Origin of the sequence: Brachybacterium sacelli, assembly GCF_017876545.1 — a bacterium.
GTDB classification, from domain to species: Bacteria; Actinomycetota; Actinomycetes; order Actinomycetales; family Dermabacteraceae; genus Brachybacterium; species Brachybacterium sacelli.
This window is the reverse complement of sequence record NZ_JAGIOD010000001.1, coordinates 574254-687165: the sequence shown is the minus strand read 5'-3', so window position 1 is coordinate 687165 and position 112912 is coordinate 574254. Positions and strand designations below refer to the sequence as shown.

The 112912-nt window shown below is 71.6% G+C and carries 103 protein-coding genes (1 of these 103 running past the window's edge); 59 read left to right on the top strand and 44 right to left on the bottom strand.

Annotated features, from left to right (window positions below; genetic code table 11):
- Window positions 1-24: 24 nt before the first annotated feature.
- Window positions 25-546: a CGNR zinc finger domain-containing protein gene (locus JOF43_RS02920; protein WP_209898845.1), complete on the top strand. Its 522-nt coding sequence runs from the start codon at window positions 25-27 to the stop codon at window positions 544-546.
- A gap of 9 nt (window positions 547-555) precedes the next feature.
- Here the strand turns inward: JOF43_RS02920 and JOF43_RS02915 are convergent, their stop codons facing one another.
- From JOF43_RS02915 to JOF43_RS02895, 5 genes are all read right to left on the bottom strand, one after another.
- Window positions 556-2043 (bottom strand): gluconokinase, encoded by a 1488-nt coding sequence (locus tag JOF43_RS02915; RefSeq protein WP_209898842.1) that lies wholly within the window; start codon window positions 2041-2043, stop codon window positions 556-558.
- Window positions 2044-2185: 142 nt separating this feature from the next.
- A complete protein-coding gene (locus JOF43_RS02910; protein ID WP_209903044.1) occupies window positions 2186-3436 on the bottom strand; it encodes a Dyp-type peroxidase in 1251 nt (416 codons plus the stop codon).
- Window positions 3437-3528: 92 nt separating this feature from the next.
- Complete coding sequence (locus JOF43_RS02905; protein WP_209898839.1) at window positions 3529-4179, bottom strand: copper chaperone PCu(A)C; 651 nt, start codon at window positions 4177-4179, stop codon at window positions 3529-3531.
- Window positions 4180-4327: 148 nt separating this feature from the next.
- The gene (locus JOF43_RS02900; protein ID WP_209898836.1) at window positions 4328-5011 is read right to left on the bottom strand and encodes a hypothetical protein; all 684 of its coding nucleotides are present in this window, start codon (window positions 5009-5011) and stop codon (window positions 4328-4330) included.
- A gap of 71 nt (window positions 5012-5082) precedes the next feature.
- Window positions 5083-6087: a universal stress protein gene (locus tag JOF43_RS02895; RefSeq protein WP_209898832.1), complete on the bottom strand. Its 1005-nt coding sequence runs from the start codon at window positions 6085-6087 to the stop codon at window positions 5083-5085.
- A gap of 134 nt (window positions 6088-6221) precedes the next feature.
- Between JOF43_RS02895 and JOF43_RS02890 the strand changes: the two genes are divergently transcribed.
- Window positions 6222-6512 (top strand): DUF1905 domain-containing protein, encoded by a 291-nt coding sequence (locus JOF43_RS02890; protein WP_209898829.1) that lies wholly within the window; start codon window positions 6222-6224, stop codon window positions 6510-6512.
- 151 nt (window positions 6513-6663) lie between these two features.
- On the opposite strand, the gene JOF43_RS02885 is transcribed toward JOF43_RS02890, so the two are convergent.
- Together JOF43_RS02885 and JOF43_RS02880 are read right to left on the bottom strand one after the other, a co-directional pair.
- Window positions 6664-7188 (bottom strand): SRPBCC family protein, encoded by a 525-nt coding sequence (locus tag JOF43_RS02885; RefSeq protein WP_209898826.1) that lies wholly within the window; start codon window positions 7186-7188, stop codon window positions 6664-6666.
- A 120-nt stretch (window positions 7189-7308) separates the two neighbouring features.
- Window positions 7309-8319: a LysR family transcriptional regulator gene (locus tag JOF43_RS02880; protein ID WP_209898823.1), complete on the bottom strand. Its 1011-nt coding sequence runs from the start codon at window positions 8317-8319 to the stop codon at window positions 7309-7311.
- A gap of 89 nt (window positions 8320-8408) precedes the next feature.
- Here JOF43_RS02880 and JOF43_RS02875 point away from each other — a divergent pair, with 89 nt between their 5' ends.
- Window positions 8409-8720 carry a hypothetical protein gene (locus tag JOF43_RS02875; protein ID WP_209898820.1) on the top strand — a complete coding sequence of 104 codons (312 nt, stop codon included), beginning with the start codon at window positions 8409-8411 and terminating at the stop codon, window positions 8718-8720.
- Window positions 8721-8924: 204 nt separating this feature from the next.
- Here JOF43_RS02875 and JOF43_RS02870 read toward each other — a convergent pair whose 3' ends face one another.
- From JOF43_RS02870 to JOF43_RS02850, 5 genes are all read right to left on the bottom strand, one after another.
- Window positions 8925-12446 carry a S41 family peptidase gene (locus JOF43_RS02870; protein WP_209898817.1) on the bottom strand — a complete coding sequence of 1174 codons (3522 nt, stop codon included), beginning with the start codon at window positions 12444-12446 and terminating at the stop codon, window positions 8925-8927.
- A 65-nt stretch (window positions 12447-12511) separates the two neighbouring features.
- A complete protein-coding gene (locus JOF43_RS02865; protein ID WP_209898815.1) occupies window positions 12512-13369 on the bottom strand; it encodes a hypothetical protein in 858 nt (285 codons plus the stop codon).
- Window positions 13360-14205 (bottom strand): hypothetical protein, encoded by an 846-nt coding sequence (locus JOF43_RS02860; RefSeq protein WP_245353996.1) that lies wholly within the window; start codon window positions 14203-14205, stop codon window positions 13360-13362. The genes JOF43_RS02865 and JOF43_RS02860 overlap by 10 nt, the downstream gene beginning before the upstream one ends.
- A gap of 297 nt (window positions 14206-14502) precedes the next feature.
- Window positions 14503-15426 (bottom strand): exodeoxyribonuclease III, encoded by a 924-nt coding sequence (locus JOF43_RS02855; protein WP_209898810.1) that lies wholly within the window; start codon window positions 15424-15426, stop codon window positions 14503-14505.
- 20 nt (window positions 15427-15446) lie between these two features.
- Window positions 15447-16514, bottom strand: a complete 1068-nt coding sequence (locus JOF43_RS02850) for an LLM class flavin-dependent oxidoreductase (RefSeq protein WP_209898808.1) — start codon at window positions 16512-16514, stop codon at window positions 15447-15449.
- 399 nt (window positions 16515-16913) lie between these two features.
- Between JOF43_RS02850 and JOF43_RS02845 the strand changes: the two genes are divergently transcribed.
- Complete coding sequence (locus JOF43_RS02845; RefSeq protein WP_209898805.1) at window positions 16914-18557, top strand: BCCT family transporter; 1644 nt, start codon at window positions 16914-16916, stop codon at window positions 18555-18557.
- Here JOF43_RS02845 and JOF43_RS02840 read toward each other — a convergent pair.
- The gene (locus tag JOF43_RS02840; protein ID WP_209898802.1) at window positions 18554-19399 is read right to left on the bottom strand and encodes an NAD(P)-dependent oxidoreductase; all 846 of its coding nucleotides are present in this window, start codon (window positions 19397-19399) and stop codon (window positions 18554-18556) included. The two genes, JOF43_RS02845 and JOF43_RS02840, sit on opposite strands and share 4 nt — an antisense overlap.
- Before the next feature lie 71 nt (window positions 19400-19470).
- Here JOF43_RS02840 and JOF43_RS02835 point away from each other — a divergent pair, with 71 nt between their 5' ends.
- Window positions 19471-19860 carry a MerR family transcriptional regulator gene (locus JOF43_RS02835; RefSeq protein ID WP_209898799.1) on the top strand — a complete coding sequence of 130 codons (390 nt, stop codon included), beginning with the start codon at window positions 19471-19473 and terminating at the stop codon, window positions 19858-19860.
- 60 nt (window positions 19861-19920) lie between these two features.
- Here the strand turns inward: JOF43_RS02835 and JOF43_RS02830 are convergent, their stop codons facing one another.
- The 4 genes from JOF43_RS02830 to JOF43_RS02815 form a co-directional block, all read right to left on the bottom strand.
- On the bottom strand, window positions 19921-20364 hold the full coding sequence (locus JOF43_RS02830; RefSeq protein ID WP_209898796.1) for a VOC family protein: 444 nt from the start codon (window positions 20362-20364) through the stop codon (window positions 19921-19923).
- A gap of 113 nt (window positions 20365-20477) precedes the next feature.
- On the bottom strand, window positions 20478-20999 hold the full coding sequence (locus JOF43_RS02825; RefSeq protein ID WP_209898792.1) for a ferritin: 522 nt from the start codon (window positions 20997-20999) through the stop codon (window positions 20478-20480).
- 146 nt (window positions 21000-21145) lie between these two features.
- Window positions 21146-21541, bottom strand: coding sequence for a VOC family protein (locus tag JOF43_RS02820; protein ID WP_209898789.1), 396 nt, complete (start codon window positions 21539-21541; stop codon window positions 21146-21148).
- Between the two features lie 151 nt (window positions 21542-21692).
- Window positions 21693-23441, bottom strand: a complete 1749-nt coding sequence (locus tag JOF43_RS02815; RefSeq protein WP_209898786.1) for an FAD-binding protein — start codon at window positions 23439-23441, stop codon at window positions 21693-21695.
- A gap of 91 nt (window positions 23442-23532) precedes the next feature.
- Here JOF43_RS02815 and JOF43_RS02810 point away from each other — a divergent pair, with 91 nt between their 5' ends.
- Window positions 23533-24453: a LysR family transcriptional regulator gene (locus tag JOF43_RS02810; RefSeq protein ID WP_209898783.1), complete on the top strand. Its 921-nt coding sequence runs from the start codon at window positions 23533-23535 to the stop codon at window positions 24451-24453.
- A 17-nt stretch (window positions 24454-24470) separates the two neighbouring features.
- On the opposite strand, the gene JOF43_RS02805 is transcribed toward JOF43_RS02810, so the two are convergent.
- Window positions 24471-25529, bottom strand: coding sequence for a LacI family DNA-binding transcriptional regulator (locus tag JOF43_RS02805; RefSeq protein ID WP_209898780.1), 1059 nt, complete (start codon window positions 25527-25529; stop codon window positions 24471-24473).
- Between the two features lie 496 nt (window positions 25530-26025).
- Between JOF43_RS02805 and JOF43_RS02800 the strand changes: the two genes are divergently transcribed.
- From JOF43_RS02800 to JOF43_RS02785, 4 genes are all read left to right on the top strand, one after another.
- Window positions 26026-27060, top strand: coding sequence for a carbohydrate ABC transporter permease (locus JOF43_RS02800; protein ID WP_209898777.1), 1035 nt, complete (start codon window positions 26026-26028; stop codon window positions 27058-27060).
- Window positions 27057-27962 carry a carbohydrate ABC transporter permease gene (locus tag JOF43_RS02795; RefSeq protein WP_209898774.1) on the top strand — a complete coding sequence of 302 codons (906 nt, stop codon included), beginning with the start codon at window positions 27057-27059 and terminating at the stop codon, window positions 27960-27962. Before JOF43_RS02800 ends, JOF43_RS02795 begins: the two co-directional genes overlap by 4 nt.
- 158 nt (window positions 27963-28120) lie before the next feature.
- Complete coding sequence (locus JOF43_RS02790) at window positions 28121-29515, top strand: ABC transporter substrate-binding protein (RefSeq protein ID WP_209898771.1); 1395 nt, start codon at window positions 28121-28123, stop codon at window positions 29513-29515.
- Window positions 29516-29616: 101 nt separating this feature from the next.
- Window positions 29617-30360, top strand: coding sequence for a glycerophosphodiester phosphodiesterase (locus JOF43_RS02785; protein WP_209903042.1), 744 nt, complete (start codon window positions 29617-29619; stop codon window positions 30358-30360).
- Between the two features lie 29 nt (window positions 30361-30389).
- Here JOF43_RS02785 and JOF43_RS02780 read toward each other — a convergent pair whose 3' ends face one another.
- A complete protein-coding gene (locus JOF43_RS02780) occupies window positions 30390-30917 on the bottom strand; it encodes a hypothetical protein (protein ID WP_209898768.1) in 528 nt (175 codons plus the stop codon).
- 201 nt (window positions 30918-31118) lie between these two features.
- Here JOF43_RS02780 and JOF43_RS02775 point away from each other — a divergent pair, with 201 nt between their 5' ends.
- From JOF43_RS02775 to JOF43_RS02765, 3 genes are all read left to right on the top strand, one after another.
- Complete coding sequence (locus JOF43_RS02775; RefSeq protein WP_209898765.1) at window positions 31119-31856, top strand: glycerophosphodiester phosphodiesterase; 738 nt, start codon at window positions 31119-31121, stop codon at window positions 31854-31856.
- Window positions 31857-32062: 206 nt separating this feature from the next.
- Window positions 32063-34480, top strand: coding sequence for a glycoside hydrolase family 84 protein (locus JOF43_RS02770; RefSeq protein ID WP_209898762.1), 2418 nt, complete (start codon window positions 32063-32065; stop codon window positions 34478-34480).
- A 101-nt stretch (window positions 34481-34581) separates the two neighbouring features.
- A complete protein-coding gene (locus JOF43_RS02765; RefSeq protein ID WP_209898759.1) occupies window positions 34582-35139 on the top strand; it encodes a TetR/AcrR family transcriptional regulator in 558 nt (185 codons plus the stop codon).
- Between the two features lie 27 nt (window positions 35140-35166).
- Here the strand turns inward: JOF43_RS02765 and JOF43_RS02760 are convergent, their stop codons facing one another.
- Window positions 35167-36561 carry an MFS transporter gene (locus JOF43_RS02760; RefSeq protein WP_209898757.1) on the bottom strand — a complete coding sequence of 465 codons (1395 nt, stop codon included), beginning with the start codon at window positions 36559-36561 and terminating at the stop codon, window positions 35167-35169.
- A 228-nt stretch (window positions 36562-36789) separates the two neighbouring features.
- Between JOF43_RS02760 and gdhA the strand changes: the two genes are divergently transcribed.
- Together gdhA and JOF43_RS02750 are read left to right on the top strand one after the other, a co-directional pair.
- Window positions 36790-38133: an NADP-specific glutamate dehydrogenase gene (gene gdhA, locus JOF43_RS02755; protein ID WP_209898754.1), complete on the top strand. Its 1344-nt coding sequence runs from the start codon at window positions 36790-36792 to the stop codon at window positions 38131-38133.
- A 359-nt stretch (window positions 38134-38492) separates the two neighbouring features.
- Entirely contained in the window at window positions 38493-39872 is a 1380-nt protein-coding gene (locus JOF43_RS02750) for a hypothetical protein (protein ID WP_245353995.1), read from the top strand.
- A 112-nt stretch (window positions 39873-39984) separates the two neighbouring features.
- Here the strand turns inward: JOF43_RS02750 and JOF43_RS02745 are convergent, their stop codons facing one another.
- The 3 genes from JOF43_RS02745 to JOF43_RS02735 form a co-directional block, all read right to left on the bottom strand.
- Window positions 39985-40773: a fructosamine kinase family protein gene (locus JOF43_RS02745; protein WP_209898750.1), complete on the bottom strand. Its 789-nt coding sequence runs from the start codon at window positions 40771-40773 to the stop codon at window positions 39985-39987.
- Window positions 40774-40831: 58 nt separating this feature from the next.
- Window positions 40832-42304 carry an APC family permease gene (locus tag JOF43_RS02740; RefSeq protein ID WP_209898749.1) on the bottom strand — a complete coding sequence of 491 codons (1473 nt, stop codon included), beginning with the start codon at window positions 42302-42304 and terminating at the stop codon, window positions 40832-40834.
- Between the two features lie 203 nt (window positions 42305-42507).
- Entirely contained in the window at window positions 42508-43656 is a 1149-nt protein-coding gene (locus tag JOF43_RS02735; RefSeq protein ID WP_209898746.1) for an aminoglycoside phosphotransferase family protein, read from the bottom strand.
- A 107-nt stretch (window positions 43657-43763) separates the two neighbouring features.
- On the opposite strand from JOF43_RS02735, the gene JOF43_RS02730 reads away from it, so the two are divergent.
- Both JOF43_RS02730 and JOF43_RS02725 read left to right on the top strand, forming a co-directional pair.
- Complete coding sequence (locus JOF43_RS02730) at window positions 43764-44279, top strand: DinB family protein (protein ID WP_209898743.1); 516 nt, start codon at window positions 43764-43766, stop codon at window positions 44277-44279.
- A gap of 5 nt (window positions 44280-44284) precedes the next feature.
- Window positions 44285-45076, top strand: a complete 792-nt coding sequence (locus JOF43_RS02725; RefSeq protein ID WP_209898740.1) for a GNAT family N-acetyltransferase — start codon at window positions 44285-44287, stop codon at window positions 45074-45076.
- A gap of 326 nt (window positions 45077-45402) precedes the next feature.
- Here the strand turns inward: JOF43_RS02725 and hutG are convergent, their stop codons facing one another.
- Window positions 45403-46437 carry a formimidoylglutamase gene (gene hutG / locus JOF43_RS02720; protein WP_209898738.1) on the bottom strand — a complete coding sequence of 345 codons (1035 nt, stop codon included), beginning with the start codon at window positions 46435-46437 and terminating at the stop codon, window positions 45403-45405.
- Between the two features lie 28 nt (window positions 46438-46465).
- Here hutG and JOF43_RS02715 point away from each other — a divergent pair, with 28 nt between their 5' ends.
- The 9 genes from JOF43_RS02715 (at window position 46466) to JOF43_RS02675 (ending at window position 58126) form a co-directional block, all read left to right on the top strand.
- Window positions 46466-47263, top strand: coding sequence for an IclR family transcriptional regulator (locus JOF43_RS02715; protein WP_245353994.1), 798 nt, complete (start codon window positions 46466-46468; stop codon window positions 47261-47263).
- Between the two features lie 60 nt (window positions 47264-47323).
- The gene (locus JOF43_RS02710) at window positions 47324-48184 is read left to right on the top strand and encodes a formate/nitrite transporter family protein (RefSeq protein WP_209898735.1); all 861 of its coding nucleotides are present in this window, start codon (window positions 47324-47326) and stop codon (window positions 48182-48184) included.
- Between the two features lie 310 nt (window positions 48185-48494).
- Window positions 48495-50177 carry a urocanate hydratase gene (gene hutU / locus JOF43_RS02705; protein WP_209898733.1) on the top strand — a complete coding sequence of 561 codons (1683 nt, stop codon included), beginning with the start codon at window positions 48495-48497 and terminating at the stop codon, window positions 50175-50177.
- Between the two features lie 50 nt (window positions 50178-50227).
- A complete protein-coding gene (gene hutI / locus JOF43_RS02700) occupies window positions 50228-51454 on the top strand; it encodes an imidazolonepropionase (protein ID WP_209898730.1) in 1227 nt (408 codons plus the stop codon).
- A gap of 16 nt (window positions 51455-51470) precedes the next feature.
- Window positions 51471-52859, top strand: coding sequence for a YjiH family protein (locus tag JOF43_RS02695; protein ID WP_209898728.1), 1389 nt, complete (start codon window positions 51471-51473; stop codon window positions 52857-52859).
- 77 nt (window positions 52860-52936) lie between these two features.
- Entirely contained in the window at window positions 52937-54478 is a 1542-nt protein-coding gene (gene hutH / locus JOF43_RS02690) for a histidine ammonia-lyase (RefSeq protein ID WP_209898725.1), read from the top strand.
- A 170-nt stretch (window positions 54479-54648) separates the two neighbouring features.
- Window positions 54649-55814 (top strand): IS3 family transposase gene (locus JOF43_RS02685; RefSeq protein ID WP_245353993.1). Its coding sequence is split into 2 segments (ribosomal slippage): window positions 54649-54933 and window positions 54936-55814, totalling 1164 coding nucleotides; the frame shifts between segments, so codons are not numbered across the junction.
- A gap of 58 nt (window positions 55815-55872) precedes the next feature.
- The gene (locus JOF43_RS02680; RefSeq protein ID WP_209898722.1) at window positions 55873-56877 is read left to right on the top strand and encodes a TerC/Alx family metal homeostasis membrane protein; all 1005 of its coding nucleotides are present in this window, start codon (window positions 55873-55875) and stop codon (window positions 56875-56877) included.
- A 307-nt stretch (window positions 56878-57184) separates the two neighbouring features.
- Window positions 57185-58126 carry a CPBP family intramembrane glutamic endopeptidase gene (locus tag JOF43_RS02675; protein ID WP_209898719.1) on the top strand — a complete coding sequence of 314 codons (942 nt, stop codon included), beginning with the start codon at window positions 57185-57187 and terminating at the stop codon, window positions 58124-58126.
- A gap of 34 nt (window positions 58127-58160) precedes the next feature.
- On the opposite strand, the gene JOF43_RS02670 is transcribed toward JOF43_RS02675, so the two are convergent.
- The 4 genes from JOF43_RS02670 to JOF43_RS02655 form a co-directional block, all read right to left on the bottom strand.
- Window positions 58161-58949 carry an SDR family oxidoreductase gene (locus tag JOF43_RS02670; protein WP_209898717.1) on the bottom strand — a complete coding sequence of 263 codons (789 nt, stop codon included), beginning with the start codon at window positions 58947-58949 and terminating at the stop codon, window positions 58161-58163.
- 59 nt (window positions 58950-59008) lie between these two features.
- Window positions 59009-59557, bottom strand: a complete 549-nt coding sequence (locus tag JOF43_RS02665; protein ID WP_209898714.1) for a DUF488 domain-containing protein — start codon at window positions 59555-59557, stop codon at window positions 59009-59011.
- Between the two features lie 4 nt (window positions 59558-59561).
- Window positions 59562-60167, bottom strand: a complete 606-nt coding sequence (locus JOF43_RS02660; protein ID WP_209898712.1) for a cysteine hydrolase family protein — start codon at window positions 60165-60167, stop codon at window positions 59562-59564.
- Between the two features lie 97 nt (window positions 60168-60264).
- Window positions 60265-61242 (bottom strand): DMT family transporter, encoded by a 978-nt coding sequence (locus JOF43_RS02655; RefSeq protein ID WP_342592071.1) that lies wholly within the window; start codon window positions 61240-61242, stop codon window positions 60265-60267.
- Between the two features lie 81 nt (window positions 61243-61323).
- Here JOF43_RS02655 and JOF43_RS02650 point away from each other — a divergent pair, with 81 nt between their 5' ends.
- On the top strand, window positions 61324-62259 hold the full coding sequence (locus tag JOF43_RS02650; protein WP_209898709.1) for a LysR family transcriptional regulator: 936 nt from the start codon (window positions 61324-61326) through the stop codon (window positions 62257-62259).
- A gap of 27 nt (window positions 62260-62286) precedes the next feature.
- Here JOF43_RS02650 and JOF43_RS02645 read toward each other — a convergent pair whose 3' ends face one another.
- Window positions 62287-63801: a purine-cytosine permease family protein gene (locus tag JOF43_RS02645; RefSeq protein WP_209898706.1), complete on the bottom strand. Its 1515-nt coding sequence runs from the start codon at window positions 63799-63801 to the stop codon at window positions 62287-62289.
- A gap of 286 nt (window positions 63802-64087) precedes the next feature.
- On the opposite strand from JOF43_RS02645, the gene JOF43_RS02640 reads away from it, so the two are divergent.
- Both JOF43_RS02640 and JOF43_RS02635 read left to right on the top strand, forming a co-directional pair.
- The gene (locus JOF43_RS02640; protein ID WP_209898704.1) at window positions 64088-65155 is read left to right on the top strand and encodes an FUSC family protein; all 1068 of its coding nucleotides are present in this window, start codon (window positions 64088-64090) and stop codon (window positions 65153-65155) included.
- A 77-nt stretch (window positions 65156-65232) separates the two neighbouring features.
- Window positions 65233-66060 (top strand): methyltransferase domain-containing protein, encoded by an 828-nt coding sequence (locus JOF43_RS02635; protein WP_209898702.1) that lies wholly within the window; start codon window positions 65233-65235, stop codon window positions 66058-66060.
- Between the two features lie 52 nt (window positions 66061-66112).
- Here the strand turns inward: JOF43_RS02635 and JOF43_RS02630 are convergent, their stop codons facing one another.
- Window positions 66113-66976: a DMT family transporter gene (locus JOF43_RS02630; protein WP_209898699.1), complete on the bottom strand. Its 864-nt coding sequence runs from the start codon at window positions 66974-66976 to the stop codon at window positions 66113-66115.
- A 162-nt stretch (window positions 66977-67138) separates the two neighbouring features.
- Here JOF43_RS02630 and JOF43_RS02625 point away from each other — a divergent pair, with 162 nt between their 5' ends.
- Window positions 67139-67555, top strand: a complete 417-nt coding sequence (locus JOF43_RS02625) for a DoxX family membrane protein (RefSeq protein ID WP_209898697.1) — start codon at window positions 67139-67141, stop codon at window positions 67553-67555.
- Between the two features lie 2 nt (window positions 67556-67557).
- Here the strand turns inward: JOF43_RS02625 and JOF43_RS02620 are convergent, their stop codons facing one another.
- Both JOF43_RS02620 and JOF43_RS02615 read right to left on the bottom strand, forming a co-directional pair.
- Entirely contained in the window at window positions 67558-68832 is a 1275-nt protein-coding gene (locus JOF43_RS02620) for an RNA polymerase sigma factor (RefSeq protein WP_209898695.1), read from the bottom strand.
- A gap of 4 nt (window positions 68833-68836) precedes the next feature.
- Complete coding sequence (locus JOF43_RS02615) at window positions 68837-69187, bottom strand: YciI family protein (RefSeq protein WP_209898692.1); 351 nt, start codon at window positions 69185-69187, stop codon at window positions 68837-68839.
- A gap of 188 nt (window positions 69188-69375) precedes the next feature.
- Between JOF43_RS02615 and JOF43_RS02610 the strand changes: the two genes are divergently transcribed.
- Window positions 69376-70020 carry a phosphatase PAP2 family protein gene (locus JOF43_RS02610; RefSeq protein ID WP_209898689.1) on the top strand — a complete coding sequence of 215 codons (645 nt, stop codon included), beginning with the start codon at window positions 69376-69378 and terminating at the stop codon, window positions 70018-70020.
- A gap of 54 nt (window positions 70021-70074) precedes the next feature.
- Here JOF43_RS02610 and JOF43_RS02605 read toward each other — a convergent pair whose 3' ends face one another.
- A complete protein-coding gene (locus JOF43_RS02605) occupies window positions 70075-70911 on the bottom strand; it encodes an aldo/keto reductase (RefSeq protein ID WP_209898687.1) in 837 nt (278 codons plus the stop codon).
- 117 nt (window positions 70912-71028) lie between these two features.
- Here JOF43_RS02605 and JOF43_RS02600 point away from each other — a divergent pair, with 117 nt between their 5' ends.
- The 12 genes from JOF43_RS02600 (at window position 71029) to JOF43_RS02545 (ending at window position 86302) form a co-directional block, all read left to right on the top strand.
- A complete protein-coding gene (locus JOF43_RS02600) occupies window positions 71029-72660 on the top strand; it encodes an LssY C-terminal domain-containing protein (protein ID WP_209898684.1) in 1632 nt (543 codons plus the stop codon).
- Window positions 72661-72780: 120 nt separating this feature from the next.
- Window positions 72781-74229 carry an APC family permease gene (locus tag JOF43_RS02595; protein ID WP_209898681.1) on the top strand — a complete coding sequence of 483 codons (1449 nt, stop codon included), beginning with the start codon at window positions 72781-72783 and terminating at the stop codon, window positions 74227-74229.
- A gap of 70 nt (window positions 74230-74299) precedes the next feature.
- Window positions 74300-74713, top strand: a complete 414-nt coding sequence (locus tag JOF43_RS02590; protein ID WP_209898679.1) for a universal stress protein — start codon at window positions 74300-74302, stop codon at window positions 74711-74713.
- Window positions 74714-74994: 281 nt separating this feature from the next.
- Window positions 74995-77037 (top strand): PhoX family protein, encoded by a 2043-nt coding sequence (locus JOF43_RS02585; protein ID WP_209898676.1) that lies wholly within the window; start codon window positions 74995-74997, stop codon window positions 77035-77037.
- Between the two features lie 284 nt (window positions 77038-77321).
- Complete coding sequence (locus JOF43_RS02580; protein WP_209898675.1) at window positions 77322-80399, top strand: DUF4040 family protein; 3078 nt, start codon at window positions 77322-77324, stop codon at window positions 80397-80399.
- The gene (locus JOF43_RS02575; RefSeq protein WP_209898672.1) at window positions 80396-80728 is read left to right on the top strand and encodes a sodium:proton antiporter; all 333 of its coding nucleotides are present in this window, start codon (window positions 80396-80398) and stop codon (window positions 80726-80728) included. Before JOF43_RS02580 ends, JOF43_RS02575 begins: the two co-directional genes overlap by 4 nt.
- Complete coding sequence (locus tag JOF43_RS02570; RefSeq protein ID WP_209898668.1) at window positions 80725-82266, top strand: proton-conducting transporter transmembrane domain-containing protein; 1542 nt, start codon at window positions 80725-80727, stop codon at window positions 82264-82266. The genes JOF43_RS02575 and JOF43_RS02570 overlap by 4 nt, the downstream gene beginning before the upstream one ends.
- Window positions 82263-82745, top strand: coding sequence for a Na+/H+ antiporter subunit E (locus JOF43_RS02565; RefSeq protein WP_209898665.1), 483 nt, complete (start codon window positions 82263-82265; stop codon window positions 82743-82745). The genes JOF43_RS02570 and JOF43_RS02565 overlap by 4 nt, the downstream gene beginning before the upstream one ends.
- Complete coding sequence (locus JOF43_RS02560; RefSeq protein WP_209898663.1) at window positions 82742-83002, top strand: monovalent cation/H+ antiporter complex subunit F; 261 nt, start codon at window positions 82742-82744, stop codon at window positions 83000-83002. Before JOF43_RS02565 ends, JOF43_RS02560 begins: the two co-directional genes overlap by 4 nt.
- Complete coding sequence (locus JOF43_RS02555; protein WP_209898660.1) at window positions 82999-83394, top strand: cation:proton antiporter; 396 nt, start codon at window positions 82999-83001, stop codon at window positions 83392-83394. The genes JOF43_RS02560 and JOF43_RS02555 overlap by 4 nt, the downstream gene beginning before the upstream one ends.
- 324 nt (window positions 83395-83718) lie before the next feature.
- On the top strand, window positions 83719-85140 hold the full coding sequence (locus JOF43_RS02550; RefSeq protein WP_342592070.1) for an MFS transporter: 1422 nt from the start codon (window positions 83719-83721) through the stop codon (window positions 85138-85140).
- 73 nt (window positions 85141-85213) lie between these two features.
- Window positions 85214-86302: a PhzF family phenazine biosynthesis protein gene (locus JOF43_RS02545; protein WP_342592069.1), complete on the top strand. Its 1089-nt coding sequence runs from the start codon at window positions 85214-85216 to the stop codon at window positions 86300-86302.
- A 39-nt stretch (window positions 86303-86341) separates the two neighbouring features.
- On the opposite strand, the gene JOF43_RS02540 is transcribed toward JOF43_RS02545, so the two are convergent.
- Complete coding sequence (locus JOF43_RS02540; RefSeq protein ID WP_209898658.1) at window positions 86342-86881, bottom strand: VOC family protein; 540 nt, start codon at window positions 86879-86881, stop codon at window positions 86342-86344.
- Between the two features lie 117 nt (window positions 86882-86998).
- On the opposite strand from JOF43_RS02540, the gene JOF43_RS02535 reads away from it, so the two are divergent.
- Together JOF43_RS02535 and JOF43_RS02530 are read left to right on the top strand one after the other, a co-directional pair.
- On the top strand, window positions 86999-89149 hold the full coding sequence (locus JOF43_RS02535) for a prolyl oligopeptidase family serine peptidase (RefSeq protein ID WP_209898655.1): 2151 nt from the start codon (window positions 86999-87001) through the stop codon (window positions 89147-89149).
- Window positions 89150-89242: 93 nt separating this feature from the next.
- Window positions 89243-91147: a serine hydrolase domain-containing protein gene (locus JOF43_RS02530; RefSeq protein WP_245353992.1), complete on the top strand. Its 1905-nt coding sequence runs from the start codon at window positions 89243-89245 to the stop codon at window positions 91145-91147.
- A gap of 127 nt (window positions 91148-91274) precedes the next feature.
- Here JOF43_RS02530 and JOF43_RS02525 read toward each other — a convergent pair whose 3' ends face one another.
- On the bottom strand, window positions 91275-91763 hold the full coding sequence (locus JOF43_RS02525) for a glutathione peroxidase (protein WP_209898649.1): 489 nt from the start codon (window positions 91761-91763) through the stop codon (window positions 91275-91277).
- Between the two features lie 547 nt (window positions 91764-92310).
- Here JOF43_RS02525 and JOF43_RS02520 point away from each other — a divergent pair.
- On the top strand, window positions 92311-94431 hold the full coding sequence (locus JOF43_RS02520) for an HNH endonuclease (protein ID WP_209898646.1): 2121 nt from the start codon (window positions 92311-92313) through the stop codon (window positions 94429-94431).
- On the opposite strand, the gene JOF43_RS02515 is transcribed toward JOF43_RS02520, so the two are convergent.
- Window positions 94376-95326, bottom strand: a complete 951-nt coding sequence (locus JOF43_RS02515) for an aminoglycoside phosphotransferase family protein (protein WP_342592068.1) — start codon at window positions 95324-95326, stop codon at window positions 94376-94378. The two genes, JOF43_RS02520 and JOF43_RS02515, sit on opposite strands and share 56 nt — an antisense overlap.
- Window positions 95323-96888, bottom strand: a complete 1566-nt coding sequence (locus JOF43_RS02510; protein WP_209898643.1) for a serine hydrolase domain-containing protein — start codon at window positions 96886-96888, stop codon at window positions 95323-95325. The genes JOF43_RS02515 and JOF43_RS02510 overlap by 4 nt, the downstream gene beginning before the upstream one ends.
- A gap of 114 nt (window positions 96889-97002) precedes the next feature.
- Here JOF43_RS02510 and JOF43_RS02505 point away from each other — a divergent pair, with 114 nt between their 5' ends.
- Both JOF43_RS02505 and JOF43_RS02500 read left to right on the top strand, forming a co-directional pair.
- On the top strand, window positions 97003-97740 hold the full coding sequence (locus JOF43_RS02505) for a glutamine amidotransferase (RefSeq protein ID WP_209898641.1): 738 nt from the start codon (window positions 97003-97005) through the stop codon (window positions 97738-97740).
- A 57-nt stretch (window positions 97741-97797) separates the two neighbouring features.
- Window positions 97798-98679 (top strand): glycoside hydrolase family 25 protein, encoded by an 882-nt coding sequence (locus tag JOF43_RS02500; RefSeq protein ID WP_209898638.1) that lies wholly within the window; start codon window positions 97798-97800, stop codon window positions 98677-98679.
- A 127-nt stretch (window positions 98680-98806) separates the two neighbouring features.
- Here JOF43_RS02500 and JOF43_RS02495 read toward each other — a convergent pair whose 3' ends face one another.
- Entirely contained in the window at window positions 98807-99529 is a 723-nt protein-coding gene (locus tag JOF43_RS02495) for a DsbA family protein (protein WP_209898636.1), read from the bottom strand.
- A gap of 62 nt (window positions 99530-99591) precedes the next feature.
- Between JOF43_RS02495 and JOF43_RS02490 the strand changes: the two genes are divergently transcribed.
- On the top strand, window positions 99592-100101 hold the full coding sequence (locus JOF43_RS02490; protein ID WP_209898633.1) for a GNAT family N-acetyltransferase: 510 nt from the start codon (window positions 99592-99594) through the stop codon (window positions 100099-100101).
- Window positions 100102-100103: 2 nt separating this feature from the next.
- On the top strand, window positions 100104-100817 hold the full coding sequence (locus JOF43_RS02485) for an AAA family ATPase (RefSeq protein WP_342592067.1): 714 nt from the start codon (window positions 100104-100106) through the stop codon (window positions 100815-100817).
- Window positions 100818-100831: 14 nt separating this feature from the next.
- On the opposite strand, the gene pdxH is transcribed toward JOF43_RS02485, so the two are convergent.
- Together pdxH and JOF43_RS02475 are read right to left on the bottom strand one after the other, a co-directional pair.
- Window positions 100832-101500, bottom strand: coding sequence for a pyridoxamine 5'-phosphate oxidase (pdxH, locus tag JOF43_RS02480; RefSeq protein ID WP_209898631.1), 669 nt, complete (start codon window positions 101498-101500; stop codon window positions 100832-100834).
- 74 nt (window positions 101501-101574) lie between these two features.
- Window positions 101575-101847, bottom strand: coding sequence for a hypothetical protein (locus JOF43_RS02475; RefSeq protein ID WP_209898628.1), 273 nt, complete (start codon window positions 101845-101847; stop codon window positions 101575-101577).
- 145 nt (window positions 101848-101992) lie between these two features.
- Between JOF43_RS02475 and JOF43_RS02470 the strand changes: the two genes are divergently transcribed.
- Together JOF43_RS02470 and JOF43_RS02465 are read left to right on the top strand one after the other, a co-directional pair.
- Window positions 101993-102145 (top strand): hypothetical protein, encoded by a 153-nt coding sequence (locus JOF43_RS02470; protein WP_209898626.1) that lies wholly within the window; start codon window positions 101993-101995, stop codon window positions 102143-102145.
- Window positions 102142-102717: a GNAT family N-acetyltransferase gene (locus JOF43_RS02465; RefSeq protein ID WP_209898623.1), complete on the top strand. Its 576-nt coding sequence runs from the start codon at window positions 102142-102144 to the stop codon at window positions 102715-102717. Before JOF43_RS02470 ends, JOF43_RS02465 begins: the two co-directional genes overlap by 4 nt.
- A gap of 21 nt (window positions 102718-102738) precedes the next feature.
- Here the strand turns inward: JOF43_RS02465 and JOF43_RS02460 are convergent, their stop codons facing one another.
- Window positions 102739-103257, bottom strand: a complete 519-nt coding sequence (locus JOF43_RS02460) for a GNAT family N-acetyltransferase (RefSeq protein WP_209898618.1) — start codon at window positions 103255-103257, stop codon at window positions 102739-102741.
- Between the two features lie 150 nt (window positions 103258-103407).
- Between JOF43_RS02460 and JOF43_RS02455 the strand changes: the two genes are divergently transcribed.
- Genes JOF43_RS02455 through JOF43_RS02435 form a run of 5 tightly spaced genes read left to right on the top strand, consistent with a single transcriptional unit; the run spans window position 103408 to window position 107783 of the window.
- A complete protein-coding gene (locus tag JOF43_RS02455) occupies window positions 103408-103983 on the top strand; it encodes a DUF4242 domain-containing protein (RefSeq protein ID WP_209898615.1) in 576 nt (191 codons plus the stop codon).
- A complete protein-coding gene (locus tag JOF43_RS02450; protein WP_209898612.1) occupies window positions 103980-105098 on the top strand; it encodes an acyl-CoA dehydrogenase family protein in 1119 nt (372 codons plus the stop codon). Before JOF43_RS02455 ends, JOF43_RS02450 begins: the two co-directional genes overlap by 4 nt.
- Window positions 105095-105805 carry an ABC transporter ATP-binding protein gene (locus JOF43_RS02445; RefSeq protein WP_209898609.1) on the top strand — a complete coding sequence of 237 codons (711 nt, stop codon included), beginning with the start codon at window positions 105095-105097 and terminating at the stop codon, window positions 105803-105805. The genes JOF43_RS02450 and JOF43_RS02445 overlap by 4 nt, the downstream gene beginning before the upstream one ends.
- On the top strand, window positions 105802-106959 hold the full coding sequence (locus tag JOF43_RS02440; RefSeq protein ID WP_209898606.1) for an ABC transporter substrate-binding protein: 1158 nt from the start codon (window positions 105802-105804) through the stop codon (window positions 106957-106959). Before JOF43_RS02445 ends, JOF43_RS02440 begins: the two co-directional genes overlap by 4 nt.
- Window positions 106956-107783 (top strand): ABC transporter permease, encoded by an 828-nt coding sequence (locus JOF43_RS02435; protein WP_209898603.1) that lies wholly within the window; start codon window positions 106956-106958, stop codon window positions 107781-107783. Before JOF43_RS02440 ends, JOF43_RS02435 begins: the two co-directional genes overlap by 4 nt.
- Before the next feature lie 3 nt (window positions 107784-107786).
- Here JOF43_RS02435 and JOF43_RS02430 read toward each other — a convergent pair whose 3' ends face one another.
- Both JOF43_RS02430 and JOF43_RS02425 read right to left on the bottom strand, forming a co-directional pair.
- Entirely contained in the window at window positions 107787-108473 is a 687-nt protein-coding gene (locus JOF43_RS02430) for a CoA transferase subunit B (RefSeq protein WP_209898600.1), read from the bottom strand.
- Window positions 108470-109258: a CoA transferase subunit A gene (locus JOF43_RS02425; protein ID WP_209898597.1), complete on the bottom strand. Its 789-nt coding sequence runs from the start codon at window positions 109256-109258 to the stop codon at window positions 108470-108472. The genes JOF43_RS02430 and JOF43_RS02425 overlap by 4 nt, the downstream gene beginning before the upstream one ends.
- Window positions 109259-109513: 255 nt before the next feature.
- Here JOF43_RS02425 and JOF43_RS02420 point away from each other — a divergent pair, with 255 nt between their 5' ends.
- On the top strand, window positions 109514-110731 hold the full coding sequence (locus tag JOF43_RS02420) for an acetyl-CoA C-acetyltransferase (RefSeq protein ID WP_209898594.1): 1218 nt from the start codon (window positions 109514-109516) through the stop codon (window positions 110729-110731).
- Window positions 110731-112098, top strand: coding sequence for an acyl-CoA dehydrogenase family protein (locus tag JOF43_RS02415; RefSeq protein ID WP_209898592.1), 1368 nt, complete (start codon window positions 110731-110733; stop codon window positions 112096-112098). Before JOF43_RS02420 ends, JOF43_RS02415 begins: the two co-directional genes overlap by 1 nt.
- A 305-nt stretch (window positions 112099-112403) precedes the next feature.
- On the opposite strand, the gene JOF43_RS02410 is transcribed toward JOF43_RS02415, so the two are convergent.
- Window positions 112404-112912, bottom strand: the 3' portion of a protein-coding gene (locus tag JOF43_RS02410) for a phosphotransferase-like protein (protein WP_209898589.1). Its footprint extends 88 nt past the window's final position; 509 of the gene's 597 nt are visible here — the last part of the coding sequence; its start codon lies beyond the right edge, outside the window — the gene reads right to left on this strand; it ends in the stop codon at window positions 112404-112406.

The following is a 112912-nucleotide window of genomic DNA, read 5'->3' as shown; positions in this document are numbered from 1 at the left end:
TGCGTAAGGGGTTAGGGTGGGGTGATGAAGACTTCCAGTGACGACCAGGACCTCCTGCTCGACCTCCTCAACACCATGCCGGTGACGCACGGGGAGCCGCACGATGCACTCCGCGACCAGGAGGCGGCCGCGGCCTGGACCAGGGACCGCGGCGGCGTCGGGACGCCGGCCGAGGTCACGACCGTGCGCGCCGTCCGGGACCACCTGCAGGCCGTCGCTCGCGGCGAGGAGGCGCCGCAGGTCCTGGCGCCGTTCGTCCGAGGCTCCTCCCGGCTGCCGACGATGGAGGGCGGGGCCCTGCAGTGGCAGCTGCACGCGCCGGCGACGGAGCTCCTCGCGGCCCGGGCGGTGATCGCCTGGAGCGAGCTCGAGCAGGAGCATCCCGGGCGGCTGCGCGCATGTGGCAATCCGGAGTGCCGGCTGTTCCTCATCGACCGCAGCCACGCCAATCGCGCGCAATGGTGCTCGATGAGCACCTGCGGCAATCGGATGAAGGCGAGGCGCCACTACCGGCGCCGTCGCGAGGCTGCCGGCGGCGCGGACTGACCGCGGGGATCAGGCCAGGTCGGCGAGCTTCTCGAAGCGCTCGAGGCGCTCGCGGTAGTACTCGGTGTGCGCGGCGACGGGTTCGACGCGGCCCAGCACCGGCACCTCGGCGACGGACGTCTCCGGGGAGGCCTGCTCCAGCGCCATCACCGCGGCGCCGCGCATGGTCGAACGGGACACCGCGACGTGATCGATGGGGGCGCCGAGCGCGTCGGAGAGCAGATGGAGCCAGGAGGGGATCGCCCCGGTCATGCCTCCGGAGAGCACGATCCGCTCCGGTTCGCCCCCGGCCTCGCGCATCTGGTCGGCGATGCGCAGGAACGACAGGGCGACGCCCTCCAGCGACCCGCGCAGCATGTCCTCGGCGGTGGTGGAGGCACCGACGTTCGCGAACAGGGCGCGGGAGGTGCCGCGCCATTTGGTGCCGCGCTCGCCGGAGAAGAAGGGGACGACCAGCGGGGTCCCACCCGACGGCGGCGCCGAGAACAGGGTCTCGGTGTCGGTCTCCGCGATGTCCTCGGGGATGCCGAGCTGGAAACGTGCCCAGTCGAGCACGCGGCCGCAGTCGCTCATGGCGGAGCCGACCAGGGTGCGGCGCTGGTCCACGCGGTAGGCCCACAGGCCACTGGGCAGGCTGGCGATCTCGGTGTCCAGCAGCTGGCGGATCGCGCCGGAGGTGGCGGTGGAGATGCCCCAGGTGCCGCTGCCCAGCGCGCCGATGCCCATGTTCGCGGCCAGGCCGTCGCCGATCACCGGCAGCCACACGGCGTCGCGGAGCTGCGGGAACTCGGCGGCCAGCGGAGTGTCGGCGACGGGCAGCGCGTCGGAGGGGTCCAGCGCCTCGCCCATCATCGAGAGGTCCACACCCACGGCCTCGAGCAGCTCGGGGACGTACTCGCCGGTGCGGCGATCGATCATGCCGGACCAGGCGGCCGAGGCTGTGCCCAGCGCGGGCGTGCCCAGCAGCTTGAACGCCACGTACTCGCCCAGCGCCATGAAGCGGTCGGTGCGGGAGAAGACGTCGGGGTGCTCCTCGCGCAGCCACGTCAGGCGGGGCGCGGTGTACGAGGAGTGCAGGCGGGCGCCGGTGCGCTCATGGAGCTCATCGACGTCGAGGCGCGAGGCCAGCTCGGTGACCTGGGCGTGGCAACGGGTGTCCGCGTAGGTGATGCAGGGAGTGAGGGCATTGCCGCCGGCGTCGACCGCGATCAGCGAGGAGGCGAAGGTGTCGAAGCCGATGCCGCGCACGGTGCCGGGCAGCTCCCCGCCGAGCACCGCGCCGAGGGCGGTGCGGATCTCCTGGACCACCTGGTCCGCGTCGATGGTGCTGGTTCCGTCGTCGCCGACGGTGAACTCGTGGGTCTCCTTATGGGTCAGTCTGCCGACCTCGCGTCCGCTGACGTCGTACACGGCGGCGCGGGTGCCGCCGGAGCCGATGTCGATCCCGACGACCAGAGGGCCCTGGGCGTCGTCGTCGGAAATGTTGAAGCGAGGCATGGCTGTCTCCTGCGGATCGGATGGGTCGCGCGCGTCCCTCGTGCAGCGATACGTGGACGCACAGCGTCGGGCCAGCATACGAGGGGTGCGGACGAGCGCGGTACCAGCGCCACCGGTTGCCATCTGCTGCTCGGACCATCGGCTACTCCAGCACCGGCTGCCCCAGGTACTCGCCCTCGGCGCAGCCCGGCGGGATCGCGAACACCGCCGAGCCGATCGGCGTGGTCCACTGGTTCAGCAGGTCCAGGTCCGCCAGACGCTGCTGGATCGGCACGAACTGGCCGAGCAGGTCCGCCTGGAACGCGACGAACAGCTGCCCCGCTTCCGAGACCGACGGGGAATCCGCCGGCGGCGGCACGTCGTAGTTGTACGGCCGACGGAAGATCTCCTGGTGCTCGCCCTCGTCGACCCCGTTCGCCCGGCGCATGTGCGCGAACTCCGGGATCACCGCGAAGCCGTTCTTCGAGACCGCCGAGAAATCGGCCTCCGAGGACTCGGTGCCGCCGCTGAGCGGTGCCCCGTCGTCCAGGCGCGTGCCGACCGCCTGCTCACGGGCGGTCCGGTCGGCCTCGTCCCAGCCGTCGAGGTCCATCCGGATCCGCCGCAGCACCATCGAGGTGCCTCCCGCGAAGGGGCCCTCGTCGATCCACACCACCTTCGCGAAGTGCTCGCTGCCGAACTGCGGGTTCGCGCTTCCGTCGAGCTGGCCGAACAGATTCCGCAGCGTGGCCCCCGGTTCCTGTGTGCCCAGGGCGCGGCGGAAACCCTGTTGCACCCAGCGCACCCGGGCGAAGGCTCGGGCATCCTTGAGCAGCATCCGGGCGGCGTGCGAGACGGTCAGCGGTTCCTCGGCGGCGATCTGCAGCAGCAGGTCCCCGTCGCTGAAACGCTCCTGAAGAGCGTCGATCGAGAAGGCCGGCAGCGGGGTGAGCCAGCCCGGCGCCGTCCGCCCGGCGCGCTCCATCAGGCCCGGTCCGAAGCCGACGGTGACCGTGAGGGAGGCCGGCTTCTCGGCCAGCTCCGGCTCGGTGTCGGCCAGGGCCGCCTGCCCCTGGGTGAGGCGGGCGGCGTCGTCGGTTAGCAGCCGCAGCATCCGTACGACGCCCTCACGGTCCACGTCCTCGTGCAGGTCCAGTGCCAGGAACGTCGCCGAGACCGGAGCCGGGGTCTCGATCCCCGCCTGGTGCTCGCCGTGGAACGGGACCGTCTCCTCACCGTGCGGAGCCGGCCCGGGCGGGGCGACGGAGGCCGCCGGGTCCCGCAGCGCACGGTCCAGGCCGATGGCGGCCGCCCCGACACCGAGGGCGCCGGCCCCGGCGGTCCCGGCTCGCAGCAGCTGCCGTCGGCCGGGGCGGCTCGGGGGCGCGGAATCCGGGTCCCGCGGCTCCCGCACGGAGGGCCCGCCCGACGGCGCGGTCCCGCTCGTCGACGACGACCCGTTCGACGACGGGGACTCGCCCGATGCTGACCTCCCCGCCTCGCGGGTCACTCGCCGTCCTCGTGCCCGGCGTGCTCACCGCCGGCGTCGGAGGTGCCCGAGCCGTCGTCGCCCTCGGGAGAGTAGTGCTCCTGGGCGCCGGCGTAGTCCTTGACGGTGGCGCTGAACTGGTGCTCGGTGCCCTCGGAGAAGACCAGCGTGAGCTCCACCTGGTCCCCGGGCCGCAGCGGCTCGGTGAGGTCCATGAGCATGAGGTGGTTCCCACCGGGCTCGAGCACGAGCTCCTCGCCGATGGGGAGTTCGAAGCCGCCGGCCTTCTCCTGCATGCTCATGCCGCCGGAGCCGTCGGGCGCGGTCTCGTGCAGCTGCACCTCCCCCGAGGCGGGAGTGGATGCAGCGGTCAGCACGAGGTCGCCGGAGGTGCCGTTGGTGACGGTGCCGAAGGCTGCGGTCATGCCGTCCTCGGCGGCCTTGACCCAGGGGTCGGTGACGGAGATCGTCTCGGAGGCGGTGGGGTCGGCCCCGCCGTCGTCGGAACCCGAGGCGCCGGTGTCCGGGGCGGGCGAGTCGGCATCCCCGGAGCCGCAGGCGGCCAGGGGCAGGACGATCAGGGAGGCGAGGGCTGCCCGTCGCGAGAGGCCGACGGGCGCGAGCGCGCTCGACGGGGGTGACGAGAGGGGATGGTGCGTGCGGGACATCAGAGGTCCTTTCGGGGTGCTCCCGAGGACCGCCGGCATACGGAGCTCGGGCGGCGGGGAGCGCGGAGGGGCCCGCGCGGGCACAGGGGGCGGCGCGGGGTGATCGACCGGGAGAGCGGCCCGAGGCGCGACGCAGGGCGTCGGGGTCTCAGGCGGCCAGGACCAGGGGCGGTCCGCGCCGCAGCTGGGGCGCGAGGACGGCCCGACGGGCGGGACGCAGGTGCGCGGTCGCGGGCACCACCCGTGCCTGGGCGGGCAGCGCGAACGTCGGCGCGACGGTGGCAGCGCGCGGCCGACGGAAAAAGGCCAGGAGCTGCCCGGCCAGGGAGAACGAATGCCACAGCATCGATTCGCCACGGTGCAGCAGCAGCGCCGTGACCAGTGCGGCGATCAGGTGCCACAGCAGCATCCGCAGGTCGCCGTGGGCCCCGTGCAGGACGTGCTCGGCCGCGGTGGCGACCCCCGGCGAGGTGGCATCGGCCGCGTGGGCGGAGTGGCCCGCACCGTTGCCCGCGAGGTGCGCGCCGTGGTCGAGGTGCGAGCCCGGCGGGGCGGTCAGCTGCACGGTGGGATCCCCGGGTGTGCCAGCGGTGAACAGGCCGTGGAACAGGGCCTGACAGGCCACCACGGCGGCACTCATCCGCGGCAGGGAGAAGCGCGAGCCGGCCAGCACGGTGCAGGCCGCGACCGACAGCCACCAGGGCAGCAGCAGCCCGAGCCACGACGGCATCGCGCCGCCGCCCACCAGGTGCCCGCCCAGGGCGACCGAGGTGGCCAGCGTTGCGGCAGCACCCCCGCGCAGCAGGCGCAGGGGAGAGCGACTCGAGGACACGCCTCCATTGTGCCTCGGTCGCGCCCCGTCGTGCCGTTGTCAGGCTCGATCGTGACGTGCCCGTCGTCGGTTCATCGTGGCCGGCGACGGTCCGTCCTGATCCGCGCCGGATCCAGATCGGGCACCACCATCACCGGCCCCTCGGCGCGCTGGAGCACGGACCGGGAGACCGAGCCCAGCACAGCGCTGGCGACGCGCCCGTGACCGCGGGTGCCGAGCACGACCAGCTGCGCCCGGGCGGAGTGTTCCACCAGCTGCGTCGCCGGATCCGCCAGCTCGACCTCACTGGTCAGCTCCAGATCCGGGTACCTCTCGCGGAGGGTGTCGGCATAGCGGGTGAGGTCCGCGGCGAGCTCCTGCTGGTGCTTCTCGATGATCCCGGGCTCGGGGATCGCGATGCCATAGCCGCCACCCCAGTTCTCCGGCGGCGGCATGGCCATCACCAGATGCAGCGGCGCCCTCCGATTTCGCGCCGCCTGCACCGCCAGGAGCACGGCGACGTCGCTCTGCGCGGAGTGGTCCACGCCGGCCACCACGGGCGACTCGTCCTGGACGGGGGCGAAACGTGCGGCACCCTCGCCGGTCCCGATCTCGTACCGGCTCGGGACGACGACGGTGGGGCAGTGGGCGTGCGCGGGCAGCGCCGAGGAGACGGAGCCGAGCAGCCGGCCGAGGAATCCGCCTCGTCCCCGGGCTCCGACCACGGCCAGCTGGGCGTCGGCGGAGTGCCGCACCATGACTCCGGCGGCGTCGCCTTCCTCGAGGCCCATCGCGACCTCGCCGGGGTAGCCGCGCAGATGCTCGCTCGCCTCGTCCAGCAGCTGCTGGGCGGCCGCCTTCCGGGCGGCGGCCTCGGGCTCCGTGGGGATCGAGGCGATGTTGGCGTACAGCATCGGCGGGACGGTGTAGGCGGTGACGACGGTCAGCCGCGCCTCGAGACGCTGAGCGGCGCGGGCCGCGTAGTGCAGCGCCAGGACCGCCTGGTCGGAGCCGTCGAACCCGACCAGGACGCCGAGTTCGCGGGCGTCGGGGACATAGGGGATGGGCGAGTCCGAGGTGCGGATGTCGTCGTTCATCACAGCCTCCTGCCGGGGGCGTTCGTGGTCCGACGACGGTGCCCCCGTGGTCGGCCGTCGCCGATGGCTTCATCGTATCGACGGATCCTCCCGGGGGCGCAGCGGAGGTCCCGGCTCAGGTCTACGCTCGAGCTGTGGACCTCCTCTTCACCACCACGACGATCGAGTGGCGCGGCCCCGCGCCGTTCGTGTTCGCTCCTGTGCCCGACGAGGAGGCGGACGCGATCGGTGCCATCTCGCGCGAGGTCACCTACGGGTGGGGCTGCATCCCGGCGACGGCTCGGATAGGCGGCACCGAGTTCACGACCTCCCTGTTCCCGCGGGAGGGCGGATATCTGGTGCCGGTCAAGGTCGTCGTCCAGCGCGCCGAGCAGGTCGACGTCGGTGACGAGATCGAGGTCGAGCTGCGCATCGGCGAGGTCTGATCCGCCCCGACGGGCGGGTTCGGAGCCGTTCCTGGCGGGACGGCGCGCTCCCGGTGAGCTGCACAGCGGCGGAGCGCCCACCCCACCTCGGCGGGTGCGAACCGGAGGGGTGCTGCCCAGGGGGCGCCGACTTCGCCCGGCGGGGAGCGGTTCAGATCGGGGGCTGGTCCGGCAGATCGAGTTGCTGGGCGTAGCGCTCGCGCACCTGCTCCCACCCGTGCTCGAGCGCCTCCCGGCCCACGATCCGCGACTGGTCGAGGCCGTCCAGCCGCGCGTCGAGCACCGCCAGGCACACCTGCCAGCCGGCCAGGTAGGTCGGCGCGTACTGGGGCGCGGACACCTTCATCAGGAGCGTCAGCCGGGCCTCGTCGACCAGCCATTCCAGCACGTCATCGCCCCAGCGGTGGGTCAGTGCATGCCCGTCGGCCATGGCCAGCACGTCGGTGCTCACGGGGTCGGCCTCCGGGGTCTCCCGCGACAGCACGGGCCCCACCTCGGTCAGCGGCCGCTCGGGGATGATGGGTGACCAGGTGGCCAGGAGTTCCGGGTCGGTCAGGTGCGACCAGATCTGCTCGGCGGTGCCGGAGAGGTCGACCTCCAGGATCACGGCGTCCTCCGTGAGGTCGACCGCGACGGGGAGATCGACGATGCGCCGGTCGATGTCGGATGCGGTCACGAGAACTCCTTCCGGGCACCGCTGCGAATGCGCGGCGCCGACGACGTAGCGCCATTGTCCACCCGAACCGCCGCCCGGGGATCGGAGCCGGACGGCGCCCGGGATGCGGGTGGTGGCGGCCTATGCGACACCGGCCGACTGCGATACGTCGGCCGACCGCGGCGCCGTCGCCTCGGTCGCGGCCTGCGACGGAGCGCCGGTCGGACCGACCCCGAGGTGGACGGCCCCGGGGATCTCCCGGGCCCGCCGTTCGGCGGCGGCGTGGATGCGCTGGACGATGTACCGCGCCGCGGGATTGCGCTCGACCGTGCGGCGCACCTGCACCCGCAGCCGTCGTCGCGGCGCCGGCGGATCGAGCGGGATCGCCAGGACGTCGGGTCGCAGGTACTGGGCGATCACCGACGGCTGGACGCTCACGTAGTCGCCGGTCGCGACGAAGCCCAGCACCGTCGGGAAATCGTTGGGATTCGCGTCGACGCAGGGGGAGAAGCCCGCCGCGCGGCAGGCGGAACCGATCCGGTCGAACCAGAAGGACTCCAGCGGGTCGTCGGTCACCCAGGACTGGTCGGCGAGGTCCTTCATCGGGAGGCTCGACCGCCCGGCGAGCGGGTGGCCCGTGCCGACCAGCGCCACGTATCCCTCCTCGAGGATGTCCTGGACGGCCCACTCCTCCGGAACGGCGTCGGCCGTGCCCTCGCCGACGATGATGTCCATCCCGGCCTCGGCGAGGTCCTCGCAGCTGCAGTCGCGCAGGGCCAGCTCGAGACCGAGATCCGGGTACCGGCGGCGCACGTCGCGCGCCAGCTCCGGGATCCAGGTGGAGGCGATCGAGGTGGCGTACCCGAGGCGGAGGGTCCCGGTGCGTCCCGACCGCAGGTCCTTCACGGTGCGCTCGAGGACGGCCAGAGCGTCCAGGGCGGTGCCCGCCTCCTCCGCGAGGATCCGGGCGTGGGCGGTGACCGTGATGCCCCGGCCGGTGCGCTCGACCAGTTCCAGGCCGGTCTCCCGGCGCAGCGTCGACAGGTGCTGGCTGACGGCCGACGGGGTGTAGCCGAGCGCTTCGGCGCTCGCTCGGATGCTGCCGGTCTCGACGACCGAGCGCAGGACGCGGAGCTTGACGGGATCGAGCATGCGGCGACCCTACTGCCGTTCAGTCCCGCTGAACAGTGGGGCATGAATCATCGCTTGTCCTGAAGGGTGCTCCGGCCCAGGATCGAGACATGACCTCCGCACTGATCGGCCTCACGCTCATCGTTCTCATCGCCGTCGTCGCCGTGGCCCTCGGGGCTCTCACCCGGCTGCTCGCCTCACGGATCGCCGCCCCACGGGAACTGGGCGACGCGCCGCTCACTCCCCGCGAGCGCCTCGCCTTCGGCAACGAGATGATCGCCCGCGACCTTCAGCCCGACGACGTCCATCCCGTGGCCCGCACCGCCGCGCACGAGGCGGAGCCTGGGCGCTTCGACCGCCCCGTGCAGCGCCAGGACCTGGCGGTGCGCCATCCCGAGATCGTCGCCCACATGCCGCGCTGACCCGCGTGGAGCCCTCGCCGACCCGCGCTGACCCACATGGGGCCCTCGCTGCCATTCGGCCGTCCTGCCGGGTCCTGCGCCGCGCGGCGGGGGGAGGGGGCTGCCGGCTCGTCCGGCGCCACCGATTGTCGCCCCAGGACCGGTGTTCGACGAAACATCGGTCCTGGGGCGACGATCCGCGGGGGCCGACTCAGTCGGCTCGGGTCAGCCGGCTTGGCGTCCGAAGCGCGGCGCGGGCAGCGGGGGAGCGCTCGCGGCGGGCGTCCGTTCGAGCAGGGTGAGCGCCTCGGTGACCCCGCGCTCGAGCTGCGGGTCCTCACCGCTCACCCAGGCGTTCGGCGGCAGCGGGATCTCGATGTCGGGCTCGACGCCGTAGTTCTCGATCTCCCAGTCCTCGCCCTCGAACCAGCTGGCGTACTTCGGCTGGGTGACGCCGGTGCCGTCGACCAGGTCGTAGCGGCCGTCGATGCCGATCACGCCGCCCCAGGTGCGCATGCCGACCACGGGACCGATCTTCATCGCCCGGGCGACGGCACCCACGATGTCGCCGTCGGACCCGGCCTCCTGGTTGGTCACCAGCACCAAGGCGCCGCGGGGCGCGAACTGCGGATAGGTCCCCGGCGTCTCGTGGCGTGGGTAGTCCCAGGACAGCACGCGGCGCGCGAGACGGTCGGTGACCAGCTGCGAGGTGTGGCCGCCGCTGTTGTAGCGCACGTCGACCACGATGCCCTCCTTGGTGGAGGCCTCGCGCAGGTCACGGTGCATCTGCGCCCAGCCGGAGGAGACCATGTCGGGGATGTGCAGGTACCCGAGGCGACCGTTCGAGAGCTCCTCGACCCGGGCGCGCCGTGAGGCGACCCAGTCCTGGTAGCGCAGCTGGGAGTCGTCGGCCAGCGGGATGACGGCGACGCGGCGCTCGACCCCGTCTCGCTCGAGCACGAGCTCCGTCGGGGTGTCCGCGGAGCCGACCAGCTGTCCTTGCACGCCTCCGCCGGCGGGGCCGACGTCGCGCCCGTCCACCCGCACGACCGCATCGCCCACCTCTGCGGCCACGCCCGGTGCCAGCAGCGGGGAGCGGGCCTCCGGGTCGGAGGAATCCCCGGGCAGGATCCGGGTGATCACCCAGCGCCCGTCGCGATGCTCGATGTCGGCGCCGAGATAGGCGGGCAGCATCGGAGGATCGGCCTGGTAGACGCCGCCCATCACGTAGGCGTGGGAGGTGCCGAGCTCGCCCTGGACCTCCCACATCATGTCCTGGAAGTCGTCCTCGGTGACCACCCGCTCCACCACCGGGTCGTACCAGGAGGTCATCGCGTGCCAGTCCATGCCGTCCAGATCGGCGCGCCAGTACTGCTGGGCCATGATCCGGTAGTTGTCCCAGAGCATCCCGCGACGCTCCTCGACGGGGTCGACGAACAGCCGCAGGCGCCCGGTGTCGATGGCCACCCGGGCGGGATCGTCGTCCTCGACCTTGCGGGAGGCCGGGACCTGCACCCAGTTCTCCCCCTGCCTGATGACCAGGGTCTCGCCGTCACCGGAGGCCGAGAGGTCGGTGACGCCCTCGGCGAGCACGGTGAGCTTGCGGTCGGCGAGGGCCCAGTGCTCGAGGGTGGGCCGCGGCTCCTCGCCCTCGACGCCCGCACGCGCGGAGCCGAGCACGCCCTGCTGCGGGTGGCGCAGCCATACGAAGCCGCCGCTGACCGCGGTCAGGTGCGAGTACGAGCCGGAGATCACCGGGAACGGCACCAGGCGCGCCTCGACCGACTCCAGGTCCACGCGGGTGACCGGGGGTTTCGTCGCCTCGTCGGCCCCGGACGGACTGGTGGCGCCGACCGGGTGGCCCCCGGCCTCGCTCGCCGTCGCGCCGTGCGTGCCCGCTGCGGCCTGCCCGCCCCCGGCGGACTCCGTGCCGGTCGACCTCTGCCCGGCCTTGTCGTCCTCGGCGCTCGCGCCCCAGCCGTCCGGCTGCGGACCGAACGGGTCGGGCGTGGAGCGCTCCAGGGGGATCAGGAAGGGCCGCTCCGCGTTGACGAAGCCGAGGTCGAAGACCATGTCGTCGTAGACCGTCTCGAAGGTGCGCAGCGACAGCAGTGCCAGGTGCTTGCCGTCCGCGCTGAAGGCCGGGGCCGAGTCCTGGTACTTGCCTGAGGTGAGCGCGCGACCCATCGGCTCGGCGTCCTCGGTGTCCGAGATCATCAACCGGCTGAGCATCCACGAGTTCGGCTCGGTCCACACCAGCCAGCGGCCGTCCGGGGACCAGGCCAGGTCGGCCACCTCGCCACCGGTGGAGCGTCCCACCTCGCGCACGTGGTCGAGCCGCGGCGGCGCCGGAGCGTCCTCGCCCTCCTGCTCCCACGGGGAGGCGGGCCCGCCCGTCGAGGGGGCCGACGAGGTCTTCGCCGGGTCGGTCAGGCCGCGCAGCGTCACCAGGCGCACCACGTTGTCGTGCGTGGAGATCGCGACCTTGGAGCCGTCCGGGGAGGGGATCGCGTGCAGGATCCGGCCCACGTCCCCGAGGTCGAAGCGGATCTCCTCGCCGCCGCCGTCCAGGCGCGCCAGCGCCAGCACGTCGGAGCCGACGCCTCCGGTCTCGCGATCCGCAAGGGCCTTCGCGTCGGTGACGAACAGGGCGAAGGGGGAGCGGCCGAGCGGGCGGACCTCGCGCAGACGCAGCCCGCAGGTACCGCCGAGCAGACGCGCGGGACCGCCACGGTGGGTCAGGGCGTGGGCGCTGCCCCGCCACTCGACGACGCTCGCACGGGCGTCATGCACCGGGCGCATGGCCAGCAGGTTCGCGTCCGGGGAGGCGGGACGCGGCAGGCGGGAGGCGCCGACGCCGGAGGCCAGGATCTCGACCTCGCGCGGCGCCGCGTCCAGCGAGTCCATGGCGAACAGCCGGCCCCGCGAGGTGAAGACGATCGTGCTGCCGTCGGTGGCGGGCTCGCGCAGGTAGCCCTGATCGGAGGTCAGCGAGGTGTGGACCTGCAGGTCGGAGCCGTCCAGCGCCACGGACCAGAGGTTCGCGGTGGCGCGGTCGGCGCGGGCCGCGTCGACCCCGGGGGTATCCGAGGCGAACAGCAGACGGTCGCCGTACCAGGCGATGCGCCGCTTCGAGGCCAGGATGCTCTCGAGCAGCCGCTCCCAGGAGCGGGCGGCATGCGCGGCGGGCGGGGCGTCCAGGGCGACGTCCTCGTGGGAGATCCAGAGCTTCGCGGCGGTGCCGCCCTGGTAGTGCTTCCAGGAGGCCTGGTCGCGCCCGGTCGGGGTGGCGACCACGGTGGTGCCCGAGGGGTGGATCGCGACCTCGCCGCTGCGGCCCAGGGGAAGCACCTCGGCGTGACCGTCGAGGTCGACCGCCCACAGCTGCGCGTCCCGCGCGACGGGGGCGCCGTAGCTGGTGGAGGCGATGACACGGCCGTCCGGGAGCCAGCCGACGACCTTCGTCGACGGCTTCCCCCAGGTGGTCAGGCGGCGCGGGGCGGTGTCGCCCTCGACCGGGATCACCCACACCTCGGGGCCGCCGGAGGTGCGGGAGGTGTAGGCGACGTGGATGCCGTCGGGCGAGAACCGCGGGTGGGCGACGGGGGCGCCCTCGTCGGTCAGACGCCAGGCGCGGCCGCCGGCGAGGGGTGCGAGCCACACGTCGTTGGCCGCGGTGAAGACGACGCTGTCGCCGCGGACGTCGGGGTGGCGGAGGTATGCAGCGTGAGCGGGGGTCGATGGCATGGGACAACCCTATGCGTGAGCGGCGACACGTCGGGGCTGTTATCGCGGTGCGGTCCGCCGGGGGCTCACCCCATCGCGCCGGCGATGGCGGTGTCGGCGCGGTGCAGGCAGATCGCGAGGTCCGCGCGGGTGACGTCGTCCTTCCCGGCCCAGAGGGTGCCCGGCGGCGCGTCGGGAACCATGCCCGCCGCCTCGAGCCAGCGCGCATCCGCGAGCGAGCTCCAGGGTTCGGCCGACTGCGACTGCGACTGCGACTGCGATGTCGGGGCGTCGGCCGAGGGGACCCAGGTGGCGCCGACACCGGCCAGCGCCGGGCGCAGCAGCGCGGCCAGCAGGCCCGCCGTATCATCGCGGGTCGCGCTCCGCTCGGGATGCACCTGCAGGGAGGCGTCGCCCCAGAGCGCACCCTGCCCGTACAGCCACAGCAGCGCGGCGGCCCGGTCGGGGTCCTCGCCGAGGTCGGCGAGCAGGGCCGGGGTGTCCGCGAGCGGGACGGCGGGGGAGCCGGCGAAGCGGTGCAGCGCCACCGCGAGGTCCCCACGGGTGACCACCTGATCCGGGGCGTAGCGGGACCCGTTCAGGGCCGGCTGCACGCCGGTCGTATGGGCCCAGACCATGGCCTCCCGGCCCTCAACGTTCTCCGGCACGTCGAGGAAGGACCCGGTGGTGGACGGATCCATGGCGCCGCCCCCGACGGCGGAGGCGGCCGTGGCGGCTCCGTCGCCCCGGGTCAGTATCGTCCCGGCGGCGACGGTCCCGGCGACCGCGGCCGCAGCGGCTCCCGCCAGCAGCAGGACGCGGCGGGACGGGGCGTGCGGCGTCGGGGTGGGTGAGGGGTCGACCGCTTCCATGCCACCCATGACGGCCGTCGCCCCCGGCCGCCCGGCATGCAGGCGCGGCGGGGCAGGGCGTCTCACAGCCATCGCAGCTCCCGCAGGCGACGGACGATCGCCCAACACACGGCGAGATTCCCCCAGCCGTTGAGGTGGATGCCGTCCGCAGCGACCAGCGACGGTGGCACCACAGCGCGCTCGAGCGCCTCCTGAGTGCTGCCCTGCTCCAGCAGCGCCAGGGGCGCGAGCGGGGCGCAGCGCAGACCCTCCTCGCCGGTCAGCAGGGCCTGCAGGTCCAGGAAATGGTCCCCGTACCGTCGGGCCTGTTCCGCGGTGACCGCCGCGACGGCGTCCCCGGTCGCCGCGCCGCGTGCATCGGCCTCCGTGCACCACTGCCCCAGCACGAGGGTGTCCTGCTCCGGGGTCTCGGCCGCGTCCCACATCCGCTGGGTGTCGTCCAGGACCTCGGTGACGTCGAGGATGTTGTTCTTGCCCATCCACAGCACCTGCCGGGAGTGGGCGGCAACCTCGGCGAGGGCGGAGGTGAAGACGCCCTCCACCGGGCCGCGGCTCGTGTCGTCGGCCGTGAAGTACCAGGTCCCGCTGCTGCCGTCGAGCATTCCCGACGTCCCGTCGACCGAGCCGGGGATGCGCAGCGGCCCGGCCGGGGCCAACCCGGTCTCCAGGGCGACCGGCACCGACGCAGTGCCGTCGGAGGACTCGGGACGACCGACGCGCGGGAACAGGCGTGGGGTCTCCAGGCCCCGCATGAGCAGGGTGTGCGCGGACCGCGTGGCACCGACGCCGAAGGAATGGACCGGAGCCGGGGCGGCGGAGAGCGCGAGGTGCTCGTGGATGCGGATCGGGAGCGGCGTGGCCTCGCCCCCGCCCTCGGAGCTCATGGACGAGGAGCCCCAGAGTGTCATCGCTCTAGCCTCGGGCTCAGCGCCGAGGAGACGGCGGGAGGTCTCGGTGCCGGTGAGGGCGGAGGAGGGCGTCGCCGGGGTGGGTGCAGCAGGCGCAGCCTGGACGACTGCGGGATGCGGGGCGGGCATCGCGGTCCTCCGTCGGGGCTGCGGACGAGTGCTCCGACCGGCACTCACGACAGCTCACTTTACGGGAGGAACCCCGCCGGCGACAGGCCGATCCGAGGGAACCGTGGGTGGGGGCGAGAGGGGCCCGGCGGCGGGCGACCTCCGACGCCGAGGCGGAGGCCGTGCAGGTCAGCGCTCGTAGTCGACGACGACCGGGGAATGGTCGGAGAGGCGCTCGCCGCGGAAGTCCCGATCGACCTCGGCACGGACCGCGGCCCGTGCGAGACGGGGCGTCGCGAGGTGGTAGTCGAGGCGCCATCCGGTGTCCTTCGCGAACGACTGCCCGAGCCACGACCACCACGAGTACGGGCCGTCCTCGTCGGGGTGCAGCCGCCGTACGACGTCGACCAGTGTGCGCGGGGAGAGCTGCTGCCCGAACCACGCGCGCTCCTCCGGGAGGAACCCGTCATTGCGCTGGTTGCGGCGCCACGCCGCGAGGTCCTGCCTCGTGTGCGCGATGTTGAGGTCGCCCATGAGCAGGTACTCGCGGCCACCTGCCGCGGCCGCCCGGCGGGTCCGCACGAGATAGCGGGAGAAGGCCGCCATGAACCCCATCTTCCGGGCGTAGCGTGCGCCTCCGTCGGGCGCCTCGCGCATCCGCTCGGGCCGCTGCAGCTCGGCGGGAAGCCCGCCCTTGGGCAGGTAGAGGCAGGCGATCGTGAGCGGTGCGTCCGCGAGGTCGACCTCGAGATAGCGCCCCTCGGCGGCGAACCGTCCGAGCCCGCGGGCGAGGGGGACGCGGTCGGCTGCGGGCACGGGCCCGAGAACGCCGACCGCTTCTGGTGGGCCTCCTACGAGCGCGGCGCCGTGCCACGTCCGGACCGCCTCCGGAGCGTGCCGGGTGAGCACCGCGACCCCGTTGCGGCCGGGGAGGGACCCGGTGTCGAGAGCGACGTGGTAGTCGCCGAACGCGGCATCGGGGAGCTTGTCGGCCTGCGCCCGGACCTCCTGGAGCGCGACGACGTCGCACTCGCGACCTGCCAGCCAGTCGCCGAATCCCCGGCGGTGCGCGGCCCGGATCCCGTTGACGTTGGCGGTGGCTATGCGGAGCATGGTCCGAGGGTACGTGCCGGTCAGCGGATCGGGTCGCCCTGGACCGGGCCCTCCGTGGTGGGCCGCCAGCCCAGTTCCGGCGCGATGTGCGTCGCGAAGCTCTCGAGGATGTGGAGGTTCAGCTCGACGCCCGCCTGCGAGGGGATCGTGAGCATGAGAGTGTCGGCGGCCTGCACCGCGGCGTCGGCCTGCAGCTGTTCGATGAGCTGATCGGGCTCGCCGGTGTAGGTCCTGCCGAAGGTCGATCGGTGCCCGTCGATGATCCCGATCTGGTCGGCGCCATCGCCCGGGCGCAGCCCGAACAGCATGCGGTCCTGCTCCGTGACGATCGGGAACACGCTGCGCGAGACCGACACCCGCGGGGTGTGCGCATGCCCGGCCTCCCGGAACGCCTCGCGGTACCCCTGGATCTGCTCGGCCTGCAGGTCGCCGAAGGCCGCGCCGGTGGCCTCGGTGAGCAGGGTCGAGCTCATCAGGTTCAGACCCTGCGTGCCCGTGCGCTCGGCGGTCTCCCGGGACCCGGCACCCCACCAGATGCGGCGGATCAGCTCGGGGGAGTAGGGCTCGATGCGCAGGCCCTGACCGGGCTGGACCGGGGCGCCGTAGGGCTGCTCCGCGGCGCGGGCCATCGGCTCACCCTGGATGGCCTGCACGAACGCTTCGAACTTCGCATGGGCGATATCGGCGCCGCGCGGGTCCGTCGACCCGGTGTAGCCGAAGGACTCCCACCCGCGTTCGGCGGGCTCAGGGCTTCCCCGGGAGACGCCGAGGGCGACCCGACCGTCGGCGATGAGGTCGAGCGCCGCGGCCTCCTCCGCGAAGTACAGCGGGTTCTCATAGCGCATGTCGATCACGCCGGTGCCCACCTCGATCCGCTGCGTGCGCGCGGCGACTGCCGAGAGCAGCGGCATCGGAGAGGCGGACTGCTGCGCGAAGTGGTGGACGCGGAAGTAGGCGCCGTTGACGCCCAGCTCGTCCGCGCCGACCGAGATGTCGATCGCGTCGTGCAGCATCTGGCGGGCGCTGAGGCCGCCCTGCGTGGGGCTGCCGCCGTAGTGGCCGAAGCTGAGGAATCCGAAGGCTCGCATAGTGGCGTCAACCCTACGCGTTCGTTGAACATTCCACTAGGGGGGTGTGTGGCACGTCCCGCGTGCCGAGATCGACCGGCAGGGCACGAGCCGGGTGTTCGAGGGAGACCTGCGCCCCATATTCCGGTCGCGGCGTCGAGGTCGAGCGCGTCGACCCCGTACTGTGGAGCGCTCCGCGACCAGGCCTCGCCCGTGCCGCCTCCGTGCCACGGCGACGCTGTCCGGGCGCCGTCCCCGCCAGGTGACGTCGCGCGGTCACGGGAGCACGGCACTCCATCGCCTCGCTGAGCTCAGCGGCCGATCCTGCGCCCCCTCCCCGGTCGGGACCTCGACCCGTCACCGACTCCTTCACGACCGCGTCGTGACGCCGCACCTCCCCCTCGATGAACGGACCGCGCCATGACGCAGGACGCCCCCGCTGAACCACGCCCGGACAGCACTGCTGCCCCCTGTGATCCGAGACGCACTCGACGAGAGACCGAGCGGTTCCCGAGCGCCCCGAACCTGCCCGGCAGCTCGCTGAACGGGGTCTTCTGGACGTCGGTGACGCTCATCGTCGTCCTCCTCGCCGTCGCCGGCCTCTGGCCCGCGCAGTTGAGCGCCGCCGCTGATGCGGCGATGAACTGGGTGACCGCCACCAGCGGCTGGTCCCTGCTGCTCATCCCGCTGGGCCTCATCGGCCTGCTGCTCGTCCTGGCGTGCACCCGCATCGGCGACATCCGCCTGGGCCCCGACGGCTCGCGACCCCAGTACCCCACCCACGCCTGGATCGCGATGCTGCTGGGCGCGGTGATGGGGATCGGGATGATCACCTACGGCGTCGCGGAGCCGGTGTCCCACCTTCTCGACCCGCCGCACGACCTCGCCGAGCCCGGCAGCCGTGACGCGGCGGTCGACGCGCTGCGCTTCACCTTCCTGGACTGGGGACTGCACGCATGGGCGGTGTTCGCCACCTTCGGGCTCGCCATCGGCTACTCCACCCACCGGCTCGGCAACAAGGGGCTGGTCTCACCGATCCTGCGCCCGCTGATCGGTCGCCACGCCGACGGCGCTGTGGGCAAGGCCGTCGACGTGCTGGTGATCCTCTCCACCCTGTTCGGGACCACGACGTCCCTGGGTCTGGGCGCTGCCCAGATCAGTCAGGGCCTGAGCCGGATCGCCGGGGTGGACCTGACGACCACCGGCGTGCAGCTCATCGTGATCGCGCTGGTCACCATGCTGTTCACGGCCTCGGCGATGAGCGGCATCGGCCGCGGCATCCGCTACCTGAGCCAGGCCACGATGGTGATCGCCGCGGCCCTGCTGCTGTTCGTGCTGCTCACCGGCCCCACCGGCTGGCTGATCAACCTCTTCCTCCGCTCGCTGGGCGGGTACGCGGGCGGATTCGTCGAGATCAGCCTCATGCTGCCCACCGATGGCCAGGACCTGGCCTGGATGCAGGGGTGGACCTACTTCATGATGGCCTGGTGGATCTCCTGGGGCGCCTTCGTCGGCGTCTTCCTGGCCCGCATCTCCCGCGGCCGGACCATCCGGCAGTTCGTGCTGGTCGTCCTCGGCGTGCCGACCCTGATCTTCTCCGCCTGGTTCACCGTCTTCGGCGGGTCGGCGATGTTCATGGACCTCGAGCGCGGCACCGGCATCGGCGCGGCGGCGGCGGAGAACGTCAACACGGCCTTCTTCGGCTTGCTCGATCAGCTGCCCCTGACGCCGCTGACCTCGGTGGTCGCGGTGGTCCTGGTGGTGCTGTACTTCGTCACCGGCGCGGACTCGAACACCTACGTGCTCTCGGTGATCTCCACGGACGGGCGCATGGACCCCGGTCGCCCGGTGATGGGGCTGTGGGGCGTGCTCACAGGTGCGACCGCCGCCGTGCTGCTCTACGCCGGCGGCCTGGACGCCCTGCAGACCGCCGTGATGCTCTCGGCGGCTCCCTTCATCTTCGTCATCCTCGCCCTGGCGATCTCCTTGGTGTTGATGCTGCGCCGCGATCCCTCGGTCGCCGCCAGGACAGGTGTGACGAGCGCTCTGCCCGAGGTGGTCTAGCGGGCCGCGAGAGTGGAGAGCCGACCGAACCCCTCGGACCCGTGCCCCGCCTCGATCGCCTGGTGCAGGTCCGCCCGCACGGCACGGAGCACGCCGTCGTCGAGGCCGTTGCTGTGGAGGGTGCTCAGGATGTGGTCCAGGACCGCCGCCGTCGCGGCGATCGAGGCCCCGTCGGCGGGGAAGCGGCCTGCATCGACCTGCTCGGCGAGCAGGTCGATCATGTCCGGGAAGAGAGCGAGCATCGTCTTGGCGGAGCCGGCAATGTCCTGGGCCGAGATGTTCTCCGCGGAGGCGAGAGCGAACATGTGCACTACGCCGCTCATCGAGGTCCAGAGCATGCTCTGGAGAGAGGCGTCGAATGCGGAAGCCATGCCGACGTCGTCTCCGAGGTGGATCGCGTTCTCCCCGAACGCGGCGAGGGTCGATCTGTGCGTCTCATACGCGTCGCGGCGCCCGCTGTAGTAGAGCGCCGCGGCGGGGCTGCCGATGACCTCGGGCGTCGCCACGATCACACCGTCGATGTAGTCGATGCCCTTCTCGGCCGCCCACGCGTCGATCTCGCGGGCCTGCTCTGGCGAGCCTCCGCTGACGTTCACCACAGTGCTCCCTGACAAGGGCAGAGGATCCAGGACGGTTCGCACCACCTCGTAATCCGGAAGGCACACGATGACGAGCGGGCTGGCGGAGACCGCCTCCGCAGGAGTCGACGCAACCGTCACGTCGAGATCGTGCGCTTTCCCCGAGGTGCGGTTCCAGACGGTGGTGGGATGGTGGGAGCGGGTGAGTGCCGCGGCGAGGGCATGTCCCATCTGGCCGAGTCCGAGCACAGTTGCGGTGGTCATGGCAGTGACGGTAAACCTTGACGCCGACGTGAGAGTCAAGGCGTCGACGTGAGAGTCGAGCAGGAGGGCGCATGCGCATCGGGGAACTCGCACGCCGCACGGGCGTCAGCCAGCGTGCGCTGCGCTATTACGAGGAGCACGGGCTGCTGTCCCCGGACCGACGGCCGAGTGGCTATCGCGTGTACAGCCAGGAGGACGTCGCCTCCGTCCAGCGGATCAGGACTCTCCTCGCCGCCGGACTGAGCACCGCTCAGATCCTCGAAGCGCTCCCGTGCATCGTCGACGACGACGGTCGGCTGATTCCGGGTTGCGAAGGCTTGGTGGAGGGGCTCGCGCAACAGCGCGACCGGATCGACGGGGCCATCGACGAGCTCAGGGACACCCGCGCCGCCCTCGACTCGATCATCACCCGTGGACAGCGCGCGGCCGGACCTCTGCGACGCACCACCGGTCAGGGCTGATCAGGTGCCGTTCGTCGCGAGAGGGTCGACGTGCTCGGGCCGGTGTGCTCGTGATCGGCCTCAGGCCGGGGGCGCTCCAGCGACGACGAGCGCCCAGAGTACGCCGAAGCGGTCCTTCACCTGCCCGTAGTGGTCGCCCCACGGGGCGAGCTCGAACGGCATGGCGATCTTCGCCCCGGATGAGGTGAGGGTCTCGATGAGGGCATGCGCGTCGTCCACGCGATCGAGTCCCACGAGGAACGAATAGACGTCGGACTCGAGGGGAGGCAGCTCTTCCCCCGGGGCGCTGATGCCGTCCCCACCGGCGAGGGTCACCAGGCCACCGTGCAGCTGGGCGTGCGCCACCGAGCCCGCGGGCGGGGTGAACGGGAAGCCGGACAGGTCGGGGATGTCGTCGTACGTCATGAGGTCGAGCTCACCGCCGAACACCTCGCGGTAGTACTCGAAAGCTTCGGCGGCGTTCCCCGGGAAGCTGATGTAGGAGCTGAACTGCGGGGCGGACATGGCCTTCTCCTTCGCCATCGCGGACGGTGCGGATGCCCGCCCGCACATAGTGTGGCACGCGTCACCCACGCTCGGGCGACGCGTGCGCACCATGGATCAGTCCGCGTCGGCGATCAGCCCTCGTCGGCCTCGGTGGACTCGGCGGGGCGCGCACCCAGCTCGGCGTCCAGGCGCAGGATGCCGGAGCCCTCCTCGCCGATCAGCTTCACGCGGCCGATGATCTCGGAGACCGTGGACTCCTCCTCGATCTGCTCGTCGACGAACCAGTTCAGCAGGGGGCGGGAGTCGTAGTCGCCTTCCTTGTCGGCGCTGCGGTACAGCTCGCGGATCGCTTCGGAGACCTTCTGCTCATGGGCGAGGGCGGCCTCGAAGATCTCCAGCACCGACAGTCGCGGCTTCACGCCCGGCGCGTTGATCGTGCCGATCGCGGCGTGGTTGTCGCGGTCGGAGACGTGCTGGATGAACTTGTTGGCGTGGACGATCTCCTCGTCGGCCTGGTGGCGCAGCCACGCGGCGATGCCGGGGAGGTCCTGCTCGTCGGCCTCGATCGCGAGCTGTCGATAGGTGATCGACGCCGCGAACTCGAGGGTGATCTGGTCCTGGAACTTCTTCTCAAGGTCATTGCTCATCTTCATGGGCACGACGATAGACCTCTTCGTCGCGCTTGTCAGCCATGGAAAGGCTAGCCTGACCTGGTATGACGCACTGTGGACAGCCTAACCTGACTACGCTGGCCCGACCACTCAGAGTGCTGCATGTCAGCGGGTCGCCGGTCGAGGCCTCAGTCCCAGCAGAGGCAGAAGGGGTGCCCGGCAGGATCCGCGAGCACGTGGAAACCCAGCGGGGCCGACGCGTCCTCGGCCTCCTGGAGCATGTGCGCACCGAGGTCCAGGACCTCCTGGGTCGCGGTGCCCACGTCCTCGCGGAGCACGTAGAGATCGGGATGGATCTGCTGGTGCTGGGCCGACGGGTCGGTGGTCGGCCAAGTGGGAGCGACGTGGTCCGGGGCGTATTGCACGCCGAGTGCGGTCTCCCCGTCCACGATGACGTCGTGCCAGCCGGCGAAGGGTCCCGCGTCGACGACGCCGACGCGTCCGCCCAGCACGGACGCCCAGAACTCCGCCTCGACCCGGGGATCCGGGGCGTCCAGGACCATGAACTTCTTCGTGATGCGCATCGGGTGCCTCCTCGTCGCGGCAGGGACCTGCCCGCTCAGCATCTCGGAACGGCTCCCGCGTGTCCAGAGCCCGGGTGCGCTCCGGACCGTGCCCGACGGGCCGGAATCCACCCACGCGGTGCCGACCGGCCCGGTGACTGGTCGACCGGTGTCACTCGACGAGCTTGCCCCGCGGGGAGTCATCCAGGCGCTGTTCGGCCAGGGCGCGGATCTCCTCCGGGATCTCGGGCAGCGGTTCGAAGGCGACACCGCCGTCCGGGGTCCACACCATCGAACCGCGCAGCCGGGGATCCTGCTCCGGGAAGTCCGCGCGGTTGTGGCAGCCGCGGGTCTCGCGGCGCTCCAGGGCGCACTCGAGCGTGGCGCGTGCGGCGAGGAGGGAGCCCTTGAGGTCGAAGGCGTGGGCGAGATCGTCGAACCCGGCCACGTCGGGGTGCGCGGTGACGTGGCCTGCCCGCTCTTCGATCGCAGCGATCTTCTCGAGGCCGGCCTGCAGGCCCTCCTCGTCCCTCACCACGCCCGCGTGCGCGGTCATCACGTCACGGACCTCGCGCTGCAGCCGGCGCGGCACCTCGATGCCCCCGCCGCCGAGCAGCGCGGCCTGCTCCTCGCGGGCCTCCTGGACGGCGCCCGGATCGCGCCGCACCAGGGTGCGGCCGGACGCGAACTCGGCGGCGGCCTGCCCGGTGATCCGGCCGTAGACCAGCAGCTCGATGAGGGAGTTGCCGCCGAGCCGGTTCGCGCCGTGCAGGCCGGAGGAGGCCTCGCCGATCGCGTAGAGCCCTGCGACCCCGGTGCCGTGGTCCGCCGCCTGCACCCACACGCCGCCCATGGAGTAGTGCGCCGTGGGCGCGACCTCGACGGGGGTGGTGGAGATGTCGAGCATCTGCAGGTCGATCAGGGTGCGGTAGACGCGCGGGAGCTTGGCGAGGATCTGCTCGCGCGGCAGGTGGGAGACGTCGAGGAGCACGCCGCCGTGCTCGGTGCCGCGACCCTCTGTGATCTCGGTGTAGTTGGCCAGCGCCACCCGGTCGCGGGTGGACAGCTCCAGCCGTTCGGCGTCGTATCGCTCCATGAACCGCTCGCCGAGGGCGTTGCGCAGCACGCCGCCCTCACCACGGGCCGCCTCGGAGACCAGCGTGCCGGCGGCGTCGTCGGGCTCGAGCAGGCCGGAGGGGTGGAACTGGACGAGCTCGGCGTCGCGGATCCGGCCGCCGGCCAGGGCGGCGAGGCGGAAGGAGTCGCCGGTGTTCTCGTCGCGCCGCGAGGAGGTCACGCGCCAGATGCGGGTGTGGCCACCGGCGGCGAGGATCACCGCGTCGGCCTGGATCTGCACGCCCTGGCCGGTGACGATGTCGAAGCCGTAGGCGCCGAAGATCGTGCCGTCGGCCACCAGCAGCCGGGTGATGTAGACGGTGTCGATGATCGGCACGTCCAGCTCGGCGGCTCGGCGCATCAGGGTGCGCTGGATCTCCAGGCCCGTGTAGTCGCCGGCGTAGCAGGTGCGCCGGTACGTGTGCGCGCCGAAGAAGCGCTGGGAGAGGCGGCCGTCCTCCTCCCGGGCGAAGGGCATCCCCCAGCGGACCAGGTCCTCGATGCCGCGCTCGGCGTTCTTCGTGACCGTCTCGACGATCTCGGGCTCGGCCAGGAAGTAGGACTCTCGCAGGGTGTCCGCGGCGTGCTGCTGCCACGAGTCCTCGGCGTCCATGGTGCCGAGGGCGGCGTTGATGCCGCCGGCGGCGAGGGTGGTGTGGGCGTCGTGCGTGCGGCGCTTGCCGACGGTCAGCACCTGCACGCCGCGCTCCGCGAGCTCGATCGAGGCGCGCAGACCGGCGCCGCCGGTGCCGATGACGAGGACGGAGGTGGAGATCAGCCGTTCGTGCGATGCGTCGTTGCTCATGCCTCCACGGTAGGCGGACCTGCGGAGATACGGCCAATAGCAATTCTGGGTCCTCTTCATGCAATGACTGCATGGTCGCTAGGGTGGGGGCATGAGGCTCGAGCACCTGCGCTCCTTCGAGGCGGTCGTCCGACGGGGCACCTTCACCCGGGCGGCCCAGGAGCTGTTCCTGACCCAGCCGTCGCTCTCCCGGCAGATCGCGACGCTCGAGACGGACGTCGGCACCCCTCTGCTGGAGCGCGGTCATCGCGGGGCGGTGGTGACGGAGGCGGGCCGGGCTCTGCTGCCGATCGCGCGGCGAATGCTCGCCGACGCGGAGAGCGCACGGCTCGAGCTCGACGAGCTCGCCGGGCTCCGCCGGGGACGGGTGCGGCTCGGCGCGCCGCCCACCCTGTGCGTCTCGCTGGTGGCCGACGTGCTCGCCGAGTACTCCGCTCGCCATCCCGAGGTGGAGCTGCAGGTCGTCGAGGCGGGCACGCTCGCGCTCATGCGGCAGCTGCAGGAGGGCGAGGTCGATCTCGCCGTCGCCATCACCCGGGAGGACGCGCTCGAGGCGGAGGGGGCGGAGCTCGTGCCGCTGCTGCGGGAGGGCCTGGTCGTGGCCTCCGCAGCCGCGCGGGCACCGCTGGTCCCCGAGGAGATCACCCTGGCCGAGCTGGCCGAGGTCCCGCAGGTCGCCTTCAACCGCAGCTACGACCTGCGAGCGGCGACCGACCGCGCCTTCGCGTCCCGTGGTCTGCGCGCCGCGATCGCCGTCGAGGGGGCGGAGATGGACGCGGTGCTGCGATTCGTCGAGCGGGGGATCGGGGTGGCGGTGGTCCCGGCGATGGTGGTGGTGGACCGCCCCGGGCTGCGTTCCTCGAGACTGGTGGACCCCGAGCTCGACCGCACCGTGAATCTCGCCTACCGCAGCGGGGTGCAGCTCTCGGCCGCGGCCGAGGCTATGCGGGAGCTGGTGTTCGAGACCGTCCTGCGCACCGAGCTGCCGGGGGTGCTGCGACTCGACCGGTGAGTCGCCGGTCGACCCCCTCAGCCTCGCCGATGCTCGGCCGGCGGCCCCAGGGTGCGGCCCGGCAGGAACTGCCCGGCGTGCACGGCGTGACGTGCGCTCGGAGAGGCGTCCGTCAGCGGTGCGGGTGGCCCCTTGGGGGACTCCTGCGCCCTGACCAGCAGATCGCCCATCCGGGCCACCGCCTCGTGGGCGACCTCCGCGATGGGCAGGCGCACGGTGGCCAGGCCGAGGAGGTCCAGGCCGTCGCCCATCCCGTCGAAGCCCACGGTGCTCACGTCCTCGGGCACCCGCACCCCGCGCTCGGCCGCGGCACGAAGCAGATCCAGCGCCACGTAGTCCACAGGGCAGGCGATGCAGGTCAGATGCTCCTCCCGGGCTGCGTCGAGCGCTCGCACGACCCCCTGTTCCACGGGCAGCAGCTCCACCTCACGGGTCTCCACCCCCAGCTCGTGGCAGCGCTCGCGCAGGCTGCGCATCCGCAGCGCGAACACGCGCGAGTAGAGCAGGGGAGCGTTCAGCACCGCGATCCGCCGGTGGCCCGCCGCCGCGAGCTGCTCGGCAACCATGCGGCCATGGGAGCGCTCGTCGTAGCTCACGGACTCGATCAAGGGGTGGTCATTGGGGCGGCCGACGATCATCAGCGGGACGGCGGAGACGGCCTCGACGAGGTCCTCGGCGGCGGTCACCCCGGTGCCGACGAAGATGCCGGCGACCCGCTGGCCCCGGAGGCGGTTCAACCCCTCGACCTCGGCGGTGCCGTAGTCGTGGCGGAAGGCCGTGACGGAGATCAGTGTGCGGCCCGCGGCTTCCACGGCGCGGTTCATCTCTGCGTGGAGGTGCCCGTAGGCGGGGTTGGTGGCGTCCCGGATCAGCAGTCCGAGCTGACGTCCGTGCCGCGTCGCGAGTCCGCTCGCGACCAGGTTGTGCACGTACCCCAGGCGTTCGGCGGCCTCGTGCACCTCGATCATCGCGTCGGGGGAGACTCGCTCGCCGCCGCCCTGGAACACGCGGGAGACCGTGGAGCGCGAGACGCCGGCCGCGCGGGCCACGTCCTCCATCGTCGGTGGTCTGGTCATGATCCGCGCTCTTCCCTGGGGTCGGGTCGGTTGATCGGGACCTCCGGGGGCGGGCTCCTCCTCGAGCCCGCGCGGCGGCCCGCGTCTTCAGCGCAGGGTAGCGCGGCGCGGGATGTCCGCCAGGGCGTATGGGTAACTGGTGGATGAAGCCTGGGTGCGGCCCGTCGCGCCCGGCCCGCGTGGTCGCGGAACAGTTCCGGACATCTCGATGAACGGTGGGTGGACCGGGTCCCGATCGGGCCCTCCCTCTGCCGCTCGCGGCGGCCGTCGACTCGCGTGGGAGCGCTCCCACCTGCGGTGACAGGGGGTGTTCACGACGGGTTCACCCGCGCGTTCCTGCTGGTGGCGCGGGCGTCGTGGCGTCCATACGGTGTGGTCGGTCGAGGACGCCGAGGGCCGCTCCGCGCAGCCCCGGGAGGCCTCGCCGCCGCTACTTCCGTCCTGCACGTCCGGTCCCCGGGCCTGCCCCGCCGACCAGGAAGCTGGGAGCGCTCCCATGTCACTCGCCGTCCGACCGCACCCCGATCCGGGACCCTCGGCCCCGCGCGGGGCCGAGGCGACCGGCGGCTCCGCGGGTCCGAGTTCCTCGACGCCCGGGTCGCCCGGCCGGAGCCCTGCAGCGCTCCGTCCTCGCACCTCCGGGCAGCGACGCCGTCGTCGGCGTCGCGACGCGCTGCTGTTCGGGGCGCTGATCGCCCCGAACCTGATCGCGATCATCGTCTTCTCCTACTACCCGGCCCTCTACAACATCGGGCTCAGCTTCATGGAGTGGGACTTCGTGGCGCCGAGCCCGGAGTTCGTCGGGCTGGAGAACTACCTCGATCTGTTCACCGACCCGAGCTTCGGTCAGGTGCTGCTGAACACTCTCGTCTTCACCGGGGTGAGCGTCGTCGGTTCGATCGTCGGCGGGCTCCTGCTGGGCAGCCTGCTGGCCACCAAGGTGCCGCTGACGGGATTCGCCCAGACCATGGCCTTCGCCCCGCACATGCTCCCCGGCGCGGCCGTCGGCATCCTGTGGCTGTTCATGTTCGACCCCAACTACGGCCTCTCCCGCTGGCTGTTCTCCCTGGTCGGCGCGAGCTCCCCGGACTGGACCACCACCTCGGACTGGTCGCTGTGGGCGATCACGATCGCCTACACCTGGCAGCGTCTCGGCTTCGTCACAGTCATCTGCTACACCGCGATCCTCGACCTCCCCAAGGACCTCTACGAGGCGGCGGCGCTCGACGGGGCGCACGGCGGGAAGCTGCTGCGCCACCTGACCCTGCCGCTGCTGAGCCCGATCATGTTCTTCCTCTCGATCACCGGGATCATCTCCGCCGCGCAGGCCTTCGACATCATCTCGATCATGACCAGCGGCGGTCCCGGGGTCTCCTCCAGCACGCTGAGCTGGATGGTCTACGAGGAGGCCTTCCAGAAGTTCGACATCGGCACCGCGTCGGCGGCCGCCACGGTGCTGCTCTTGATCCTGCTGGCCATCACGTACCTGCAGGTCCGCGTCGGCGACAGGAAGGTCAACTACGACTCATGAGTGCCCTGACCCTGAATTCCCGGAAGGCCTCCGAGGCGGCCGACGGACCCGGCATCAACCGCGGTCGCCGCCGCGGCCCCCGTCGGCCGGCCTGGATGACCGGCCTGCTCATCGCCGGGGTGCTCACCACCCTCGCGGTGTTCCTCATCCCGCTGTTCTGGCTGTTCTCCTCCTCGCTGAAGCCGCACGGGGACATCTACTCCTGGCCTCTGCAGTGGATCCCGACCTCGCTGACGGTGGACAACTTCGTCGAGGCGTGGAATTCCGCGCCCTTCGACCGCTTCTTCCTCAACTCGATCGTCACCACCGCTGTGGGGACCTTCCTGGAGATCTCGCTGGCGATCCTGTGCGCCTATGCGTTCGTCTTCGTCGACTTCCGGTTCAAGAAGTTCGCGTTCGCGCTGATCATCGCCTCGCTGATGCTGCCGGGCCACGTGACGCTGATCGTCAACTACATCACCGTGGCGAACCTGGGCTGGCTGAACTCCTACGCGGGCATCATCCTGCCGGGCATCGCCAGCGCCTTCGCGATGTTCCTGCTGTACCAGTTCATGCGCACCCTGGACAAGGACATCCTGCAGGCCGCGGAGATCGACGGCGCAGGGCACATCCGGCGCATGCTCACCATCGTGGTGCCGCTGTCGAGCCCGATGATCCTCACCGCCACGCTGATCGTGATGGTCGGCAAGTGGAACGAGTACGTCTGGCCGCTGATCGTCACCTCCACCTCCACCATGCGCACCCTGCCCATCGGGCTGCTGTTCCTGCGCAGCCAGGAGGGCTACAGCAACTGGGGCGTGATCCTGGCCGGCGCCGTCTTCGTCTCCCTGCCGATGCTGATCCTCTTCTTCCTGGCCCAGAAGCGGATCATCGGCGGCCTCGCCGCGGGGGCCATGAAATGACGGCGAGGACCGGCGACGGCCGGCGACCCTCCTCCGCCCGCCACCCGAGCACGCCTGTCCGGACGAGCGCCTGACTCGTCCTTCCCTCTGACCTGCCCGACCGCCCGACCCGCCCCGCCACCCGATCGGCACCATCCCCACCACGAGGAGCGATCCCCATGTCCCTTACCCTCCCCCCTCTCTCCCGTCGCGGTCTGCTCGCCGCGATGGGGGTCGGTGCCGGCGCCGCCGGCCTGGCCGCCTGCGGCTCGCCCCTGGGTGGGGGCGGCGGTGCCGAGAGCAACATCCGCGAGGGCTTCACGCAGGCGGACCTCACGCTGCCGCCCGAGTACGAGGGCCGCACCCCGATCCTGTTCTGGGCGCCCTTCACGGCGGAGATCTACGAGGTCGTCACCGCTCAGTTCGCCGAGTTCAACGAGTCCCAGGACGAGATCGTCGCGATCGCGGAATCCGTGGGCGGGTACGACGACCTGGTCCAGAAGTTCACCGCCTCGCTGCAGGCCCGCACCGTTCCGGACATCGTCTGCTTCCCCGAGATGCAGTGGCTCCAGTTCCACACCTCCGACGCGCTCGCGCCGCTGGACGGCTACTTCGACGACGAGTGGAACACCGACGTCTACATCCCGAACTACGTCCACGAGGGGATCGCCGGCGGCGAGACGTTCGTGGTGCCCTTCGCCCGTTCGACGCCGCTGTTCTACTTCAACAAGACGCGCTACCTCGAAGCGGGCCTGCCCGAGGAGGGCCCCAGCACCTGGGAGGACCTCGCCGAGTTCGCGCCCGAGCTGGCGAAGATCGAGGTGGAGGGCCGCCCGCTCTCTGCGATGGCGTTCTCCCCGGATGCCTGGCACGGGCAGGCGGACATCTGGGGCTTCGGCGGAGCGAACTCGAACGAGGACTTCGAGGTCACCATCAACGACGAGGCCGGGCTCGAGTGGCTCGAGTGGCAGCGGAAGTTCATCCACGACGACGGCTTCGGCTACCTCGCCAAGGACGCAGGCACCGATTTCCAGTCCGGGGTGACCGCCGGCTGGCGCGGTTCCACCGCCGCCCTGACCGGCCAGACCGTGGCGGCCGACGGGAAGTTCGAGGTGGGAGTGGCCTACATGCTCTCGAAGGAGGGGGAGCAGAAGCAGGTCCCGACCGGCGGTTCCGGCTTGTCCATCGTGCGCACCGAGTCCCAGGAGCGCCAGGACGCCTGCGCCGAGCTGTTCCGCTTCCTCGCGGGACCCGAGCAGTCCGCCGCCTGGCACATCGGCACCGGATACGTGCCGATCGTCCAGGCCGCCGCGGAGACCCAGGCCGTCCAGGACCTGGTCGCCGAGAACCCCAACTACCTGGTGGCCCTCAACCAGCTCGAGAACGCCCGCACCGCGGACTACACCAACTGGAACGCCGGTCGGGTCACCGAGATCGGGGCCGCCCAGGGTCGCGTGTACGGCGACGGCACGTCGGCGCAGGAGGTCCTGGACACCCTGGCCGCCGAGCTGCAGGAAGGCCTCGACGAGGACCGCGAGGCCTACGAGGCCGTCGACTTCCAGGGGTGGAAGTGAGCGCCCCCGCCCGCGCGACGGGCGAAGCCGGGAAGCGGCCGACCCGCGGGGTCGGAAATCCTCCGACCGGCGGGTCCGGGAGTTCTGCGAGGGACGGCGGTCTGCCTGCGCTGGTCGGCCACCGCGGGGCCGCGGCCGTGGAGCCGGAGAACACCGTGGTCTCCTTCCGGCGGGCCGTCGCCGAGGGCGTCCAGCTGCTCGAGTGCGATGTGCACCTCAGCAGCGACGGGGCCGACGCGGTCATCCATGACGCGACCCTCGACCGCACCGCGCAGGAGGACTCCCCGCTGCGCACCGGTGCCGTCGCGGACCTGACCCGCGCTCAGCTGGACCGGGTGCTGGTGGGCAGCGGCCAGCACATCCCGACCCTCACCGAGGTGCTCGACGCCGCGGTCCGCACGGAGGGCAGCCGCGTCCCGCTGCTGGTGGAGATCAAGGCACCGGGCGCCGCGGAGCGCGTCGTCCGTCTCCTGGTCGAGTACTTCGACGAGGACGTCTGGGACGCGCCGTCGCCCCCGGCGCAGATCATCTCCTTCCACCCGGAGGCACTGCGGACGGCGCGGGAGGCGGATCCGCGCATCCCGCTGCTGCTGACCACGACGACGACCTCCCCGGAGTTCTTCGAGACCGCGGAGGATCTCGGCGTCGCCCAGATCGGGGTGCGGATCGCCGATGCACGGCAGGTAGACGTCGAGCGGACTCGCGCACTCGGCATCCAGCTCAACCTCTGGACGGCCCGCTCCGAGGAGGAGCTGGCCCGTGCCCTGGAGCTGGGCTGCGACACCCTCACGGTGGATGACCCCGCGTGGGCGTTCTCTCTGATGGCCGAACCGGCGCAGACCTGAGACGGCCGCATCGGGTCGGTCGGGACGCCTCACTCGAGGTTGTCGACCTCGACCACCAGTCCGGCATCGGCGGGGCCACCGGTGAGCATCCAGGGATGTTCGACCCCTTCGTCCGCGATCGCGACGCAGACCGCCTCGTAGTCGCGGATGGAGGTGTCGATGCCGTCCGCGCACTGGACGGTCAGGCTCATCTCCTCGGGGCCGCGGGCCTCGGCCTCCTCCTCGGTGACCGCGGCGAGCTCCTCGGCGGTCAGCGTCTTGGTGGTGTGGCCGAAGGTCCAGGTGCCCTCGAAGAGGTTCTCGTCCGAGCCGGTGCGTGCGGTGACCTCGCTCGCCGCGTCGGCCCCCACCTGACTCCGGGTGGTGCCGGCGGCTGCCGCCTGCGCCACGTCGCCGGAGCCGGCTCCGCCCGCCAGGAGTGCGGCGGTGCAGGCCAGGCCCGCGAGCGGAGCCGCTGCGCGGCGGCCGGTGCGCCATCGTGGTGCGCCGGCGCGGCCCCCGTTCGCCCGGCCGGTGCCGTGGTCGCTGAGTGTCGTGCTGATGCTGTTGCTGAGCATGGCTTCCCCTTCCCGGGCTGTCCGCCCGGTCGGTGCCCGGCCCGTCGGGACGGGCACAGCACCCTGCGTCAGGGCGCAGGTTTCCAGTGTGAGCCTGACCACTGGGTAGGGTCCAGGGGGCGACCTCGATCCTCACCGTCCGTCCACACATGTCCGCAACTCCGTCCCGACCGCACCCGTCGATCCCGTCCGAGGAGAACCATGACGAAGCACTCCGCCCCGTCCCCGCAACGTCCCGCGATCGTCGGTCACCGCGGCGCCTCCGCGCTGGCCCCCGAGAACACGCTCGCCGCCTTCCGGCGCGCCTTCGAGGACGGCGCCCAGCTGGTGGAGTGCGACGTCCACCTGAGCGCCGACGGACACGTGGTCGTCATGCACGACGAGACCATCGATCGCACCGCCGACGCCGCTTCCCCGCTGGCCACCGGTGCCATCGGCGAGCTCACCCGCGCCGAGCTGGACACGGTGCTGCTGGCCGGAGGGGAGAGAGTCCCCTCGCTCGAGGAACTGCTGGCGATCACCACCGTGCCGGTGTTCATCGAGGTCAAGGTCGCCGCTGCCGCGAAGGCCGTGGCCGAGCAGCTGAGGGCACTGCCGGCGGCTTCGCCCGCCGCCGCCTCGACCGTGATCTCCTTCCACGCCGAGGCGCTCGCCGAGATCCGACGCACCACCGACACCCCGGTGTCCTACCTGGTGGAGCAGATCGATCAGCAGGCGATCGCCACCGCCCGCGAGCTCGGTGCAGCCGGCATCGGCCCGGCGATCCGAAAGCTCTCGCTGCGAGCCGCCGGAACCGCGCGCGAGGCCGGGCTGCAGCTGAATCCCTGGACCGTGAACACCGCCGAGCAGCTCGCGGTCGCCCTCGCCTGCGGGGCCGACACGCTCACCACCGACGACCCGGCCTGGATCCAGCACGAGCTGGACGTGCGCGAGACCTGACCCGGGGGAGGCGCGCGCCGGCGACTCGTCAGCCCTGGGAGTCTCCGGATCCGTCGGCCCCTCCGCCACGACGACTTAAGCTGTTAAGGTGACAGCCGCCCTGTGGGGCGCATCACGTGCGGTGGCGCGCCCCCACTCCCCACCCTGGCCCCGAGTCCTCGCGTACGGCCAGGGGGCATGACCCGGAAAGGCGCCTCGTGCACCGCGTGACCTCCTCCTCGCCCGCCGGCCGGATCCCCGCCCCCGGAGCCCGCGGCCTCTCGCGCCGCAGCGCCCTCGGCCTGGGGCTCGCGCTGGGAGGCACCCTCGCCCTCCCGCTCCCCGCCGCGCTCGCCGACGGCGGTGGTCCCTCCGGGAGCATCTCGGACGTCCGCCCCCGGCCGCTCTCGGTGCGGGGCAGCGGACACGAGGTGGTGCTGCAGGGAGCGGTGACCGTCGTCGTCGGCTCGAGAACCGATCCCACCGCCCGGACGGCACTGATCGATCTGCTCGAGAACGCCGGCGCCCGCGCCCGGGCGGTCGTGGCGGACTCCGCCGCCGACCTCGTCTCCGGGCCGCGCATCCACCTCGGCACGCCGGAGGACAATCCGACCTTGCGCGCGGAGCTCGAGGCCGCCGGGGTCCCGGGTCCCGAGGACCTGGCGGCCGACGGATACGTGCTGACGACGGGCCGGAACCGAGGACCCGTCCTCACCCTCGCCGGTCGCGACGCCCGTGGCACCTACTACGCGGTCCAGACCCTGCGCCAGCTGCTCGGCGGCGGGGCGCGGGTGCCTGCCGTGCACGTGCGCGACGCCCCGCGCATGGAGATCCGCGGGGCGATCGAGGGCTTCTACGGGATCCCGTGGTCCCACCAGGCACGCCTGGACCATTTCGCGTTCTACGGTGCCCACAAGCTGAACACCTACATCTACACCCCCAAGGACGATCTGCTGCTGCGTTCGAAATGGCGCGAGCTGTACGAGGGGGAGGAGCTCGAGAAGCTCGCCGAACTCGTCGAGACCGCGAGCGCTCACCACGTGAGCTTCACCTACGCGCTCTCGCCCGGCAACGACATCACCTATGGCAGCGACGAGGACTTCACGGCGACCGTGACGAAGTTCGAGCAGCTGCGGGAGCTGGGGGTCTCCCGCTTCTACATCGCGCTCGACGACATCCCCGGCGACCTCGACGAGGCCGACTCCGCACAGTTCTCCTCCCTCGCCGAGGCTCAGGCCCACTACCTGAACCGGCTGCAGGAGGACTACGTCGAGGCCCACGACCTCGAGCCGCTGCAGACCGTCCCCACCGAGTACTGGGGCTCCGAGCCCAGCGACTACAAGACCGTCTTCGGGGAGAGCACCCACCCCGACCTCCGCATCCAGTGGACCGGCGAGGGCGTCTTCTCCCCGGAGGTCACCGAGGAATCCGTGGTGGCGGCCGTCGAGAGCTACCAGGCCGAGCACCTGTTCATCTGGGACAACTTCCCGGTCAACGACGGGCGCCGCGACCGCCTGTTCCTGGGCCCTCTCGAGGGCCGGGCGCCGACGCTGCACGAGCACCTCGCCGGCTTCACGTCGAACCCGATGATCGAGCCCTACGCCTCGCTGATCGCGCTCGCGAACTATGCCGATTACTGCTGGGACCCGATCTCCTACGACCCCGAGTCCTCCTGGCGGGCGGTGCTCGACGAGCTCGCCGGTGCGGAGGAGTCGGTCCGCCACGACCTGCGCGTCTTCGTCGACCTCAACGTCCGGTGGCCCTACCGCGACGATTCCCCGATCGCCCCCGGTCTCTCGGCCGACGTCGAAGCCTTCTGGTCCGCGTACGATGCCGGAGAGCGTGGCGGGCAGGAGCTCGACCAGCGCCTGCGCACCGTCGTCGGCCTCGAGGAGTCCCTGGCGCCGATGGCGTCCCAGGGCTTCTATCAGGACACGCTTCCGTGGATCGTGGCGGCGGGCCGGTGGGCGAAGGCTCTGCTGGCCCAGCTCGAGATGCTGCGGGCGCTCGCGGAGGACCGGCTCGGGGACGCCTCCGAGGCTGCCGCCCGGGTGGGCGAGCATCTCGCCGCCGCAGGCAAGGCGACCGTGCCCGATCAGCGAGAGGACGGTGTCCTCCGCGAGGACCAGATCGTGCCCAGCGTCGGCGACGGCGTGTTCGAGGACTTCGTCTCGCGGGCGTGGGAGGAGCTGCGGGCAGTGTCGCCCGAGGATCCCTCCCTGCCTTTCCGCGGTCTGCCTGCCACCGCGAGCACCACGCTGGAGACCTACCGCGACCACACGCCCGAGAGCATGGCCGACGGCGACCTGTCGACCATGTTCTGGTCCGACGGGGCCCCGCGGGTGGACGACGAGATCCGGGTCGAGCTCGAGCAGGCCCGGCCGATCACCTTCGCCCGCGTGCAGATGGCGACGAGCGACACCACCGCCGGCGACCAGATCTACGAGGGGGCGCTGGAGCTGTCGGCCGACGGGGAGAGCTGGTCCCAGGTCGCCACCACGGATGGCTCGCCCGTCCTCGAGGTGACGCTGCCGAGCGCGCAGGAGGTGCGGTTCGCCCGGCTGCGCGTGACCGAGGAGAACCCTGACGGCCAGTGGGTGCAGGTGCGCGAGTTCGGCCTGGGGGAGACGGCCCCGGCCACGTGATGCGCCCAGGACCTCCCGAGCTGCATGATCCCGGCGCCGGACGGCGGTCCCGGAGCGACGGGATCACCGGGCAGACGGCACGACGAGGTTAAGGTCGGAGCGTGTCCGTTCCCGCCCGGCCCCGGCGTCACGACCCGCAGCGTCGCGACCGCATCATCGACGCCTGCCTCGAGGTGATCGCCGAGCACGGAGTCACCGGGACCTCCCACCGTCGGGTCGCCGCCGCGGCCGATGTCCCGCTGGGCTCGATGACCTACCACTTCCGCGGGATGGACGAGCTGCTGAGGGAGGCCTTCGCGCGCTTCGCCGATCGGATGGCCGTGCGGGTCGAGCAGCGCACCGCCCGCGCCGCCACGCTGCCCGAGGCGCTCGCCGCCTTCGCGGCGAACATCGGCGAGGACGTCTTCGCCACCCAGCGGGAGCTGATCGTCACCCAGGAGCTCTACACCCTGGCGGCGCGGCGGCCCGAATACCGCGACATCACCAGCGCCTGGATGGCGCGCACCCGCGCCACGCTCGACCCGTTCGTGGACGAGGACACGGCCGTGCTGCTGGACGCGATGAACGAGGGACTCGCTCTCCACCGCGCGCTGCACACCGCTCCGGCTCGCGCGGACCTGATCATCGAGGCACTGGAGCGGCTCACCGCGGGACGATGAACCGGGGCGACGCAAGATCGCACGAGGTCATCGCGAGGCGGCTGCCGGCTCCACCGTCTGCCCCTGGCCGAGCCCCTCGACGCTGCGGCGGGTGCTGAGGGCACGCGACATGACGAGCACGAGCAGCCCGGCCAGCGGCACGACCAGCAGGCCGACGCGCAACCCGGCCGCATCCGCGACCAGCCCGACCAGCGGTGGGGAGGCGAGGAAGCCCAGCCGCATCAGCCACGACACGATCGTCAGACCGGTGCCGTGCCGCAGGCCCGGCAGGTCGTCGGCCTCCTGCATCGCCGCCGGTACCAGCGTCGCGCTGCCGAGCCCGGCCAGGGCGAATCCGGCGATCGTGCTCGGCACGGTGGGGGCGGCGAGGGCGATCCCCATGCCGAGGGCGATGATCGCGCCGCCTGCCCGTGCGACGGTCCGCTGACCGAAGCGGTCCACCATGCCGTCGCCCAGCAGGCGGCCGATGAACTGGGCGCCCACCAGGGCGATGTAGCCGGTGGCGGCGATCGCCGCCGGGGCGCCGAGGTCGCGCTGGAGGTAGAGCGTCGCCCAGGAGTTGCCGGAGTCCTCGACCAGGGTGCCACCGATGGCGATGGCCACGAGGGCCAGCAGCGTCAGCCCGAGCCGCGTCGGCGTCGGGCTCGAGTTCGGGGTCGAGGTCCGTGAGTCCGTGGTCGACCCGGCGGTGCCGGACCCGGCGATCGCGTCGCCCGCATCGGACTGTCCTGCCTGGTCTGCCTGGTCTGCCTGGTCTGCCTGGTCTGCCTGGTCTGCCTGGTCTGCCTGGCCTGCCTGATCTGCCTGGTCTGCCTGGTCTGCTCGGTCGATCCGGTCGGTCCCGCCGTCCGGGTCCTTGCCGGGCAGGGCGAAGCGCAGCGCCACCAGCGAGATCACGGCGAACAGCAGGCCGGAGCCGGCCAGGTGCACCCGCAACGGGACGTCGAGCGCGATCGCGAGGGCGGCCATGGAGCCGCCGAGCACCGCGCCGACCGACCAGACCGCATGGAAGGAGTTGATGATCGAGCGGCGATAGGCGCGCTGGACCCGCAGCCCGTGCGCGTTCTGCGCGACGTCGGTGATCGCGTCGCACGCCCCGGCCAGCAGCAGGGCGAGGGCGAGCACCCCCGCAGCCGGGGACCAGGCCGCCGCCAGCAGACCGAGCGCCGTCGCCAGGGTGCCTGCGGTCGCCAGCGGCGCCGAGCCCAGGCGTCGGACGAGCACCCCGGCACCGAGTCCGGCGAGGATCGCGCCGGCGGGGAAAGCGGCCAGGACCAGGCCATAGGTGGAGTTGGCAAGCCCCAGCCCCGCCTTGATCTCCGGGTAGCGGGGCAGGAGGTTCGCCAGCAGCGCCCCGTTGGTCAGGAACAGGGCGCCGACAGCCGCGCGGGCGCGACGAAGGGCAGGTGGAGCGAGCGACATGCGTACGAGCGTACTCATCGAAGCGTGGGGCGTCACGCCCCGCGGTGTCATGGACGCCCCTCGCCGGGCGAAATCCCAGCGTGCATGGGTCAGCAAGCCTATGCATGTTCACTCACTGAACGGTCCGTTCCGCGATCAGGGGTGGGCGCGTACCCTGGGCGGCGCTCCGACCTCCGCCGATGCGGAGGCACCGTGACCCCGGGACCCCGGGCCCCTGAAAGGACCGCGATGATCGATTCGATGCTCCAGGACACGTACGACCAGGTGCTGCGCCGCAACCCCGGCGAACCCGAGTTCCAGCAGGCCGTGCGCGAGGTCTTCGAGTCCCTCGAGTACATCCAGGGCCGCCACCCGGAGTACAACGACCAGGGCATCCTCATGCGGATGTGCGAGCCGGAGCGTCAGATCATCTTCCGGGTCCCCTGGGTCGACGACGACGGCACCGTCCAGATCAACCGCGGCTTCCGCGTCGAGTACAACTCCGCGCTCGGCCCCTACAAGGGCGGCCTGCGGTTCCACCCCTCGGTGAACCTCGGCATCGTGAAGTTCCTCGGCTTCGAGCAGATCTTCAAGAACTCCCTGACCGGCCTGCCCATCGGCGGCGGCAAGGGCGGCTCCGACTTCGACCCGCACGGCCGCTCCGACGGCGAGGTCATGCGCTTCTGCCAGTCCTTCATGACCGAGCTGCACCGACACATGGGCGAGTACACCGACGTCCCCGCCGGGGACATCGGCGTCGGCTCCCGCGAGATCGGTTTCCTCTTCGGCCAGTACAAGCGCCTCACCAACCGCTACGAGGCGGGCGTGCTGACCGGCAAGGGCCTGGACTGGGGTGGCTCCCTCGTGCGCAAGGAGGCCACCGGCTACGGAGCGGCCATCTTCGCCGACGAGATGCTCAAGGCGCGGGGGTCCTCCTTCGACGGGCGCCGCGTCTCCGTCTCCGGCTCCGGCAACGTCGCGCTCTACGCGATCGAGAAGGCCCGGCAGCTCGGCGGCATCCCGATCACCGCCTCGGACTCCTCCGGCTACGTCGTCGACGAGAACGGCATCGACCTCGAGCTGCTCCAGCAGATCAAGGAGGTCGAGCGCGGCCGCATCACCGAGTACGCCGAACGTCGCGGTGAAGGTGCGCGTTTCATCCCCGGCGGCAGCGTCTGGGACGTCCCGGCCGACATCGCCCTGCCCAGCGCCACCCAGAACGAGCTCGACGCCGACGCGGCGCGCGCCCTCGTCAAGAACGGTGTCCTCGCCGTGTCCGAGGGCGCGAACATGCCCTGCACCCCGGAGGCCGTGGGCATCTTCAGCGGTGCCGATGTGGCCTTCGGCCCCGGCAAGGCCGCGAACGCCGGCGGCGTGGCGACCAGCGCGCTGGAGATGCAGCAGAACGCTAGCCGTGACGCCTGGAGCTTCGGCCACACCGAGCAGCGGCTGACCGAGATCATGAAGGGCATCCACGCCACCTGCCTGGAGACCGCCGACGAGCTCGGTCGCCCGGGCGACTACGTGGTGGGCGCGAACGTCGCCGGCTTCCGCAAGGTGGCCGACGCCATGATCGCCTTCGGCGTGATCTGAGCCGGTAGCTGCGCGGGTAGCCGCCTCGGCCCGGAGTCGGCCGACCGCGCCGGCTGCTGCGCCGGCCGATTGCCCGGGCTGACCGCGCCTTGGACCGCGCCAGCCGATCGAGATCGACATGGGGACCACTTTCGTGTGCTGAAAGTGGTCCCCATGTCGATCTCGGCGTGCAGGTCCGGGGTTTCGGCGGCGTGACGGTGTGGTTGCCCCGGCGGGCGGTCGTGAAGGGGAAGCGGCCCGGGGGGGGGCGAAGTGCGGGTGCCCTGGGTCTCGAGCGTGAAGGTGCGGAGGTTCCGGGACCCCAGCCGGATCACCGCTTCGTGGTGAGAACGATGCTCAAGTACTGCTACTCTCTCCGCATGAACCTGATGAGAACCATTGTCATGAAACGGCGAGCCGTCGCGCTCGTCGGTGCGGGGATGCTCGCGCTCTCGGCCTGCAGCGCCGGTGGCGGCAGCTCCAGCGGATCCTCGGACGGCGGCGGCGAGGCGGCCCCCTCCACGGATCGCACCGAGGTCGGCGCCCTCTCCCCACGGATCGTGCTCGCCCACGAAGGTGGCATCACCACCCTCGATTCCTCGGACGGCAGCACCCTGGGCAGCGAAGAGCTCGAAGGCTACGTGCGGCTGAATCCCGCGGGCGACGGTCGGAACGTCGCGGTCAGCGCGTCCGACGCGATCACCATGTACGACACCGGCCTGCTCGCACAGGGCCACGGCGACCACTTCCACTATTACGTCCAGGAGCCCACCCTCACCGATCTGACCGTGGAGGCACCCCACCCCGGACACGTCGTCCCCCACGGCGATCGCACGGCGCTCTTCTCCGACGGGACCGGCGAGGTCACCGTGATCGATCCCGCGGCTCTGGGCGAGGGGCAGCTCGAGATCCTCGAGCAGACCAGCACCGAGGATCCGCATCATGGGGTCGCGGTGCCGCTGTCCGACGGGGGGAAGCTTGTCACCCAGGGCACCGAGGAGGAGCGCAGCACGGTCCAGGTGCTCGATGAGGACGGGAAGGTCACCGCCGAGACCGACGACTGCCCGGGCGTGCACGGCGAGGCCGCCGCTCAGCCGACCGAGTCGGGAGACGTCATCAGCCTGGGCTGCGAGAACGGCTCGGTGATCTACCGCGACGGCGAGTTCCACAAGGTCGACATCGAGGGTGACTACCAGCGCTCCGGCAACCAGATGGGACACGAGGACTCGCCGATCGTGCTGGCCGATCACAAGGTGGAGGCCGATCCCGCCGGTGGGATCGAGCGGCCCACGGAGGTGGCCCTCATCGACACGCGCGATGACACCCAGCAGATCGTCGATCTGGGGTCGGAGTACTGGTTCCGCTCCCTGGACCGCGGTCCGGACGGCGAGGCCCTGGTGCTCACCGCCGACGGCGAGCTGAACATCCTCGACCCCGAGACCGGCGAGATCCTCCACGAGGTCCCGGTGACGGGGGAGTGGACCGAGCCGGAGCAGTGGCAGGCGCCCGGCCCCATGCTCGATGTGGCCGACGGGACCGCCTTCGTGGTCGACCCCGAGGCGAAGAAGCTCACGATGGTCGACGTGGCCAGTGGTGAGGTCTACCGCGAGCTCGACCTACCGGTGGTCCCGCACGAGATCCAGGTGACCACGGGCACCGCCTCGGGCGAGTACGAGGTCGCCCCGGGCGCCGACGACGAGGCAGCCGAGGACTCCGCCGCGAGCGACGGCGGCGGTGACCACGAGGGCCACGACCACTGACCCGATTCGCGTCCGACTCGATCGCGCGCTGTGCTTCCACTCCGGGGAGCACAGCGCGCGATGCTGTCAGGGGTGGTGCGTCGGCCGACGTCGGGACCGTGGACGGCGCCGCTCAGAACCCCAGCTGGTCGGCGCGGGCGATGATCGCCTCGGCCGTGGCGATCGTCTGGTCGACATAGGCCTCGCCGAACAGCTGCACATGCGCGAGCAGGCCGAAGAACAGGTGGGCCGGAAGGTCCTGCTGCCAGTCGCCCGGCATCGGGTGCTCGGCCTCGTAGCCCTCGAAGATCTCGTCGAGGAACGGGGCGCCGAACAGCGACAGCATCGCCAGGTCCTCGAGGCGATGACCGCCGTGCGCGGCCGGGTCGATGAGGACGCCGCCGTCGGCGGTCCACAGGAGGTTCCCGGACCACAGGTCGCCATGGACGCGCGAGGGCTCCTCGGTGCCCTGCCCGCTGATCCCGTCGAAGGCGCCGTCGGCGATCACGTCGATCGCCTCGTCGACCGTGTCGTGGCCGTCGGCGCCGAGGGTGCGGGTGACGCGATCGGCCAGCGGGCGCAGGCGGTCGTCGGCCCAGAAGTCGGGGAAGTCCTCGCGCACGTCGGTCGTGACCTCGAAGGGCTTCTCGAGCGGCCCGAACCAGGCCTTGTCCCCGGGCGCCCAGCCGAAGCCCGGCGCACCGGCGTCGTGCAGGCGCGCGAGGCGCCCGCCGAACTCCCGGGCCGCGTCGGCCGACGGTGCGACGGTCTCCAGGCGCTCGAGGCGCAGCTCGTCCGCGCCCGCCTCGCGCACTGTCACAACCGGCACCGCCTGCGGCTCGTCCAGCCAGGTCAGGCCCGCGGCCTCGGCGGCGAAGTATCCCTGGGGCGCGCTCGGACCGGTCTTCACGAAGTCATTCATGGGCCCACAGTACGCAGACGTCCAGGGGTGGGCGCCACCCGGAGACAAGGCTGGTGGGTCACACCCGCAGACGCCGCCCGGCGACGTAGCCGATCAGGGCGATGGCGATGATGAAGGCGAGCGTGCCCAGGGTGAGTGCCTCGAAGGCGGCGTAGGGGACGCCCATCGCGGTGGAGAAGTCGTACGGCAGGCCCAGCAGGGACTCGAGGGTGCCGGGCACGATCGACACCCAGGAACCGAGAGCCACGAAAGCGGTGGTGACCACGCCGAGGGCGACGAACACCCCGTTGCCGCCGGGCACGCGGAAGGGACGCGGCACCTCGGGGTGGCGCAGGCGCAGCCGCACCGCCGCCGGGATCACGATCAGATAGCTGAACAGGTACGTCGTGATCGCGACGGAGAGCACCACGTCGAACAGGGCGGCGCTGGAGCCGGTCAGCTGCATCGCGGCGATCATGAACGCGCTCGAGATGAGCCCGGAGAGCAGGTTCACCCGGATCGGGGTGCCCAAGGTGCGGTGGAACTTCCCGAAGAAGCCGCCGAAGAAGGATCCGTCGGCCGCGGCGATCGCCTGCATGCGGTCGGACATGATCATCCACGCCGCTCCCTGGCCGATGTTGGCCAGCAGGAACAGCACCACCGCCGCGATCAGCATCGCCGGCGCCGCCGAGCCGTAGACCGAGAACACGGTGGCGACCGCGGTGATCAGCCCGGAGACGCCGTCGATATCGGAATGGGGGATGACCAGCAGGATCGTGAACACGGGGATCAGGTAGAGCACGCCCGCCATCGCCGAGGAGCGCAGCACCGAGAAGGCGACGTCCTTGGTCGCGTTATTCATCTCGCCGGAGGCGCTGGAGCCGGACTCGAAGCCGAGGAAGGCGAACAGCAGCAGGGGGATCAGGGTGATGAACCCGGCGGTGGTGGGGGTGAAGGAGCCGATCGGCAGGTCCTGCACGCCGTGCTGGACCGCGTAGGCGATCGCCGTGACCACGAACAGCGCGAGGAAGACGATCTTGCACAGTGCACCCATCGTCGGGATCCACTTCGCCCGGCGCAGGGACAGCACGGCCGCGAGCACGGTCAGCCAGATGAACAGGATCTTGAAGGCGTAGTCCGCCGCGGACCCTTCCGTGAAGGGCACCAGATGCTCCCGGGCGGCCTCGGCATTGAGGAAGGCCATCGAGCCGCCCACCCACACGGGCTGCGTGATCCAGGTGAACGCCGAGGCCACCGCTGCGGCGGGGCGCCCGAACGCCGTGCGCACCCACAGGTACACCCCGCCCTCGCCCACGAAGGCCGAGCCGGTCTCGGCGAAGATCAGCGCGTAGGGGATGAGGAACACGATGATCAGGAAGACCAGCCAGGTGAAGGTCTCCGGGCCCTGCGAGGACACCGAACCGAGCATCTCGAGCCCCACCACGGCGGAGACGACGATGAAGATGATGTCGAAGCGGCCCAGCGTCTTGTGGAGCACCGCGTTCTGCTGCTGCGCGTACTGGGTGCTTTCGGCCGTGCCGAGGTCGGACATGGTGGTGCTCTTCTCAGGGCGGAGGGGCGTCCGCAGCCACGGGCCGGCGGCGCGCAAGGGGGAGCATCGACCGGCAGGGCTCCGGCGCACGAGGGACCGCACGAGCATAGTCCTCGGGTGCGCCCGACAGCGGTGGCGTCCGTCGCCCCGGGACCTCTCTCACAATGCTGCCCGCAGCGCACCCGACCGCCCGCGGGCGGAGGTCAGACGGGGAGCTCGAGCTCCCGCGCCAGGGAGTCGTGCAGCACCGGCAGCACCCGACGGTGCGCGGCCCGGGTCGCGGCGCGTGAGGCGACGTGCACGAGCATCGCGGTGCGTTCGTAGGCGGTCCACACCCGCATCCGCCCGCGCAGGGCGCCGACGTCGGCGGCCGAGACGGGCACTTCGCCCAGCTCGCCGCGGGCACGCACGTAGGCGCGGACGAAGGCGTCGACCTGCTGCTCGTCCAGCGGCACGTACCAGGGGCCGCCGTGCACGGAGCCGCCGATGATCGCCAGGTCGCGCGCGGGGTCATCGCCCTGCGCCCACTCGAAGTCGATGTAGCGCACGACGGGGTCCGCGGAGTCCGCGCCCGCGTGGTGCCACAGGATGTTCGTGGCGCACAGGTCGCCATGGGCGAGGACGAAGCCGTCCAGATCCGCGATCTCCTCCTCGACCCCCGCGACCCGCTCCAGCGCGGCCTCCACGAACGGTTCGAGCCCGTGCTCGGCGATCACGCCTCCGTGCAGCTCACCCCAGGAAGCGGCCTCCTGCTCGACCTCTCGCAGCAGCGAGGGCGGTCCGGGCGGGACCGCGGCCCAGGGGTCCTCCCCGAGCGTGACCGGTCCTCGCCCCGGAGCGGGCACGGAGTGCAGCTGCGCGAGCCGTGCGGCATGGGTCTCCAGGTGACGGGCGGTCCAGCTCTCGGGCGCAGCCGCGGTGCCGGTCACGTCGGTCGTGACCACGTACGGATGGCCGAGAGGGCTGCTGGCGGGGTCGTCGTGCACGGCGATCGGGGTGGGGCCCACCTCGCGGGGGACCATCGCCAGCGCCGCGATCTCGTGGACGAGGTCCTGCTGCAGCTCGGAGGGTGCGATGTGGGGGATCCGCACGATGACCGCGGCGTTCTCGTGCGGGATCACGCGCCAGGCGGCGAAGCGCTCGCCGACGCCGGCCAGGACCGCGCGGGCCGGGCCGGAGAGCGAGGACGGCAGCACCGACCGGTGCAGCCCGGGAAGACGCACGGGGGAGACGTCCTCGCGCAGGGGCAGGACGAGGGTGCCGCTGCGCCAGGCCTCGACCAGTCGTCGGCCCATCGCGGAGGAGGCCGGGTCCAGCAGAGCCGTGGGGTGGCCGGGACGAACGGGGACCATGTCGACTCCTGGGGCGCGGGTGCATCGATCCTACGCGGCGGTGCTGCGGTCTCCCGGGGCCGAAGTATTCGTTGGTCCTCGCACCGCACACGTGCGACGGTTCCTCCATGACTGCTGACGACACCCGCCGCTTCGGACCGATGGCCGCTGCGGAGCGGGAGACCCTCGATCACTGGGTCGACTTCTACCGCCAGACCCTGCTGACCAAGATCGCGGGACTCGACGCCGAGCAGCTGTGCCTCCGCTCCGTCCCGCCGTCGACGCTGAGCCCGATCGGCCTCGTCCGCCACCTCACCGACGTCGAGGCGTCCTGGCTGCGCCGAGTGCTCCTGGACGAGCAGCTGACGCTGCCTCACAGCACCCCCGACAGGCCGGATGCGGACTTCGACGACATCGACCCTGCGACCGCGCTCGCCGATGTGGAGCGCTACCGCGAGGAGCTCGTGACCACCCGCGCCGCCCAGGCGAGCTGGATCGACCTCGACGGTCCGGTCCGAGGTCAGCGCCATGGCCGTCCCGTGACCCTGCGGTGGATCCTCACCCACCTGATCGAGGAGTACGCCCGCCACCTCGGCCACCTGGACCTGCTGCGGGAGACGATCGACGGGCGTACCGGATACTGAGGCGCATGCCCGGCCCCGCCTCGTTCCACCCCGTCCGTCGCGAGCAGGTCACCCTGAGACTGCTCACCACCGCCGACGCCCCCACCCTCGCCGACCTCGAGACTCGCAACCGGGAGCAGCTCCTGATGGGCGCCCCCGTCCGGGAGGAGGCCTGGTTCACCGCGGCCGGGCAGCGCACCGCCATCGCCCACGCCCTGGCCGACCGTGAGGCCGGGCGCAGCCTGCCGCTGGGGATCTATCTCGAGGAGGAGCGCCCTCCCCGCCTCGTCGGCCGGCTCACCCTCGCAGGCATCACCCGCGGCGCTTTCGAGTCCGCCTCGCTGGGCTACTGGGTGGACCACGCCGTCACCGGCCGCGGCATCGCCACCCACGCCGTCCGCACCGCGATCGCGGTGGCCTTCGGCGCCCTCCGCCTGCACCGCCTGCAGGCCGAGGTGCAGGTCGGCAACGAGGCCTCCGCGCATCTGCTCGAGCGGTGCGGGTTCCTCGAGTACGGGCTCGCGCCGTCCTACCTGCGGCTCGGCGGAGACTGGGTCGACTGCCGTCTGTTCCAGCTGGTCGACTCCCGCTGGCAGCCGAGCGAGTCCGGGCACGACACCGAGCAGGACACCGAGCCGAAGCACGACACCGAGCACGATCCCGACACCGGGCCCGGGGACAAGCCCGACACCTGGCCCGAGCACGACGCCGAGCCCGACACCGAGCACGAGGAGGAGCCAGGCAACTGGCCCGAGCCAAACGCCGAGCCCGGCGCCGACCTTGACCCGGAGAGAGGCACGTTCGAGCGCCTGCGATGACGGCCAGCTGCTCGCTGCCGAAGGGGAGATGGTCGGGTACTGGCGCTATAGCATTCGTTCTGGCGAAATAGCCAGTGCGCATGCCATAGCGCCAGTTCTCGACGGTGGGCTGCCAGTGCGCATGCTGTAGCGCCAGTTTTCGGGTGTGGAGTGCCGGTGCGCATGCCATGGCGCCGGTTCTCGGGTGTGGGCTGCCAGTGCGCATGCTATGGCGCCAGTTCTCGGCGGTGGGCTGCCGGTGCGCATGCCATAGCGCCGGTTCTCGGGTGTGGGCAGCCTGAGTGTCCGGCGGCAGCGGACCACAGCGTGGTCACGCCGCGAGGAGATCAGGCACCGGCGACGACCCCGCGCACGGCATCGTCGATGAGGCGGGCGGCGGTGCGGGCGGTGCGTCCGTCGAGGTCGAGCGAGGGGTTCAGCTCCACGACGTCGAGCAGCGTGAGCTTCCCGCTTCCCGCTGCGGCCTGCACTGCCGCGGCGATCAGCGGTAGCGGCACCCCGTAGGCCGCGGGAGCCGAGACCCCCGGCGCGGTGGCCGCCGGCAACACGTCCAGATCGATCGTCAGGTAGAGGATGTCCAGGCCAGCGGTGAACTCCTCGACGAACTCCTGGATCCCGGCAGCCCCGGCCTCCAGACACTGCTGATCGGTCCACCACCGCACGCCGAGCGACCGGGCGCGGTCGAACAGCACGCCGGTGTTGGAGGGCTCGGCGATCCCCAGCACCGCGTAGCGCAGGTCTCGGCCGGACCGTCGCTCGGCCGCCGCCATCTGCGCGAAGGGTGTGCCCGAGGTCGGGTGCGGCTCCTCGCGCAGGTCGAAATGCGCGTCGAGGTTCAGTACGCCCCAGCGCTGCCCCGCCCTCGGCCCGAGACCGGAGCCCATCAGGCCCCGGTACGAGGACCAGGCCGTCTCGTGCCCGCCGCCGAGCACGATGCTCAAGCGCGCGCCCGGCCGATCGAGCGCGGCCGTGGTCAGCGCCGCCGCGCGGGCCTGCCCGCCCTCGAGGTCTCCGCCGACGGTCTCGGCGTCCCCCAGATCATGCAGCCCCATCTCGCGGCGGGCGAGCGGGCCGTGCAGCGCGAGCGGGGACAGCGCCCGACGCAGCGCGGCCGGCCCTCCGGCCGCCCCCACGCGCCCGCGGTTGCGGCGCACGCCCTCCTCCGAGCGGAAGCCCAGCAGCGCGACGTGCGGATCCTCGGCCGACGCCCCGGCGAAGGCCGGGCCTGCCGTCGTCCCGCGAGGAGCGTTCCCGTCCGCCCTCAGCACTTGCACCGCCTGGTGCCAGCGGGCGTGCTCGGGGCCGTCGCCGTCGTGCCGCCCGCTCCAGAGAGCGGCGACGTCGCCGGGGGAGTTCGTCATCGGGGCTCCTCACCTCGTGGTCGGTGGCATGCTGAGGCACATCATGGCACCCCCGAAAGTCCCGGCCGCCGACGCGACGCTGCGTGTGCTGACCGTCCTCGCCTCGCGCCGCTCCCCGATCGCGGCGGCGCGGCTCGCCGAGGAGCTGGACCTGCCGCGCTCGCGCACCTACGACCTGCTCGCGAACCTCGTCGAGCACGGATACGTCATGCACCTGGGGGAGGAGCGGCTGTACGGCCTCGGCCCGGCGGCGCACGAGCTCTCCGGCGCCTACCTGCGCCAGGAGCCGCTCGCGCGGGTCGGTCGGCGCGTGATCGAGACGATGGTCGACGACGTCGGGGAGTCCGGTCATCTCGCGGTGCTCCACGGGCGTGACGTGCTCTACGTGATCGAGGAGCGCGCGCGGAATCGGCCGAGCCTGGTCACCGACGTGGGCGTGCGGCTGTCCGCGCACCTGACCGCGAGCGGCCGCGCGATCCTCGCCGAGCTGCCGCCCGCTCAGCTCCGGGCCCTGTTTGGCAGCACCGCCGACTTCACTGCCCGCACCGATGCTCCGGGCCCCGCCACGCCCGCGCAGCTGCGTGACCTGCTGACTGCCGTGCGGAGGGACGGTTTCGCGCGGGAGTCCGGGGAGGTGACCGACGACTTCGGGTCGGTCGCCGCCGTGGTCCACGACCATGCGGACTGGCCGGCGGCCGCAGTCGCCCTGACCTACCTCGAGAGCCGCGTCGGCGACGCCGAGCGGAACCCTCTCGTGGCCGCGGTGACCGAGGCCGCGAGCGAGCTGTCGCGGCGCCTGCACGGCCGCCGCCCGCCCGCACCCTGAGGGTCCACCCGCTGCTGGTAGCGTGCGCCGCCCCAGGACTCCGCGAGAGAAGGTGCCGCCATGGCCCAGCGTGCGAAGCGTGACGAGGTCGACGAACGCCGAAGGCTCGGTGCCAGCGACGAACCGGTCGAGGACGTGCTGGTCGAGGAGTTCCGCACCACCGTCGCCGAGGGCGCGAACCGGCTGAACCGCACCTGGCGAGCCCTCGTGATCACCGGACTGTTCGGCGGGATCGACGTCGGGCTCGGGCTGATGGCGATGCTCGCGGTCCTCCACGCGACCGGCTCCGAGCTGCTGGGCGGGCTGGCGTTCGGCATCGGCCTGTACGCGATGCGGTTGGCGCACTCGGAGCTGTTCACCGAGGACTTCCTGCTGCCGATCAACGCCGTCGTCTCCCGGCACGGCACCTGGGGCCAGCTGATGCGGCTGTGGGCGACGACGCTGGTGACGAACCTCGTCGGCGGCTGGGCCTTCGCCTGGATCGTGGTCGCGGCCTTCCCGGCCTACGAGGGCGTCCTCGTCGAGTCGGCCATGGGCTACATGGAGAAGGGACTGACCCTCGAGACCGCCGCCCTCGCCGTGCTCGCGGGCTTCACGATCACGCTCATCACCCGAATGAACCAGGGCTCGAGCGAGGGCATCGCGACGCTCGCCAATTCCCTGATCTCCGGGCTCCTGGTGGTCGGGCTCGGCATGCTCCACGGCGCGCTGAGCTCCGCCGTGATCTTCGGAGCGATGCACGCGGGGGCCGACATCCCCTACCTCGACTGGTTGATCTGGTTCTGCTGGGTGATCCCCCTGAACATGGTCGGCGGCCTGGTGATCCTCGCTGTCCCGCGCCTCCTGCGCACCTGGGAGCTGGTGACCAAGGAGCGGGCAGCGCAGGACAGCGAGATCGACGCGCCCTCCGTCGTCACCTGACCGCACGGCGGCTGCGGTGCCGGATGGTGCGCCCCAGCCGCGGTGACCGAGCACCCCGCCCCAGCCGGTGACCGGGCACCCCACCCCAGCCGCGGTGACCGAGCGCCCCACCACGGCCGCGGTGACCGAGCGCCCCACCACGGCCGCGGTGACCGAGCGCCCCACCACGGCCGCGGTGATCGGGAGGCCGTACCCGGACAAGGCTATCCGGGATACCGGACACCATCGGGTCGCGCCCCCTCGACCCGACGGAGCGCGGGGTGCTGTCCTGTCCGGAACACCGCGACAGCCCTCGATCCAGGAGCCGATGATGACCCTTCCCGGAGCCCGTCCCGTCCGCGCCCCGCGCGGAACCGCTCTCAGCGCGAAGTCCTGGCAGACCGAGGCCCCGCTGCGCATGCTCATGAACAACCTCGATCCCGAGGTCGCCGAGCGCCCCGACGACCTCGTCGTCTACGGGGGCACCGGTCGGGCGGCCCGCTCCTGGGAGGCCTTCGACGCGATCGTCGACACCCTGGCGGACCTCGAGGACGACGAGACGCTGCTGGTCCAGTCCGGCAAACCCGTCGGCGTGCTGCGCACCCACGAATGGGCCCCGCGGGTGCTCCTGGCCAACTCCAACCTCGTGGGCGACTGGGCCACCTGGCCCGAGTTCCGCAAGCTCGAGGCCGAGGGCCTGATGATGTACGGCCAGATGACCGCCGGATCCTGGATCTACATCGCCACCCAGGGGATCCTCCAGGGCACCTACGAGACCTTCGCGGCCGTCGCCGCGAAGCGCTTCGGCGGCACGCTCGCGGGCACCATCACCCTCACCGGCGGCTGCGGCGGCATGGGCGGCGCGCAGCCTCTCGCCGTCACCCTCAACGGCGGCGTGTGCCTGATCGCCGACGTGGATCGCGCCCGGCTCGAGCGCCGGGTCGCCAAGCGCTACTGCCACGAGATCGCCGAGGACCTCGAGGACGCCATCGCGCGCGCCAACGCCGCCGCGGCGGAGCGGCGCGCGCTCTCGATCGGGATCGTCGGCAACGCCGCCGAGGTGTTCCCCGCCCTGCTGGCGCGCCACCGCGCCGGGGACCTCCGCGTCGACGTCGTCACCGATCAGACCAGCGCTCACGATCCGCTGTCCTACCTCCCCCTCGAGGTGGGCATCGAGCAGTGGCAGCGCGAGGCCGAGGCCGATCCGGAGGGCTTCACCAAGAAGGCCCGCGAGTCGATGGCCCGCCAGGTCCAGGCCATGGTCGAGTTCCAGGACGCGGGCGCCGAGGTGTTCGACTACGGCAACTCGATCCGCGACGAGGCGCGGCACGCCGGCTACGAGCGCGCCTTCGCCTTCCCCGGCTTCGTGCCCGCCTACATCCGCCCCCTGTTCTGCGAGGGCCTCGGCCCGTTCCGCTGGGTCGCGCTCTCCGGAGACCCCGAGGACATCGCCGTCACCGACGCGGCCCTGAAGGAGCTGTTCCCCGAGAACGAGCACCTCCACCGCTGGCTGGACGCGGCCGACGAGTACGTCGAGTTCGAGGGCCTGCCCGCCCGCATCTGCTGGCTCGGCTACGGGGAGCGCCACCGCGCCGGGATGCTCTTCAACGACCTCGTGCGCGACGGGAAGGTGAAGGCCCCGATCGTCATCGGCCGTGACCATCTCGACTCCGGCTCGGTCGCCTCCCCGTACCGCGAGACCGAGGCCATGCTCGACGGCTCCGACGCGATCGCCGACTGGCCCCTGCTCAACGCCCTGACCTCCACCTCTTCCGGTGCCACCTGGGTGTCGATCCACCACGGCGGCGGCGTCGGCATCGGCCGTTCGATCCACGCCGGCCAGGTCGGTCTGGCCGACGGCACCGAACTGGCGCGTCGCAAGCTCGAGCGACTGCTGACCAACGACCCGGCCCTGGGCGTGATCCGCCACGTCGACGCCGGCTATTCACGGGCCGACGCCGTCGCCCACGAGCGCGGGGTGCGGGTCCCGATGACGCCGTCCCGGCGGGACTGACCCCGGCTCCCGTCCCCGCCCCCATCCCCTTCTGCCCAGGAGGCACGCCCATGACGAGCACCCTGATCACCGGCATCTCCGAGCTGTGGACCCTCGACCCGGCGTTCGATGACCCCGCGCGCCCCGGTGCCGTCACCGACGAGCAGGTGCGCCGCGAGGCGGCCCTCGTGATCGAGGACGGCGTGATCGCCTGGACCGGTCCGGCCGCGCGGGCCCCGACGGCCGATGACGCCGTGGACGTCGAGGGGCGCGCCGTGCTGCCCGGCTGGGTCGACTCCCACAGCCACCTGATCTTCGACGGTGACCGTGCCGGTGAGTTCGAGGCCCGGATGGCCGGTCAGTCCTACGCCGCCGGTGGCATCGGGGTGACCACGCGGGCCACCCGCTCCGCCTCCGACGGGCGCCTGGAGGGTCTGGTCCGCTCCCGGCTCCGCGAGGCAGTGGCCGGTGGCACCACGTGCCTGGAGACCAAGACCGGCTACGGCCTCACCCTCGAGCAGGAGCTGCGGGCCGCCCGCCTCGCCTCCTCGCTGGTCGCGGCCGGGGAACTGGACGAGGCCACCTTCCTGGGCGCCCACCTGGTGCCGGGCGAGTTCGACGGCCGGGAGGGCCGGCCCGGGGCCGACGACTACGTCGATCTGGTCAGCGGGGACATGCTCGCCGCCGTCGCGCCGTACGTGCGCTGGATCGACGTGTTCTGTGAGGAGGGCGCCTTCGACCCCGAGCAGTCTGCGCGAGTGCTGCGCGCCGGTGCCGCGGCCGGCCTGGGACTGCGCGTGCACGGTAACCAGCTGGGCCGCTCCGGCGGAGTCGGCCTCGCCGTGGAGCTCGGCGCCGCCAGCGTCGACCACGTCAACCATCTCGAGTCCGCCGACGTCGACGCCCTCGCCGGGGCGCGGGGCACCACCGTCGCCACCGTGCTGCCGGCCTGCGACCTCTCCACCCGGGCGCCGCTCGCCCCCGCCCGTCGGCTGCTCGATGCCGGTGCGGACCTCGCGATCGCCTCGAACTGCAACCCCGGGACCAGCTACACCAGCGCCATGAGCTTCTGCGTGGCCACCGCCGTGCTGCAGATGCACCTCTCGCTCGCCGAGGCCGTGCGCGCCGCCACCCGGGGCGGAGCGCTCTCCCTGCGGCGCGAGGACGTCGGCCATCTCGCTGTGGGGGCCCGCGCCGACCTGCACGTGCTCGACGCCCCTGCCGCCATCCACCTCGCCTACCGGCCCGGCATGCCGCTCACCCACGGGGTGTGGCGCGCCGGTGTCCGGCCGGCCTGATGCGAGGAGGACGTCGATGACGACGCCCGATGCCCTGCACGATGACGCCCGCGGCGACCCGGGCCGCTCCGGGTCCGCAGCCCGGATCGCGGCCACCGGGCCGCAGGACCGTCCCGCCCCGCCGCACCGCTGGCGCTTCCTCCTCTACAGCGCGATCGGCCTGGCGATGTTCTTCGTGACCGTCGAGATCGGCGGGACCTCCACGATCCTCGTCGACCACGCGCTGACCCTCGTGCAGTGGGTGCTCGGCCCGGCCGTGCCCTGGGTCGTGGTGGCCCTGGTACTCGTGGGAACGGTCCGCCCGTTCGTGACCGGCTCCTGGCGTCACGGCACGCTGCGCACGATCTTCTCCCTCGCCAACGTGGTCGGACTCGTCGTCGCAGTCTGCGCGGCGCTGGGCTACTACCCGGGACCGCTGGCGAACCCGGACATCGGGCCGTTCCTGTGGGAGCAGCTCGCCATCCCCGTCGGTCTCATCGTCCCCGTCGGCGCCGTCTTCCTCGCCCTGCTGATCAACTACGGGCTGATGGAGTACGTCGGCGTGCTGGTCCAGCCCATCATGCGCCCGGTGTGGAAGGTCCCGGGGCGAGCCGCCGTCGACGCCGTGGCCTCCTTCGTCGGCTCCTACTCCCTGGCCCTGCTGATCACCGACAAGGTCTACCGCGAGGGTCGTTACACGTCCCGGGAAGCCGCGATCATCGCCACCGGCTTCTCGACGGTCTCGGCGACGTTCATGGTGATCGTCGCCGGCACCCTGGACCTGATGGACCGCTGGACGCTCTACTTCTTCCTCACCCTGGTGGTGACCTTCCTGGTCACGGCGATCACGGTGCGGATCCCGCCGCTGCGCGGTGTGCCCGACGAACCCTTCGAGGGCGTCCGGCACACTCCGGAGCCGACCGCCCGCGGCAACCGGCTCGCCCACGCCTGGCAGGAAGCCATGCGTGCGCTCGCGACGGCTCCGGGCCTCGCGCGCGGCACCTGGTCGACCTTCCGGGACGGTGTGCTGATGGCCTCGGCGATCGTCCCCTCGATCCTGTCCATCGGTCTGGCGGGTCTGCTGCTGGCCACCTGTACGCCGGTGTTCGACCTGATGGGGTGGCTGTTCGTGCCCGTCGCGTATCTCGTGCAGCTGCCGGACCCGGCCCTGGCCGGCAAGGCGGTCTCGGTGGGGATCGCGGAGATGTTCCTGCCGGCCACCGTGGTCGCGGGGCACGAGTCCGAGGTGCTGCGCTTCACCGTCGGCGTCACGGCCGTCTCCCAGATCGTCTTCTTCTCCGCCCTGGTGCCCTCGATCCTGGCCACCTCGATCCCGGTCTCCGTGGGCCGCCTGGTGGTGCTGTGGTTCGAGCGGGTGGTGCTGACGCTCCTGATCACCGCGCCGCTGGCGCACCTGCTGCTGTAGCCCGTCCGCTCCCGACCAGGCCGGCCCGACCCGGCCCCACCCCGCCCGTTCGCGCCCGACTCCCGAAAGGCCCCCTCATGCCCCGCACCGTCACCCTGTCCACCGGCGGCCTCACCGCGGCAGACGTCCTCGCCGTCTCCCGCCACGGCGCCCGCGTGGACCTCGACCCCGCCGCCCGGGAGCAGGTCGCTGCGGTGCGCGCGCACGTCGACGCGCTCGCCGCCGGCGAGACCCCCGTCTACGGCGTCTCCACCGGGTTCGGGGCGCTCGCGGACACCGCGATCCCGCCGAGCATGCGTCATGCCCTGCAGCGCTCGCTGATCCGCTCCCATGCCGCCGGGGCCGGCCCCGAGGTCGAGACCGAGGTGGTCCGCGCCCTGATGCTGCTGCGCGCCCGCACCCTCGCCTCGGGCCGCACCGGGGTGCGACCCGTCGTGGTCGAGACCATGCTCGCCCTGCTCAACGCACAGATCACCCCGATCGTGCACGAGTACGGGTCCCTGGGCTGCTCGGGCGACCTCGCCCCGCTCTCGCACTGCGCGATCGTGCTGATGGGGGAGGGGCGCGCCCGGGACCGCGACGGGCGGGAACGACCCGTGCCGGAGCTGCTCGCCGAGGCGGGCGTCACCCCGGTGCTGCTCGAGGAGAAGGAGGGCCTGGCCCTCATCAACGGCACCGACGGCATGCTGGGCATGCTGCTGATGGCGATCGCCGATCTCGAGGAGCTGGTGCGCATCGCCGATCTCACCACGGCGCTCACGGTGCAGGGGCTGCGCGGCCGCGACAGCGTGTTCGTCCCCGAGCTGCACGCACCGCTGCGCCCTCATCCCGGCCAGGCGGCGTCGGCCGCGAACATCCATGGCCTGCTCGCGGGCTCGCCGATCATCGCCGCCGTCGCCGCCGAGGGCTCCCGGGTGCAGGACGCCTATTCGCTGCGCTGCGCCCCGCAGGTCGCCGGCGGCGTGCGTGACACGATCCAGCACGCCCGCACCGTCGCCGATCGCGAGCTGGCCGCCGCGATCGACAATCCCGTCGTGCTCGAGGACGGCACGGTCACCTCCAACGGCAACTTCCACGGGGCGCCGGTGGCCTATGTGCTCGACTTCCTCGCCGTCGTCGGCGCGGACCTCGCCTCGATCGCCGAGCGCCGCACCGACCGGATGCTCGATGCGTCCCGCTCCCACGGGCTGCCGCCGTTCCTGGCCGACGACCCCGGTGTGGACTCCGGCTTCATGATCGCCCAGTACACCCAGGCCGCCCTGGTCTCCGAGATGAAGCGGCTGGCGGTCCCGGCGAGCGTCGACTCCATCCCCTCCTCCGCGATGCAGGAGGACCACGTCTCGATGGGCTGGCACGCCGCGCGGAAGCTGCGCACGAGCGTGGAGAACCTGCGCCGCGTGCTGGCGATCGAGCTGCTCACCGCCGCCCGGGCGATCGACCTGCGCGCACCGCTGGTCCCGTCGGCCGCCTCCGTCGCGGCGATCGACGTGCTGCGCCGCACCGTCGCAGGCCCCGGTCCCGATCGCTTCCTCGCCCCGGACATCGCCGAGGCCGAGGCGCGACTGCTGGACGGGTCGCTGCTGACCGCGGTGCAGGAGGTCGCCGGACCCCTGGAATGAGCACCGGCGGAGCGCTCGGTCTGCGAGGGGCTCGCGGCGGCGATACCCTTGCCGGGAACGTCCCGATGCGGCCCGCCCCGCGACCCGACCGGGAGACCGCCCGGGACTGCCGCGTCGATAGGTGACATCTGATCTGGCTTGCCCGTAGGCGGCCTGGAAGGATGTGCACCATGCCCGCTCCCTACCCCCAGGAGTTCCGCGAGGACGTCGTGCGTGTGGCCCGGTCCCGCGAAGACGGCGTCACCCTCGCGCAGATCGCGAAGGACTTCGGCGTCCACGAGATGACGCTCCACAAATGGATCCGCCAAGCCGACATCGACGACGGCAACCGTCCCGGCAAGACTCGTGAGGACTCGACGGAACTGCGCGAGCTCCGCCGCCGGAACCGGTTGCTGGAGCAGGAGAAAGAGGTCCTGCGCCGCGCAGCCGCCTACCTGTCCCAGGCGAACCTGCCGGGAAAAGGTTCTACCCGCTCGTGAGCGAGCTCGCCGCTGACGGCATCCCCGTCGCGGTGTCCCTGCGGGTCCTGAAGCTCTCCCGCCAGCCCTACTACCGCTGGCGGAAGCAGCAGATCACCAGGGCCGAGCTCGTCGAGGCCTACCGAGCCAACGCCCTGTTGGACGCCCACCGCGACGATCCTGAGTTCGGCTACCGGTTCCTCGTCGGAGAAGCCGCCGAGGCCGGAGAGGTGATGTGTGAGCGGACCGCGTGGAAGATCTGCCGCGACAACCAGTGGTGGTCCGTGTTCGGGAAGAAGCGCGGCAAGAACGGAAAGCGCCCCGGTCCGCCGGTCCATGACGACCTTGTGAAGCGGGACTTCTCCGCCGATGACGCCAACGAACTGTGGCTCACCGACATCACCGAGCACTGGACCGACGAGGGCAAGCTCTACCTCTGCGCCATCAAGGACGTGTTCTCCGGCCGGATCGTGGGCTACTCGATCAGCGACCGGATGAAGGCCCGTCTCGCGGCGAACGCCCTGGACAACGCAGTATCCAGGCGTCGTGACACCGCCGGTTGCATCGTGCATTCGGACAGGGGATCCCAGTTCAGGTCCCGGAAGTTCGTGCACGCCCTGAACCGTCATCACCTCATCGGATCGATGGGCCAAGTCGGTGCTGCCGGCGACAACGCCGCGATGGAATCGTTCTTCTCGCTACTTCAGAAGAACGTCCTGGACCGCAAGCGCTGGCGGACTCGAGAGGAGTTGCGGATCGCGATCATCACCTGGATCGAGAGGACCTATCACCGCCGTCGCCGACAGGCTCGCCTGGGCCGATTGACCCCCATCGAATACGAGACCATCATGAACCCGGCCGTGAGCCTCGCGGCCTGACACCACAACTGTCACCTGTTCGTGCGGCAGCCCCCCCCACGACCCGGAAAGAGCTCGCATGGGTGAACTGAACATCGGATTCGAGATCGTGGCACTCGTCGTGCTCGTCGCGATCCTGCTCGCGGACCTGCTGATGGTCCTCAAACGCCCCCACGTGCCCTCCCTGAAGGAGTGCGCCGGGTGGATCGGCTTCTACGTCGGCCTCGCCATCGTCTTCGCCGGGGTGCTGTTCTTCGTGGGCGGCATGGCGCCCGCCTCCGAGTTCGTGACCGGCTGGCTGCTCGAGTACTCGCTGAGCATCGACAACCTGTTCGTCTTCATCGTGATCATGGCGAAGTTCGCCGTGCCGAGGAAGTACCAGCAGGAAGTGCTGATGGTGGGGATCATCATCGCGCTGATCGCCCGCGCCATCTTCATCCTGGCCGGCGCGGTGATCATCGAGAACTTCGCCGGGGTCTTCTACATCTTCGGCCTCTTCCTGCTGTGGACGGCCTGGAAGCAGACCCGCGAGGAGGACGGCGGGGACGACGACTCGTTCATCATGCGTGCGGTGCGCAAGATGTTCCCCGTCTCCGAGGAGTACGACGGGAACAAGCTGCGCACGGTCGTGGACGGCAAGAAGCTGTTCACCCCGATGCTGCTGGTGTTCGTGACGATCGGTCTGACCGACGTCATGTTCGCCCTGGACTCGATCCCGGCGATCTTCGCGGTCACCCGCAACCCGTTCCTGGTCTTCACCGCGAACCTCTTCGCCCTGATGGGCCTGCGGCAGCTGTACTTCCTGCTGGGCGGGCTCATGGACCGTCTGGCCTACCTGCACTACGGCATCGCGGCGATCCTCGGCTTCATCGGCATCAAGCTGCTGATCCACGCGATCCACGAGGCGCCGCTGGAGTTCCTGCCCGGCTTCTCGGTGCTGGAGAAGATCCCCGAGGTGCCGATCTGGCTCTCGCTGTCCGTGATCGTGGTCTCCATGGCGGCCGCGACCGGCGCTTCGCTCCTGTTCGCTCCGAAGACCCCCACGCCGTCCGACGACGAAGCCGGCTCCAGCCCGGAGCGCTGAGGTCGATCGCGCGGGCGGACCGCGAACGGTGCCGGACCGACAGCGGGAGGATCGCCCGCGGCGTCGAGCCGTGAGCGCGGGATCCGAGCGTGCCCCGTGGGCGCTGCGGGGCCGTTCGCTCGCAGGACACCGAGGACGGCGTGAGGCCCGGCGGAGCCTGAGCCCCTGATCCCCCGCGGCACCGATCAGGTGGCGTCCGGCAGTCCCGAGCGGCGGCGTCGGGCCAGCCGCAACAGGGGCCGCGGTCACCTGGACGATCGGCCCACAGGTCGTGACGGCGGGCGCGCAGAGGCGCATCCTCGAGATCATGAGACCACCGGAACCACGCCCCGTCGACCGCAGCGACCGTCGCCGCTGGGCACAGCTGCTGCTCGGCATCATCCTGTTCGTCGTCGCCGAGTTGGTGATGGTCGCCGTGGCCCGGCTCGGGACGGTGGCCACCGGGGCGTCCTTCGCGCAGGGGCCCGCCGGCTGGGCGCTCCTGCTCGGGGCCGGCATGGGCGCCGCCGTCGCGATGGGCGGATTCCTCCTGATCCTCGGACCCCTCGGCCGCAGTCCGGGCCTCGCCCTGCGCGGCGCGGGAAAGCTCGCCGAGCTGGCGCTCGGGTTGGTGATCGGTGCCGCGCTGATCTCGCTCAGCGTGGGCCTGATCGCGCTCCTCGGCGGCTACCGCGTCACGGGGTTCGCTCCGTCCCCGCAGCTGCTCGTTCCGCTCGCGCTCGGTATCGGCGCAGGATTCATCGAGGAGATCCTGTTCCGCGGGATCCTGCTGCGCCTGCTCGACGCCTGGCTGGGCAGCTGGGCAGCACTGGCGATCACCTCGCTGCTGTTCGGCCTGATCCACCTGACGAACGACGGCGCGTCCGTCCTGACCGCTCTCGGTCTCGTGATCGAGGCCGGGGTGCTGCTGGGGGCCGCTTACCTCCTGACCCGTCGGCTGTGGCTCGCGATCGGTGTCCACATCGCCTGGAACACCGTGCAGGCCGGGGTCTTCTCCTCGACCGTCTCCGGGACCGGGGAGCAGAGCGGACTGCTGGTGGCCGAGATGAGCGGACCCGCATGGTTGACCGGCGGCTCCATGGGCGTCGAGGGGTCGGTGGTCAGTGTGCTGCTGGGGCTCGCCGCAGGGACCGTGCTGCTCGTGATCGCGGGCCGCCGTGGGCATCTGCTGCCGTCGGTGCGGACGACGCAGAGCGTCGCCGGCGCCGGGGCGGTTGATCGCGCCGAGCCGGCCGCGCGCGGAGCGTGAGACGATCGTCGGCTGAGCGGGCCCGCTCGCTGCTTCACAGCGCCGGGGTCGCGAACCCGCCGTTGGAGTACAGCAGCTGCCCGCGGATCCACGACCCCTGTTCCGAGACGAGGAACCGCACCAGGTCCGCGACGGTGTCCGGGCCGCCGAGCTCGCCGCCCGGAGTGTCCGCGGCACCGGCGGTGCGGATCTCCTCGGTCATCCAGCCGGTGTCGATCGGCCCGGGATTGAGGACGTTGGTGCGCACGGCGCGCTCGGCGAGCTCATGCGTGCCGGCCAGCACCAGACGGTCCAGCGCCCCCTTGGTCGCCCCGTAGGGGAGATTGTGCACGGTGTGGTCGCTGGTCAGGGCGATCACCGCGCCCCCGGGAGTGTCCGTGCCGGGCTCGACCTGCTCCGCGAAGGCCTTCAGCAGCAACCAGGTCGCGCGCACGTTGACGGCGTAATGGCGGTCGAAGCTCTCCACGGTGGTGTCCAGGATCGAGGAGTCCACCGACTCGCAGTGGCAGGTCACGAGCGCCCCGAGCGGGCCGAGCGCTCGGTAGGCGGAAGCGACCAGGGTCGGAGGGAACTCGGGGTCCTCGAGGTCGCCGGGGATCAGCTCGACGCGGCGCCCCTGCTCGCGGAGCTCGTCGGCGAGCAGCTCGACGTCGGTGGCCTCGCCGAGGACGCGGCGATCGTAGGGCTCGAAGTAGTTCAGGGCCAGGTCGAAGCCGTCGGCGGCGAGTCCGCGGGCGATCGCGGCGCCGATGCCGCGGCGACGGCCGACGCCCGTGAGCAGGGCGGTGCGGGGGATCGCGGGGGTGCTGGTGGGAGAGTGCATGGGCTCGACCGTAGGGCGCGGGCGGCGCGGTGGCCATCGGTTTTCGTGACGTCGGATGCTCAGCCCTGGTCGCCGCGGTCCCACACCACCTGGCCCGCCGCGTCGAGCCGCGCTCCCGGACTCGCCAGGTGCGGGCGCAGCTGCCCCGAGGGCATCAGGTGCTGGGCCGGGACCGCGTGGTCCAGGAGCACCACGTCGGCGATGAGCCGACGGTGGCAGCGCCACCACATCGACTCCGAGCACATCACGGCGGTGCGGGCCCGCCGGACGTCCTCGAGCAGCTCGCCGATCCCGGCCCGGAAGTCCTCGCTGCGGGTCCAGCCGGCGTAGGCCCGGAACTGCGCGACCCGCCACCAGGTGTCCGGTGAGGCGGCGTCCTCGTCCTTGGTCAGCCGGCGCCGGCCGCCCAGACGCTCGTCCCACCGATAGTCGATCCCGGCACCGGTGCAGATCTCCTCGACGGCGCCCTTCGCGGCCGCGCCGTTCGCGCGCGAGCCGGGGTAGCGGCGCACGTCGACGAGCTGCTCGATGCTCGCACCGCGCAGCAGGTCCGCGAGCTCGGCGCGGTCCAGCCGGCCGTGCCCCACGGTGAGCAGGGGAGAGGTCATCCGCTCAGGATGGCACGAGGACGGCGAGGACCTCGTCGGCGCTGCGCAGGTCCACCTGCGGCGGGAACAGGCTCATCGTGTGCAGGGCGGCCGCTCCGTTCGCGGACGACGAGGCCGCACAGGCATCGGTGACGACGGTGACTCGGGCACCGGCGTCGGCCGCTGCGAGCACGGTGGTGAGCACGCAGCAGTCGGTGGAGACCCCGGCGACCAGCAGCCGCGGGCGGGAGCGCGGGCCGGCACCGATCCGTGCCGCGAGCTGCGGCCCCCATTTCCCGAAGGTCGGCTCGTCGATGGTCGGGTGGGCGGAGAGCCCCCGCGCCTCCGGCACCAGCTCGTACAGCGGATCCGTGGGGGGCACGTCGGCGAACGGCCAGGCAGCGAAGTACTCGCCCCAGGCGGTGGCACGGTCCGCCGTCGGCAGCCAGCGGGTGACCAGCGTGCGCTCCGGTCCGAGGTGATGAGCGAGCATCAGGATCCGCCCCCTCGCCGCCGGGAAGAACGGGGAGGCCCATTCCGAGGCGGGGTCGGCGAAGATGCGCTGCGGGTCGACGACGACGAGCCAGGGGCGATCGGCGTCGCCGCCGGGGCGAACTGCGGGGGTGTCCATGGCCGCACTGTACGAGAGGGCTACGCGCTGCACGAAGGGATGGGGTCTGCCGTCGGACGATCCCGCCCCGCCGGGCCACTTCCTGCTCTGCGCGCGGTCAGCGGTGCGCTCCGGGCTCTGCGGCCCCGACGTGCTCGCGACCGCTCCCGCGCCCTCCCTCGTCCTGCCGCGTCCGGCGCAGGGCCGCCAGGACGTTGGGGGCGACGGCGAACCCGGCGCCGGCCAGGCAGAGCACGCCGCCGAGGGCGGCCAGGGGCGGCGGCACCTCTCCGAGCAGGAGCCAGGCGAGGATCACGGTGATCCCCGGGACGATGAGCGAGGAGGAGCTCAGCACGCCCGCCGGGGTGCGGGTCAGCGCATACCCCCACAGCAGGAAGGCGAACGCCGTGGGGAACACGCCCATGTAGACGACGGCGACGATCGAGCCGGTGGGTGCGGAGCCGATCTCGGCGACCAGCTGCGGCGTGAACGGCAGGCACGCGGCGAATCCGGCGAAGATCCCGACGACGGTCATCGACGTGGAGTCGACGTGCGCCAGCAGCGGCTTCTGCGCGAGGACGCTCCCGGCGTACAGCAGCGCGGCGACCAGCCCGAGCAGCAACCCGATCGGAGAGACGTGCCCGGTGGAGGTGGCCACGGTGATCAGGGCGATCCCGCCGAAGGCGACGAGCACACCCGCGATCAACCGGGCGGAGATCCCCTCGCCGAGCAGCAGCACGGAGGCCACCGCCACGATCAGGGGGGCGACGTTGACCAGCATCGACGCCGTGGCGGCGTCGATCAGGAGCTCGGCCGCGTTCAGCACGATCGTGTACGCGGCGAACCAGACGACGCCCCAGGCGATCACCGTGAGCCACAGCCGCGGGGTCCGGGGCCGGCGGACCCGTCCTGCGACCAGGAGCGGGAACAGGGTGGCGGCGGCCGCGCCGGTGCGCAGCAAGGACATCGCGCCCGGGGAGAAATCGGCTCCTCCGAAGCGGATCACGATGAACGAGGACGCCCACATGAGCATCACGCCGAGGGCGGCGAGCCAGGGCAGTGCGGGGTGGGAGGAGTGGATCGACGGGGTGGTCACGGATCCATGGTGGAGTGCATCGCTGTTCTCTCCAAGCCCACGACGCCGAACAGGTGTGCGCCCGGAGAGTACAGTCCCCCCATGCGTGACCTGAAGCAGCTGCAGTACTTCCGGTCCACGGCGCTCGCCGGCAGCGTCCGTGGTGCGGGCGCGAGGCTGGGCACCGCCCCGTCGTCGATCAGTCAGCAGGTCCGGGCCCTCGAGCACGACCTCGGCCTCGAGCTCTTCGTCCGTACGGGACGCCGCCTGGACCTGACCCCCATGGGGCGGGAGCTCCTCGGCGAGGTGGAGAAGGTGTTCGACGCCCTCGGAGGCCTCGAGGACCGTGCTGCCGACCTGCGCGTAGAGCGATCAGGGCGCCTCGTCATCGGCTACTTCTCGAGCGCCGGCACCCGGTGGATCCCGGACCTCGTGGCCTACCTCGAGTTCGCGCACCCGGAGCTGTCCGTGCGCCTCGAGCTCACCGACCGCGGGATCGTCGAGAACGGGCAGGACCTGCAGCTCGTGATCTCCCGCGGGGAGGGCCTGGACGTCCCCGCCTCCATGGACTCCGAACTGTTGCTCGTCGACCCCTTCGTCGCCGCCGTGCCGCGCGGGCACGCCCTCGCCGGCCGCGGCTCCGCGACGCTCGAGGAGCTCACGGCCCTGCCGTGGATCGACAACGACGACTACACGTCCTCCGACGGAAGGTGCCGCCAGATCCTCGTCGACGCGTGCCGGGTCTCGGGAGTGGACATGACCTTCCGGCATCAGGCGCACGACTACCGCACGGCGCTCGACATGGTCGACCGCGGGCTCGGCGCGACGATCCTGCCGCGTCTGGGCCTCGTCGGGACGGGCGATAACACGGCCGTGCTGCAGATCGTCGGGCCCGGGCTCGAGCGTCGGATCCATGCCGTGTGGTGCCGCGAGACGCCGGTCGCCGATGCCGTCGCCGATGCCCGACGGGCGCTGCGAGATCTCGTGGCCGAGGACTCGGGGCCCGGCCCCCGTCGGCCCGTCACGGCGTCCGCCTGAGTCGCGGTCAGGTGCCGCAGCCCGGAGTCAATCCGACCGCTCCTGGCGGCGGATCCTCCCGCGCCGCGCGACGAATGTGACCACGAAGCCGAGCACCAGGGCGAGCAGCACGCCGATGTTGGAGTACGCCCAGTTCCCCTCCCAGTACGCCCCGGCCGGGTCGTCCACGAAGGTGCCCAGCCCCAGCGGCTCGAGCAGGTAGCCCTGCCAGTTGTTCCACGGTGCCGCCTCGGAGAAGGAGTTGACCACCAGACCCCAGCCCAGGGCCGAGGCGACCACCATGGTGAGGATCGACGTCCGGTCGAGGGCGCCGTAGCGGCCGCGCGGGTCGAACAGGGCCCGCTCGTCGTAGTCCGCGCGCCGGGTCAGCACGTCGGCGATGAGGATCCCGGCCCACGCCGCGATCGGCACCCCCAGGGTGATCAGGAAGCTCTGGAACGGGCCGATGAAGCTGGTGGCGAAGAAGGCGACCCAGATCGTGCCGACGGTCAGGATGACGCCGTCCACCGCGGCAGCAGCCGGACGCGGGATGCGGATGCCGAGGCTGATCAAGGTCAGCCCCGAGGAGTAGATGCCCAGCACGGCGCCGGAGACCAGGGTCAGCACCGCGACGATCCAGAAGGGGATCAGCGCCCACAGCGGCAGGATCGAGATCAGCGCGCCGATCGGGTCCCCGTCGATGGCGCCGGCCAGGTCCGGGTCGGAGCCGGCCAGCAGCAGCCCGAAGATCACCAGGACCACGGGTGCAGCCGCCCCGCCCACCGTGTTCCACCCGACGATCGAGGCATCGGAGGCCGACCTCTTCTGGTACCGCGACCAGTCGGCCGCGATGTTGATCCAGCCCAGGCCGAACCCGGTCATCACCATCACCAGCGCACCGATCATCGCCTGCGGCGGGCCGGACGGCGCGGAGAGCACGGCCGCCAGGTCGATGTGGGGGATGGTGAGGATCATGAACAGGATGGTCATGGCCCCGGTGGCCCAGGTCAGGACCGATTGGAGCCTCATGATCGTGTGATAGCCGAGCACGCTCGCGGTGACGATGAGGGCGGCGATCACGACGGCCGCGATCACGGTGACGGCCTGCCCGGATCCCACGCCCAGCACGTCGAACACGGTGGCGGTGGCCAGCACCGCGGAGATCGCCAGCGACGTCTCCCATCCGATCGAGGTCAGCCACGAGACGATCCCGGGAACCTTCTGCCCATGCACGCCGAAAGCCGCTCGGGAGAGCACCATCGTCGGCGCGCTGCCCCGCTTGCCGGCGATCGCGACCAGCCCGCACAGCAGGAAGCTGATGATGATTCCGAGGATCGCCACGATCGTGGCCTGGAGGAAGCTGAGCCCGAAGCCGAGCAGGTAGGAGCCGTAGCTCATGCCGAACACTGAGACGTTGGCGGCGAACCAGGGCCAGACCAGATCGCGCGGGCGCGCCGTCCTCTCGCTCTCGGCGATGATCTCGATGCCGGTGGTCTCGATGACGCCGGCGCCGCCGACGGGGGCGGACGAGGCGGGACCGACGGTGCTGTCAGGGGATGTCATGTCGACTCCGGAGGAGGAGGGCCGGCCGCGGCCGGACGACGAAGGTGCAGCGGGATCGGCCAGCAGTCTCCCACGGGTGTGAGCAATCCGCGGATGACCTGCCGCGTTCTCGGGCATACCCTGGAAGGGCGCGTCCGTGCGGCGCGCTCTCCGAGGACGCCCAGGACGTTCCGGTCGCTCGAGCCATCGCGACCGGCCCCGCACCCCGCTCCGTCCCCGTCGACCACCGCCACCAGTGCAGGGACGGTCTGCGGCCCGGGCCGTGGTGCCGCCCGGAAGGAGTTCCGTGCCCGCAGCGCCCACCCGGATCCGGGGTTCGATCCAGCGACTGGTGAGTCTCGCGCCCAGCCGTGTCGACCACATCCCGGCGTTCCGCATCGCCGTCGGCCTGGCGATCCCCCTGGCAGTGCTGCTGGTGACGGGACGCACCGAATGGGCGATGTTCGTGGGCTTCGGGGCGTTCACCGGCATCTACTCGAAGTACGAGCCCACCCGGATGCGATTCTGGCGGCAGTCGCTCGCCGGAGCGATGCTCACCGTGTGCGTGACCCTCGGGGCGACGCTCGCCCAGCTCGGCGAGTCGATGTCCGCCGCCGCGGAGTCCTGGACCGCGCTGTTCGTGGGTGCCGTCGTCGCCGGCCTCGCGGCCACGCTGGTCATGGTGCGCGGGCTCAAACCGGGCGGCGCGATCTTCCCGCTGTTCGCGGTCGCGGCGGTGTCCTCGGCCCCGCCGGCAGCGCCGATCTGGGTCGCGTTCCTGGTCGCCGGCTCCGCCGCAGCGCTGTGCGTGGGCCTGGGCCTGCTCGGGCACTGGGCGGGCGAACGCCATCCCACCGCGGACTTCCGTCCGGGGGAGGAGACCTGGACCCTCGCGCAGATGGGGGCGGAGTTCAGTCGCTTCACGGTCGCCGCGGCGATCGCCGGGATGCTGGGGCTGGCCTCCGGGCTGCCGTTCCCGTACTGGGCGCAGATCGCCGCCATCGCGCTGCTGTCGGCTCCCGGCCGCACGGCGCAGGTCAAACGGGGGCTGCACCGTGTCCTCGGCACCACCCTGGGGATCGTCACCACCGCCTTCCTGCTCTCCTTCCCCGCCGAGCCCTGGCAACTGGTGGTGTGGGTGGTGATCCTGCAGTTCCTCGCCGAGCTGTACGTGATGCGCAACTACGCGTTCGCGCTGCTGTTCATCACGCCCCTGGCTCTGCTCATGGTGCAGCTCGCGCACCCGCAGCCGCTCGGGACGATGCTCCAGGCCCGCGTGGTCGAGACGGTGATCGGCGCGGTCGTCGGCATCGCGGTCGTGGTCACCGCAGCGCTGTGGGAACGGCGGGCGGCGGGTCGCCTCGACGCCGCCTGAACAGGCCGGCTCTCGAGGTAGGGCCCGGCAGGCGGCCGCCTCCGCCCGGCGCGGCCCGCCCGGCGTAGCGTCGGTCCATGCCAGGTCACGCAGAACCCTCCGCCGGTGCCCCCACCTATACCCACGGCTACGGCGCCGCGGTGCTGGGCAGCCACCGCGCCCGCACCGCCGAGAACTCGGCCGCGCATCTGCTGCCCCACCTGCACGACGGGCAGCGCCTGCTCGACGTGGGCAGCGGCGCGGGAACCATCACCGCGGACCTCGCCCGGATCGTCGGCCCCCGGAACCTGACCGCGCTCGAGGTCACCGAGGACGCCGCGGCGCTCACGCGCTCGGAGCTGCAGCGGCAGGGGGTCGACGAGGTGGAGGTCGTGGTCGGTGACGCGCACGCTCTGGCCTTCGCCGATCGCACCTTCGACGTGGTCCACGCCCACCAGGTGCTCCAGCACGTGCCCCGACCGGTGACCGCGCTCGCCGAGTTCTGCCGAGTCACCCGCCCGGGTGGGATCGTCGCTGTCCGAGACAGCGACTACGAGGGATTCCGCTGGTATCCCGAGACGCCCGGCATCGCCCGCTGGATCGCCCTGTACCTGCGCGCCGCCCGCGCCAACGGCGGCACACCCGACGCCGGTCGCCGGCTGCTCGCCTGGGCGCACGAGGCAGGCTTCGAGGAGGCCGCCCCGGGTGCCTCCACCTGGCTGTACGCGACGCCGGAGGCGCGGGAGCACTGGGCGCGGACCTGGGCCGGCCGGGTCACCTCGCCCCCGCTCGCGGAGCAGCTGCAGCGCGAGGGCTGGGCCGACGCCGACGAGCGCGCCGCGATCGCCGAGGACTTCCGGCGCTGGGCCGAGGACCCGGACGGCTGGTTCAGCGTGCTGCACGGGGAGGTCCTGGCCAGGGCGTGACCGGGCCGGTTCGGGACGACGGTCGCACCGGCGGAGCCGCTCGCCCGGTGGCTCACACCGCGATCAGCACGATCCCCGCGAGCACGATCACCGCCCCCAGCATCCGGCGCCAGGGGTCCGGCTCCCGGAACAGCCACCAGGCCAGCAGCGACCCGACCACGATGCTCGACTCGCGGGCGGGAGCGACCAGCGAGACCGGCGCCGTGCGCATCGCCTCGAGGACCAGCACGTAGGCCAGCGGCGAGAGCACGGAGACCAGGGCGATGTCCCGCCAGTGCCGCTGGAGGACCGGTCGCAGGCTCCCGCGGTGGCGGCGCAGCAAGCGTGGCGTCATGAGCACCACCTGCCAGGAGCAGCTGGTGACGAAATAGGCGATCGGCGGGAGACCGAGCGTGGCGACCGAGTAGCTGTCCCACAGTGTGTACGCGGCGATCGCCACACCGGTCGCCGCGCCCCACGCCACCCCCGCCCGCACCCCGTGACGCCCTGCGGCCGAGCGTCCGGTCGCCACGACGACGATGCCTCCCACCACGACGCCGGCGCCCACGACGGCGGCGGCGCCGGGGCGCTCCCCGAGCACGAGGATCGCGATGGCCATGCTCAGCACCGGCCCCACGCCGCGAGCCACCGGATAGACCACTCCGAGGTCGGCCCGGGTGTAGCCGGTCTGCAGGGTCAGCTGATAGGCGATGTGGAGGAGACCGGACACCAGCGGCGCGAGCAGCAGTGCGGGGGAGAGCCCGTCCCCGGAGAGGACCAGGGTGAGGATCGCCAGGGGCGCCCACAGGAGGGCGGAGCCCAGGTCGTAGAGCCACACGAAGGTGTACCCGTCGGTGCGCACCCGCTTCGCCGCCAGGTTCCACACCGCATGGCAGAGCGCCGCCACGAGGACGAGGGTCAGGGCGAGGGTGCTCATCGGGGCAGGGGTGCGGGGACGAGCGGAGCGGCGACGGGCATCGCCTCAGTATCCCGCGATGGAGCATCTCGGGCGCCCACGGCGCCTATCCTGCGAGGGTCGACATCAGCGCTCTGCCGACTTATGGTTGAAACTGCAAACATCTCGACCCCAGGAGTTCTCATGAGCCTCAGTACCGCAGTCCTCCGCGCCGTCCCCGGCGCCTTCATCCTCAACTCCGGCATCGGCAAGCTCGGCATGCCCGCGGAGATGGCCGAGGCGCTCCAGGGCATGGCCGTCAAGGGCGTCCCGCCCCTGGCGAAGATGACCCCCGAGCAGTTCGCGAAGTTCCTCAGCTACGGCGAGATCGCCGTGGGCGCCACCCTGCTGCTGCCGTTCGTGCCCACCAAGGTCGCGGGAGCAGGGCTGGCCGTCTTCTCCGGCTCCATGATGGCGATGTACCTGCGCACCCCGGAGATGACCGAGTCCGACGGCGTGCGTCCCAGCCAGGAGGGCACGGCCCTGGCGAAGGACAGCTGGCTGCTCGCGATCGCCTCCGCGCTGATCCTCGCCCAGGGCAAGAAGTCCGCGGACGACTGACCTCAGCCGCCGGCGGCGAGGCGATCTTCTATGAAGCGCCGCTCCGCCGCGTTGTCGGCGAGCTCGAGCGCCCGCTTCCACGCTGCCTGCGCGTCCGCCCGGAGCCCGGCCTCCTCGCGGGTCAGGGCGAGGGCGACGTGGAACGGGTGATGGCGCTCCAGCTCCGCCTCCCCCCGCAGCGCCTCCAGCAGGGCGAGGCCCGCTGCGGGGGTCTCTGCCCGACCGACTGCTATCGACCGGTTCATCCGCACCACCGGGTCCTCCCCGTGCGCCAGCAGCAGGTCGTAGAGCATGACGATCTGGGGCCAGTCGGTGTCCTCGAAGCGGACCGCCTCGCTGTGCACCGCGGCGATCGCCGCCTGGATGGTGAAGCGGCCGGCATCGGGACGCGTGGCAGCTTCCCGCACCAGCGCGAGCCCCTCCGCCAGCGACGGCGCGTCCCAGGCGGTGCGGTCCTGGTCCTCGAGCGGGACCGGCACCCCTCGGGCGTCCGCACGGGCAGGGGAGCGGGCCTCGGTGAGCAGTAACAGTGCGAGCAGCCCCTGCGGCTCGGCCGCCGCGGGCAGCCGGCCGTGCAGTATCCGTGCCAGGCGGATCGCCTCGGTGGTGAGCTCGCGCCGCATCGGGGCGTCGCCGCTGGTCGCGGAGTACCCCTCGGTGAAGATCAGCGAGATCGCGGTGAGCACGAGAGGCAGTCGCCGTTCCCTCTCCGCCGGATCGGCGGGGACCGTGAGCGGGATCCGGTTCGCGGCGATCCGCTTCTTCGCCCGCGTGAGCCGGGCTTGCAGCGTCGGCCTCGGCACGAGCAGTGCCTGGGCGACCTCGGACGAACTCAGTGCGGCCACGAAGCGCAGCATGAGGGCGATCCGGTCCGCCGGAGCGATCGCGGGATGGCAGCAGCCCATGAGCATCGCGAGCCGGTCATCGGGCAGGCCCTCGGTGGTGAGCACACTCGCGTCGGCCGGCGGTGCCGTCGGGGAGCCCTCGCGCACTCGCAGCACCGCCAGCCGGCGCGCGACAGTCGAGTCCCGCCGCACCCGGTCCAGAGCGACCCGCTTCGCCACGGTGGTCAGCCAGGCCAGCGGTCGCTCGGGGATCCCCTGCTCCGGCCAGGTGCGCAGGGCGGATTCCATCGCCTCCTGGGCGGCGTCCTCGGCGAGATCGAGGTCCCCGAAGCGGCGCACGAGAGTCGCCAGCAGACGGCTGTGCTCCGCCCGGTGGATCCGGGCCAGCTCATCGACGGCGGGTGACTCTTCGTGCGCCGCGCGATCGGTCATCGGGTCAGATGTCCAGCAGCGGACGCACCTCGATGCGGCCACCGATCGCGCCGGGGCACTTCGCTGCCCACGCGAGGGCCTCATCGAGGCTCTCGACGTCCAGGACGATCGTGCCCCCCACGAACTCGCGGCTCTCCGCATAAGGTCCGGCGGTGATCACCGGCTCGGCGTCCCGGTCCGCCCTGGTGACACTCGTGCCCTCCTCGGGGTCGGTGAGTGCGAATCCGCCGGCGAGCACGCCGGCCTTCTCGAGCTCGGCGTCGAACGCGACGAACTCCTCGGGGCCGGGCCCCTCATCGGTCTCGCCGCAGCGGTCGTCGGCCAGGTTCCCCATCAGCAGCAGTACGTACTTCATCGTCACTCCTTCAGCGGTGCGGTGACCGAGCCGAGTGGCCCGGACACCACTATGACGAACCAGCTGTGCCCGGATCGACAGTTCCGCGCACTTCGGCGGGAATCGGATCGGCCGAGGTGTGCTCCTGGTTCGGCGCACGCGGGAGACTGGACCCCGTGAGCCCTCCGACGTCCAGATCGCCTGCGCGCATGCCTGTGCGACGTCGTGTGGCAGGGCCAGGCCTCGCCCTGGCCGTCGCGGTACTGGTCACAGTGCTGCTTGGAGTCGCGATCCCCGTGGTGCCCGTGGTCGGGGAGGTGGACCGTCGCCTCGTCGACGCGGCGAACGGAGGTCTCGGCGGGATGGCGGCCGCACTCGCGACAGGAATCGATGCGGTCTTCGGCCCGCTGCCTGCGGCCGCCCTCACAGCCCTCATCGCCCTGGTCACCGCCCTGCTCCGGCGCAGCGCACTGCAGGGGGTGCGGGCCGGAGCGCTGGTCATGATCCCGTGGGGGCTCGCCGAGGCCCTCAAGCTCGTGGTGCGCCGCCCCCGCCCCGAGGCGGAGTCCCTGAGACAGCAGCTCGTGCCGCCGCCGGAGTCCTTCAGCTACCCGAGCGGGCACACTGCCGTCGCAGCAGCATTCTGCCTCGCGATCCTGCTCTCGCTCCCTGCCGGGCCCGGCCGACGGTTCGGCGCGGTGCTCACCGTCCTGATCGTCGCGATCACCGCCTGGTCACGAGTGGCGCTCGGCCTGCACCACCCGAGCGACGTCCTCGCCTCCGCCCTGCTGGTGCCGGTGACGGGGGTGCTGCTGGCACGAATGATCGACGCGTGGCCGGCCGAGGCTCACTGAGACCGCACGGGGGCACAGCCATCTCACCCGGGCGCGGCCCCGCCGCCTCGCCGCTCAGGAGGTCTTGGTCGCCGGGTCCGCGCCACCGCGACCGTCGGGGCGGTCGAGCTCGTCGATCGCCGCGACCTCGTCGGCCGTCAGCGTCAGCTGCGCCGCGGCGAGGTTGTCCACGATCCGCGAGGGCGTGACCGACTTCGGGATGGTCACGATGCCGCTGGCGAGGTGCCAGGCCAGCACCACCTGTGCGGGGCTCGCCCCGTGCGCCGAGGCGATGCCGGTGATCACCGGGTTCTCGAGCAGATCCGACTTGCCCTGGCCCAGCGGGCCCCACGACTCGGTGGCGATGCCGTGCTCGGCGTGGACCGCGCGCAGCTCGCGCTGCTGGAAGTAGGGGTGCAGCTCGATCTGGTGGACCGCGGGCACCACGCCGGTGGCCTCGATGGCCTCCTGGAGCTGCTCGGCCGGGTAGTTCGAGACGCCGATGGAGCGGACCAGGCCGCGCTCCTGCAGCTCGATCAGGGCCTTCCACGCCTCGACGTAGGTGCCCTGGGCGGGCACCGCCCAGTGCACGAGGTACAGGTCGATGTGGTCCAGGCCGAGGCGCTCGAGGGAAGCCTCGCAGGCCGCGATCGCGTCGTCGAAGCGCTGCGCGTCGTTCCACAGCTTGGTGGTCACGAACAGCTCCTCGCGCGGGATGCCCGCGGTGCGGATCGCCCGCCCGACCCCTTCCTCGTTGCCGTAGACCTTCGCGGTGTCGAGATGGCGGTATCCGGCCTCGAGCGCCTGGGTGGTCACGTCGGCGGCGACCTCGTTCTCGACCTTGAAGACGCCGTAGCCGAGCTGGGGGATCTCGTGACCGTCGTGGAGGCGGACGCTGGGGATGCTGGTCATGAGAGCTTTCTCCTTCGGTGGGGGATCGGGCCACCGTACCCCCGTCGTCCCTGGGAGCGCGCGGTGGGCATCCCTCTACGATGGGCGCATGAGGTCGTGGAGCCCGGGGCGCACCCGATGACACCGGCGCGCGAGGCACGCAGGCGGCCCCTCGAGCGTCCGATCCCCGCCGGGCGGCCCGCGTACGACCACGCGGTGGGCCACGACCCCGCGGGGCGGCGCTTCGAGCTGTACGGCCTGCTGGACACCTTGTTCATCGTCGCCGGCGTCGTGGTCTCGATCTGGCTCGCCCTGCTGTACCTGATCGAGGGCTTCTCGCTGACACCGGTGCGGCTGCTGTACCTCGTGGGATTCTGGATCCTGCTGACCTACATCACGCTGCCGCGCCTGCATCAGCTGATGACCTGGATCTACCTGCCGGACTACTTCTTCGGCCGCACCCGCACCACCGAGGGCGTGCTCTCGGACCCCATCAACCTGGCCTTCGACGGCTCCGAGCAGGATCTGCACGTGGCGATGCGGCGTGCGGGATGGGTGCTCTCGGAGGAGCGCACCCTCTCCTCGGCGTGGCAGATGGTCCGCTCCACGCTGCTGCGCCGCTCCTTCCCGGCCGCCCCGGTCTCCGACCTGTACCTCATGGGCCGGCGCCACGACTTCACCTACCAGCAGGAGGTCGGCGGCACCACCACCAAGCGCCACCACGTGCGCTTCTGGCGGCTGCCCCCGGACCTCTTGCTGCCGGGCGGCTTCCGCGCGGACTGGGTGGCGGCCGGCACCTATGACCGCGCCGTCGGCTTCTCCTTCTTCACCCTCCAGATCACCCACCGCATCGACGAGAACATCGACGTCGAGCGCGACTTCCTCATCGACACCGTGCGCTACGCGGACCCCGAGATCCCCGTCGAGGTGATCGAGGAGTTCGCCACCGCGTACCACGACCGCAACGGCCAGGGCGATCGCTTCCGCACCGATGGTCACCTGCCCGTCATCGACGTCGCCGGTGCCGCCGCCCGCTCCGACGGGGCCAGCGCCATGATGCTCTCGCGCCACCGGCCGACGGGGACCACCGTGATGAAGGCTCGAGCCCGCGCCACCGCCCAGTCGGCGCTCGCCGCGGCCCGGCCGCGCAGCGGGGCCCGGGCGGAGCTGGGCGACGAGCTCTCCGCCCAGTGGCACGGCACCGTCGACGATTTCCACGAGATCATCTCCCGCGCGACCGACCACCACCTGCCGCCGCCGACGGTCGTCTTCACCGGAGCCCTCGTGCTGCTCCAGGCCGGCCTGGTCACCGCACAGTGGGTCGCCCGCCTGCTGGGCGTGGACGTCACGGCGTGGTACGACGACGCCTCCTTGATCCTGCCGGAGGGCAACGGGGTCTTCCTGGCCTCCGCCTTCGCCGTCGTGCTGGTGACGCTGCTGGTCGGCGTCCTGCGCCGCAGCCGCTGGGCCCGGATCGCCCTGATGGCCCTGTTCACCGCCGATGCGGTCGGGCGGCTGACGATCGCGACCTCGATGACCGGGGACGTCGCGCATTCGCTGCTGGTGGGCGCGGGCGCCTCGGCGCTCGGAGTGCTCGCGATCAGCTCGGACGCCTCGCGGCAGTGGGTCCAGACCCTGCGCCTCACCTCCCGGGAGCTCGAGGAGCGGCCGACGGACGAGGGGCCGGCGGAGACGGGGCCTCCCGGTGCCGGGCCGGCGGGGGCTGCTCCGGCCACGCCGACCGCCGCCGGGTCCGTCCGCGCAGGGTGAGAGCGGACACGGCGCGGTAGAGTGCCCGATAACCGCTCACGGGCCCCCTGGGCAACGATGCTCACCGAGAGCTCGATGCCGCCCTGAGAGGTTCGCACGTACCCCGTCCGGGAGGATCCCATGAGCGAGTCGCACGAGACCGCCCCCATCGCACCCTACGGCGCCGACGCGTCGGGCCAGCCGGAGCTGAAGAAGGCGATCACGCCCAAGCTCCTGCTGCTGTTCATCGTCGGCGACATCCTCGGCACGGGTGTGTACGCCCTGACCGGCGAGGTCGCGGGCCAGGTGGGCGGCGCGGGCTGGATCCCGATCGTCATCGCCTTCGCGGTCGCGATGGTCTCGGCACTGTCCTACGTCGAGATGGTCACCAAGTACCCGCAGGCCGCGGGTGCGGCGCTGTACGTGCACAAGGCCTTCGGGATCCACTTCCTGACGTTCATGGTCACCTTCGCGGTGTTGTCTTCGGGCATCACCTCGGCCTCGACCAGCGCGATCTTCCTCTCGGAGAACGTCCTGAAGGCTTTCCAGCTCGAGGACGCCCTGGGTGATGCCGCCGGCGGCACGGCCACCGCGATCGCCCTGATCTTCCTGGGACTGGTCGCGGTGATCAACATGTACGGCGTGGCGGAGTCGGTGAAGGCCAATGTGGTCCTCACCCTCATCGAGCTCACCGGTCTCGTCCTCGTGGTGCTGGTGGGCTTCTTCGCGATGGCCGAGGGCAAGGCGGACTTCTCCCGAGTGGTCCTGTTCGAGACGCCCGGGGACAAGACGTTCCTCATGGCCGTCGTCAGCGCCACCGCGCTCGCGTTCTTCTCGATGGTCGGCTTCGAGGACTCCGTGAACATGGCCGAGGAGACCGTCGACCCGGTCAAGAACTTCCCGCGGGCACTCATCGGCGGCCTGTCGATCACCGGCCTGGTCTACGTGCTGATCTCCGTGGTCGCCGTGGCGGTGGTCCCGATCGGCGAGCTCACCGAGGCGTCCACGCCGCTGCTGACGGTCGTCACGGTCGGTGCCCCCGGGGTCCCGGTCGACACGATCTTCGCCTTCATCTCGATCTTCGCGGTCGCCAACACCGTGCTGATCAACATGATGATGGCCTCCCGCCTGCTGTACGGCATGTCCAAGCAGGGCGTGCTGCCGGGCTTCCTCAAGGGCGTGCTGCGCTCCCGTCGCACCCCCTGGGTCGGCATCCTGTTCTCCACCGCCCTCGCCTTCGCGCTGGTGCTCACCGTGCGCTACGTGCTGGCCGAGGAGACCATCTCCGCGCTCGGCGGGACCACCGCCCTGCTGCTGCTGACCGTGTTCGCTCTGGTGAACATCGCGGTGCTGGTGCTGCGCCGGGACACGGTCGACGTCCGGCACTTCCGGACCCCGACGGTGCTGCCCGTGATCGGCGCAGTCACCTCCTTCGCCCTGGTCACCCCGCTCGCGCAGCCGACGCAGAACTACGTCATCGCCGGCGGTCTGCTCGCGATCGGCCTGGTGCTCTACGTGATCACGTGGTTCTACAACAGCGCGGTCCGTGCCCGCCGCACCCGGATCCGCCACCCCGACGACCTCGGCTGACCGTCACCGGGCACGTCAGCGTTCCCGTCCACCCGTCCCGACCCATCGATCGACACCCGAGGGAGATGCCATGACCACGATCCTGCTGGCCTACGTCCCGAGCGCCACCAGCGAGGCCGCCTTCGACTTCGCCGTCGAGGAGGCGAGGCTGCGCGAAGCGGGGCTGCTCGTGCTCGCCTCCGAGCGGGCCCCCGACCCGCGCAAGGCTCACGGGGTGACCGATCAGCGGCCGCTGTCCAAGCGACTGGCCGAGACCGGCCTCGAGCACGAGCTGCGCACGGTCCCCCGGCGTGACGACCCGGCCGATGACATCCTCGACGCCGTCGAGCACGGCGCCGTCGACCTGGTGGTGCTCGGCATCCGGCGGCGCACCCCGATCGGGAAGATCCTGCTGGGCTCGACCTCGCAGCGGGTAGCGATCGAGTCGCCGGTGCCGGTGGTGCTGGTCAAGCCCGAGTCCTTCGTGGCGCCGACCCGGTTCTGATCCCGTCGGACCGGCGATCGAGCGACACCGGTGGGCCGCATCGTGACCGGTCCGTGCCTCCGGCGCCTCGCGAGGGCACCGGCCCGTGACGCCGGGTGCCTGCGATCCGTGCTGACGCGGGCGGGCGATGTCCGATCCGCGCGGGTGTCCCTTCCGCGACGCCCGGAGTTCACGGTGCCGTCGCCTGCGGGTGGGCGGGGGATCATTTTGCTGACGCATCGTCGGGACGTCGTGCCCGCGGCTGCGGGCGCTCGCACGCTCGACAGCAAAGGACCCGCTCCATGGCTCTGATCGACCTCCCGCTCCTGATGAAGGATGCGGTGCGCGGCAAGCGCTCCGCGGTGACCTGCGCGCTCAAGTGCGCCAACCAGTGCGCCGCGGGCCCGTGCAACCACTCCGACAACTCCACGTTCCGCGACATCGCCTCCGCGGCGCTGTCCCGCCGGACCGTGCTGGGGGGCACCGGCGGCGCGCTCACGATCGCGCTCGCCGGCACCCTGGGGGCCTGCTCGGGGCCCACCCCCGCCGAGGAGGGGTCCACGACGGGGACGGCGGAGGGCCCGACGCCCAACGGGACCGAGCTCTCCTTCACGGCGATCGCGCCGGTCGACGCGGAGACCGACGAGTTCACGGTGCCCGAGGGCTTCGACTGGCATCCCGTCATCAGCTGGGGCGACCCGCTGTTCGAGGACGCCCCCGACTTCGAGTGGGACGCCCAGAGCGCCGAGGCCCAGAAGCGCCAGTTCGGCTACAACAACGACTACACGGAGCTCCAGGAGATCCCGGACAGCGACGGCAAGCGCGCCGTCATGTTCGTCAATCACGAGTACACGAACGAGAACATCATGTTCCCGCCGGAGACCGACGAGGACGCCGTGCTCGAGATCGGCATGGCCGCCCACGGCCTCACCGTCGTCGAGCTGGAGCGGGAGGACACCAGCTCCCCGTACGCCTACGTCCGCGGGGCGGAGCTGAACCGACGCATCCTGCTGGACACCGAGTTCACGCTCGACGGCCCCGCCGCCGGCAGCGAGCTGACCCGCACCACCGCGGACCCCGAGGGCCGCACCGTCCTGGGCACTCTGGGCAACTGCTCGGGCGGTCTGACCCCCTGGGGCACCCTGCTCTCGGGCGAGGAGAACTTCCATGGCTACTTCCGCGCCACCGGCACCTCGGAGGCGGAGAAGCGCTACGGACTGGCCGACGAGGAGACCGCCCGGAACTGGGAGGCGAAGCACGAGCGCTTCGACGCCCGCACCGAGGGGTACGAGAACGAGCCGAACCGCTTCGGCTGGATCGTCGAGGTCGATCCCTTCGACCCGGAATCCACCCCGCGGAAGCACACCTCGCTCGGCCGCTTCAAGCACGAGGGCGCCAACGTCATCGTCGCCGACGACGGCCACGTCGTGGCCTACTCCGGGGACGACGAGGTCTTCGACTACCTGTACAAGTTCGTCTCCCGTGCGACGTACGTCGAAGGCGACCGCGAGCACAACCTGACCCTGCTGGAGGAGGGCGACCTGTACGTCGCCCGGTTCAGCGGGAACTCGCCGGAGGCGGAGATCGACGGCACCGGGGAGCTGCCCGCCGACGGCGCCTTCGACGGCACCGGGGAGTGGCTGCCGCTCGTGGTCGACGGCGCCTCGCAGGTCGAGGGCTTCACCGTCGAGGAGGTCCTGGTCAACACTCGCCTCGCGGCTGACGCGGTCGGCCCCACGAAGATGGATCGCTGCGAGGACGTGGAGCCGTCGCTGCTCACCGGCCGGGTGTACGTCGCCTGCACCAACAACAGCGATCGCGGCACCGAGGGCGAGGCCCCGGCCGACGAGATGAACCCCCGCACCGAGAACCGGGACGGTCACGTCGTGGAGATCGACGAGCAGGGTGACAAGACCTCGACCACCTTCGCATGGAACCTGCTGCTGGTCTGCGGCGACCCGGCGCAGGACGAGCAGACCTACTTCTCCGGCTTCACCCCGGAGCAGGTCTCCCCGATCTCCTGCCCGGACAACCTAGCGTTCGACTCGGTGGGCAACCTGTGGATCTCGACCGACGGCGCACCCGACGGGATCGGCTACAGCGACGGTCTGTTCCGGGTGACCGTCGAGGGGGACGCCCGCGGCCGGGTCGAGCAGTTCCTGGCCGTCCCGCGCGAGGCAGAGACCTGCGGTCCGATCGTCCGCGACGTGGAGCGCACGGCCTTCGTCTCGGTCCAACACCCGGGCGAGGACGGCGAATGGGGCGCACACACCTCCCACTTCCCGGACTTCGACGGCACGGGCCCCAAGCCCTCCGTGGTGCAGGTGCTGCCCCGCGCCGAGTAGTTCCCCGCATCGAGCGAGGGGCGGCACGCCACATGAGGTGTCGTCGGGGGCGTGCGGCCTTGGCAGGATGCCGCGGCGGATCGACACGGGCCGCCGCGAGCGTGACGTCGGGCACATCAGGGGCGGGTCGACCGGCCACGCAGCGCGGCGACGAGGCGAGTTTCTCTTCGCGCGCGCGAGCCGCACGAGCCTTCCTTGCAGGAGACCGAGTTGGGTCGCTCTCGTGTTCTCGCTAGAATCCCGGTCATGACCCGCCACGACACCGCCGCCCGTCCCGGGCCGGGGTGCTGACGGTGTCGGTGCTGTGGACCCTGCTGATCCTCGTCGCGACGGTCGCGATCACCCCGGTCCTCGACCGCGCTCTCGGCCGCTCCGCCTGTTGGATCCTCGCTGCGCTGTACCTTCTCGCCACTGCGGCGCTCGTACCCGCCGCATCCGCGGTCCTCGGCGGCTCCACGCAGGCTGCGGTCACGACGTTCTCCGTCCCCTGGGCTCCGCAGTGGGGCATCGACTTCGCCCTGCGCGCGGACGGCGTCGGCATCGTGTTCGCGATGATCGCTCTCGTCATCGGTGCCGTGGTTTTGGCCTACTCGGCGAGATATCTTGATCCCGGCCCACAGCTCAGCTTCTCCCTGGTGATGGCGCTGTTCACCGCGTCGATGGTGGGACTGGTCCTCGCTGACGACCTGGTGCTGCTGTTCGTAACCTGGGAGCTGACCTCGATCGCGTCGTTCCTCCTCATCGCTCGTTCCGGTCGCGGGGGCCAGGCGGCCTCGATGCGCACCCTGTTGATCACGTTCCTCGGTGGGCTGGCGCTGCTGGCCGCGGTCTCGCTGATGATCCTGCGTCTTGGCACCTCCTCCGTGACAGAGGTGCTCGCAGCCGACATCTGGGCCAAGGACCCGGCGTTTACCACCCTTGTCGCAGTGCTGGTCGCGGTGGCGGCGTGCACGAAGTCCGCCCAGTTCCCCTTCCACGTGTGGCTGCCCGACGCGATGGCTGCGGCGACGCCGGTCTCCGCGTACCTGCATGCCGCTGCCGTCGTGAAGGCCGGCATCTTCCTGCTGCTGCGCTTCAGCCCGGCCTTCCACGACGTGATCGCCTGGAACGTGCTGCTGATCTGCGCCGGCCTCGTCACCGCATTCGTCGGTGGATTCTTGGCGCTGCAGCAACCCGACCTCAAGAAGCTCATGGCCTACTCGACGGTCAGTCAACTGGGCCTGATCGTCACCCTGATCGGCGTCGGGACCGAGGCGGCGATCCTCGCCGCGGTGCTGCACACCATCGCGCACGCACTGTTCAAGTCCGGGCTCTTCATGATGGTCGGGGTCATCGATCATGCCGTCCACACCCGCGAACTTCTGCGGATGCCTGCCCTCGCTCGGGCCCTCCCCGGCAGCTTCGTGGTGACCGTTCTGGGATGCATGTCGATGGCAGGGCTGCCGCCGATGCTCGGCTTCGTCTCCAAGGAGGCGCTCCTGACAGGCGCCCTGGAGATCGAGGGGGCGGCCTGGGCTGGTTGGCTCATCGCCCTCGGTATCGCTGGGGCCAGCGTGCTCACCTTCGCCTACTGCGCGAAGATCGTGCTCGGGGTCTTCGTGGACGGGCGCGACGAGGACATGCTGTCCCGCCTCGACGCCTCCGCGACGCAGACCCGTTCCCCGTCCTCGCGCTCCCGTCGCACGGACCGGACCGGCGCCCTCGTGCATGCGCGAGACGCCCACCGTCCGGCTCCGCTTCTGCTGTGGCCCGCCGCCTTGCCGATCGTCGCCGGTCTCCCGCTGGCGCTCGTCGTCGGCGTGCTCGACACTCCGGTGGCCCGCGCGATGGATGCGGCCCTCGGCGGTGAGCACCACCCCCACCTCGCGCTGTGGCACGGTCTCTCGGCGGAGCTGGGTCTCACGGTGGCCGTGGTCGTGCTCGGCATGCTGATCGCCCTCGGTCGCCGCCGTGTGCTCCCGCGCCTGGAGGCGCGCCCGTTCCCGGTCGACGGTGCTCGGGTGCTGGGGGCCGTGGATCGTCTTGCCAGGCGCGTCGCTCTCCTGCTCGTGCGGCCCATCGCCAGTGACGACCCGATGCGACACCTTGCCGTGATCCTGGGAGCGTTCTCCGTCGTCGTCCTGTCAGCTCTGGTGATCCTCGCTGATGACCTGGCGCCGATGACCCCCGGCGTCAACGCTCCGGTCGACGGCGTGATCCTGGTGCTCATGGTCGCTGCGGTGTTCGTGGTCTGCACACGGCGCGACCGGCTGGGTGCGGCCGTCTCTCTGTCGGCGGTGGGGATCCTCGCTACGGTGCAGATCCTCGCGCTCGGCGCCCCGGACGTCGCGCTCACCCAGCTGCTCGTGGAGTCGCTGACGATCATCGTGATCATGCTGGTGCTGCAGCGCCTTCCGAGACGCTTCGACTCCCCCGGACGCCCCCGTCGCCGTGGAGCACTGCTCCTGGCCGGGGCCGTCGGCCTCGCGGCCGGCGCCGGCATGTACCTGTTCACGGGCCGACGCGGACGCAGTGATGTCGCCGAGTACTACATCGCGCACGCCGAGGAGATCACGGGCGGCCACAACATCGTCAACGTCATCCTGGTGGAGTTCCGTGCCCTGGACACGCTCGGGGAGCTCTCCGTGCTCGGGATGGCCGGCGTGGCAATCGTCGCAGTGCTCTCCAGCGTGCGGCACATGTTCATCGACCCGGACAGCGGCCGTGGTTCCGAGGACGAGGCCGACAGGGTGCCGGCATTGCGGGGCGAAGGAACTGCAGCGGAACGGGCGATCAACAGTGCCTGGGGCAATGCCGCCGCTCTGCAGCTGATGGTGCGGATCACCGCCCCGATCCTCGGGATCATCTCGACCATGCTCTTCCTGCGCGGGCACAATGCGCCCGGCGGCGGCTTCATCGCCGCACTCGTCGGTTCCGCGATCGTCGCCCTCATGTACCTGTCCACCTCGACGGACCGTCCGATCGGACCGCCCCGCCTGCCGTTGTTCCTCATTGGAGGCGGCATCACCGTGGCCCTCGGCGCCGGGGTCATCGGTTTCCTCCGGGGCGGATTCCTCGAGCCGTTGCACGGTCACCTTCTGGCGGCCCATGTCTCGACCTCGATGATCTTCGACCTCGGTGTGTATTTTGCGGTGTTGGGCCTGGTCATGGTCGCGGTGAACCTTCTGGGAGCCGGGGCGTCCACCGGGACCGTCCCGCCGGGCGAGGGCACCCGGGAACGGACCGACGAGGCGGTCGAGGGCGAGCTGCCGGGCCCGCTGGACACCACCCGGGGCGAGACCGTGCCTCGGCGTCGCCGCGTCGGGGTAGGCACCTCGCACCTGACCGTCGGCACGAAACCGAAGGAGGCGGGCCGCCGATGATCCTCAGCCTGACCGTGGCCGTCCTCGTCGCCGGCGGTGTCTACCTCCTGCTGCAGCGCAGCATGGTCCGCGCGGTGTTCGGGATGACGCTGCTCAGCCATGCCGCGAACTTCGTCCTGTTGGCGACGGGCGTGCCGGGCTGGCGGGCCGAGCCGCTGACCGATCTCTCCGCCCGGGCGGAGATGGCCGATCCGCTGCCGCAGGCGTTCGTGCTCACCGCGATCGTCATCACCATGGCGGTCACCATCTTCATGTTGACCCTTGCCGTGATCGGCCGGGACGACGACATGTCCCGGCACCCCGCGACCGGGGAGAGCCACGACTCATGATCCCTACCGTGCCACCGTCTCTACTGCCCCTGTTCGTGGTGGTCCCCCTGCTGGGAGCTGCCGTTCTGCTGCTCGTCCGCCGTCGCGCTGTCCAGACCGTCATCCTGATCGGCGCGCCCGTGGCCGTGGGCCTCGGTGGCCTCGGCCTGCTGATCCATCACCACACCGAGCCGGTGATCTCTCACGCCGTGGGCGGATTCTCCGATGTGCTGGCGATCCCCTTTGTGTCCGATTCCCTGAGCGCGGTGATGCTCCTGGTCACGGCGGTCTCGACCCTCGCTGCGAGTGCCTTTCTGATACTGACGGGCGAGTCCCGGTACCGATTCCTGCCCTCGTTGGTGCTGCTTCTTAGCGCCGGGGTGAACGGTGCGCTGCTCACCGGTGACCTCTTCAACCTGTTCGTCTGGGTTGAGGTCATGCTGATGCCGTCCTATGCGCTCATCGCCGTGACCGGCGGCTGGCGGCGCCTCGGCATCGGAAGACTGTTCGTCCTGGTCAATCTGCTCACCTCGACGATCTTGCTGATCGGTGTCGGATTCGTCTACGGCACAGCGGGCACCGTGAACCTCGCCTCGCTCGCCGGTGTCGGCAGCGACGACCCGGCGACCGCTGCGGCACTTGCCGTGGTCCTTCTCGCCCTGGCCGTGAAAGCCGGCATGGTGCCGGTCCATTCGTGGCTGCCGCGCGCCTATCCGGGAACGTCCGCGGGGGTCATGGCTCTGTTCTCCGCGCTGCACACCAAGGTCGCGCTCTATGCGATGTACCGCATCGTGGCGGTCGCCTTCTCCGACGGCCTGCCGTTCCTGGTGGTCCTCGCGGCGCTGGTGCTCGTCACGATCCTGGTGGGGGCGTTCTCCACCGCGGGCGCCACGCGCGTGCGGACAGCCATGGGGCACCAGATGGTTTCCGGCGTGGGTCATATCCTGCTCGGCCTGGCGCTGTTCACCCAGCTTTCCGTCACCGCCGGCATCCTGTATCTGGTGCACCACGTGGTCACCATGTCCGCCCTCCTGCTGACCACCGGCGCGATCGAGCACACCTACGGATCCGGTCGCCTGGATCACCTCTCTGGCCTCGCGCGACGCGACCCCTGGGTGATTGCGATCCTCGCTCTCGGCTTGTTCAGCCTCGTCGGCCTGCCGCCCACGTCGGGCCTGTGGGGCAAGGTGGGACTGCTGGGGGCCTCCGCCGAGCAGGCGACGTCCGGGGGTGTCGTGCTCGGGTGGGCGGCGATCCTCGCCGTGATCATCGCATCGGTGGGCTCGCTACTGGGCTTGCAGCGAGTGTGGCGCGGCATGGCATGGGGCGAGGACATGACCACGTACCGCCCGGACGACCCGCGGACAGGGCGCGGCGCCCCCGTGCCCCTTCCGGACGATGTGCGCGTGAGATGGTCTCTGGCCATGCCGGGAGCGGCGATGCTGATGCTGTCGCTGGCGATGTTCGTCGGCATCGGCGCGGTCCTGCCCACGATCGACACCGCCGCGACCGACCTGCTGAACGTCGACGCCTATGTGGAGGCGGTGATCGGCCAATGAGACGCCTGCGGAACTCGATCTCTTACGTGCTGTGGATCCTGGGCGAGATCGTCAAGGGTTCCGTCGACGTGGCCAAGGGCGTCTACAGCCCTGGCACTCGCAGTTCACCGGCTATCGTCGAGTACCCTCTGCGGGCCACCACCGACGTCGAGATCATCATGATGGCCTCATCGATCACGATCACCCCTGGCACGCTGGTGGTGGGCATCGCGCACGGCACCCTCGAGGAGAGCTCCAGCCTGTTCGTGCACGCGCTGTTTGCCGAGTCACGAGACCAGGTGACAGCAGATCTCTCCGAGATGGAGGAGCGACTGCTGCGGGCCACCCGGGGAAGCGGAGGGGCGGACGCCTCCCTGCGCGCTCGCCGGGGAGGACTTGCCGACGAGCGATTCGCGGACGGCCAGGCTGCCCGAAAGGCTCATGACCACGTTCGGGACGCGCGTCCCGACCGCCCCACCACCTCGGAGGAAGAGCGATGAGCGTCGTCCTGTGGGTGACCGTCGGACTGCTCGGTGCCACGATCCTGGTCGGACTTTTCCGCGTGGCCACCGCACCGGACCCCGCCAGCCGAGCCGTCGTCGGCGACCTCGTCTTCTTCTCCGGAGTCGGCCTGATCGTGCTAGTGGGGCTCCTGAAGACCTCTGCCGCAGCCATCGATGCGGCACTGATCGCCTCCGTACTGGGCATCCTCGCCACAGTGGCTCTCGCACGTATTCTCACCAGGGGGCGCCGATGATGGCCGTGCTCGACCTCGCGCTGTCCGTTCTCATCGCTGTGCTGCTTCTGGGCGGGGCGTTCTGGATGCTCACGGCAGCGCTATCGATGTTCCATGCCCGTGATGCCCTCAGCCGGATCAATGTGCTCTCCCCGGCGACCGGGCTGGGGCTCCCGATGATCGTCGTGGGAGCCTTCCTGGAGCACCTCCGGGTCGACGGGTTCGAGCCGGAGTCTCTGCTCAAGACGCTCGTCACGGTGCTCGCGCTCATCATCGTTTCCTCGGTCGCCTCGAACGTGCTCGCTCGCGCCGCCTATCTCTCAGGAGCTCCGGTGGACCCGAGAACGGCGCCGCAGGACCTCGCGCGAGCCCCTGGCGAGGGCGAGCAGGCCCCGCACCGCGACGACCACTGAGCGGCGGCGAGCAGAGTGCCTGCGCGATGATCCGGGTGATGTACCTACCGGATGGTCATATCAACCCGCGCTCCTCGTCTGGCCAGCGCGGAGGTCTGCCGGAAGACGCTTGCATTGGCGGATCGTCGAAGATCTGAGTATCGTGACCGCGTTTGTGACGGAGCGCTCTGCCGGGTCGAACGGCCATGGTGACGTGCCCCGTCGTCCGTCCGGTGGTCACCTGCCACCGGCCGCTCTCGGAGTGTCGGGCGACTTCCCCACGCCCCCCGGGAGTGCCGCTACCGCGTGCTGCGGCACGTGCGCGAAGAACGGGAAGTTCCGACCGTGACGACACCGACCGCCCCGCCCCCAGATACCTCTGCCTCCGAGGCCACCGCCTTCGAGGACCTTCCTCCCCGCCGGACGATCCGCCAAGCGGTCGCCGCCTCGGCGATGGGTAACGCCACCGAGTGGTACGACTACGGCGCCTATGCGGTGGTCGCCACCTACATCGCCGCCCACTTCTTCCCGGAGGGGTCCGAAGGACTTTTCTGGACCTACGCCTTCTTGGCGATCTCCTTCCTGGCCCGCCCCTTCGGCGGTTTCGTCTGGGGACCGCTCGGCGACCGCCTGGGCCGTAAGCACGTGCTCGCCCTGACGATCATCCTGATGTCGGCGGCGACGTTCCTCATCGGTGTGCTGCCAACCTATGAGCAGGTGGGGATCCTCGCCCCGATCCTGCTGGCGTTCCTGCGCATCGTGCAGGGCTTCTCCACCGGCGGTGAGTACGGCGGCGCGGCCACCTTCATGGCCGAGTACGCCCCGGACAAGCGCCGCGGGCTCTACGGCAGCTTCCTCGAATTCGGCACCCTGGGTGGCTTCGCCCTGGGCACCGTCGTGGTGCTGGTGCTGCAGCTGACCCTCGGCGAGAGCGCGATGATGGAGTGGGCATGGAGGCTCCCGTTCTTCATCGCCGCACCGCTGGGCCTGATCGGTCTGTACCTGCGGTCCCGGCTCGACGAGACCCCTGTGTTCCAGGACCTCGAGGAGGCCGGCGACGCGGAGGAGAGCGCGACCCACGGCCTGCGCGACCTGATCCTCAATTATTGGAAGACGATCCTGGTCATGGCCGGCCTCGTGATCCCGTTGAACATCGCGAACTACACGCTGCTGACCTACATGCCCGGGTATCTCGAGACCAAGATCCACCTCACGAACAACGAGTCGCTGATGGTGGTCCTGATCGGTGAGCTCGCGATGATGGCGGTGATCCCGTTCTGCGGATCCCTGTCGGATCGAATAGGCCGCAAGAAGATGTGGTGGTTCTCGATGGTGGGCCTGTTCGTGATGGCCCTGCCGATGTACACCTTGATGGGGCAGAGCTTCGGCCTGGCCATCCTCGGCTTCGCGATCTTGGGTCTGCTGTACATCCCTCAGCTGTCGACGATCTCGGCCACGTTCCCGGCGATGTTCCCGGCGCATGTGCGCTTCGCGGGCTTCGCCGTCACCTACAACGTGTTCACCTCGATCTTCGGCGGCACGGCCGCACCCCTCAACGAGGCGGTCGTCTCGGCCACCGGCTTCCTCGAGTTCCCGGCGGTCTACGTGATGCTCGGCTGTGTGTTCGGCATGGTCGCGCTGCTCTTCCTCAAGGAGACCGCGGGCGCTTCCCTGCACGGCACCGACATCCCGGAGTCCGAACCCGAGGACTACGGCCTCGAGGCGATGCAGGCGGAGGACCAGGCGCTGGACGACTGCGGGCGCTGACCTCCTGACCTGACCTGACTGCAGGACCTGACCGCAGGGCTCGGACTCCCCACGGAGGACCGGGCCCTGCGGCGTGCTCATCCCGAAGCTCCCTCCCTTCGAGCGCAGGAGGTCCACCGAACTGCGCATCCTGCGGCGACGCACGCTCGGCGTCGTGGTGACCCTCTGCAGGGCATCCGGCGCCCTGGTCGCCTTCACGCCCCGCGAGGTCCTCGAAGCGGCAGACGCTATGCGCGCGCAGGACGATACGGTCGGCTTCTCCTGGCGGACCTGGGGAGGCGAGGATGGGCTCATGCACATGCCCTTCGCCTCGACTCGCTCTCCGCGATCCCATCGCTTCGCCCAGCTCGACGTCTTCGCCGACCGTCCCCAGCGCGGCAACCCGCTGGCCGTGGTGCTCGAGGCCGACGGACTGACCGACGAGGACATGCAGCGCATCGCGCGCTGGACGAACCTCTCGGAGACCACGTTCCTGCTGCCCGCGAGGGATCCCGACGCCGACTACCGGGTCCGGATCTTCACTCCTTCCGGGGAGTTGCCCTTCGCCGGCCATCCCACCCTGGGCACCGCGCGCGCCTGGCTCCGCGGCGGGGGAGAGCCGTCGGGGGAGCGGATCGTGCAGGAGTGCGCGGCCGGCCTCATCGAGATCCGCCGCGACGGGGACCGGCTCGCGTTCGTGGCACCGCCCCTGCTGCGCAGCGGCCCCCTCGACGAGGCCGACGTCGCGCAGCTCGCAGCGGCCCTGGGCGTCGAACGCTCGTCCGTGCGCGGGCACACCTGGGCCGACAACGGACCGGGCTGGAGGGTGCTCGAGCTGGAGACTGCCGAGCAGGTGCTGTCCCTGGCTCCTGACCTCGCCTGGATGACGGACTCGAAGCTCGGCGTGGTGGGTCGGCATCATGCTCCGGCCGACGGGAACAGCCCGCTCTACGAGGTCCGGGCCTTCACGCTCGGAGGCGTCGAGGACCCGGTCACCGGCAGTCTCAACGCCGGCATCGCGCAGTGGATGGTCGACCGCGAACCGATGCCTGCGCGCTGGACCGCCGCGCAGGGCACGGTCCTGGACCGCCGGGGACGCATCGACGTGCAGGTCGACGCCGACGGCTCGATCTGGATCGGAGGCGCGACGGTGCTCACCGTGGAGGGTTCGATCCTGGTGTGAGCCGTCGGCGGGGGGCCGGCACGCGCTCGCCGCCGCCGGTCAGCGGCCCGTCGGCGGGACCAGCTCCTCCATCGCCCGGCAGATGGTCGCGTGCACGTCGCTCTCCCCCTCCTGCTCCGCGACCTCGGGATCCCACTCCAGCGCCGGGGCGTCAGGGTCTTCCGGACCGAACAGCCACCACACGTTGTGCCAGGAGTCCTGGAACCGGGCGATCGTCGAGCCGTAGAACGGGGAGACTTCCGTGATGAGCCGTGCTCCCGCGGCGAGAGCCCGCCGCAGCACCTCCTGGGGGTCCTCGACGTTGACCTGGAGGAGTGCCGGGGTGAACGGCCAGTCGGGTTTGGAGTCGACGACCATGAGACAGGAGTCGCCGATCCTCGCCTCGGAGTGGATCAGGAGGCCATCGGTGTCGACGGCATGGGCCTCGGGCGTCTCGACGGCGTCGAGAACCGCGCCGAGGAATTCGAGGAAGCCGCGGGCGCCGCCGGGCCCGGTCACCGCAGCGAAGGCGTTGAGACTGCCGTAGCCGCCGGTCAGTCGGGAGATCGGGGTGATGAGTGAAGAGCTCGAAGAGGTCATGGTTCGAGCGTCTCCCACGGGTAGGACAGGGGCTGTCCTCGGAACTGTTTGGGTCGGTGGGCGTCGGCTGTCCACATACCGCGGGCCTCGGGAGGTTCCCATGCTTACCCTGTCCTCATGGTGACCACACTGCCGTACGGGTCCTGGCCCTCGCCCATCTCCGCCGAGCTGCTCGCCACGGGCGGCACCCGGCTCAGCTCTCCGCGCCTGGTCGGTGACGCCGTGTGGTGGTCCGAGGGCATCGCCACCGAGGGCGGGCGGCAGGCGATCGTGCGCAGCGCCGGTCCGGTCCCGGTGCCGGGGACGCCGGCGGACGGGGGCACCGGGGAGCCCGGGGCCGGATCCGAGGCCGGGCACGCTCCCGCACCTGCGGTCACAGTTCTGCCCGCCCCCTTCAACGCCCGCTCGCGCGTGCACGAGTATGGCGGGGCGAGCTGGACCGTCGTGCCGGGGAATCCTGCTCCCCCAGCCCGTCCCCCGAGCCCACCTCACCGTCCTCTTGTTGTTTTCGTGAACTTCGAGGACCAGCGCGTTCATGCGCTCCGCGAGGGCGAGCAGCCGCGCCCGCTCACCCCCGTCGGCCCCGAGGTCGAGACCGCGCACGGCCCGTCCCTGCGCTGGGCAGACCCCACGGTGGTCACCCTCGTCGACGGCACGCGCGAGGTCTGGTGGATCTGCGAGGACCACACCGGCGGCGAGCTGGGACCCCGCCTCGACGAGGACGGCGCGCCGCACATCGAGCGCTACATCGCAGCGGTGCCGCTGGACGGCTCGGCCGCCGAGGACCTGTCGGCCATCCGCCGCGTCACCCCTGCCTCCCGCTTCGTCGCCCACCCGCGCGTGAGCCCCGACGGCACCAGGATGTCGTGGCTGACCTGGCAGCATCCGCAGTTGCCGTGGGACGGCACCGAGCTCCACGTCGCGCCGCTGCTGGCCGGCAGCGCAGGCGTCGGCGACGTGGTCGCGGGCGACACGGGCACCTCCGTGATGCAGCCCGAATGGCTCGACGACCATCGCCTGATGTTCGTCTCGGACACCTCGGGCTGGTGGAACCCCTGGTCGTGGTCGGCGGCCGACGGCGCGCGACAGCTGCTCGAGCTCGACCAGGAGTTCGCGGGGCCGATGTGGGCGCTCGGGACCACCTGGTACCAGGTGCTCGACCCTGACCTCGCCCTCGTGACGTACGGGCGAGCGGCCACCGGCCTCGGCCTGCTGCGGACCAGCGACGGACGGCTGACGCCGCTCGAGTCACCGCTGACGGACATCGCCGCCGCCGAGCTGCGCGAGGACGGGCTGCTGCTGCTCGCAGGATCCTCGCCGACGCGCTTCGGCGCCCTGCACACCGCGCACCTGAGGCTGCCCTCGGACGGCTCGGCCCCTGCCCTCTCCCCGCTGACCCTCCTGCGCTCCTCGCGGGACGACGCTCCGGACCCCTCGGTGCTTCCCCGCGGGGAGAGCATCGAGGTGCCGCTGCCCGACGGCGGCGTCGTCCATGCGATCGTCCATCCTCCCCACCAGGAAGGACTCGCCGGACGCGAGGGGGAGCTGCCGCCCTTCATCGCCCGCGTGCACGGTGGTCCGACGGGCCACGTCCCGCCGGTGCTGTCGCTGCCCACCGCGTACTACACCTCCCGCGGACTCGGGGTCGTCGACGTGAACTACGGGGGTTCGACCGGCTACGGCCGCGCGTACCGGGACCGTCTGCGCGGGCAGTGGGGCGTGGTGGACGTGGCCGACACGGTGGCCGTCATGGACCACCTGGTCCGCGAGGGGATCGCCGACGGGCGGCGGCTCGCGATCGAGGGCGGCAGCGCCGGCGGGTGGACCACGCTGGCCTGCCTCACCCGCACCGACACCTTCGCCGCGGGAGCCTCGAGCTTCGGTGTCGCCGAGCTCGAGGCGTTCCGTCTGGACACGCACGACTTCGAGTCCCGCTACATCGACGGTCTCGTCGGCCCGTACCCCGAGCGGCGCGATCTGTACGTCGAGCGAGCACCGCTGACCCACGTCGACGAGCTCGAGGTGCCCGTCCTGCTGCTGCAGGGCGATGAGGACCGGATCGTCCCGCCCAGCCAGTCGGAGCTGTTCCGGGACGCCCTCGCCGCCAAGGGCATCCCGCATGCCTACCTCCTCTTCGAGGGGGAGCAGCACGGCTTCCGCCAGGCCGACTCGATCATCCGCGCCACCGAGGCGACGCTGTCGTTCTACGGACAGGTGCTGGGCTTCAGCCCTCCCTGCGTGCCGGTGCTCGAACTGCAGCGGGACTGAGGACGGCAGAAGTCCCCGGCGGTTGTGGCGCGGCGATGCTTGTCCGGCGCGGCGGGCGTCGATACGTTGGGCGGCCTGATGCGAAGGAGCCTCATGGATCCCCAGATCACCCGTCGGACCGGACTGACCGCCGCAGCCCTGGCCTCCGCGACCACTGCCGTCGGCCTTCCCGCGGCCGCCTTCGCGGAGGGCGACCCCGCGCCGGACAAGGACGACTCGTCGCGGCGCTCCGCGCGCTCCGCCCCGAGCTGGAGCCACGGCGAGGGGCACCGCCACCCGTGGGACCGCCGGCCCTCCGGCCGGACGCTGCACGAGGCCACGCCGCAGTCCGTCGGCCTCGACCCCGCAGTGCTCGAGGAGCTGCCCGGGATTCTCCGCGCAGGCCTCGAGGTCGATCCGGCGCGCTTCTCCGGGGCCTCCGTGCTGGTCGCCTCCCAGGCGGGGATCGCCGTCGAGCACGCCGACGGATACGCGCTGCGCTGGAAGAACGCCTCCGAGCAGCTCCCCGAGGACCAGTGGGTCCAGGCCCGCACCGACACCCTCTACGATCTCGCCTCGATCTCGAAGATCTTCACCGCGACCTCGGTGATGCAGCTGGTCGAAGAGGGTTCGCTCGCGCTCGACGACCCCGTCGCCTCTCACCTGCCGTCCTTCGCCGAGGGCGGGAAGGGCCAGGTCACCGTGCAGCATCTGCTCACCCACACCGGTGGGCTGCCGGCCACCCTCGGCCTCTACTCCGACTACCCGGACGTGCCCTCGCGGATCGACGCCGCGCTCACGGTCGCCCCCGATGCACCGCCCGGCACCGCTTACGTCTACAGCGATCTGGGGCTGATTGCCCTGGGCCTGGTCGTCGAGAAGCTCTCCGGACAGGGGCTCGACGAGTACGTGCGCAAGCACATCACCGAGCCGCTCGGCATGAGCGAGACGATGTACAACCCGCCCGCCGAGCTGCGTGATCGCATCGCTGCGACCGAGTACATCGAGTACTACGGCGAGCTGGTGCACGGGCACGTGCACGACGAGAACGCCTACTCCCTCGGCGGCGTCGCCGGGCACGCCGGCGTGTTCTCCACCGCGAAGGACCTGGCAGTGTTCGCGCAGATGTTCCTGGGCGGCGGACGCTACGGGGACGCCCGGATCCTCGAACCGCAGACCGTGCAGGAGATGTACACCGACCGCATCGCGGAGATCACCGGGGTGGGCGGGGACCGCCGCGGACTCGGCCCCGAGCTGGAGGCCTGGTTCTATCACGCAGGACTGACCAGCCCCTACAGCGGCACCCATACCGGGTTCACGGGAACCTCCCTGGTCATCGATCCGCTCACCGACACCATCGTCATCCTGCTCACCAACTCCGTGCACCCCACGCGGGAATGGTCGAGCACCTCGGAGACCCGCCGGGGCGTCTCCACCTGTGTGGCGCATGCCCTGGGCATCGTGCCCGAGGAGGTCCGCGAGGGCTGGCACGCCGGGGACGAGGACTCGACCACCGCGACGCTGAGCGCGGCGGTGGACCTGCCGGCTGCGGGCTCGGGCGGGGGATCGCGTGAGGGCTCAGAAGGCTCGGGCTCCGGTGGCGGCTCGGGCGATCCGGAGCAGGGGCCGACGGTGCTGCTCGATCTCTTCACCCACCTCGAGACCGCCTACGACGTGCTCGCCGTCGAGGCCTCTGCCGATCAGGGGAGCACGTGGGCGCCGCTAGCCGGGACGCTCGAGGCCCGGCACCAGCAGCCGATCGCGGTCCCCGACGGGCAGATCACCGGCTGGGGCCGTCGCCGCCGCTGGCAGGGTGCCTTCCCTCTGGTGGACGGCGAGGAGGCCATGAGCGGAGAGGTCGAGCTCCGCCTCACGCTGACGACGGATCGTGCGACCCGAGGGCTCGGCGCCTGGGTGGGTCGGATCCGGGTCACGGACGGGAAGAGGGACGTGCTGGACACGGCTCGGACCGAGGATCGTGAGCACGTCGTGGCCGAGGGGTGGACGCGCGGGGAGTGAGGGCCGCGGCCGACGACGCGCGGGGAGTGAGGGCCGCGGCCGACGACGCGCGGGGAGTGAGGGCCGCGGCCGACGACGCGCGGGGAGTGAGGGCCGCGGCCGACGACGAGCGGGGGTCGAGCCCGGTTCAGGCCCCCGTGGCCAGCGCCGTCTCGATGTCCGCTGCGATATCGCCGGGCTCGACGTCGGAGGCGTAGCGACCCAGCACGGTGCCGTCGCGTCCCAGCAGGAACTTGGTGAAGTTCCAACCGATCGGCGCCGCCGGGATGTCTCCGTGCGCGCCCGTGAGCCACTGGTACAGGGGGTGGGCGCCTTCGCCGTTCACCTCGATCTTCGCGAACATCGGGAACTCGACGCCGAAGTTCACCGAGCAGAACTCGGCGATCTCGGACTCGCTGCCCGGCTCCTGGTTCATGAACTGGTCGCAGGGGAAGCCGAGGACGGCGAGGCCTCTCTCGTGGAACCGCGCGTAGAGATCCTGCAGGCCCGCGTACTGCGGGGTGAAGCCGCACTTGCTGGCGGTGTTCACGACCAGCACCACCGATCCCGAGTAGTCGGCGAGGTCCTTGTCCTTCCCGGTGATCGTGGTCGCGGTGAAGTCAGCGAGGTTCGTCATGGAGTCCATTGTGGACCTCGGCGCGGGGAGGGCGCCGCGCTCTGGTGCCTGCCCTGCGTTCTGGTGCCCGCGCCTGTGCCTGTGCTGTGCCCGTGCTGCACTCCGATGCCCGCGCCCCCGCTGCCCGCGCCGCCCGCGCCCTTGCCGCCCCCGCCGCCCTCCGATGCTCGCGCCCGCGCCGCCTCCCGACGGAGAGCTTCCCCGCGGGCGACCGAACCAGAAATCTTTCCTCCACACACCGCTTCCATCCACATTCCGTGAAGGAGCTCGTTCGTTTGTCGGTGCCGCGATGTACATTCGGGATGCGCGAGTTCATGCACCTTTCGGTCTCCATCTTTCCTCCCCAGGAGAAGTTTTCCACATGCTTCGATCGTGAAGGGCGCGGCTTCCCGGGCCTGGGGGTATGTCTGATCAAAAGACCTGGTGGTGGTCGCATGTGCTGCCCGCGCCACCGGAGTGCGGCAGCCAGAGGTGCATTGTGGGGAAAGTTGTCCACAGTTCACGTAAAGTGCTGGCATTCCATGAGAAGTCGCGTCATAATGGGAGTATGTCAACCACGCAGAACGCCCCGGAGGCCGCAGAGGAGTATCCGAACTCCTCGTGGTCGCCGGAGGCTGTGCGCGCGGCAGGTATCGATGGCCTGGCGCAGCTGTTGGGGGACGTCGGGCACCTCCTCGAGGAGCTCGCGAAGGATCCCGGTGACCTGTTCGAGACTCGCGGAACGGCTCGCCGCAGCGTCGTCCACCTGATGCACTCCGAGCAGGTGATCCGAGGCGCGCAGGATGCACTGGAAGCACACACGGTCGTGGCCCTCGCCGACGTCACGCGCCGCGACACCTCGGATGCGGCTCGCGACGCCGCAGCTCATGAGGATTCGGCCATGCCGTCGGCTCGCGGGTTGAGCGATCAGGCGGATCGGATCGCACGCCGGGATCAGACGCTGATAACGCGATGCTCCCCGTCGGCGGCGGGCAGCTCCTTGGCCTCGGCGCGGAGGCTCGTGTCCTCGATGCCGACCATGTTCACGGCGCTGGCGACGCGGAAGGTCTCCGCGCAGGTCGCGTACGCAGTCGCGGGGGCGACCTCGGTGCTCGACGATTCCCAGCGCCGCGAGGTCGACGCGATGCTCGGGGAGCGACTGCCCTATCTCGACGCCGCCGGAGTGCGCGACTGGCGGGCCGAGGTGGCCGGCGCCATCACGGAGCTCGACCCTGACGGAGACGCAGTGCGCCACCGCGCGGCACGGAAGGCGCGCAGCCTGACGCTCACGCCGGGGCAGCACGGCATGGCCAACCTGACCGCGCACCTGCCGGCTATCGATGCCGCTCTGCTGCACAAGCGGATCTCCCTGGAGGCCGAGCGCCGGCGCGCGGAGGGCGCGGGTGAAGGCCACGGTGCCCTCGCCGCGGACGCCCTGGTCGATACCGTGCTGGGTCGCGATGACGCGATGGAGTCCGTGGAACTCGACGTCGGCGTGATCATCACCGACCGCGCCCTGTTCCGCCCCGACTTTGGCGACGTCGCCCAGATCGCAGGTTACGGCCCGGTCCCCGCGGAGGCCGTGCGAGAACAGTTGCGTGCGGCCACCGAAGCGCCTCGGGATCGCGAACAGGACCCCCTCGGTGAGGGCGGCCCCCGAGCGCGGGCATCCATCCGCCGCCTGTACACGCACCCCACGTCCGGGGAACTGGTCGCCGTGGAGTCCCGCGGGCGAGCGTTCCCACCCGCTTTGGCCCGCTTCCTGACCTGGCGCGATACCTCGTGCCGCGGCCCGTTCTGCAATGCCCAGAGCCGTCAGAGCGACCACATCACCCCGTACTCGCAGGGTGGTCCCACCACGCTGGACAACGGGCAGGACACCTGTGGACACTGCAATCAGAAGGAGGAGGACACCCTCCACGTCGAGCGTGTCGAGGATCCCGATCTGCCGGGGCACCGCGTGTCCTGGACCGGGCACTCGGGCGTCACGCGGGTGACCTCAGCGCGGCCGCTCGTGCGACCCGAGCGTCCCTCCGGTGCCCGCAACGACGGCACTGACCTCACCGACCGCGGCATCGGTTCCGGCGACAGCACGAGCGCCGCCCACAGCAGCGACACCGGCGACCGCATCATCGCCGACGTCAGCACGGGCGCCGATGACCGGGCCGACGACCGTCGCACCGACCGATCCAGCGACACCGAGCACCTCGAGAGTCCCGGGACCCGCCCCGAGGCCGAGGGTCATGACGATTCTGCACGTCAGGAAGGTCTTCGCGGCCGTTCCGACGCCGAGGGCAATGACACCGCCGCACCGACCCACAGCCTGGGCATCCCCAGCGGCTCGCAGCCCACGGCACGCTCTTCCCGGATGGCGCGAAGGACGCGCTCCGACCGCGAGAGGGTTCGCCGCCTCCTGTCGGATCGCCTCCGACGGCGAGGGTCGGGGCCGGGGGAGGAGAGCTCGAGGGCGTGTCCACGCCTTCGACCACCGACCCGACGACGCACACGGGGCCACCTGATCGCCGCGCGCGAGAAGCCAGGCCACGACGTCGAGCTCCGAGGGAAGACGCCGACGACGACGCGCACTGATCCGCGGTTCGTGGCGCGCGTCAGCGCCTCGCATCCGGGGCCCGTCACTCCATGCCGCCGGCCCCCAGCCGTAGCGCCGCTTCCGCCGCACCGTCGATGACACCGGTCTCCTGCACGCACCGCGCGAACAGCCAGCGCCGGGCCCGCCGCGGATCCAGCCCCGTCAGCCCCGCCATGCGATCGGCGAACGCGCCGGGCTCCGTCACCAGGCGGTCGGGATCGTTGAACATGTGCTGCAGCAGGTCGTAGTGCGGATCGCCCACGTACGGCTTCGGATCGATCAGTACCCAGTCCCGCTCCTCGCCCTCGCCCCGGGCGAGCACATTGGACGGATGGAAGTCGGTCGCCAGCAGCAGCGGCTCCCCCTTCCACTCCCGCGGCAGACGGCGCATCAGGCTCAGCCCGCGCTCGACGACCTCCGCAGGGAGCAGCGCCTTCCCGCGCCCCGCCCGAACATCGGCCCTAGCCTGCGCCTCATCGGCCCACCAGGCACACATGTGGGACAGCGGACGCAGCGTCGCCGCCTGCTTCGCCGGCAGTACGTCGGCCGGGCGGACCCACATCCGGCGCAGCAGACCCGCGACCACTTCGTCCCGCTCCGGCCACGTCAGTAGCTGTGCCAGCGGAGTGCCAGGCACCACCTGCTCCATGAGCAGCAACGATGTCTGCTCCCGCAGCTCGCTGTGCAGTACCTTGGCAGCCCCGCGCCCCTGCCACGCCGCCATCCCCAGCGCCTCGTCCCGCGCCTCCTCATGCGCCCACGCGACCTTCAGCACCAGTTCCCTCCCCTCAGGGTCCCGCACGGGCGCCACCCACGCGGCCGACCCACCGGGGGAGAAGGGCTTCGAGACCGTCAGCGACCACTCCTCGAGCAGGCCGTCCACGATCTCGGGCAGCGCATCCCGCCAGGCGCTGACGCCCGGATCCCCGTTTGTGGCCAGCAGTGACGGCAGCGGATAGCCCGCGACCCGCACGTCCGTCCCCTCGCCGTTCACGGCGCCACCACCCGCTCCGGCATCGCGAAGTCCGCGCTCGGCGTCTGCACCTGACCGGTCCACACCAGTGCCGTGCACCGCGGCGGCCCGCCCTCGGCCGGCACCTCGAGCCGTGCCAGTACCGGCTCGGCCCAGGTGTCGTACCCGGAATCGCCCCAGGCGGCGAGCTCCACCACCTCGGCACCTGCCACGATCGGGTCGCCGCGCGTCCCGCCCACAGCCAGCTCGAGGGTGCCCGATGCCGGATCCGCCGCGGCCTCGTCGAGCGCGAACAGCCTCCCGCCGAGCACGGCCAGGCGAGTCCGCCCCCACAGGGTGTCGTACGTCCCGGACACGACCCCGGCGAGCTCGTGGGCGGTCAGCCCCGACCCCGCCGCGGAGATCTCCACTTCAGGCTGCTCGGCCAGCACCACCGGACGCGGCCGCCCGTCGGACCCGCCGCCCTGAGCGCCCGCTTGCTCCCAGCCGTCGGCCTGCGGTGCGGGCCGACCGCTCGCCAGCGCCAGCAGGCCCAGGATCCCCTCGGCGAGGTCCGAGCTGGGGGCATCGACGGCGGTGCCGATCACGCTCACGACCAGGCGTTCCGTCGGCACCGCCCAGGTCCTTGAGAGGCCGGTGGGGAACCCGCCCGAATGCCCGAGGACCGCGAAGCCGTGCAGTCGACCCTCCTGCAGGCCCAGCCCGTACTGGCCGCCGTCGTGGAGCGTCCACACTCGCCGCCGCATCTCGCGCAGCGAGGCCGGCGACAGCAGTTCACCCCTGGTGAGGACCCGGCCCATGAACGTCGCGATCGCCCCGGCGCTCGCCCAGAAGCCGGTCGCCGCCGCGAGCGCCCGCGTCGGTACCTGCTCGACCGGTCGACGCGGGCCGTGCAGGAAGGAGGTGTGGCCGGCCGCGAACCCATCGGCCACCTCCGGGCCCGCCGCGCCCTCGGGCAGGTCAGGGCCCATCCCCTCGACCCCGACCGGTGCCAGGACCAGTTCCTCCACGGCCTCGGTGAAGGACGACCCGGTCACCGCCTCGATGACCAGCCCCAGCAGTCCGTAGCCGATGTTCGAGTACTGCAGGTGCAGGCCCGCCTCGGCCTTCACCGCGCTGGTGCGCGCGATCCGCAGCAGCTGGGCGCGGTCCGGGAACGGGATTCCGAGCCTCCACCAGCGCGCATCGTCCGAGTCCCGGGTCAGCCCGGCGGAGTGGGAGAGCAGGTCGCGCAGGGTGCGGTCGGCGACCGCGGTGCCGACGAGCTCGCCGACGTGGTCCCCGAGCGCGTCGTCGAGCCGGATCCGTCCCAGTTCCCGCAGCCGCAGGATCGCCATCGCCGTGATCATCTTCGAGTGCGAGGCGATCCGCAGCCGGTGCGTCGGTCGCAGCGGGGTCCCGGTCGCCAGGTCCGCCTCCCCGACGGCGACCTCCGCTACCAGTTCCCCGTCGTGCCAGATCGCGGCCTGTAGCCCGGACTGTCGGCGCAGGTGGCGGGCCGTCTCGAGCCACTCCGGGAGCAGGGCGGCGACGTCGAGGACCGCCTCGCGTGAGATCCCGGCTGAGGTGTGCGATGTGGTCATGGGCGTCTCCTTCGACGGCGGGTGGCGGGGTGCGGACGGACAGGGTGACCGGCTCGGACGGGGTGCCCGGCTCGGATGGACGATGTGCCCGGCACGGACCGCTAACATTCTCGCGTGAAACCGTTCGTGCAGATCGCCACCCGACCCGAGGGCGACGTCGCCCTCACCGAACGGGCCTCGGTGCTCGCCTTCAGCGGGTTGCGCGAAGAGAACCTGATCTGGGCGCGGCTCGACCGCGATCCCTTCCCCGACCTGCACGCCGGCGACATCTCCGGGATCATCCTGTGCGGCAGCCCCTTCACCGTCTCCGACCCGTCGGAGGTTAAGTCCGCCGCGGAGAAGCGCGCCGAGGCCGAGATCTTCCGGGTGCTCGACCGGGTGATCGCCGAGGACATCCCCTTCCTCGGCGCCTGCTACGGGATCGGCACCCTCGGCGTCCATCAGGGCGCGCGCATCGACCGCACCTTCGGGGAGCCGCTCGGCGCCGTCGAGGTGACCCTCACGCACGACGGGCGCGAGGACCCACTGGTCAGGGAGGCGGAGTTGAGCGACACCTTCACCGGCCTCGTCGGCCACAAGGAAGCCGTGCACACCCTGCCCGAGCATGCGACCGCGCTCGCCACCGGGGCCACCGCCCCCGTGCAGATGTTCCGCGTCGGCACCCGGCAGTACGCCACCCAGTTCCATCCCGAGCTCGATATCGCCTCGATCATCGAGCGAGCCCGTGTCTACCGCGACCACGGGTACTTCTCGCCCGACGAGATGGAGGACATCTTCACCGCCCTTCAGAGCCGCACCGCCGACGAGCCGCCGCGGCTCCTGCGCGCCTTCGCCCAGCTGTTCGCCGACTGAGGCCGACGCGCCGCGTCCTCCCGCCCCCGTCGTCGCCCCTCCGGTAGCCTCCCGCGTGTGCCCCGATTCACTCCCGAGCAGGTCCGACGCCGCCAACTCGTCGCCGGTGCCCTCGCAGTGATCCTGGTCGCCGTCCTCGGCGGCTGCACCGCACTTCTCGTCGGAGCCGTCCGCGGTGGGGGCGGGGAGGTCGCCGAGCAGCGACAGCCCTTCGAGGCGGACGACACCGCGATGGAGGTCGCCACCACCGGCACCGACGCCCGTGCCGTGGAGAATCTCCCCGGCGGCATCGCGCTCGGCGCGGACGAGGTGATGGGCGTGGACGTCTCCGCCCACCAGGGCGAGATCGACTGGGAGAAGGTCGCCGCCGACGGGTACGGCTTCGCCTACCTCAAGGCCACCGAGGGAGCTGGCTACACCGACTCCACCTTCGCCCAGAATTGGGACGGCGCCCGCGCCGCCGGCGTCACTCCCGGGGCCTACCACTACTTCACGCTGTGCTCCTCGGGCGAGGAGCAGGCCGCTGACTTCCTCGCGGCCGCGCCCCCGGACGACTCCGCGCTCCCACCCGCGCTCGACCTCGAGTTCGACGGCGCCTGCGAGGAACGCCCAGGTGGCGTCGACGCGCAGGCGGAGATCGACGCCTTCACCGCGAAGGTCGAGGAGGCCTGGGGTCGACGCCTGGTCATCTACTCCTCCAGCGAATGGCGCAGCCACTACGGTCTGCCGGTCACCGACCCCCGCCCGGACTGGCTGTTCTCCGCCGGAGGGCGCCCCCCGCAGTCCGACTGGGCGGTGTGGCAGCTGCGCTTCGACGGAAGGGTGTCCGGGATCGAGGGCGGCGTGGACATCGACGTCGCCCGGATCGAGCAGGTGCGCGAGGGTGCTGAGATCCCCGAGGACGGCGGCGCGATCACGCACCAGGTCAGCGAGGAGTAGCGGCCCTGCGCGGTCACTGACGATCGGATTGCCTGGTCTTCTGCCGGCTCGTTCCTCGCCAGCACGTCGATCAGGCTGTGTCGGATTGCCTGGTCTCCTGCCGGCTCGTTCCTCGCCAGCACGTCGATCAGGCTTGTTCGATCGCCGACCTCACGGAGCCGGGCTCGGCGAGGTCCCCGGTGAACATCTCGCCGTCGATGAGCACCGTCGGTGTTCCCTGTGTGGTCTCCAGCGCCTCGGGTTCGACGACGTCCTGGATCCAGGGAACGTAGGTGCCCTCGGTGATGCACGAGGAGACGTCCAGGCCGGTCGCCTCGTCGATCACGGAGGTCAGCTCCTCGTCGGTGAGTCCCTCCTCGCCCGGCTGATTCTCGAACAGCGCCGTCTCGGCCGCGGACCACTGCGCCGGATCCTCCGCATAGGCGCAGACGGCCGCGTTCGCCGCACGGCTCGAGTACCCGGCGGGGCTGGAGTTGGCATCGAGCATGGGCCGCGGGTGCACGCGCAGGGTGATCTCGCCGTCGCTCGCCAGCTGAGTGAGGTCCTCGCCGTGGAGGTCCTCGAAGGTCGCGCAGTGCGGGCAGAGGAAGTCGACGTAGACATCGACCACCGGTCCGTCGGCCGAGGTGCCGAGCTCGAGGTACGGCTGGTCCTCGGCGACCCCCGGAGGAGGAACCAGCTCCTGGGAGGAGCTCGAGGAGGAGCCGCCCTGCTCATCGCCGTCGTCGCCGGAGGTGAACAGGACCCCGCCGATGACGAGTGCGATCACGACGATCAGGGCGAGCCCCAGGCACGCCACACCGGCGATGATCGCGATGATGAGCGGAGTGCGGGAACGGTTCGGGGGCATGGGGGAAGCCTATCGACTCCCGATGAGGCAGGCTGGTCTCCCGCACCCAGGAAGAGGACGACATGACCCGCTGGCGAACCCGGCCCGAACGCCCCGACGACGCGTCGGCGATCCGCGCCGTGACCACCGCCGCCTTCCCCACCTCGGAGGAGGCGGACCTGATCGAGGCGCTGCGGGCGGACCCGACGGCATGGATCCCGGAGCTGTCCACCGTTGCCTGCGACGAGGACGGCCGCGTCGTCGCCCACGCCCTGCTGACCCGGGCGAGCGTCGGCGGAGAGTCGGCGTTGGCCCTCGCCCCCTGCGCCGTGCTGCCCGCCTTCCAGCGCCGCGGAGCGGGATCCGCCGCGATCCGGGCGGGCCTCGAGGCGGCGCGCGCCCAGGGCGAGAACCTCGTCGTGGTGCTCGGCCACCCGGCGTACTACCCCCGCTTCGGATTCACCCCGGCCACCGGCGTCGGCATCACCGCCCCCTTCGACGCGCCGGAGGAGGCGTTCCTGGCCCTCGCCCTGGATCCGGCACGACCGGCACCGTCCGGAGCGATCGTCTACCCCGCCGCCTTCGGGGTGTGAACGTGCCCCTCCCGCCTCTCCTGCCGCTGCGCGCGGTGCACATGCACCGCCTCGTCCCCGCCGACCTCACGGCCTGGCCGGCGACCCTGCCGCCGGTGCGCCAGCTGCTGCTCGACGGGCTCGAGCTCGGACAGGTCACGGTGCTGACCGGGGACAACGGTGCCGGGAAGTCCACGCTGATCGAGGCGATCGCCGGAGCGTACGGGCTGAACGTCGAGGGCGGCGGCAACGGGGCCATGCACACCACGAGGGTCACCGAGTCGCCGCTCGCGGAGCACCTGCAGCTGGTGCGGGGCGCAGGCGCCTCGAAGAAGGGGTTCTTCCTGCGCGCCGAGACCATGCATTCGCTGTTCACGTACTACGAGGAGATCGGGGTGGGCGGCGTGATGCACGAGCGCAGCCATGGGGAGTCCTTCCTCGAGATCGTCTCCGAGCGCTCTCGCATCGGCGGACTCTGGCTCCTGGACGAGCCGGAGTCCGCGCTCTCGCTCAGCGGGTGCCTCGCTCTGCTCGGACTGCTGCAGGACCTCGCCGGAGACGGCGCCCAGATCATCCTGTCCACCCACTCCCCGGTGCTCGCCGCGATGCCCGGCGCCGATCTGTACGAAGTCGGGCAGTGGGGGCTGCAGCCCACGGAGTACGACGATCTCGAGCTGGTGCGCACCTGGCGCAGCTTCCTCGAGGCCCCGGGGCGATTCCTGCGCCACCTCGACTGAGCTGGAGGCGCCGGTCAGGGCTGCAGGCGGTGCCGCTGCCAGGTGGCGTCGGCGGCGAGCACGTAGGCGATCCGGTCGTGGAAGCGGTTCTCGCGTCCCTGCCAGAACTCGAGTCGGTCCGGCACCAGGCGCAGGCCGCCCCAGAAGGAGGGGCGCGGCACCTCGGAGCCCTCGAACCGGGCCGTCATCTCCTCGTACTGCGCCTCGAGCGCGGCGCGCGAGTCGACCGGTTCCGACTGGTGGGAAGCCCATGCGCCCAGCTGCGAGCCGCGCGGACGGTGGGCCCAGTAGGCGTCGGACTCCGCCGCGGGCAGGTGCTCGACCCTCCCCTCGATCCGCACCTGCCGTTGCAGCGGGTACCAGGGCAGCAGCATCGCCGCGTGCGGGGTCGCCTCGAGCTCCGCGGCCTTCGGCGAGGCGAGATTCGTATAGACGACGAAGCCGTCCGCGTCGTGGCCCTTCAACAGCACGGTGCGCGAACGGGGACGCGGCCGTCCGTCGGCCCCGAGAGCCACGGTGGACAGCACCACGGCCGACGGGTCGGTGAGGTCGTCGCGTTCGGTGCGTCGCGCGAAGGCGTCGTCCATCCAGGCGTCGAACAGGGCCAGCGGATCCGCGGGGGCAGCGTCGGCCAGGGAACCTGTGAGGTAGTCGCGGTGCTCGTCGGGAAGGCGATCGGTCATGGTGGAGATCCTAGGTCGCGGGGCTCCCGGGTGTTCTAGGACTGCCGGGACCGCCCGGAACTGCTCGGGACTGCTCAGGCGATGGCGAGGCGGCGGAGCCCGTGGCCCCGACGCCGGTGCGCACCGCGCTCCCGACGGGAGGAGGAACGCGCGTTCCGAGGTGCCTCGGGGACCACTTCGATCTCCACGGTGGTCGGGTCCAGGCCGCGTTCTGCGGCACCGGCCCGGGCGGCGCGCACGGCGCGCAGTCCCTCGACGTCACCCCAGGCGGCGGGGAGCGGGCGGTAGTCGATCAGGTCGTCGGTGGTGGCTCGGGTACGGCTGGTGGCGATGGTCGCGTTCTTCATGTCTCCACCATCGCGTCGGGCAGGGGTGCGCCGCGTCCGACGGGGAGCGCGGGCCCGTCATCCCGTGGGTGGATTCTGGCTCCGGCCGCCGCGACCGGAGGTGGAGCGGGCCGGCCGGCAGGGGAGGAGGTGGCATGCTGGCACCATGGCCGAGACGTGGAGGTTCACGCCGTCCGGGGCCGTGCTGCCGATCGAGGCGGTCGTCGTCGACCTGGACGACACGGGGACGAACCGGGGCCGCGTCGAAGGGCTCGAGACGCTGGTGCCGCTCGTGCTGTCGGCGGGCAGCGGATCATGAACGACCGATCGGGGCCGGGCGGCACCCTGCTCGAGACCGAGCGCCTCCGGCTGCGGCCCTGGCGCGTCGAGGAGGCTGCGATCCACCGCGAGCTCTGGACCGAGCGCGACCCCCGGGTGCCCGCGCACCGCCGGATCGATGCCGACGGTCGGCCCTCCCTCGCCGACCTCGAGAACTGGATCCGGTGGGCTGCCCGCACCTCCGGCGACGGGCTCGGCCTGCCCGCCCTCGAGCGGAAGTCCGAGGGGGACGTGATCGGCTACTGCGGCCTGGTCGAGGGCGGGCCAGGCGCCTACGCACTGGACCCGGAACGCCCCGGACCCGAGATCGCCTTCGAGTTGCTGCGCCGGGCCCAGGGGCGGGGGTATGCGACCGAGGCCGCCCTGGCGGTGGAGCAGTGGGCGCGGGAGGCACGGATCGAGCGCCTGCACGCGACGGTCTGGGCCTGGAACGCGCCCTCGCTCCGCGTGCTGGGAAAGCTGGGGTTCGTCACCACGCGCACTCTCACTTCTGAGGGCGGGCACGGCGACATGCTGGTCACCACGAAGGTGCTCCGACCTCTCACCACGTAGGGGCCCCGGCCCGGCACGTGATCAGCGCACCATGCGGACGTCCCGGATCCCGCCGAGGTGCTCCTCGACCTGGGTGGCGCCGTCGGCCGCGAAACCGAGCTTCTCGTAGAAACGCCTCGCCCGCGGATTCTCCTCGGCGACCCAGACGGTCGCCGGACCGTGCTCGAGGATCGCCTCGGCGAGAGCGCGGCCGAGCCCGGTTCCGAACCAGGCCTCCTCGATGTACAGCAGCGACAGCTCGCGCGGCGGTACCGGCTGCGCATCGCGTGGCGGCCAGGAGGCTGCCAGCCCGATCACGGTGCCCTCCGCGTCGCGTCCGGCCCGGCAGATGCCCTCGTCGGCCCCGCGCGTGCCCGGCGTCAGCCACGTCTTCCACTGCGCGGTCCGACGCACGACCGCCTCGCGCCCGAACCACTGCTCCCCCTGGATCAGGTGCGCGTAGGCGACCTCCCAGCTGCGCACGTGGATCCTGGCGAGGGCCTCGGCGTCCTCGAGGCGCGGGGCGTCGATCGTGAAGGCGGGGGAGGCATCGGAGGTCATGCTCCTGATTCTGCCCGGCGATGCAACGGGTCACAGGCACTGGGGGTGCGCGCACAGCGGGGGATGCAGGGACGCCCGGTGAGCCCTTATGCTCGCCATAAGCTTCGCTTCGGGAGCTACGGCCCCGAAGCCCCCGATGAAAGGTGTGACATGGCTCTGTTCCTGCTCGAGATCGAACCCGCCGCCGCCACCCGCGACGGCAGCCAGGCCGTCCTCGACGCCCTGCTCAGCAGCTCCGGCGACTCCAGCGCTCCGGGCGCGGACGGCGCGGGCGAGCTGATCGAGTCCCAGGTCGCTGCCGACCACTCCCGGCTGTTCACGATCGTGGAGGCCGAGTCCGCGCAGGCCGCCGGAAAGATCGCCGCCGCTCTCGGGGACGCGGCCTCCGCCGTCGAGGGCCCCGACGAGGTGCGCCTGGTCGGTGCGGAGCTCGAGGACATCAAGGCGCTGCGCCGGGGAGCCGGATACCTCGTCGAATGGGACATCCCGGCCGAGATCACGATGGAGAAGTACCTGGCGCGGAAGAAGGCGAACGCCCCCAAGTACGCGCAGGTCCCCGAGACGTCCTTCCTGCGCACCTACGTGCGTGAGGACACCGCCAAGTGCCTGTGCTTCTACGACGCGCCCGACGAGGACGCCGTGGTCCGCGCCCGCGAGGCGGTCGAGACCCCGATCGACCGCATCTGGGCCCTCGGCGCGATCGACCTCGGGGCGACGAGCTCGTGACCGCCGAGGCGGCCGCGGTCGCCGAGCGCACCCGCCTGGGACTGGCGGATCTCCCTGCGGCAGCGCTGCCAGTCATCGACGAGGCGGGCGAGCTCGCCCGCGCCGTCGACCGGGAGGCCGCCGACCCCTGGGACACCCTGCGTGCCCTCGGGCAGCACGGTCTGCTCTCGGCGCCGCTGCCGCTCCAGGTCGAGCTGGTCCACGCTCTCGCCCGACGCTGCACCGCCACGGCGTTCTCCCTGTGGGGCCATCGTTCCGGCCTGGAGTATCACGCGGTCACCGGGACCCCGCCGCCCGCAGGCTCCGAGACCGGCACCCCCGCCCTCGCCTCCGGTATGGCCCCTGCCTACAAGGAGGAGGCCGGCCTCGGCGAGATCCCGTTGGTGGCCACGGACCAGGCCGACGGTTCTCTCGCCGTGAGCGGCGTGCTGCCCTGGTGCTCGAACCTGCGCCCCGGCTCCTGGATCGTGCTGCCCGTGCGCTGGGAGGACGGACGACGGGCGATCGTGCGCGTCGCACGGGATGCCGCGGGCGTCAGCGTGAAGCCCCTGGTGGGCCTCGCAGCACTCGACGGGACGTCCTCCGGCGTGCTCCGCCTGGAGCAGGTCGCCGTGGCGCCCCACGACGTGCTTACCGAGGACGTCCCCGCCTTCCGCGACCGTGCCCGCGCCGCCTTCCTGCTGATCCAGAGCGGGATGTGCCCGGGCCTCGCGGGAGCCGCGCTCGACGCCGCCGAGGCCGCTGCGGACCCCGTCGCGCGGCGGGTCCTCGGCGCGGAGATCGAGGCCGGTCGTGAGGACTGGGAGACCCTGCGCGAGGATCTGGTGCGCGCTGTCGAAGAGGCCGCTGACGCCGCAGACGCTGCAGGCCCCGCCGTGGATGCGCCGGGCGCGTCGCGACGTCAGCTGGTCACGGTGCGGCTGGAGACCGCCCTGCTCGCCGGGCGCGCCACCCGGCTCGAACAGAAGACGGTCGGCGGGCGCGGCTACGCGCTGGCCTCGGACACCTCGCGGCGCGCCCGGGAGGCGGCGTTCCTGCCGGTGCAGTCCCCGACGGAGATCCACCTGCGCCATCTCCTCGCGCCGACCGGCGAGGCACCCCGGAGTCCGTCATGACCCGCCTCGCCCTGCGCGGGGTGACCCGGTGGCATCCGGGGGCGTCGGGCCCCGTGCTGAAGGATCTCGACCTCGAGGTCGACGAGCACGAGACGCTCTGCGTGCTGGGCGCCTCCGGGGCCGGAAAGTCGACCCTGGTGCGGGTGCTCGCCGGACTCGAGGAGCCCCAGGCCGGCAGGGTCGAGCGGGTTGCCGACGCCCGTCGACCCGCCCTCGTGCCGCAGTCCCCGGACCTGTTCCCCTGGCTGACCGTCGCCGAGAACGTCGGCCTCGGTGGCCGCTACGCCGCGAACGCGGGACGAGCGGGCCCCTCTCAGGTCCGCGAGCTGCTGGAGTCGCTCGGCATCGCCGAACTCGCCGCGGCCCTGCCCGCGGAGCTCTCCGGCGGCCAGGCCCAGCGCGTCGCCCTGGGACGTGCTCTCGCCGTCGATCCCGGGGTGATCCTGCTCGACGAGCCGTTCTCCGCCCTCGACCCCGCGATCCGCGCCGACCTGCAGGTGTGGCTGCGCGAGGTGCTCACCCGGGTGCGGACCGCCGCGGTGCTGGTCACCCATGACGTCGAGGAGGCGCTCGTGGTCGCCGACCGCATCGTCTACCTCGACGGGCCGCGCGGCCTCACCGCCCAGTGGCGCCCCCGCGAGGAAGGCACCACGCGGGAGCAGGTCCTGGCGCACTATCGCGCAGGCTCCGTCGGGGCGACGGCGTGAGAGCGGGACCCAGCCGTCGGGCCCTGCTCGGCGCCGGCGGCGCGATGCTGCTGTCCGGCGCAGCCGGGGCGGGGGTGGGCCTCGGCGTACGACGCGGTGAGGCCGCCCCCGTGGATCCGAACAGCCCGCTGCGCCTCGCGTACCTGCCGATCACCGACGCCGCCCCGCTGCTGGTCGCGCACGCCCGCGGCTACTTCGCCGACGAGGGGATCGAGGTCGCCGAGCCAGTGCGCCTGCGCTCCTGGGCCTCGATGGGGGAGACCCTGCTGGGCGGCAGCGTGGACCTGGTGCACCTGCTGTTCCCGATGGCGCTCCAGATGCGGCTGGACCTCGGGGCGGACATCCGGGTGCTCGGGGCGAACCACGTCGACGGCTCCGCCCTCACCCTCGGCCGCGAGGTGCCCGACGTCGGCGCGCTGGCAGGGCGCACCATCGGGATCCCCGCCTGGTACTCGATCCACAACGTCATCGTCCAGCAGATGCTGCGCGCCGAGGGGCTCACCCCCGTCGTGCGCCGCACCCCCTCGCGCGCGCAGGGCGAGGTCACGCTGGTGCCGATGGCGCCCTCGGACATGATCCCGGCCCTCGACTCCGGCTCGATCGGCGGCTACACCGTCGCGGATCCCTTCAACGCGATGGCCGAGGGCAAGGACGCCGGCCTCATCGGCCGCTTCCTGGGCGACGTGTGGCGCTCCCACCCGTGCTGCGTGACCGTCGCCACCGGAGGACTGCTGCAGCGGCCGCCCGAGCAGATGCAGGCCGTCGCCGACGCGCTCGTGCGCGCCCAGCAGGCCTGCCGCGAGGACCGTGAGGCCGTCGCCGCAGAGCTCTCCGGTCGCTACCTCCCGCAGCCGCTGCCGGCCGTCACCGCGGCCCTGGACCGGCCGGACGCCGGGCACGCGCACGTCGAGCACCCCGACTGGCACGGCGAGACCCTCGACTTCACGCCCGTCCTGCGGCCCGGCTTCACCACCCGACTCGTCGAGGAGATGCGCACGACGCTGCTGGACGCCCCGCTCGGCGCGCTCGAGCGGCTCGACGCGGCCGACGCCCACGACCTCGTGGTCGACGACGCGGCGCTGCGCGATGCCGCCCGCCGCCTGGACCCCACCGCCCTGACTGGCCTCGACACCGCCGAGGAGATCGACCCATGAGCATCGCCCCCACTGATCTCGAGGCCGACGCCGCACCCGGGGCGGCCGGCGCCGAGCGGCCCGCCGGTTCCCGGCGCGCGGCGCCCTGGGCCTGGGGCCTGGTCGGCGCGGTCGCGGCGGTGATCGCCTGGTGGGCCCTGACGGCCGTCGGCGGCGCCGGCAGCCCCATGCTCGCGGCGCTGTCCCCGTGGGCCGTGCCCGGGGCGCTGGCCTCCCTGCTGTCGACCGGCGTGCTGCTCCAGGACCTGCTGACCAGCACCGCCCGACTCCTGCTGGGGCTCCTCGTCGCCGCGGGGCTCGGCATCCCGCTCGGCGCGCTCATCGGACTGCACCGCCCCACCCGATGGGCGAGCGCGGGGGTGGTCCAGTTCGTACGGATGATCTCGCCGCTGTCCTGGGCACCCGTGGCCGTTGCCCTGCTCGGCGTCGGCTCCGCACCGGTCGTCTTCCTGGTGGCCGCCGCCGCGATCTGGCCGATCCTGCTGGGCACCTCCGCCGCCGTCGCGTCGATCGACCAGCGGTTCGTCGCCGTCGCCCACACGCTGGGGGCGCGCCGCGGCGAGATCCTGCGCACCGTCGTGATCCCCTCCGTGCGCCCGGCGGTGCTGCAGTCGGTGCGCCTGGCCCTCGGGATCGCCTGGGTGGTGCTGGTGCCCGCCGAGATGCTCGGGGTCACCAGCGGGCTGGGATACGAGATCCTCAACGCCCGCGACCGTCTGGCCTACGACGAGATGCTGGTGGTGATCCTCGTGATCGGAGCGCTCGGTGCCGCGATCGACGCCCTGGCCCGCCTGCTGCTCAGCCCGCGCCGACCGGCGCGTTGAGGCTCAACTCTCCGGGTCCTCCAGCGTGACGGCGGTGGCCTCCCGCACCTGCTCGGGGCTCACTCCGGGCGCGGTCTCCACCAGCACCAGACGCGGCTGCTCCGGGGTGCCGGCCACGTCGATCACGGCGAGATCGGTGATGATCCGGTTCACCACCGCCTTGCCGGTCAGCGGCAGCGTGCATTCGGGCAGGATCTTCGCCGAGCCGTCGCGGGAGGTGTGCTGCATCAGCACGATCACGGTGCGAGCACCGTGGACGAGATCCATCGCGCCGCCCATGCCCTTGACCATCTTGCCGGGCACCATCCAGTTGGCGAGGTCCCCGCGAGCGGAGACCTGCATGCCGCCGAGGACGGCCACGTCGAGCTTGCCGCCGCGGATGATCCCGAAGCTGGTCGACGAGTCGAAGTAGCTCGCCCCCGGCAGCACCGTGACCGTCTCCTTGCCGGCATTGATGAGGTCGGGGTCGACGTGCTCCTCGTCGGGGTAGGGACCCACCCCGAGGATCCCGTTCTCGGACTGCAGCACCACGCTGCGGTCGGGCGGGATGTGGTTCGGGATCAGCGTGGGCATGCCGATGCCGAGGTTGACGTAGGCACCGTCGGGCAGATCCTGCGCGGCGCGCGCCGCCATCCGGTCCCGGTCCCAGCCGATCTGCTCGACCTGCGAGTCCTGTGCGTCCTGGCTCATGAGTCCGCTCCCTCCGTGCTGCGCACCGTGCGCTTCTCGATCCGCTTCTCGATGTCCGTCCCGACCTCCACCACCCGGTGCACGTACACCCCGGGGAGATGGACCGCATCGGGATCGATCTCCCCGGGCTCCACCAGCTCCTCGACCTGGGCGATGCACGTCCGACCGGCCATGGCGGCGGGAGGGGAGAACTGCCGGGCCGCCTTGTTGAACACCAGGTTGCCGTGGCGGTCGCCCCGCAGCGCGTGCACCAGGGCGACGTCGGTGACGATCGATTCCTCCAGCACGTACTCCAGCGGTTCCCCGCCGCCGAGGGAGAAGACCCGCACGTCCTTGGGTGGGGACGCCTTCGCGATCCCGCCCTGGCCGTCGTACTTCATCGGCAGTCCGCCCTCGGCGATCTGTGTGCCCGCCCCGGAGCGGGTGTAGAAGGCGGGGATGCCGGAGCCGCCGGCGCGGAGCTTCTCCGCGAGCGTGCCCTGGGGGACCAGCTCGACCTCCAGCTCGCCCTCGAGATACTGGCGGGCGAACTCCTTGTTCTCGCCGACGTACGAGGAGGTCATCTTGGCGATGCGCCGGGCACTCAGGAGGAGGCCCAGCCCCCAGTCGTCGACCCCGCAGTTGTTCGAGACCACCGAGAGTGAGCCGGCGCCCTGCTCCAGCAGGGCCTCCAGCAGCTGGGTGGGGTTGCCGGAGAGTCCGAAGCCGCCGACGGAGAGGGCGGCCCCCTCCGGGATGTCGGCCACCGCCTCGGCGGGGGTGGCGACCGTCTTGTCCATGCTCATCGTGCTGTCCTCCCGGATCGGATCGTCCTGCTTCCCTCGCCGCGCGGGTGCATCGGCAGGCCCGCCCACCGTCCGCGTGCCCCCTCGATGAGGTCGGGGCGGCTCGGAGCCACGATACGGCGCGGGCCCGTCCCGACGGCCTTGCATTTCCCACCAAGTACATAGGACGCTTAGTATCGGTAAAGCCGGTCGTCGCGCTCGGCCCCGCCGTCTCCGCGACTCCGCCCACGGATACCGTCATCGAAGGAGAGCTCCGTGCCTGAGGCCGTCATCGTCGCCGCCCACCGCTCACCCATCGGCCGCGCCCGCAAGGGCTCCCTCAAGGACGTCCGCCCCGACGACCTCGCCGCCCAGATGGTCGGCGCCGCCCTCGACTCCGTCCCCCAGCTCGAGGCGTCCACGCTCGACGACCTGCAGCTGGGCTGCGCGATCCCCGAGGGATACCAGGGCGGCAATCTGGCCCGCACCGTCGCCGTGCGTCTCGGACTGGACTCCGTGCCCGGCGCGACCGTCACCCGCTTCTGCGCGTCCTCGATCGAGACCACCCGCTCCGCCTTCCACGCGATCCGATCGGGCGAGGCCCGCGCGGTGGTCTCCGCCGGCGTCGAGTCGATCTCGGCCAGCTCGGGCAAGCTCATGGAGGAGGACGCGCGCGACCCGCTGTTCCGCTCCGCGTGGGAACGGACCGACCAGCGCGCCTCCCGCGAGGTCCCTGCTCCCTGGCACGATCCGCGCGAGGACGGCGAGCTGCCCGACGCGTACATCCAGATGGGCCAGACCGCCGAGAACGTCGCCGAGCTGCGCGGCATCAGCCGCCAGGCGCAGGACGAGTACGCCGTGCGTTCCCAGAACCGCGCCGAGGCCGCGATCGCCTCCGGCTTCTTCGGCCGGGACATCACCCCCGTCACCCTGCCGGACGGCTCCGTGGTCAGCGCCGACGACTCCCCTCGGGCGGGTGTCACCCTCGAGGCCGTCGGCGGCCTGGATCCCGTCTTCCGCCCGGACGGCACCGTCACCGCCGGCAACTGCTGCCCGTTGAACGACGGGGCCGCGGCGCTGGTGGTTATGGAGGCCGAGTACGCGGCCGAGCTCGGTATCACGCCCCTGGCCCGCATCGTCGCCACCGGCGTCTCCGGGCTCAGTCCGGAGATCATGGGGCTCGGCCCGGTCGAGGCCGGTCGCCGCGCCCTCGCCCTCGCGGGCATGAGCATCGGCGACATCGACCTGGTCGAGCTCAACGAGGCCTTCGCCGCCCAGGTCATCCCGTCGGCCGAGGACCTCGGCATCGACCACGACATGCTCAACGTCCACGGCGGTGCGATCGCGCTCGGCCACCCCTGGGGCCAGACCGGTGCCCGCCTGACCACCACCCTGCTGCATGGTCTGCAGGAGCGCGACGGCCAGTTCGGTATGGCGACGCTGTGCGTCGGCGGCGGGCAAGGCATGGCCCTCATCGTCGAGAGGATGTCCTGATGACCAGCCACTCCACCATCCCCCAGTCCGAGCCGGCCCCCACGCCGTGGGAGGCGCCCGTGCCCGGGCACATCTCCCTCGGCGGTGACCCCGGGGCGTTGGACGAGGAGGCACGGGAGTCGGTCGCGACCGAGCGCGCCGTCGTCTCCGCGCCGGATGCCTCCGCCGCGGCGCCCGCGGAGCTGCTGCCGCCCGCGACCGACCACTTCGGCCTGTTCCAGGACGTGGCCGGTGAGGACCTCGAGGCCTGGCGCACCGCCCGCTCCCTGGCCGACGAGGTGCTGCCGCGGATCAACGACTGGTGGGACCGCGGCGAGTACCCGATCGAGCTGATCGGGCGGCTCGGAGAGCTGGATCTGCTCACCGACGGCCTCGACGTGCCGGGCCACCGCACGCTCTCCCCGCTCGCGACCGGCCTGGTGAACATGGAGCTCTCACGGATCGACGGGAGCGTCGGCACCATGGTCGGCGTCCAGGGCGGGCTCGCGCTGCGCTCGATCGTGCTGCTCGGCTCCGAGGAGCAGAAGCAGCGCTGGGTCGAGCCGCTGGTGACCGGCCGGGAGTACGCCGCCTTCGCCCTCACCGAGCCCGATCACGGCTCCGACTCCGTCTCCCTGGAGACGGTGGCGCGCTGCGAGGGCGAGCAGTGGGTGCTCTCCGGCCAGAAGCGCTGGATCGGCAACGGAGCGGGCTGCCACCTGAGCGTGGTGTGGGCGCGGATCGACGACGAGTCGCAGCCGGAGCTGCACGGGCAGGTCGGAGGCTTCCTCGTCGACCAGTCGCTGCCCGGCTACGAGGCCGAGGTGATCCGCGGCAAGGTCGCCCTGCGCGCCATCCACCAGGCCCACATCACCCTGGACGAGGTGAGGGTCCCGCTGGATGCCCACCTCCCCGGTGCCCGCTCCTTCAAAGACACCTCGAAGGTCCTGTTCGCGACCCGCGCCGGCGTGGCCTGGGGCGCGCTCGGGCACGCGACCGCCTGCTACGAGGCGGCGCTCGAGCACGCGCAGAACCGGATCCAGTTCGGGCGCCCGCTGGCGAAGGCCCAGCACGTCCAGGTGCGGCTGGCCTCCATGCTGCAGACGCTGACCTCCATGCAGCTGTACTGCGTGCGGCTCGCGGAGCTCGAGGCCTCCGGGACCATCCGGCCCGAGCAGGCCTCGCTGGCCAAGGTGCACAACACCCGCGCCGCCCGCGAACTCGCCTCCGACGCCCGCGACCTGCTCGGCGGCTCCGGGATCCTGCTGGAGAACCGAGTGGTGCGCCATCGCAGCGACCTCGAGGCCTTGCACACCTACGAGGGCACCGACACCATGCAGTCGCTCATCGTGGGCCGGTCGATCACGGGGGTCAGCGCCTTCGCGTGAGACTGCGGATCCGACACCACCTCCAGCGGGGCTGACGGCATCGCTCTGAGCTTTTGTTCGAAGGGGTCCGCCGCACTGTCGGTGTGCGTCGGCCTGGCTCAGGCGTGCGGACTGAGCATTATTGAGTAGATGTCACAGCCCTTCGCGGCGTGAGGCGCTGATCTAGCTCGTGCAGATTCCTGAGAGCACCCAACGATGACGGGGCTCGGTTCCGGAGGCTGCGTGGCGCTCTGCCGATCGCGAGGGATGAGTGGTCCGCTGGGAGACGTCCCCACAGGGCGAGGCCCTCTCGCTACTTGTGGAACCTACTGGTGAGTCGTTGTGCTGGCGAAATGTTGAAGACTGGCCTGCTTGATGCTGTTCGCCACGTCTACGGGAGTCATTGCTGCGACATTGAGGTCGAGGTCGTAGCACTCTCGGTCTGAGATGCCGAAGTGGCCTCGGGCGTTGCCGACGTGCTGCCCCTGCTGGCGCTGGGCCTCGCGGGCCTCGACTACTTCGAGATCGGCGGATAGGTGGACCCAATAGGTTCGGTAGGAGGCGAGGGTTCTCTTCCACTGAGGAACGATGGTCTCGTCCAGAGGCATCTCGTCAAGGATGATGTTGTTGCCACAGTCGAGCATGGCGCGCACAGACGCCTGCATCCCTGCCAGCAGCCGACTCCCCGCTTGTCCGTAGCGGATCCGCGCGCGCGGCGCTCCATCGGGATCCGTGCTGTCCTCATACCACATTCCAGGCCCCGGACCTCGGGGTTGACCAGCCCATTGTTGCGGGAACATGTTCAGGAAGTGGTCGATCCCCACGGTCAGGTAGG

Bases quoted from the DNA above. Each gene is read 5' to 3' on its own strand.
- JOF43_RS02620 (WP_209898695.1), bottom strand. From the start codon at position 68,832: ATGACCGATCGCGCGGCGCACGAAGAGTCACCCGCCGTCGATGAGCTG.
- JOF43_RS02880 (WP_209898823.1), bottom strand. From the start codon at position 8,319: ATGCTCGATCCCGTCAAGCTCCGCGTCCTGCGCTCGGTCGTCGAGACC.
- JOF43_RS02585 (WP_209898676.1), top strand. From the start codon at position 74,995: ATGGCTCTGATCGACCTCCCGCTCCTGATGAAGGATGCGGTGCGCGGC.
- JOF43_RS02525 (WP_209898649.1), bottom strand. From the start codon at position 91,763: ATGACGAACCTCGCTGACTTCACCGCGACCACGATCACCGGGAAGGAC.
- JOF43_RS02775 (WP_209898765.1), top strand. From the start codon at position 31,119: ATGACGAAGCACTCCGCCCCGTCCCCGCAACGTCCCGCGATCGTCGGT.
- JOF43_RS02875 (WP_209898820.1), top strand. From the start codon at position 8,409: ATGACCTCCGCACTGATCGGCCTCACGCTCATCGTTCTCATCGCCGTC.
- JOF43_RS02565 (WP_209898665.1), top strand. From the start codon at position 82,263: ATGAGACGCCTGCGGAACTCGATCTCTTACGTGCTGTGGATCCTGGGC.
- JOF43_RS02860 (WP_245353996.1), bottom strand. From the start codon at position 14,205: ATGACACTCTGGGGCTCCTCGTCCATGAGCTCCGAGGGCGGGGGCGAG.
- JOF43_RS02615 (WP_209898692.1), bottom strand. From the start codon at position 69,187: ATGAAGTACGTACTGCTGCTGATGGGGAACCTGGCCGACGACCGCTGC.
- JOF43_RS02740 (WP_209898749.1), bottom strand. From the start codon at position 42,304: ATGTCCGACCTCGGCACGGCCGAAAGCACCCAGTACGCGCAGCAGCAG.
- JOF43_RS02735 (WP_209898746.1), bottom strand. From the start codon at position 43,656: ATGGTCCCCGTTCGTCCCGGCCACCCCACGGCTCTGCTGGACCCGGCC.
- gdhA (WP_209898754.1), top strand. From the start codon at position 36,790: ATGATCGATTCGATGCTCCAGGACACGTACGACCAGGTGCTGCGCCGC.
- hutI (WP_209898730.1), top strand. From the start codon at position 50,228: ATGACGAGCACCCTGATCACCGGCATCTCCGAGCTGTGGACCCTCGAC.
- JOF43_RS02725 (WP_209898740.1), top strand. From the start codon at position 44,285: ATGCCCGGCCCCGCCTCGTTCCACCCCGTCCGTCGCGAGCAGGTCACC.
- JOF43_RS02680 (WP_209898722.1), top strand. From the start codon at position 55,873: ATGGGTGAACTGAACATCGGATTCGAGATCGTGGCACTCGTCGTGCTC.
- JOF43_RS02915 (WP_209898842.1), bottom strand. From the start codon at position 2,043: ATGCCTCGCTTCAACATTTCCGACGACGACGCCCAGGGCCCTCTGGTC.
- JOF43_RS02595 (WP_209898681.1), top strand. From the start codon at position 72,781: ATGAGCGAGTCGCACGAGACCGCCCCCATCGCACCCTACGGCGCCGAC.
- JOF43_RS02590 (WP_209898679.1), top strand. From the start codon at position 74,300: ATGACCACGATCCTGCTGGCCTACGTCCCGAGCGCCACCAGCGAGGCC.
- JOF43_RS02510 (WP_209898643.1), bottom strand. From the start codon at position 96,888: ATGACCACATCGCACACCTCAGCCGGGATCTCACGCGAGGCGGTCCTC.
- JOF43_RS02820 (WP_209898789.1), bottom strand. From the start codon at position 21,541: ATGCGCATCACGAAGAAGTTCATGGTCCTGGACGCCCCGGATCCCCGG.
- JOF43_RS02570 (WP_209898668.1), top strand. From the start codon at position 80,725: ATGATCCCTACCGTGCCACCGTCTCTACTGCCCCTGTTCGTGGTGGTC.
- JOF43_RS02635 (WP_209898702.1), top strand. From the start codon at position 65,233: ATGCCAGGTCACGCAGAACCCTCCGCCGGTGCCCCCACCTATACCCAC.
- JOF43_RS02895 (WP_209898832.1), bottom strand. From the start codon at position 6,087: ATGAACGACGACATCCGCACCTCGGACTCGCCCATCCCCTATGTCCCC.
- JOF43_RS02560 (WP_209898663.1), top strand. From the start codon at position 82,742: ATGAGCGTCGTCCTGTGGGTGACCGTCGGACTGCTCGGTGCCACGATC.
- hutU (WP_209898733.1), top strand. From the start codon at position 48,495: ATGACCCTTCCCGGAGCCCGTCCCGTCCGCGCCCCGCGCGGAACCGCT.
- JOF43_RS02630 (WP_209898699.1), bottom strand. From the start codon at position 66,976: ATGAGCACCCTCGCCCTGACCCTCGTCCTCGTGGCGGCGCTCTGCCAT.
- JOF43_RS02475 (WP_209898628.1), bottom strand. From the start codon at position 101,847: ATGAAGAACGCGACCATCGCCACCAGCCGTACCCGAGCCACCACCGAC.
- JOF43_RS02835 (WP_209898799.1), top strand. From the start codon at position 19,471: ATGCGCATCGGGGAACTCGCACGCCGCACGGGCGTCAGCCAGCGTGCG.
- hutG (WP_209898738.1), bottom strand. From the start codon at position 46,437: ATGACGAACTCCCCCGGCGACGTCGCCGCTCTCTGGAGCGGGCGGCAC.
- JOF43_RS02495 (WP_209898636.1), bottom strand. From the start codon at position 99,529: ATGCCCCCGAACCGTTCCCGCACTCCGCTCATCATCGCGATCATCGCC.
- JOF43_RS02830 (WP_209898796.1), bottom strand. From the start codon at position 20,364: ATGTCCGCCCCGCAGTTCAGCTCCTACATCAGCTTCCCGGGGAACGCC.
- JOF43_RS02600 (WP_209898684.1), top strand. From the start codon at position 71,029: ATGACACCGGCGCGCGAGGCACGCAGGCGGCCCCTCGAGCGTCCGATC.
- JOF43_RS02715 (WP_245353994.1), top strand. From the start codon at position 46,466: ATGCTGAGGCACATCATGGCACCCCCGAAAGTCCCGGCCGCCGACGCG.
- JOF43_RS02465 (WP_209898623.1), top strand. From the start codon at position 102,142: ATGAACGACCGATCGGGGCCGGGCGGCACCCTGCTCGAGACCGAGCGC.
- JOF43_RS02730 (WP_209898743.1), top strand. From the start codon at position 43,764: ATGACTGCTGACGACACCCGCCGCTTCGGACCGATGGCCGCTGCGGAG.
- JOF43_RS02535 (WP_209898655.1), top strand. From the start codon at position 86,999: ATGGTGACCACACTGCCGTACGGGTCCTGGCCCTCGCCCATCTCCGCC.
- JOF43_RS02695 (WP_209898728.1), top strand. From the start codon at position 51,471: ATGACGACGCCCGATGCCCTGCACGATGACGCCCGCGGCGACCCGGGC.
- JOF43_RS02520 (WP_209898646.1), top strand. From the start codon at position 92,311: ATGTCAACCACGCAGAACGCCCCGGAGGCCGCAGAGGAGTATCCGAAC.
- JOF43_RS02445 (WP_209898609.1), top strand. From the start codon at position 105,095: ATGACCCGCCTCGCCCTGCGCGGGGTGACCCGGTGGCATCCGGGGGCG.
- JOF43_RS02575 (WP_209898672.1), top strand. From the start codon at position 80,396: ATGATCCTCAGCCTGACCGTGGCCGTCCTCGTCGCCGGCGGTGTCTAC.
- JOF43_RS02905 (WP_209898839.1), bottom strand. From the start codon at position 4,179: ATGTCCCGCACGCACCATCCCCTCTCGTCACCCCCGTCGAGCGCGCTC.
- JOF43_RS02810 (WP_209898783.1), top strand. From the start codon at position 23,533: ATGAGGCTCGAGCACCTGCGCTCCTTCGAGGCGGTCGTCCGACGGGGC.
- JOF43_RS02650 (WP_209898709.1), top strand. From the start codon at position 61,324: ATGCGTGACCTGAAGCAGCTGCAGTACTTCCGGTCCACGGCGCTCGCC.
- hutH (WP_209898725.1), top strand. From the start codon at position 52,937: ATGCCCCGCACCGTCACCCTGTCCACCGGCGGCCTCACCGCGGCAGAC.
- JOF43_RS02415 (WP_209898592.1), top strand. From the start codon at position 110,731: ATGACCAGCCACTCCACCATCCCCCAGTCCGAGCCGGCCCCCACGCCG.
- JOF43_RS02460 (WP_209898618.1), bottom strand. From the start codon at position 103,257: ATGACCTCCGATGCCTCCCCCGCCTTCACGATCGACGCCCCGCGCCTC.
- JOF43_RS02815 (WP_209898786.1), bottom strand. From the start codon at position 23,441: ATGAGCAACGACGCATCGCACGAACGGCTGATCTCCACCTCCGTCCTC.
- JOF43_RS02625 (WP_209898697.1), top strand. From the start codon at position 67,139: ATGAGCCTCAGTACCGCAGTCCTCCGCGCCGTCCCCGGCGCCTTCATC.
- JOF43_RS02660 (WP_209898712.1), bottom strand. From the start codon at position 60,167: ATGGACACCCCCGCAGTTCGCCCCGGCGGCGACGCCGATCGCCCCTGG.
- JOF43_RS02800 (WP_209898777.1), top strand. From the start codon at position 26,026: ATGTCACTCGCCGTCCGACCGCACCCCGATCCGGGACCCTCGGCCCCG.
- JOF43_RS02490 (WP_209898633.1), top strand. From the start codon at position 99,592: ATGACCCGCTGGCGAACCCGGCCCGAACGCCCCGACGACGCGTCGGCG.
- JOF43_RS02435 (WP_209898603.1), top strand. From the start codon at position 106,956: ATGAGCATCGCCCCCACTGATCTCGAGGCCGACGCCGCACCCGGGGCG.
- JOF43_RS02710 (WP_209898735.1), top strand. From the start codon at position 47,324: ATGGCCCAGCGTGCGAAGCGTGACGAGGTCGACGAACGCCGAAGGCTC.
- JOF43_RS02840 (WP_209898802.1), bottom strand. From the start codon at position 19,399: ATGACCACCGCAACTGTGCTCGGACTCGGCCAGATGGGACATGCCCTC.
- JOF43_RS02920 (WP_209898845.1), top strand. From the start codon at position 25: ATGAAGACTTCCAGTGACGACCAGGACCTCCTGCTCGACCTCCTCAAC.
- JOF43_RS02455 (WP_209898615.1), top strand. From the start codon at position 103,408: ATGGCTCTGTTCCTGCTCGAGATCGAACCCGCCGCCGCCACCCGCGAC.
- JOF43_RS02805 (WP_209898780.1), bottom strand. From the start codon at position 25,529: ATGACCAGACCACCGACGATGGAGGACGTGGCCCGCGCGGCCGGCGTC.
- JOF43_RS02780 (WP_209898768.1), bottom strand. From the start codon at position 30,917: ATGCTCAGCAACAGCATCAGCACGACACTCAGCGACCACGGCACCGGC.
- JOF43_RS02750 (WP_245353995.1), top strand. From the start codon at position 38,493: ATGAACCTGATGAGAACCATTGTCATGAAACGGCGAGCCGTCGCGCTC.
- JOF43_RS02870 (WP_209898817.1), bottom strand. From the start codon at position 12,446: ATGCCATCGACCCCCGCTCACGCTGCATACCTCCGCCACCCCGACGTC.
- JOF43_RS02745 (WP_209898750.1), bottom strand. From the start codon at position 40,773: ATGAATGACTTCGTGAAGACCGGTCCGAGCGCGCCCCAGGGATACTTC.
- JOF43_RS02425 (WP_209898597.1), bottom strand. From the start codon at position 109,258: ATGAGCATGGACAAGACGGTCGCCACCCCCGCCGAGGCGGTGGCCGAC.
- JOF43_RS02795 (WP_209898774.1), top strand. From the start codon at position 27,057: ATGAGTGCCCTGACCCTGAATTCCCGGAAGGCCTCCGAGGCGGCCGAC.
- JOF43_RS02470 (WP_209898626.1), top strand. From the start codon at position 101,993: ATGGCCGAGACGTGGAGGTTCACGCCGTCCGGGGCCGTGCTGCCGATC.
- JOF43_RS02855 (WP_209898810.1), bottom strand. From the start codon at position 15,426: ATGCTCCGCATAGCCACCGCCAACGTCAACGGGATCCGGGCCGCGCAC.
- JOF43_RS02675 (WP_209898719.1), top strand. From the start codon at position 57,185: ATGAGACCACCGGAACCACGCCCCGTCGACCGCAGCGACCGTCGCCGC.
- JOF43_RS02540 (WP_209898658.1), bottom strand. From the start codon at position 86,881: ATGACCTCTTCGAGCTCTTCACTCATCACCCCGATCTCCCGACTGACC.
- JOF43_RS02865 (WP_209898815.1), bottom strand. From the start codon at position 13,369: ATGGCTGTGAGACGCCCTGCCCCGCCGCGCCTGCATGCCGGGCGGCCG.
- JOF43_RS02760 (WP_209898757.1), bottom strand. From the start codon at position 36,561: ATGTCGCTCGCTCCACCTGCCCTTCGTCGCGCCCGCGCGGCTGTCGGC.
- JOF43_RS02790 (WP_209898771.1), top strand. From the start codon at position 28,121: ATGTCCCTTACCCTCCCCCCTCTCTCCCGTCGCGGTCTGCTCGCCGCG.
- pdxH (WP_209898631.1), bottom strand. From the start codon at position 101,500: ATGACCGATCGCCTTCCCGACGAGCACCGCGACTACCTCACAGGTTCC.
- JOF43_RS02605 (WP_209898687.1), bottom strand. From the start codon at position 70,911: ATGACCAGCATCCCCAGCGTCCGCCTCCACGACGGTCACGAGATCCCC.
- JOF43_RS02850 (WP_209898808.1), bottom strand. From the start codon at position 16,514: ATGCGAGCCTTCGGATTCCTCAGCTTCGGCCACTACGGCGGCAGCCCC.
- JOF43_RS02845 (WP_209898805.1), top strand. From the start codon at position 16,914: ATGACGCAGGACGCCCCCGCTGAACCACGCCCGGACAGCACTGCTGCC.
- JOF43_RS02530 (WP_245353992.1), top strand. From the start codon at position 89,243: ATGGATCCCCAGATCACCCGTCGGACCGGACTGACCGCCGCAGCCCTG.
- JOF43_RS02610 (WP_209898689.1), top strand. From the start codon at position 69,376: ATGCCTGTGCGACGTCGTGTGGCAGGGCCAGGCCTCGCCCTGGCCGTC.
- JOF43_RS02645 (WP_209898706.1), bottom strand. From the start codon at position 63,801: ATGACATCCCCTGACAGCACCGTCGGTCCCGCCTCGTCCGCCCCCGTC.
- JOF43_RS02670 (WP_209898717.1), bottom strand. From the start codon at position 58,949: ATGCACTCTCCCACCAGCACCCCCGCGATCCCCCGCACCGCCCTGCTC.
- JOF43_RS02555 (WP_209898660.1), top strand. From the start codon at position 82,999: ATGATGGCCGTGCTCGACCTCGCGCTGTCCGTTCTCATCGCTGTGCTG.
- JOF43_RS02825 (WP_209898792.1), bottom strand. From the start codon at position 20,999: ATGAAGATGAGCAATGACCTTGAGAAGAAGTTCCAGGACCAGATCACC.
- JOF43_RS02430 (WP_209898600.1), bottom strand. From the start codon at position 108,473: ATGAGCCAGGACGCACAGGACTCGCAGGTCGAGCAGATCGGCTGGGAC.
- JOF43_RS02665 (WP_209898714.1), bottom strand. From the start codon at position 59,557: ATGACCTCTCCCCTGCTCACCGTGGGGCACGGCCGGCTGGACCGCGCC.